The 115,343-nt window shown below is 71.8% G+C and carries 86 protein-coding genes, 3 pseudogenes and 1 riboswitch (1 of these 90 running past the window's edge); of the genes and pseudogenes, 46 read left to right on the top strand and 43 right to left on the bottom strand.

Annotation, left to right across the window (positions count from 1 at the left end; genetic code table 11):
* The 6 genes from C4V41_RS06285 to C4V41_RS06260 all read left to right on the top strand — a co-directional run.
* Window positions 1–1,192 carry the 3' portion of an ABC transporter substrate-binding protein gene (locus C4V41_RS06285; protein WP_103954841.1) on the top strand. It extends 155 nt beyond the left edge of the window, so the window shows 1,192 of its 1,347 coding nt (coding positions 156–1,347); its start codon lies beyond the left edge, outside the window; the stop codon is at window positions 1,190–1,192.
* Entirely contained in the window at window positions 1,189–2,103 is a 915-nt protein-coding gene (locus tag C4V41_RS06280; RefSeq protein WP_103954840.1) for a carbohydrate ABC transporter permease, read from the top strand. The genes C4V41_RS06285 and C4V41_RS06280 overlap by 4 nt, the downstream gene beginning before the upstream one ends.
* Complete coding sequence (locus tag C4V41_RS06275; protein ID WP_103954839.1) at window positions 2,100–2,912, top strand: carbohydrate ABC transporter permease; 813 nt, start codon at window positions 2,100–2,102, stop codon at window positions 2,910–2,912. The genes C4V41_RS06280 and C4V41_RS06275 overlap by 4 nt, the downstream gene beginning before the upstream one ends.
* Complete coding sequence (locus tag C4V41_RS06270; protein WP_103954838.1) at window positions 2,909–4,648, top strand: glycoside hydrolase family 36 protein; 1,740 nt, start codon at window positions 2,909–2,911, stop codon at window positions 4,646–4,648. Before C4V41_RS06275 ends, C4V41_RS06270 begins: the two co-directional genes overlap by 4 nt.
* Entirely contained in the window at window positions 4,645–5,634 is a 990-nt protein-coding gene (locus C4V41_RS06265; protein WP_103954837.1) for a LacI family DNA-binding transcriptional regulator, read from the top strand. Before C4V41_RS06270 ends, C4V41_RS06265 begins: the two co-directional genes overlap by 4 nt.
* 67 nt (window positions 5,635–5,701) lie before the next feature.
* Window positions 5,702–7,636 (top strand): carbohydrate-binding protein, encoded by a 1,935-nt coding sequence (locus tag C4V41_RS06260; RefSeq protein WP_103954836.1) that lies wholly within the window; start codon window positions 5,702–5,704, stop codon window positions 7,634–7,636.
* Between the two features lies 1 nt (window position 7,637).
* On the opposite strand, the gene C4V41_RS06255 is transcribed toward C4V41_RS06260, so the two are convergent.
* A complete protein-coding gene (locus tag C4V41_RS06255) occupies window positions 7,638–9,413 on the bottom strand; it encodes a serine hydrolase domain-containing protein (protein WP_103954835.1) in 1,776 nt (591 codons plus the stop codon).
* 168 nt (window positions 9,414–9,581) lie between these two features.
* Here C4V41_RS06255 and C4V41_RS06250 point away from each other — a divergent pair, with 168 nt between their 5' ends.
* Together C4V41_RS06250 and C4V41_RS06245 are read left to right on the top strand one after the other, a co-directional pair.
* On the top strand, window positions 9,582–10,733 hold the full coding sequence (locus tag C4V41_RS06250) for a sensor histidine kinase (RefSeq protein WP_103954834.1): 1,152 nt from the start codon (window positions 9,582–9,584) through the stop codon (window positions 10,731–10,733).
* Complete coding sequence (locus tag C4V41_RS06245) at window positions 10,708–11,361, top strand: response regulator transcription factor (RefSeq protein ID WP_103954833.1); 654 nt, start codon at window positions 10,708–10,710, stop codon at window positions 11,359–11,361. Before C4V41_RS06250 ends, C4V41_RS06245 begins: the two co-directional genes overlap by 26 nt.
* Before the next feature lie 15 nt (window positions 11,362–11,376).
* Here the strand turns inward: C4V41_RS06245 and C4V41_RS06240 are convergent.
* From C4V41_RS06240 to C4V41_RS06230, 3 genes and pseudogenes are all read right to left on the bottom strand, one after another.
* Window positions 11,377–11,442 (bottom strand): annotated as a pseudogene (locus tag C4V41_RS06240) (30S ribosomal protein S4); the annotation flags it as partial.
* Window positions 11,443–11,504: 62 nt separating this feature from the next.
* Window positions 11,505–14,450 carry a CBM35 domain-containing protein gene (locus C4V41_RS06235; protein WP_103955648.1) on the bottom strand — a complete coding sequence of 982 codons (2,946 nt, stop codon included), beginning with the start codon at window positions 14,448–14,450 and terminating at the stop codon, window positions 11,505–11,507.
* Window positions 14,451–14,544: 94 nt separating this feature from the next.
* Window positions 14,545–15,762: an ROK family protein gene (locus C4V41_RS06230; protein WP_103954832.1), complete on the bottom strand. Its 1,218-nt coding sequence runs from the start codon at window positions 15,760–15,762 to the stop codon at window positions 14,545–14,547.
* A 114-nt stretch (window positions 15,763–15,876) separates the two neighbouring features.
* On the opposite strand from C4V41_RS06230, the gene C4V41_RS06225 reads away from it, so the two are divergent.
* The 6 genes from C4V41_RS06225 to C4V41_RS62755 all read left to right on the top strand — a co-directional run bounded on the left by C4V41_RS06225 (window position 15,877) and on the right by C4V41_RS62755 (window position 22,606).
* The gene (locus C4V41_RS06225; protein WP_103954831.1) at window positions 15,877–17,169 is read left to right on the top strand and encodes an ABC transporter substrate-binding protein; all 1,293 of its coding nucleotides are present in this window, start codon (window positions 15,877–15,879) and stop codon (window positions 17,167–17,169) included.
* A 66-nt stretch (window positions 17,170–17,235) separates the two neighbouring features.
* Complete coding sequence (locus C4V41_RS06220) at window positions 17,236–18,147, top strand: carbohydrate ABC transporter permease (RefSeq protein WP_103954830.1); 912 nt, start codon at window positions 17,236–17,238, stop codon at window positions 18,145–18,147.
* Entirely contained in the window at window positions 18,144–18,968 is an 825-nt protein-coding gene (locus C4V41_RS06215) for a carbohydrate ABC transporter permease (protein ID WP_200823792.1), read from the top strand. The genes C4V41_RS06220 and C4V41_RS06215 overlap by 4 nt, the downstream gene beginning before the upstream one ends.
* On the top strand, window positions 18,965–21,109 hold the full coding sequence (locus C4V41_RS06210) for an alpha-galactosidase (protein WP_103954829.1): 2,145 nt from the start codon (window positions 18,965–18,967) through the stop codon (window positions 21,107–21,109). Before C4V41_RS06215 ends, C4V41_RS06210 begins: the two co-directional genes overlap by 4 nt.
* Window positions 21,110–21,120: 11 nt before the next feature.
* Window positions 21,121–21,188, top strand: a riboswitch (guanidine-III (ykkC-III) riboswitch).
* Window positions 21,189–21,200: 12 nt separating this feature from the next.
* Window positions 21,201–22,049 (top strand): MBL fold metallo-hydrolase, encoded by an 849-nt coding sequence (locus tag C4V41_RS06205; protein WP_103954828.1) that lies wholly within the window; start codon window positions 21,201–21,203, stop codon window positions 22,047–22,049.
* A gap of 2 nt (window positions 22,050–22,051) precedes the next feature.
* On the top strand, window positions 22,052–22,606 hold the full coding sequence (locus C4V41_RS62755) for a hypothetical protein (protein ID WP_200823791.1): 555 nt from the start codon (window positions 22,052–22,054) through the stop codon (window positions 22,604–22,606).
* 116 nt (window positions 22,607–22,722) lie between these two features.
* On the opposite strand, the gene C4V41_RS06195 is transcribed toward C4V41_RS62755, so the two are convergent.
* Together C4V41_RS06195 and C4V41_RS06190 are read right to left on the bottom strand one after the other, a co-directional pair.
* Entirely contained in the window at window positions 22,723–23,442 is a 720-nt protein-coding gene (locus C4V41_RS06195; protein ID WP_103954827.1) for an aminoglycoside 3'-phosphotransferase, read from the bottom strand.
* 13 nt (window positions 23,443–23,455) lie between these two features.
* Window positions 23,456–24,043 carry a hypothetical protein gene (locus tag C4V41_RS06190; protein WP_146103560.1) on the bottom strand — a complete coding sequence of 196 codons (588 nt, stop codon included), beginning with the start codon at window positions 24,041–24,043 and terminating at the stop codon, window positions 23,456–23,458.
* A 182-nt stretch (window positions 24,044–24,225) separates the two neighbouring features.
* Here C4V41_RS06190 and C4V41_RS06185 point away from each other — a divergent pair, with 182 nt between their 5' ends.
* Entirely contained in the window at window positions 24,226–27,075 is a 2,850-nt protein-coding gene (locus C4V41_RS06185) for a DUF7824 domain-containing protein (protein ID WP_103954825.1), read from the top strand.
* Here C4V41_RS06185 and C4V41_RS61690 read toward each other — a convergent pair.
* The 6 genes from C4V41_RS61690 to C4V41_RS06160 all read right to left on the bottom strand — a co-directional run bounded on the left by C4V41_RS61690 (window position 27,065) and on the right by C4V41_RS06160 (window position 33,289).
* The gene (locus C4V41_RS61690) at window positions 27,065–27,208 is read right to left on the bottom strand and encodes a hypothetical protein (RefSeq protein WP_160150187.1); all 144 of its coding nucleotides are present in this window, start codon (window positions 27,206–27,208) and stop codon (window positions 27,065–27,067) included. The two genes, C4V41_RS06185 and C4V41_RS61690, sit on opposite strands and share 11 nt — an antisense overlap.
* Before the next feature lie 141 nt (window positions 27,209–27,349).
* Complete coding sequence (locus tag C4V41_RS06180) at window positions 27,350–27,793, bottom strand: hypothetical protein (RefSeq protein WP_103954824.1); 444 nt, start codon at window positions 27,791–27,793, stop codon at window positions 27,350–27,352.
* Window positions 27,794–27,842: 49 nt separating this feature from the next.
* A complete protein-coding gene (locus tag C4V41_RS06175) occupies window positions 27,843–28,940 on the bottom strand; it encodes a sensor histidine kinase (RefSeq protein ID WP_235029941.1) in 1,098 nt (365 codons plus the stop codon).
* Window positions 28,941–29,009: 69 nt separating this feature from the next.
* Window positions 29,010–30,332, bottom strand: a complete 1,323-nt coding sequence (gene nuoH, locus C4V41_RS06170; protein WP_103954823.1) for an NADH-quinone oxidoreductase subunit NuoH — start codon at window positions 30,330–30,332, stop codon at window positions 29,010–29,012.
* A gap of 57 nt (window positions 30,333–30,389) precedes the next feature.
* The gene (locus C4V41_RS06165) at window positions 30,390–31,181 is read right to left on the bottom strand and encodes a helix-turn-helix domain-containing protein (protein WP_103954822.1); all 792 of its coding nucleotides are present in this window, start codon (window positions 31,179–31,181) and stop codon (window positions 30,390–30,392) included.
* Entirely contained in the window at window positions 31,181–33,289 is a 2,109-nt protein-coding gene (locus C4V41_RS06160) for a hypothetical protein (RefSeq protein WP_103954821.1), read from the bottom strand. The genes C4V41_RS06165 and C4V41_RS06160 overlap by 1 nt, the downstream gene beginning before the upstream one ends.
* A gap of 111 nt (window positions 33,290–33,400) precedes the next feature.
* Here C4V41_RS06160 and C4V41_RS06155 point away from each other — a divergent pair, with 111 nt between their 5' ends.
* A complete protein-coding gene (locus C4V41_RS06155; RefSeq protein ID WP_235029940.1) occupies window positions 33,401–34,114 on the top strand; it encodes a carbonic anhydrase in 714 nt (237 codons plus the stop codon).
* On the opposite strand, the gene C4V41_RS06150 is transcribed toward C4V41_RS06155, so the two are convergent.
* From C4V41_RS06150 to C4V41_RS06130, 5 genes are read right to left on the bottom strand one after another with little or no spacing between them, the layout of a single operon-like run.
* Complete coding sequence (locus tag C4V41_RS06150; protein WP_235029939.1) at window positions 34,095–35,492, bottom strand: sensor histidine kinase; 1,398 nt, start codon at window positions 35,490–35,492, stop codon at window positions 34,095–34,097. The genes C4V41_RS06155 and C4V41_RS06150 overlap by 20 nt on opposite strands.
* Window positions 35,489–36,169, bottom strand: coding sequence for a response regulator (locus C4V41_RS06145; RefSeq protein ID WP_103954819.1), 681 nt, complete (start codon window positions 36,167–36,169; stop codon window positions 35,489–35,491). The genes C4V41_RS06150 and C4V41_RS06145 overlap by 4 nt, the downstream gene beginning before the upstream one ends.
* On the bottom strand, window positions 36,166–36,702 hold the full coding sequence (locus C4V41_RS06140; protein WP_200823789.1) for a GerMN domain-containing protein: 537 nt from the start codon (window positions 36,700–36,702) through the stop codon (window positions 36,166–36,168). The genes C4V41_RS06145 and C4V41_RS06140 overlap by 4 nt, the downstream gene beginning before the upstream one ends.
* Before the next feature lie 16 nt (window positions 36,703–36,718).
* Window positions 36,719–37,870, bottom strand: coding sequence for an acyltransferase family protein (locus C4V41_RS06135; protein ID WP_235029938.1), 1,152 nt, complete (start codon window positions 37,868–37,870; stop codon window positions 36,719–36,721).
* A complete protein-coding gene (locus C4V41_RS06130; RefSeq protein WP_103954817.1) occupies window positions 37,870–38,607 on the bottom strand; it encodes an SGNH/GDSL hydrolase family protein in 738 nt (245 codons plus the stop codon). The genes C4V41_RS06135 and C4V41_RS06130 overlap by 1 nt, the downstream gene beginning before the upstream one ends.
* Before the next feature lie 124 nt (window positions 38,608–38,731).
* On the opposite strand from C4V41_RS06130, the gene C4V41_RS06125 reads away from it, so the two are divergent.
* Together C4V41_RS06125 and C4V41_RS06120 are read left to right on the top strand one after the other, a co-directional pair.
* On the top strand, window positions 38,732–39,760 hold the full coding sequence (locus tag C4V41_RS06125; RefSeq protein WP_103954816.1) for a MerR family transcriptional regulator: 1,029 nt from the start codon (window positions 38,732–38,734) through the stop codon (window positions 39,758–39,760).
* Window positions 39,757–40,716, top strand: a complete 960-nt coding sequence (locus tag C4V41_RS06120) for an NAD(P)H-dependent flavin oxidoreductase (RefSeq protein ID WP_103954815.1) — start codon at window positions 39,757–39,759, stop codon at window positions 40,714–40,716. The genes C4V41_RS06125 and C4V41_RS06120 overlap by 4 nt, the downstream gene beginning before the upstream one ends.
* A gap of 194 nt (window positions 40,717–40,910) precedes the next feature.
* On the opposite strand, the gene C4V41_RS06115 is transcribed toward C4V41_RS06120, so the two are convergent.
* The 4 genes from C4V41_RS06115 to C4V41_RS06100 all read right to left on the bottom strand — a co-directional run bounded on the left by C4V41_RS06115 (window position 40,911) and on the right by C4V41_RS06100 (window position 44,066).
* The gene (locus C4V41_RS06115) at window positions 40,911–41,753 is read right to left on the bottom strand and encodes a hypothetical protein (RefSeq protein WP_103954814.1); all 843 of its coding nucleotides are present in this window, start codon (window positions 41,751–41,753) and stop codon (window positions 40,911–40,913) included.
* Between the two features lie 9 nt (window positions 41,754–41,762).
* Window positions 41,763–42,146, bottom strand: a complete 384-nt coding sequence (locus C4V41_RS06110; protein WP_160150186.1) for a peptidase inhibitor family I36 protein — start codon at window positions 42,144–42,146, stop codon at window positions 41,763–41,765.
* Window positions 42,147–42,308: 162 nt separating this feature from the next.
* Window positions 42,309–43,589: an FAD-binding oxidoreductase gene (locus tag C4V41_RS06105; RefSeq protein ID WP_103954812.1), complete on the bottom strand. Its 1,281-nt coding sequence runs from the start codon at window positions 43,587–43,589 to the stop codon at window positions 42,309–42,311.
* Between the two features lie 12 nt (window positions 43,590–43,601).
* Window positions 43,602–44,066: a nuclear transport factor 2 family protein gene (locus C4V41_RS06100; RefSeq protein WP_103954811.1), complete on the bottom strand. Its 465-nt coding sequence runs from the start codon at window positions 44,064–44,066 to the stop codon at window positions 43,602–43,604.
* Window positions 44,067–44,188: 122 nt separating this feature from the next.
* On the opposite strand from C4V41_RS06100, the gene C4V41_RS06095 reads away from it, so the two are divergent.
* Entirely contained in the window at window positions 44,189–45,085 is an 897-nt protein-coding gene (locus C4V41_RS06095) for a LysR family transcriptional regulator (RefSeq protein ID WP_103954810.1), read from the top strand.
* A gap of 25 nt (window positions 45,086–45,110) precedes the next feature.
* On the opposite strand, the gene C4V41_RS06090 is transcribed toward C4V41_RS06095, so the two are convergent.
* Window positions 45,111–46,475, bottom strand: coding sequence for a NucA/NucB deoxyribonuclease domain-containing protein (locus C4V41_RS06090; RefSeq protein ID WP_146103559.1), 1,365 nt, complete (start codon window positions 46,473–46,475; stop codon window positions 45,111–45,113).
* A gap of 3 nt (window positions 46,476–46,478) precedes the next feature.
* A complete protein-coding gene (locus tag C4V41_RS06085) occupies window positions 46,479–46,946 on the bottom strand; it encodes a hypothetical protein (protein ID WP_146103558.1) in 468 nt (155 codons plus the stop codon).
* A 106-nt stretch (window positions 46,947–47,052) separates the two neighbouring features.
* On the opposite strand from C4V41_RS06085, the gene C4V41_RS65260 reads away from it, so the two are divergent.
* Entirely contained in the window at window positions 47,053–50,850 is a 3,798-nt protein-coding gene (locus C4V41_RS65260) for an nSTAND1 domain-containing NTPase (RefSeq protein WP_327536143.1), read from the top strand.
* Window positions 50,851–50,854: 4 nt separating this feature from the next.
* Here the strand turns inward: C4V41_RS65260 and trpS are convergent, their stop codons facing one another.
* Together trpS and C4V41_RS06070 are read right to left on the bottom strand one after the other, a co-directional pair.
* Window positions 50,855–51,877 carry a tryptophan--tRNA ligase gene (gene trpS, locus C4V41_RS06075; RefSeq protein WP_103954806.1) on the bottom strand — a complete coding sequence of 341 codons (1,023 nt, stop codon included), beginning with the start codon at window positions 51,875–51,877 and terminating at the stop codon, window positions 50,855–50,857.
* 161 nt (window positions 51,878–52,038) lie between these two features.
* On the bottom strand, window positions 52,039–52,923 hold the full coding sequence (locus C4V41_RS06070) for a DMT family transporter (protein ID WP_103954805.1): 885 nt from the start codon (window positions 52,921–52,923) through the stop codon (window positions 52,039–52,041).
* 134 nt (window positions 52,924–53,057) lie between these two features.
* Here C4V41_RS06070 and C4V41_RS06065 point away from each other — a divergent pair, with 134 nt between their 5' ends.
* Window positions 53,058–53,906: an AraC family transcriptional regulator gene (locus C4V41_RS06065; RefSeq protein ID WP_103954804.1), complete on the top strand. Its 849-nt coding sequence runs from the start codon at window positions 53,058–53,060 to the stop codon at window positions 53,904–53,906.
* 140 nt (window positions 53,907–54,046) lie between these two features.
* Here C4V41_RS06065 and C4V41_RS06060 read toward each other — a convergent pair whose 3' ends face one another.
* A complete protein-coding gene (locus C4V41_RS06060) occupies window positions 54,047–57,103 on the bottom strand; it encodes an AfsR/SARP family transcriptional regulator (RefSeq protein ID WP_160150185.1) in 3,057 nt (1,018 codons plus the stop codon).
* A gap of 117 nt (window positions 57,104–57,220) precedes the next feature.
* Between C4V41_RS06060 and C4V41_RS06055 the strand changes: the two genes are divergently transcribed.
* Complete coding sequence (locus tag C4V41_RS06055) at window positions 57,221–57,643, top strand: spore-associated protein A (RefSeq protein ID WP_103954802.1); 423 nt, start codon at window positions 57,221–57,223, stop codon at window positions 57,641–57,643.
* A 2-nt stretch (window positions 57,644–57,645) separates the two neighbouring features.
* Here the strand turns inward: C4V41_RS06055 and C4V41_RS06050 are convergent, their stop codons facing one another.
* Window positions 57,646–60,234, bottom strand: coding sequence for an FtsX-like permease family protein (locus C4V41_RS06050; protein WP_146103557.1), 2,589 nt, complete (start codon window positions 60,232–60,234; stop codon window positions 57,646–57,648).
* The gene (locus C4V41_RS06045; RefSeq protein ID WP_103954800.1) at window positions 60,231–63,323 is read right to left on the bottom strand and encodes an FtsX-like permease family protein; all 3,093 of its coding nucleotides are present in this window, start codon (window positions 63,321–63,323) and stop codon (window positions 60,231–60,233) included. The genes C4V41_RS06050 and C4V41_RS06045 overlap by 4 nt, the downstream gene beginning before the upstream one ends.
* Before the next feature lie 92 nt (window positions 63,324–63,415).
* Here C4V41_RS06045 and C4V41_RS06040 point away from each other — a divergent pair, with 92 nt between their 5' ends.
* A complete protein-coding gene (locus C4V41_RS06040) occupies window positions 63,416–64,108 on the top strand; it encodes a hypothetical protein (RefSeq protein WP_103954799.1) in 693 nt (230 codons plus the stop codon).
* A 154-nt stretch (window positions 64,109–64,262) separates the two neighbouring features.
* On the opposite strand, the gene C4V41_RS06035 is transcribed toward C4V41_RS06040, so the two are convergent.
* The 3 genes from C4V41_RS06035 to C4V41_RS06025 are packed head-to-tail and all read right to left on the bottom strand — an operon-like array spanning window position 64,263 to window position 66,196.
* Window positions 64,263–64,805: an MOSC domain-containing protein gene (locus C4V41_RS06035; protein ID WP_103954798.1), complete on the bottom strand. Its 543-nt coding sequence runs from the start codon at window positions 64,803–64,805 to the stop codon at window positions 64,263–64,265.
* A gap of 10 nt (window positions 64,806–64,815) precedes the next feature.
* Complete coding sequence (locus C4V41_RS06030; protein WP_200823787.1) at window positions 64,816–65,643, bottom strand: oxidoreductase; 828 nt, start codon at window positions 65,641–65,643, stop codon at window positions 64,816–64,818.
* Between the two features lie 25 nt (window positions 65,644–65,668).
* A complete protein-coding gene (locus tag C4V41_RS06025) occupies window positions 65,669–66,196 on the bottom strand; it encodes a PadR family transcriptional regulator (RefSeq protein ID WP_160150184.1) in 528 nt (175 codons plus the stop codon).
* A 73-nt stretch (window positions 66,197–66,269) separates the two neighbouring features.
* Between C4V41_RS06025 and C4V41_RS06020 the strand changes: the two genes are divergently transcribed.
* Both C4V41_RS06020 and C4V41_RS06015 read left to right on the top strand, forming a co-directional pair.
* The gene (locus C4V41_RS06020; RefSeq protein ID WP_160150183.1) at window positions 66,270–67,538 is read left to right on the top strand and encodes a serine hydrolase domain-containing protein; all 1,269 of its coding nucleotides are present in this window, start codon (window positions 66,270–66,272) and stop codon (window positions 67,536–67,538) included.
* Window positions 67,539–67,581: 43 nt separating this feature from the next.
* Window positions 67,582–68,157 (top strand): TetR/AcrR family transcriptional regulator, encoded by a 576-nt coding sequence (locus C4V41_RS06015; RefSeq protein ID WP_103954794.1) that lies wholly within the window; start codon window positions 67,582–67,584, stop codon window positions 68,155–68,157.
* A 3-nt stretch (window positions 68,158–68,160) separates the two neighbouring features.
* Here the strand turns inward: C4V41_RS06015 and C4V41_RS06010 are convergent, their stop codons facing one another.
* A complete protein-coding gene (locus C4V41_RS06010) occupies window positions 68,161–69,153 on the bottom strand; it encodes a LysR family transcriptional regulator (RefSeq protein ID WP_103954793.1) in 993 nt (330 codons plus the stop codon).
* Entirely contained in the window at window positions 69,150–69,845 is a 696-nt protein-coding gene (locus C4V41_RS06005) for a CTP synthase C-terminal region-related (seleno)protein (protein ID WP_103954792.1), read from the bottom strand. The genes C4V41_RS06010 and C4V41_RS06005 overlap by 4 nt, the downstream gene beginning before the upstream one ends.
* Before the next feature lie 161 nt (window positions 69,846–70,006).
* Here C4V41_RS06005 and C4V41_RS06000 point away from each other — a divergent pair, with 161 nt between their 5' ends.
* Both C4V41_RS06000 and C4V41_RS05995 read left to right on the top strand, forming a co-directional pair.
* On the top strand, window positions 70,007–73,582 hold the full coding sequence (locus C4V41_RS06000) for a lantibiotic dehydratase (protein WP_103954791.1): 3,576 nt from the start codon (window positions 70,007–70,009) through the stop codon (window positions 73,580–73,582).
* A gap of 112 nt (window positions 73,583–73,694) precedes the next feature.
* Complete coding sequence (locus tag C4V41_RS05995) at window positions 73,695–74,480, top strand: Stf0 family sulfotransferase (protein WP_160150182.1); 786 nt, start codon at window positions 73,695–73,697, stop codon at window positions 74,478–74,480.
* Window positions 74,481–74,727: 247 nt separating this feature from the next.
* Here C4V41_RS05995 and C4V41_RS05985 read toward each other — a convergent pair whose 3' ends face one another.
* Window positions 74,728–75,624: a class I SAM-dependent methyltransferase gene (locus C4V41_RS05985; protein WP_103954788.1), complete on the bottom strand. Its 897-nt coding sequence runs from the start codon at window positions 75,622–75,624 to the stop codon at window positions 74,728–74,730.
* A 108-nt stretch (window positions 75,625–75,732) separates the two neighbouring features.
* Between C4V41_RS05985 and C4V41_RS05980 the strand changes: the two genes are divergently transcribed.
* Complete coding sequence (locus C4V41_RS05980; RefSeq protein WP_103954787.1) at window positions 75,733–76,236, top strand: ArsR/SmtB family transcription factor; 504 nt, start codon at window positions 75,733–75,735, stop codon at window positions 76,234–76,236.
* A 1-nt stretch (window position 76,237) separates the two neighbouring features.
* Here the strand turns inward: C4V41_RS05980 and C4V41_RS05975 are convergent, their stop codons facing one another.
* The gene (locus C4V41_RS05975) at window positions 76,238–77,002 is read right to left on the bottom strand and encodes a SigB/SigF/SigG family RNA polymerase sigma factor (RefSeq protein WP_235029937.1); all 765 of its coding nucleotides are present in this window, start codon (window positions 77,000–77,002) and stop codon (window positions 76,238–76,240) included.
* Between the two features lie 280 nt (window positions 77,003–77,282).
* Here C4V41_RS05975 and C4V41_RS05970 point away from each other — a divergent pair, with 280 nt between their 5' ends.
* Entirely contained in the window at window positions 77,283–78,104 is an 822-nt protein-coding gene (locus tag C4V41_RS05970; RefSeq protein WP_235029936.1) for an SAM-dependent methyltransferase, read from the top strand.
* On the opposite strand, the gene C4V41_RS05965 is transcribed toward C4V41_RS05970, so the two are convergent.
* The gene (locus tag C4V41_RS05965) at window positions 78,101–79,300 is read right to left on the bottom strand and encodes an FAD-dependent monooxygenase (RefSeq protein ID WP_103954785.1); all 1,200 of its coding nucleotides are present in this window, start codon (window positions 79,298–79,300) and stop codon (window positions 78,101–78,103) included. The genes C4V41_RS05970 and C4V41_RS05965 overlap by 4 nt on opposite strands.
* A gap of 86 nt (window positions 79,301–79,386) precedes the next feature.
* On the opposite strand from C4V41_RS05965, the gene C4V41_RS05960 reads away from it, so the two are divergent.
* A complete protein-coding gene (locus C4V41_RS05960) occupies window positions 79,387–79,881 on the top strand; it encodes a DinB family protein (protein ID WP_103954784.1) in 495 nt (164 codons plus the stop codon).
* Between the two features lie 3 nt (window positions 79,882–79,884).
* Here C4V41_RS05960 and C4V41_RS05955 read toward each other — a convergent pair whose 3' ends face one another.
* Window positions 79,885–80,694: an alpha/beta fold hydrolase gene (locus C4V41_RS05955; RefSeq protein ID WP_103954783.1), complete on the bottom strand. Its 810-nt coding sequence runs from the start codon at window positions 80,692–80,694 to the stop codon at window positions 79,885–79,887.
* Window positions 80,695–80,705: 11 nt separating this feature from the next.
* Complete coding sequence (locus C4V41_RS05950) at window positions 80,706–81,593, bottom strand: LysR family transcriptional regulator (RefSeq protein WP_103954782.1); 888 nt, start codon at window positions 81,591–81,593, stop codon at window positions 80,706–80,708.
* Window positions 81,594–81,672: 79 nt separating this feature from the next.
* Between C4V41_RS05950 and C4V41_RS05945 the strand changes: the two genes are divergently transcribed.
* Window positions 81,673–82,962 (top strand): MFS transporter, encoded by a 1,290-nt coding sequence (locus tag C4V41_RS05945; RefSeq protein WP_200823786.1) that lies wholly within the window; start codon window positions 81,673–81,675, stop codon window positions 82,960–82,962.
* Entirely contained in the window at window positions 82,886–83,737 is an 852-nt protein-coding gene (locus C4V41_RS05940) for an SDR family oxidoreductase (RefSeq protein WP_103954781.1), read from the top strand. Before C4V41_RS05945 ends, C4V41_RS05940 begins: the two co-directional genes overlap by 77 nt.
* Here the strand turns inward: C4V41_RS05940 and C4V41_RS05935 are convergent.
* The 3 genes and pseudogenes from C4V41_RS05935 to C4V41_RS05925 form a co-directional block, all read right to left on the bottom strand.
* Entirely contained in the window at window positions 83,730–84,545 is an 816-nt protein-coding gene (locus C4V41_RS05935; RefSeq protein ID WP_103954780.1) for a TIGR02452 family protein, read from the bottom strand. The two genes, C4V41_RS05940 and C4V41_RS05935, sit on opposite strands and share 8 nt — an antisense overlap.
* Before the next feature lie 256 nt (window positions 84,546–84,801).
* A pseudogene (locus C4V41_RS64000) lies at window positions 84,802–85,056 on the bottom strand (carotenoid oxygenase family protein); the annotation flags it as partial.
* A gap of 44 nt (window positions 85,057–85,100) precedes the next feature.
* On the bottom strand, window positions 85,101–85,913 hold the full coding sequence (locus C4V41_RS05925) for a helix-turn-helix domain-containing protein (RefSeq protein ID WP_103954778.1): 813 nt from the start codon (window positions 85,911–85,913) through the stop codon (window positions 85,101–85,103).
* 89 nt (window positions 85,914–86,002) lie between these two features.
* Here C4V41_RS05925 and C4V41_RS05920 point away from each other — a divergent pair, with 89 nt between their 5' ends.
* Window positions 86,003–86,377: a nuclear transport factor 2 family protein gene (locus tag C4V41_RS05920; protein ID WP_200823785.1), complete on the top strand. Its 375-nt coding sequence runs from the start codon at window positions 86,003–86,005 to the stop codon at window positions 86,375–86,377.
* 40 nt (window positions 86,378–86,417) lie between these two features.
* Window positions 86,418–86,864: pseudogene (locus tag C4V41_RS63995) on the top strand (RNA polymerase sigma factor); the annotation flags it as partial.
* Between the two features lie 20 nt (window positions 86,865–86,884).
* Here the strand turns inward: C4V41_RS63995 and C4V41_RS63990 are convergent.
* Together C4V41_RS63990 and C4V41_RS63985 are read right to left on the bottom strand one after the other, a co-directional pair.
* On the bottom strand, window positions 86,885–87,130 hold the full coding sequence (locus tag C4V41_RS63990; protein ID WP_235029935.1) for a hypothetical protein: 246 nt from the start codon (window positions 87,128–87,130) through the stop codon (window positions 86,885–86,887).
* Between the two features lie 427 nt (window positions 87,131–87,557).
* Complete coding sequence (locus C4V41_RS63985) at window positions 87,558–89,459, bottom strand: leucine-rich repeat domain-containing protein (protein WP_235029934.1); 1,902 nt, start codon at window positions 89,457–89,459, stop codon at window positions 87,558–87,560.
* A 433-nt stretch (window positions 89,460–89,892) separates the two neighbouring features.
* Here C4V41_RS63985 and C4V41_RS65775 point away from each other — a divergent pair, with 433 nt between their 5' ends.
* The 12 genes from C4V41_RS65775 to C4V41_RS05850 all read left to right on the top strand — a co-directional run.
* Complete coding sequence (locus C4V41_RS65775) at window positions 89,893–90,618, top strand: SRPBCC family protein (protein WP_327536123.1); 726 nt, start codon at window positions 89,893–89,895, stop codon at window positions 90,616–90,618.
* A gap of 79 nt (window positions 90,619–90,697) precedes the next feature.
* Complete coding sequence (locus C4V41_RS05900; protein WP_103954776.1) at window positions 90,698–91,132, top strand: IS5 family transposase; 435 nt, start codon at window positions 90,698–90,700, stop codon at window positions 91,130–91,132.
* 285 nt (window positions 91,133–91,417) lie between these two features.
* Window positions 91,418–92,761: a serine hydroxymethyltransferase gene (locus C4V41_RS05895; protein ID WP_103954775.1), complete on the top strand. Its 1,344-nt coding sequence runs from the start codon at window positions 91,418–91,420 to the stop codon at window positions 92,759–92,761.
* Window positions 92,758–93,792, top strand: a complete 1,035-nt coding sequence (gene sbnA / locus C4V41_RS05890; protein WP_103954774.1) for a 2,3-diaminopropionate biosynthesis protein SbnA — start codon at window positions 92,758–92,760, stop codon at window positions 93,790–93,792. Before C4V41_RS05895 ends, sbnA begins: the two co-directional genes overlap by 4 nt.
* On the top strand, window positions 93,773–94,801 hold the full coding sequence (gene sbnB / locus C4V41_RS05885; RefSeq protein WP_103954773.1) for a 2,3-diaminopropionate biosynthesis protein SbnB: 1,029 nt from the start codon (window positions 93,773–93,775) through the stop codon (window positions 94,799–94,801). The genes sbnA and sbnB overlap by 20 nt, the downstream gene beginning before the upstream one ends.
* 2 nt (window positions 94,802–94,803) lie before the next feature.
* On the top strand, window positions 94,804–95,007 hold the full coding sequence (locus C4V41_RS05880; protein WP_103954772.1) for an MbtH family protein: 204 nt from the start codon (window positions 94,804–94,806) through the stop codon (window positions 95,005–95,007).
* On the top strand, window positions 95,004–99,533 hold the full coding sequence (locus C4V41_RS05875) for a non-ribosomal peptide synthetase (RefSeq protein ID WP_103954771.1): 4,530 nt from the start codon (window positions 95,004–95,006) through the stop codon (window positions 99,531–99,533). The genes C4V41_RS05880 and C4V41_RS05875 overlap by 4 nt, the downstream gene beginning before the upstream one ends.
* On the top strand, window positions 99,530–101,416 hold the full coding sequence (locus C4V41_RS05870) for a radical SAM protein (protein WP_146103556.1): 1,887 nt from the start codon (window positions 99,530–99,532) through the stop codon (window positions 101,414–101,416). The genes C4V41_RS05875 and C4V41_RS05870 overlap by 4 nt, the downstream gene beginning before the upstream one ends.
* Before the next feature lie 10 nt (window positions 101,417–101,426).
* Window positions 101,427–103,775, top strand: coding sequence for a M20/M25/M40 family metallo-hydrolase (locus tag C4V41_RS05865; RefSeq protein WP_103954769.1), 2,349 nt, complete (start codon window positions 101,427–101,429; stop codon window positions 103,773–103,775).
* Window positions 103,776–103,807: 32 nt separating this feature from the next.
* Entirely contained in the window at window positions 103,808–105,613 is a 1,806-nt protein-coding gene (locus C4V41_RS05860; RefSeq protein WP_103954768.1) for an ABC transporter ATP-binding protein/permease, read from the top strand.
* A 23-nt stretch (window positions 105,614–105,636) separates the two neighbouring features.
* Window positions 105,637–110,850 (top strand): non-ribosomal peptide synthetase, encoded by a 5,214-nt coding sequence (locus C4V41_RS05855; protein WP_103954767.1) that lies wholly within the window; start codon window positions 105,637–105,639, stop codon window positions 110,848–110,850.
* A gap of 36 nt (window positions 110,851–110,886) precedes the next feature.
* On the top strand, window positions 110,887–115,343 hold a 4,457-nt coding region (locus C4V41_RS05850; RefSeq protein WP_146103555.1), incomplete at its 3' end, for a non-ribosomal peptide synthetase.

Genomic DNA, 115,343 nt, shown 5'->3' with positions numbered 1-115,343 from the left:
CTGGCAGGGCCCGGCCGCGATGATGAAGGAGCTCGTGCCCGGCTTCCAGCGGACGCACCCCGGCATCAAGGTCGATGTCCAGGACATCGGCAATCCGGCCATCTGGGACAAGATCACCACGGGGATGGCCGCCGGCGGTCAGGGGCTCGGCGACGTCCTGCACATCGGCGTCGACTACCTGCCCGCCTACATCGAGAAGTTCCCCGGCGGCCTGGCCGACCTGGTGCCGCTCGGCGCCGATCGGCACAAGACCAAGTTCGCCCAGGGCATGTGGGAGACCGTCAGCAGGGACGGCAAGGTCTACGCGCTGCCCTGGGAGGCGAACTCGGCCGGCTTCTACTACCGGGCCGACCTGTTCGAGCAGGCGGGCGTGGACGTCGAGGCACTGAAAACCTGGGACGAGGTCATCGAAGCCGGGATCAAGCTCAAGGAGAAGACCGGCGTCCAGTTGCTCGCCATCGACAAGCCCGCCTCGCAGGCCGACTCCGCGAACTTCTTCCAGATGCTGATCCAGCTCCAGGACAGCTTCTATTTCGACATGCAGGGCAACGTCACGCTCGACACCCCGCAGGCGGTCGCCGCCATGACGATCATCAAGAAGCTCAACGACGCGGGCCTGGTGGCCGACATGTCGGGCGGCTGGAACACGATGATCAGCACGATCAAGAAGGGCACGGTGGCGGTCCAGTCCATGCCCACCTGGTTCGGCGGCATCATCGAGGAGAACGCGCCCGACCAGAAGGGCAAGTGGAAGGTCCGGCTCCCGCCCGCCGTCACCGCGGGCGGCAAGACCTCCGCCACCGTCAACTCCACGCACCTGGCCGTGGCCGGCACCAGCAAGGTCAGGGAGGCCGCCTACGCCTTCGCCGAGTACGTGCTCACCCGGCCGGAGAGCCAGGTCGCCATCTACAAGGGCAAGGGCATCGCGCCCGCCCTCATGTCGGCGTACGACGACCCGATCTTCCACGAGGAGTCCGCCTTCTTCAGCGGGCAGAAGAAGGGCGAGATCTTCCTCGACGCGCTCAAGAGCCCCTCCTACGTGACCAACTACTCCGCCGACTACCCCCGCGCGCTCAAGGCCGTCACCGACGCCCAGACCAAGGTGCTGCTCAAGGGCGCCGACCCGGCCGCCGTGCTCAAGGAGGCCGCCGACCTCATCGCCCAGCAGACGGGCCGCAAGGTCCTGCGATGACCACCGTCACCGAGCCGGTCGCCACGGTGTCGCGGCGCCCGCCCGTCCGCCGTTGGACGGGCAAGAGGCTCGCCCCCTACCTGTTCGTGCTCCCCGCGGTGGCCCTGTTCGCGATCTTCAAGCTCTATCCGATCGCCTGGTCGTTCTGGCTGAGCCTGTTCAGGACCGACGGCGCGCTGCAGACCTTCGCCGGGACGGCGAACTACGAGCGCCTGGCAGGCGACCCGCTGTTCTGGACCGCGCTGGGCAACACCGCGGTCATCCTGCTGGTCCAGGTGCCGGTCATGCTGGCGCTGGCGATCGGGCTGGCGGTCGCGCTCAACTCCCCGCTGCTCAGGTTCAGGGGCTTCGTCAGGCTCGGGTTCTTCATGCCCATGATCACCGGCCTGGTCGCGTACGGACTGCTCTTCGCGGTGCTGCTCAACCCGCAGTTCGGCCTGGTCAACTGGGTGCTCGGGCTGGCGGGCGTGGGCCCGGTCCCGTGGCTGACCGACACGCTGTGGGCCCGGGTCGCCATCGGCCTGGCCCTGACCTGGCACTACACGGGCTACAACGCGGTGATCTACCTGTCGAGGCTGCAGTCGCTGCCCCAGGACCACTACGACGCCGCCGCCGTGGACGGGGCCGGCGCCTGGAACCGCTTACGGCACGTCACGCTGCCGGGACTGCGCCCCGTCATCCTGCTCACGCTGGTCATGTCCACGATCGGCACGCTGCAACTCTTCGACGAGCCGTACGTCATGACCAACGGCGGCCCCGACAACAGCACGATGACCCTCGGCCTGTACCTGTACAACAACGGCTTCAAGTTCTTCGACTTCGGCTACGCCTCGGCCATCGGCTACGCCCTCGCCGTGATCATCGGGATCCTCGGCATCGTCCAGTTCCGGTTTCTGGGGGACCGCTCATGAGCCGCCGGGTGATGCTGACGTCGACGCTGCTGATCACGGTCACGGTGGTCCTGGCGCCGTTCTACTGGCTGGTCGTCGCGAGCACGCACAGCACGGCCGACGTGTTCGGCAGCCCGCCGCCGCTGTTGCCCGGCGGGCACCTGGCGGAGAACCTCGCCTCGCTGGAGTCGGCCGTCGGCTTCGGCAGGGTCGTGGTCAACTCCACGGTGATCGCCACGATCTACACGCTGCTCGCCGGGCTGGTCTGCACGATGGCCGGCTACGGCTTCGCGAAGTACACCTTCCGCGGCAAGGAGGCGATGTTCGGGCTGCTGATGCTGGGCCTGGTCATCCCCGGCCACGTGACGCTGGTGCCGCTGTTCAAGATGATGCTGGCGCTCGACTGGCTCAACACCTACCAGGCGATCGTCCTGCCCAACCTGGCGCTGCCGTTCGGGATCTTCCTGATGCGGCAGTCGATGTCCGCGCTGCCCGACGAGCTGCTCGCCGCCGGCCGCGTCGACGGGTGCGGCGAGCTGCGGCTGTTCTGGCGCGTGGTGCTGCCGCCGATGCGGCCCGCGCTCGCGGCGCTCGGCATCTACCTCTTCCTCTACCAGTGGAACGACTTCGTCTGGCCGCTCATCGCGCTGCGCACGCGGGACGCCTACACGATTCCGCTGGCCATCGCCTCCATGCAGGGCGCCAACGACACCGACTACGGCGCGATCCTCGCGGGCACGGCCGTCGCCGCCATCCCGATGGCGATCCTGTTCCTTCTGCTGCAACGACATTTCGTCTCCGGACTTCTCGCGGGAGCTGTTAAAGAGTGAGCGTCACGACCGCCGGGCTCGCGCCCGCGCCCACCGAGCACCTGCTCGACGACGTACGGCTGGCCGTTCTGACGCACACCCCCGGCGCCACCGCCGGCTGGGAGCTGACCGCCCTGCCCGGCGGCACCGAGCTGCTGGAGATCCACGCCACCGGCGAGCTGGAGATCAGGCTGTCGGTCCCGCTCGGCGACGCGGCCGGCTTCTGGCACCCCGACGCCCAGTGGACGCGCACCATCGTCGCCGACTGGGCGGGGCGGGCGAACGTCTCGCTGGTGAGCGGCGCGGTGGCCGGCTGCCTGTACGACAGCCGCGGCGCCTCCATGCTGGCCTTCGCCGCGCTGGACCCGGTGCCCGAGACCACCATGCGGTACGGCGTCTCCGAGGAGAACAAGACGTTCGTGGTGCACCTGCGGGTGCCCGCGGGCGGGTCGCCGTACCAGCTCGTCTTCGCCCGCACCGCGCCCACCGTCGCGACCGCGATGCGCGCGCTGCGCGGCGCGCTGGGGGAGGGGCCGCGCGCGCCGGAGGGCGCGCGGACCCCGGTCTACTCCACCTGGTACGGCTTCAGCCAGGCGGTCGAGGCGGCCGCCGTGGAGGCGGAGGCGGCGCTGGCGGCCGGGCTCGGCTGCGGGACGATCATCCTGGACGACGGCTGGCAGGAGCTGGGCAACGGCCGCGGCTACCAGGGCGTGGGGGACTGGCGGCCCGATACCTCGAAATTTTCAGATTTTTCCGGTCATGTCGCCCGCGTGCGGGATCTGGGCCTGCGGTACGTCGTCTGGGTCGCCCCGCTGCTGCTCGGCGGGGCGGCCGAGTGCTTCCCCGCCCTGTCCGCGTACGCGTCGGAGGCGTGGGCCGTGCCCGGCGCGCACGTGCTGGACCCGCGCATCCCGCAGGTGCGGGCACACGTGGTGGAGACCTGCGCCCGGCTCGTCAGGGACCACGGGCTCGACGGGCTGAAGATCGACTTCCTGGACCAGGCGATGGCCTTCGCGGGCACACCCTCGCCCGGCGACATCGCCGACGTGGGCACGGCCATGCGGGCCCTGCTGGCCGAGCTGGTCACGGAGATCGAGGCGATCCGGCCGGGCGCGCTGATCGAGTTTCGCCAGCCGTACGTGGGGCCGGGCATGACGCCTTTCGGCAACATGCTGCGGGCCACCGACTGCCCGGCCGACGCGGTCGCCAACCGGGTGCGGACCATCGACATCGGCTTCCTGGCCGTGGCCGGGGCCGTACACGCCGACATGCTCATGTGGGACCCGGCGGCGCCGGCGCACACGGCCGCCCGCCAGTTGATCGGCGCGCTGCACTCCGTGCCGCAGATCTCGGCCAGGCTGGGCGAGCTGTCCGGCGAGCACCGGCGGATGGTGGCGTTCTGGCTGGAGCGCTGGCGTGCGGCGCGCCCGTTGCTGCTGGACGGCGAGGTGGAGCCCGGCCGCCCCGACGAGCTCTACCCCGTCGTGACCGCCGCGCTCGGCGAGGAGTGCGTGATCAGCGTGACCGCCGACCGCGTCGTCCCGATCGACGCCGCGCGGTTCCGTAAGGTCACCGTCGTCAACGGCACCGCAGCGGACCGGCTGGTGCTGGAGGTCGGCGGCGCGGCCCTCGGCGTGGCGCGGATCTTCCGCGCGGACGGCTCTAGGATCGAGGCGTCGGACCGGCGGCTGGGGCCGGGTCTGTGCGTGCTGGGTGTTCCACCGTCAGGGCTGGCCGAGCTGGAGGTTGCGCAGTGAAGATCGGCATCACCGAGGTGGCGGCCAGGGCCGAGGTGAGCGAGGCCACGGTCAGCCGGGTCGTCAACCGGCGCGCCGGGGTGTCGGCCAAGACCCGCGAGGTCGTGGAGCGCGCCATGGCCGAGCTCGGCTACGAGCGCACCACCCGCGGCCGCCTCGTCGCGGTGATCACGCCGGGGCTGTCCAGCCCGTTCTTCGCCGACGTGGCCGAGCTGATCGAGGCCGCGCTGGCGCCCCACGGGCTCAAGGGCGTGCTCTGCCCGGCGCAGGGGGGCGGCATCCAGGAGCGGGAGTTCGTGACCGCGCTCGCCGAGCACGGCGTGGCCGCGGTGGTGTTCCTGTCGGCCAGCAACACCCTCGACGACGCCGACCCCGAGACCTACGACCTGCTGGCCGCGCGGCGGATCCCGTTCGTCGGGGTCAACGGCGGTTTCGAGGGGCACGACATGCCGGTGCTCTCGACCGACGACCAGCTGTCGGCCGAGCTGGCCGTCGACCACCTCTGGTCGCTGGGCCACCGCAGGATCGGGCTGGCCTCGGGCCCCGCGGGCAACCGGCCGGCGGATCGGCGGGCCGAGGGGTTCAGGGCCGCGATGGCGCGCAGGGGCGTGACCGACACCGGCTCGCTGGTGGTCAGGCAGCACTACACGATCGAGGGCGGCCAGTCGGCGACCGCCGAGCTGCTCAGGCACGACGTGACCGCGGTGGTGGCGGCCAGCGACTTCATGGCGCTCGGCGCGATCCGGGCGGTCCGCAGGGCGGGGCTCACCGTGCCCGGCGACGTCTCCATCGTGGGGCACGACGGGTCGATGATCATGGAGTTCGTCGACCCGCCGCTGACCACCGTGCGCCAGCCGCTCGACCGGCTGGCCAAGGAGGTGGCGCGGAGCGTGGTCGCGCTGGTGAGCAATCGCGAGGTGCCGAAGGGCGAGCTGCTGTTCGGCCCGGAGCTGGTGGTACGGGGGTCCACGGCGCCACCGCGCTGACCTCGCTTCAGCCCGATATTTCATCTCTTCATGTTCGAAAAGATCATCCTATCATCGGGAGAATCTCATGAAGTGGAAGGCATTACCCGTCCTCATCGGCTCCTCGCTACTGGCCGCCACGACCCTGACCCCCGCCCGCGCCGCCGCCGGCCCGCTCGTCGTCGTCAACCCGGGGTTCGAGAAGGACGCCGAGGGCTGGACGTTCACCCCGGGCACCGGCGTCGCCACCAACAAGCCCCACGGCGGCGCCAAGCTCGTCTACCTCGACGCCGGCGCGGGCAAGAGCGTCGGCCAGGCGATCACGGCCCCCGCCGCGGGCCGCTACACGATCTCGGCCTGGATCGCCACCGGCGGCGCGGGCGGCACGTTCACCGTCCTGCGCAACGGCGCCGGCGCGGGCACGATCACCCTGCCGTCGCGCGCCACGTACAGCAGGTACACCCACCCGAACGTGGAACTGGCCGAGGGCGACCGCCTGGAGATCGTTTTCGGCTCCGGCTCCGGCTGGGTCAACGTCGACGACGTGATGGTCTCGCCCGGGACCACCGGAGGCCCGCGCGTCACCTCGTCCAACCCCAAGATCGTCGAGCTGTTCGACTGGGCCAAGGCCAAGGCGAGCGGCTGGGCGCACCAGGACGGCGTCCCCGGCCCGCTCAACGTGGACGAGCGGAACCCGGCGGGCACCGGCGAGGGCGTCTACACCTCCACCTACTGGGCCGGCTACGCCCACCGCACCGGCTACTACTCGCGCGACTTCGCCCACCAGCTCGCCGGGGCGCACATCCTGGGGCTGGACCGGGAGAACAAGACCATGCTGCGCTCCTTCGCCGCCTCGGCGACCGAGGAGCACAAGTTCTACCCGGTCTGGGCGCTGAACTTCGACGCCAAGACCTACCTGGCCATCGACTACCGCTCGCCGACGAACTTCGTCCGCGAGGTGCCCGCCACGTTCGAGCTGGTGGAGAAGGCCGACCTGGCGTTCAGGTGGACCGGTGACCGCGACTACGTCGACGATCCGGTGCTCTGGAACTACTACCAGCGCGCCACCGGCGACTTCGTCACGCTGCACGACGGCCGGCTCCCCAACAAGGTCGCCGAGGGCACGGGCAAGGGCATCTTCCAGGGCGCGGCCAGCTACAACGAGGTCAGCGGCGAGCCACTGGCCGAGGCGGGCGACGCCATCGGCGCCCAATACCAGGCATACCGCGCCCTGGCCGCGCTCGCTCGCGACAAGCGGGACATCAAGACGTCGCTGCGGGCCGCCAGGCAGGCCCGCGACCTGAAGAGCTACTTCAACCGGACGTGGAGCGTGAAGCCCGGCTCGGATGAGCTCGTCCGCGCGTACACCGTCGACGGCACCCCGCTGACCGGCTTCGGCAAGGAGAACAGCTGGTTCATGCCGATGAAGGGCATCATCGACGCCGGGCCGCGCAACGACGCCTACCTCGACCTCATCGACGCCGAGGCGACCGGGGCGGGGCGGCCGCGCAACATCGAGGCGATCACGTACCTGCCCGACACCTTCTTCCGGCACGACCGCAACGAGACCGCGTGGAAGTGGATGCGCCACGTCTACGACCAGCGCGAGACCAACCACGTCAACAGCCGCCAGGGGCTCAACGGCGACTATCCCGAGGTGCCGTTCACGCTGGTCGGCCAGACCGTCGAGGGGCTCATGGGCATCCAGCCCGACGCGCCGAGGCGGACCGTCGCCACCCAGTCGCGGCTGCCCGCCGACATCGGCTGGCTGCGAGTGGCCGATGTGCCGGTCGGCGACGGCACCGTGACCGTGCGGCATGACGGGCAGGTGTCCTCGGCCTTCACCAACGGGTCTGATGGGCTTCGTTTCTGGGAGGCGCGGTTCGCGGGTGAGCACCGGTGGCTGGAGGTCAACGGCCACCGCGTCCCCGGTCTGCGCAAGGTGGTCGACGGCGTGGCCCGTACCGTCGCCGTGGTGCCCGTGCCGGCCGGCCGGACCGCCACCGTCAAGGTCGCCGGCTGACTCAGCCGAACTGCCAGCCGACCAGGTTCCAGTGCAGGCAGAACCAGGCGAGCGCCAGCGCTCCGGCCAGCAGGGTCACCTGGTGAACGCGGGCCAGGAGGCCGATGGGGCGGTGTCTCCACCCGATCACGGTGGTGGTGATCGCGGCGGCGGTGAGGGCGAGGAACAGCGGAGGAAGGAGGAGCAGCATCCGGAGGGTCGTCGGGACGCCGTACAGGATGCTCGTTTCGCCGGTCAGGGTCAGCGTGAACAGGACGACGAACGCGAGCCCGGCGGTACCGGCCGATCCGGCGAGGAGGCGGGCGGCGCGCCAGGCGCGCGGCGTCCGGCGTTTCCGACGTTCCCGGCGGAGCGCGGCGGCGGGCAGGCCGAGCACGGCCGTCAGGGCGGTGACGGCGAACACCGAGATGACGACGAGGTTGGCCGGTGGGGTCTCCCACCAGGGGACGAGTTCGTAGGCGGGGCCGTCGGTGACCGCGTATGTGGTGCCGTTCGTGACGAACGCCAGCCGCTGGGAGCCGCCGTCCTGCTGGTAGAGCCCCGGTGCCAGCGGGCGCCACGTCGTGCCCTTGAAGGCGAGCCTCCCGTCGGCCTCGATCCGTAGCCGGGAGGAGTTGGTGAGGGCGAGCACCTTCTCGATGGTCGACTCGGTGGTGCGGGCCGGCCGGTAGAAGCCCGCCACCGGCGTGCCCGCCCTGCCCTCGCCGGGAGCGGCTCGGGTGCCTGGCAGGAAGCGGTCGAAGAAGGCGGGTACGAGTTCGGTGACGGCGTCGATGCCGCCCGTGCCGTTGGTGGAGACGAACAGGCCGAGGTCGGCGCCGGGCACCAGCAGGAGCACGCTCTGGAAGCCCTCCCAGCTTCCGTCGTGCATGATCACCCGATGCCCGTTGAGGGTCTGCTCCTTGAACCCGTGGGCGTACCCGTCGATGCGGGGGTCGGCGGTGAAGGAGCGCTGGGGTATGGGCTTGTCCTTCAGATTGGCGATCATGAAGCGGGCCATGTCGTCGGCGGTGGCGCTGATCGATCCGTCGGGTGGGAGGTTGTCGAAGACGAAGGGTTTGCGCTGGTACGTCCCGTCCTCGTAGGCGTAGCTGCGGGCCAGGTTCGTGGCCAAGGGGGCGGGGACCGGTTCGGAGGCCGTGCTGTGCCGCATGCCGAGCGGGTCCAGGATGTGGTCCTTCACGTACTGGTCGTAGGGCTGTCCGCTCACCTGCGACACGATGTGCCCGGCCAGCGCCGCGCCATGGTTGGAATAGGCCGATACCTCGCCGGGCGGGCGGATCCGGGCCGGCAGGTGCTCGGCGAGATAGGTGCCCAGCGGCGGCACGTCGGCCTTGCGCCGCGAGCCCAGGCCGATGGTGCGATCCTCGAACCCGGCGGTGTGGTCCATCAGGTGCGCCAGGGTGATCGGCCGGGGGTAGGTCGCGGGGATACGGAAGGTGGTGAGGTAGCGGTTCACGTCCGTGTGCAGGTCCAGCCTGCCCGCCTGCACCTGTTGCATCACCGCGGTCCAGGTGAACAGCTTGGTGATCGAGGCGATCCGTACCAAGGAGGTGCCGGGGTCGAACGGGGTCCCGTTCTCGCGGTCGGCCAGGCCGTAGCCCTTGCTGAAGAGCGTCTTTCCGCCGCCCACGACCGAGACCACCGCGCCCGGCACATGGTTGGCGGCCAGCCCTTTCGCCATCGCGGCGTCGAAGAAGTCCGCGAGCTGCTGGGCGGGCGGTCCGGCGGGCGCCAGCGACAGCGCGGCGATGAGGGGGAGGGCGATCGGCCACACGGCGTGACTCCTGACATGGTCGGGAGCCACCAACGGTGCCGTCGGCGGGGGTGCGGGCGCATCGCCATCGCGGCCAAGGTCGCATCACACTAAAGTCGGAAATTTCAGGATGGACGGTGTCGACGTTCGTCTGAGGTGACGCGGCGCCGCCCTGGCTACGCTGGGCCGATGGCGACGTACCGGGACACGCTGCGGCGGGTCGTCACCCTCGGTCCGCCCGCGATCAGCGCGGTCTCCGTGGCGTTCTGCCTGGTCCTGACCGTTCTGGCGGTCAAGGGGCAGTGGGCCCCGCTGCCGCGCGCGGTGATCGGGGCCGCCGGGCTGGCCGCCACGGGCGCCGTGTGGTTCCGCGACCGGTGGCCGGTGGCGGTCGCCGTCGTCGGGGCGGCCGCGTACGCGCTGTCGGGCAACCCAGGGCCGCTGCTGATCGGCCTGTTCTCCGGCGCGGGGGCGCGCCTGGGCATGCGGTTCGCGGCGCTGGCGGCGATCGGCGTGGCGGGATTCCTGGCCCAGCAGTGGGTCGACAACGGCCGGTTCAGCACGGACGCGCTGGTCTCCGCGCTGGCCGCCACCGCCGCCGCGCTGGTGGCCGGCGGATACACCGCCACCCGCCGCGAGCTCACCAGCTCCCTGCGGGAACGCGCCGAGCGCGCCGAGACCGAACGTCACCTGCGCGACGAACAGGCGAAAACCGCCGAACGCGGCCGGATCGCCCGCGAGATGCACGACGTGCTCGCCCACAAGGTCACCCTCATCTCGCTGCACGCCGGCGGACTGGAGGTCAACCCCGGCGCGGAGCCGGTACGGGTCGAGCGGGAGGCGGCGCTGATCCGGGCCACCGCGCAGGAGGCCCTCGAAGAGCTGCGGAAGATCGTGGGCGTGCTGCGGGCCGGACATGACGACAAATTTCCGGACCTGCGGAGATTGGTGGAGTCCTGGGCATCCGCCGGCAACACCGTCACGCTGGACGCCGACCTTGGCACGCTGCCGGTGGTGACGGCCAGGGCCGCCTACCGGCTCGTCCAGGAAGGGCTGACCAACGCGTACAAACACGCTTCCGGAGCACCCGTCACCGTCACCGTGACCGGAAACCCGCAGGACGGCGTCACGATCACGGTCACCAACGAGCGGCCGCTCCGGCCCGCCGCGCACTCCTCCGGCGCCCAGGCCGGTCTCGTCGGCCTGGCGGAACGATTCCGGCTGATCGGCGGAACGGTGCGCGGCGGGCCCGACGATGCGGGAGGCTGGCGCCTGGAGGGCCGGTTGCCGTGGGACGCGTCCGCGAGGGGCACACATGATCAGGACGCTGCTGGTGGATGACGAGTCGCTGATCCGCGCCGGACTGCGGTTCATCCTCGAATCCGCACCCGACGTGGAGGTGGTGGGGGAGGCCGCCGACGGCGACGAGGCGGTCGACGCCGTGCACCGCCTGCGGCCGGACGTCATCCTGATGGACATCCGGATGCCACGGACCGACGGCCTCGCCGCCACCGAGGCCATCCGCCTGCTCGCCCCCGCGCCCGCGGTCGTCATCCTCACCACGTTCGACAGCGACGAGCACGTCTTCACCGCGCTGGAGGCCGGGGCCTGCGGATTCCTCCTCAAGGACACCTCGCCGCACGACCTGATCCAGGCGGTACGCCTCGCGCACGGCGGCGACTCGATGCTGTCCCCGCGGGTGACCCGGCGGCTGATCCACCGCGTCACCACCGACGTGCCCGTCCGGCGCCGCCGCGACGCGCTCGCCCGGCTGGAGACCCTCACCGGCCGCGAGCGCGAGGTGCTCACCGAGGTGGGGCTCGGCCGCTCCAACACCGAGATCGCGGCCAGCCTGCACGTGAGCGAGGCGACCGTCAAAAGCCACATCTCCCACCTGTTCGACAAGCTCGCCGTCACCAACCGGGTCCAGGTGGCCATCGCCGCCTACCGCGCCGGCCTGGTCGACTGAGCGTCCGTCAGCGGGAGCCTTCCTGGTCAGGGGGACGCCCGCGCGACGTGAGAGTCGCACTTTCGGTCCGGTGTATCGCACACACTGGCTGCCGACAGGAAAGAGGGGCGCGGCGGCCGGCCAGCCGGCCGCCGCGCAGAAGGCTACGAACCCAGGGAGATCCGGTCGAGGTCCGGAGCGGAGTCGGTGTCGTTGCCGAAGGTGATCGTGTTGGCGCCCGCCTTCAAGGAGACGGTCACCGCCTTCGTGTAGACGGTGTCGTTGCCCATGCCGCTGGTCGGCACCTCGATCGGGGTGCCGCCGTTGACCGTGACGAAGTACGAGCGGTTCCCGTTGACGGTGAAGTCGATGAACAACTGGTATTCACCGGCCTGGTCCACCGTGACGTCGTCGAAGCGGACGAACGCGTCGGCGGAGCCGCCGATGTTGCGTACCTTCTGCGAACCTGAGCAGCGCCCGCAGTTCGTGACGCCGGCGCTGCCGATGTCGTTCAGCGAGCTCTCCGCCTCGCGCATGAAGACGCGGTCGGCGGGACGGACCTGGATCGGCACCACCTTCGACACGCTGTGCGGCAGGCCGACCGTCTGGAAGTCCGCCTTGACCGGCACCTGCGCGGCACCACCGGCGGCGGGGCCGGTGACCGTCCAGGTGCCCTCGATCGACTGGCCGAGACGCAGGCCGGAGGCGGTCACGGGGGCGCCTTCGAGGGTCCAGCCCGCCGGCACCACGGGAGCGAGCCGCACGTTGTCGACCGTGTCCTCGTCCAGGCGCAGTTTCGCGGAGATCGTCACGGACTGCTGCCCGGGGCCGACCCAGACCACGCCGGACGGTCTCACGGTCATCGTGGTCTTCGGCGTGGCCGACGCCGAAGGCAGCGGCCCGACCACGATCCGGTCCAGGCCCGGGCCCTGCTGGTCGTCGCTGAACACCTTGACGGTGTTGTCGCCGGCGGCCAGCGGCACCGCGATGGAGGCGTCCATGGGGACCTCCACGCCGGTGGCGGCGACGGCCTTCTTGATCGGCGCGGCGCCGTTGACGCTCACCGACAGGGACCCGGCCTTGGGCGCGGTGTAGTCGAGTTCGAGCCGGTACGTGCCCGCCGCGGCGACCTGGACACCCCGGTAGGTGACGGCGTTGCGGGCGCCGCCGCCCAGCCGGGTGATCTGCTCACCGCCGGAGCACGCGTCGCAGCCGGTGACGCGGGCCTTGCCGTCCCGGTCGTTCTGCCCGGCCTCCGCCTCCAGCGGCATGCCGTCGGTGTCCCGCGCCGGATAGTCCGACGCCACCCGGATCTCATCGATCTTGAGCTGCTTGAAGAACGGCTTCGCCTGGGCGCCGCTCCAGGTGTCCAGCACTTCGAGCTTCAGGTAGCGCGTGTCCTGCGCGCCGAGGTCGATGAACTGGGTGCCGCGGGCGCTGCGCATCGCACTGCTGCGCACCGGCTCGCCCCAGTTCCTGCCGTCCTTGCTCGTGTACACCTTGTAGTTCATGATCCGGGCGGAGTCCTCCGGCCGGCCGAACGACTCGCGGGCGTGCGTGGGCGACCACTCGGTCTGGTTGACGGCGAGGTAGGCCACCTTGCGGCGCTTGCCGAGGTCCAGCGACACCGACACCGGCTGGTTCCCGTTGCTGTCCCAGTAGGTGGTGTAGTCGCCGTCCACCAGATTGGCGGCGGGGAAGCCCTCCTTCGCCGCCGACGCGGTGGCCTTCACCGTGCCGGGCTTGAGGAAGTGCTGCTGCCCGGCGGTGCGGACCTTGAAGACGGTGTCGTAGGTGTCCCAGGTGGTGACGCCGAGGATCGACAGATATCCGCCGGACTGGGTGAACCGGAAGGGCGCGCCGGTCCGCACGTCGGTGACCTGGGTCACCCGGTAGCCGTTGTCCCGCAGCCGGACCATGTCCTGGCTCTTCGGCTTGGTCAGCACGTGGACGTACTGGGTCCTCGCCTCGTCGGCCACCGTGATGACCCCGTGGGCGCCGTCGTTCCAGAAGCCCGGCTGCATGCCGCCGTACATGTAGCCGCCGCCCTTGGTGCCCGTGATGGCGGACCAGATGGGAGGCAGCCAGGTGTCCATGAAGGTGTTGAAGTTCTCCTGGCTCGGCGGGAACTTGCCGTTCACCATCGGGGTCTCGGCCATCAGCGACTTGATCGACGAGCCGGCGTTGGCGACGTACCGGCCGATGCTCAGCGGGAGGTCGACGGCGTTGTCCTTGCCGTCGTACCACCAGGCGCCGCTGGTCGGCAGCTTGTAGTCGGCCTCGGTGAGACGCGGCATCGGCGTGTACGTGGCCGCCGGGTAGTCGTATGCCGGGGTGATGCCGGTCTTCTGCTCGTTGCTGACGGTGTCCATGATCGGCGTGTCCTCGTTGTTGTTGCTCAACAACCAGGCCGGCCGCTTCTCACGGATCTGCTCGTACAGCTTGTTGCGCTCCCAGTAGGCGTTGTCGTTGTCGATCCAGAAGCCGGACAGGTCGGGGTACTTGTCCATGACCTCGTGGAACAGGTCGTAGCTGTACTCGCCGAAACCCTCGCGTGTCGTGAGGTCCACCTGCTTGCCCTTGTGGGCGGAGTAGGCGGCGGAGTCGAGGGTCTGGATCCCGGCCTCGTTGTGCCACTGCGGGTCGTCGGTCATGTAGAGCAGGACGCGGACGCCCTTGGCCTTGCCCGCCTCGACCAGCTCGCCGAGAAGGTCCCGCTTGGTCGCGCAACTGCCCGGGATCTCCGACGGCCACGGCCGGGCGTACCCGAGCCGGCTGTGGAAGGTCGCCAGCACGATGTACGAGGCGCGCAGCTTCTTCGCCTCGTCCACCCAGTAGCCGGCGCTCCAGCCGCCCTCGGTCACGTCACGTTCCCAGGCGGCGCAGTCGGTATGGGCGGGTGCGGTGAACATGCCCCAGTGCAGGAACAGTCCGGCCGTGGACTCGCGCATCCACTGCTGGCGCGGGTGCTCGACCTCGGCCGCGGCGGGCACCGCGCCGAGCAGCGCCGCCACGAGCGAGAGGGCCAGGGCGAGAGTGACGCCGGCGAAGCGCCGGGACCTGAGCGGCCGGCGTTCAGAGCCGCTACGGGTGGGTGGGGGGAGGTTCATGACCACCGGCTTTCTCGTTGGGGCGATCGGGCCGAATAATGCAAACAACACTGCTTAATCGGAATCCCGATGATCCAACGACGGTGGCCCCCGGTCAAGACCTCGGATCACTTCCGGGTACTTCGAGGAGTGAGTCCAGAACCGTGTCGAGGGCCATCCGGGCGGCGCCGAGTGCCACCGAGTCGGCGCCCATCGTCGAGGTGACCACCTCGATCGGGAACAGCGTGAGCTTGGCCAGCTCGCGGCGGAACGGCTCGGCGACGATCGCGCCGCCGCGCGACATGCCGCCGCCGAGCACGACGATCTCCGGATCCACCGCGAGCGCCAGGACGGCGGCGCCGCGCGCGAGCACCTCGGTGAACTCGATCAGCACCGCGAGGCTCTCCGGGTCCTGCCGGGCCGCGGAGGCGATGACCAGCTCGCCCTCCCGCCCCGCCGCGGAGGCGCTGCCCGCCGCGAGTTCGGCCCCGCGGGCGTGCAGCCGGGTCATCGCCCGCTCCCAGCCGAGCATCGGCAGAGCTCCTATTTCACCGGCCGCGCCATGTCTGCCCTGGTAGACCTGGCCGTCCAGCAGGAGCCCGGCGCCGGCCCGGTGGCCCGCGAACATGTAGACGATGCTGCGGTGGTCCTGGGCCGCGCCCTTCCAGTGCTCGGCCAGCGCGGCGAGCTTGACGTCGTTGGCCACGGCGACCGGCGTTCCCAGCCCGGCCGACAGGGTGGCGGCGACGTCCACCTCGGTGAACCCGGGCAGGGAGTAGGGGGCCAGCCCTGACCCCGCCTGGCCGGCGGCCACGTCCAAGACGCCCTCCGGCGCGCGCAGCGTCCCGGTCACGCCGCAGGCCGCGCCGGTGATCTCGCCGGGGCCGAGGCCCGCCTCGCGCCAGCACGCCCGCGCGGTCTCCACCGCGGCCCGCAGCCGCTCGGGCGCGGGAAGCTCCGGATCCAGCTCCCTGCGGTGCGACGCGAGCGGGTTGCCGCGCAGGTCGGTCACCACCGCCAGCGTCTTGTGCGCGCCGATGTCGATGCCGCTGACGTGCCCGGACTCGGCCCGGAAGCGGAAATGGCGGGCCGGGCGTCCCGCGCCCCTGCCGGTCGCCTGCCGCGGCGGCGCGGTCTCCTCCACCCGGCCGCTCTGGAGGAGCTCGGCGAGGAGGTCCTCCGCGGTCGGCCGTGACACGCCCACGATCGCCCGTAGCTCCCGCAGCGTGAGCGAGGGGGCCTTGATGAAGGCGCCCAGGGCGGCGGCCACGTTCAGTCGTCGCAGCAACGACGAGTCTCCGAGGCGGGTGGCTGCTTCTCCGTCTTGACTCATCCGATCAAGCGTCCTTATGCTCGCGGCGACAATATTGCTAACTGTTCTGCATATCACAGATCTACGGTGCGGGACTCGGGCCACGCGGCGACGGCAGGACCGAAGGGAACACTCATGGCAGCACGTTGGAGAGGGGCGGTCGCCGCTGCGACGCTCACGACACTAGCTCTCACCGGCTGTGCCAGTGGTGGTACGACCGCGCCGTCCGCGTCCGGCGGTACGGCCGAGATGACGATGCTCACGTTCGAGACCCCCAACCTGCCCGCCACGCTGTGGGACTCGGCGATCGCGCGCGTCTCCGCCAAGGTCCCGGGCATCAAGATCAGGAAGCTGGTCACCCCGAACGTCGACCGCACCACCTACGCCAAGCAACTGGCCAGCTCGGGCCAGCTCCCCGACGTCATGATGGCGGTCAACCCGCAGGGATTCGCCGAAGGCGGCCAGCTCGCCGAGTTCACCCCCGAAGAGCTGAAGGACTACGCCTACCCCAAGTCCGGCGCGATCAACGGCAAGATCTACCAGCTGCCCACCAACGCCCAGCCCCAGTCGCTCCTCTACTACAACAAGGACGACTTCGCCAAGGCCAAGATCGGCAAAGTGCCGGCCACCTGGGCCGAGTTCCTCGACGCCTGCGCCAAGCTGAAGGCCGCCGGCATCACCCCGATCGCGGTCGGCGGCGGCGGCCAGGACACCTTCGCCAGCATGTACGCCTGGGCGGGCGTCCTCGGCACCGACGTCTTCCTGGCGAACCCGGGCTTCGCCACGGAGATCAAGTCCAAGGCCAAGAACTTCACCGACCCCGCCTTCGTCAAGGCGACCGAGAAGATCGCGCAGCTCTCCAAGCTCGGCTACCTCGACAAGGAGGGCACCAGCCGCTCCTACGCCGACCACGAGAAGGCATTCCGCGCCGGGTCGGCCGCGATGTACCCGATGGGCTCGTGGTTCGCCACCTCCGCGGACAACGACAAGCCCTCGTTCGAGGTCGGCGTCTTCGCCTGGCCGAGCGACGACGGCAAGGCCGTGGTGCCGAACCTGACCGGCGGCGGCATCAGCGTCAGCGCCAAGGCCGAGAACGTCGAGCTGGCCAAGAGGTTCGCGCTGGAGTGGACCAAGGACAAGGAGACCTCCGACGCCTTCACCAAGGCCGACGGAACCTTCAACACGGTCGCGGGCTACCAGCCGCCGGCGGACATGGGCCCGCTCTTCAAGGAGACGCTGGCCATCTACGAGAAGGCGGTGAAGGACGGCACGGTGGTGCCCGCCTTCTCGATCGAGCAGGGGGACAACGGGCTGCCCGCCGAGTTCACCGTACCGATCCAGCAGATCGCGGTGGAGCTTCTCGACGGCACCTCCGACGCCGCCGCCGTGGCGAAGAAGCTCAACGACGAGTACGCCGCCCTCCAGTAGGCGACCACCCGTGCGGGCGGACCCCGTCCGCCCGCACTCTTCCTTTGATCGAGAGGTCTCTTTCCCATGCCCGGCTCACCCCGCCACCACTCCCGCAAGGGTGGCCGGCTGCGCAGAGCGCGTGAGTTCTCCGGATTCGCCCTTCCCGGACTCTTCCTGTACGGCGTGCTGGTCCTGGTGCCGATCGTGTGGACCATCGTCCTCGGATTCACCGACCGGACCCGGTTCGACCCGCGGACCGCCTGGACCGGGCTGGACCAGTTCGGCCGGTTGTTCCAGGACGGCCAGTTCTGGCTGGTCCTGAAGAACACCTTCGTCGTCACGCTGATCGTCGTGATCGTGCCGAACGTGCTCGGGCTCGGCATCGCCCTGCTGCTGAACCGGGAGAGCCTGCTCTACCGGCTGCTGCGCTCGGTGTTCTTCACGCCCGTCATCCTGAGCGGCATCGTCGTCAGCGTCATCTGGCAGAGCCTGCTGCGGCCCGACGGCGTGCTGAACGCGATCCTGGTGGACCTCGGCGTGGACGACGCCCCGCGCTGGCTGTCCGATCCCGATCTCGCGCTGTTCTCGATCAGCGGGATCCTCTGCTGGCAGATGCTCGGCTTCTGCGTCGTGGTCTACATCGCCGGGCTGAACTCCGTACCGGAGGAACTGCACGAGGCGGCGCTCATGGACGGCGCCGGCCCGCTGCGGCGCTTCAGGTCGGTCACCTGGCCGATGATCGCGGCCTCGGTCACCATCAACACCGTCATGCTGCTGATCAGCGGCTTCAAGGTGTACGAGCACATCCTGGTGCTGACCAACGGCGGCCCCGGCCGCAACGCCACCGCCTCCATCGCCTTCGACGTCATCGAGAAGGGCGTGCGAGGCGACCGGATCGGGTTCGCGGCGGCCGAGGCGACGATCATGCTCGCCGTCATCGTCGCGATCACCGGCGTCGTCCTGCGGCTGCTGCAACGTCGAGAGGTACACCTTTGACATCCCGGTTCCAGGTCGTGCGGCCGATCTTCGCCGTCGCGCTGACCGCGCTGTTCTTCTTTCCCATCTACATCGTCGTCACCGGCATGCTCAAGCCGCCCGCCGAGATCCAGTCCTCGCCGCTCGGGCTGCCCGCGCCGCTCACCGGCGAGAACCTCGCGGCCGTCTTCGGGCGCCCGGACGGCCTGTTCTGGTCGTCGCTGCTGAACAGCGTCCAGATCACCGTGCTGTCGGTGCTCCTGCTCACGCTGATCTCGGCGATGCTGGCGCACTACCTGGTGCGCTCGAAGGCGCGCTGGACCAGGCCGGCGATGCTGATGCTGCTGTCCGGCCTGATGATCCCGCCGGCGGTGATCCTGCAGCCGGTCACCCAGGTCCTCGACGCCGCGGGCCTGATGAACACGCTGCCCGGCGTGGTGCTCGGCAACGTCGCCTACTACCTGCCGTTCGGCGTGTTCGTCTTCGCCGGGTTCATCGGCACCGTGCCGGTGGACATCGAGGAGGCGGCCAGTATCGACGGCGCGAGCCGGCTGCGGATGTTCTGGCAGGTGGTGTTCCCGGCGCTGCGGCCCGCCGCCGCCAGCGTGATGATCTTCCTCGGGGTGTGGGTCTGGAACGACTTCCTCAGCCCGCTGGTCATCCTCGGCCCCGAGTCCGGCACCACGGTCACCGTCGGCGTCTACCGCTCGGTGGGCGAGTACTCGACGAACTTCGGCACCCTGTACGCGTTCTCGTTCCTGGCCTCGCTGCCGGTGCTGATCTTCTTCGTGGCGCTGCAGAAGCAGTTCGTGGCCGGTCTGACGGCGGGAGCGGTCAAGTGAGCGCCCGCCCGGCCGCGGCGGCCTTCGACGCCGAGACCGGAGTGCTGCTGCTCGACACCCCGCACACGTCCTATTCGGCGTACGTCGGGCGCGCGGACGACATCCCGATCCACACCTACTGGGGCCCGCCCATCACCGCCGGCGACGCGGCCTACCTGGCGGCCTCGACCGCCGAACGGCTGGCCTCGGAGTGGGTCTGCTTCCGTTCGGCGGCGAACCGGCACGAGGAGTACCCGCTCGACGGCGGGCTGCAGTTCGGCCGGGCCGCGCTGTCGGTGGAGTTCCCCGGCGCGGTGCGCTCCATCGCGTGGCGGCTCGCCCGGCACGAGATCACCGCCGGGCCCGGCCATCAGGAGCTGGCGCTGTGGTACGAGGCGCAGGAGCTGGTGGTGACCCTGTACTACCGCGTCCACGACGACAGTGACGTCATCGACCGGTGGGTGGTCGTGCGCAACGACTCGGCCGCGGACACCGTCGACGTACACCGCCTGGACTCCGCCGCGTGGGTGATGCCCGAGCAGTCGCGGCACCGGATGACCCACCTGACCGGCCGCTGGGCCGCGGAGACGCAGGTGCGCAGGACCGACCTCACCGACGGCCACCTCGTCCTGGAGAGCCGCCGCGGCATCACCGGCCACCACGCGAACCCGTGGTTCGCGATCGACGACGGCACCGCCACGGAGGAGAGCGGCCGGGTCTACAGCGGGACGCTGCACTGGAGCGGCTCGTGGCGGCTGCTCGCCCAGCGCGAACTGGACGAACCCGCCCAGATCCTGTTCGGCTGGGGCCACGAGGGCTTCGGCCCGCGCCGCCTCGAACCGGGCGAAGTGCTCACGACCCCGGTCAGCTCGGGCCTGTTCACGGCGGACGGGTTCGGGGCGATGAGCCACGCGTGGCACGAGTACGCGCTGCGCCACGTCCTGCCGAACTCCGGCGAGCTCCGGCCGGTGCTGTTCAACTCGTGGGAGGCCACCGGCTTCGACGTGGACGAGCAGGGCCAGCGGGCGCTGGCACGGAAGGCGGCGGCCCTGGGCTGCGAGCTGTTCGTCCTCGACGACGGCTGGTTCGGCCGGCGCTCCAGCGACCGGGCGGGACTCGGCGACTGGTGGGTCAACACCGATCGCTTCCCCGGCGGCCTGAAGCCGCTGATCGACGAGGTGCACGCACTCGGCATGGGCTTCGGGCTGTGGATCGAGCCGGAGATGGTCAACCCCGACTCCGACCTCTACCGCGCCCACCCCGAGTGGACGTACCACCACGCCGGCCGGGAACCGCACACCATGCGGAACCAGCTCGTCCTCAACCTGGCCCGGCCGGACGTGGCCGAGTGGGTCTTCGGCCGGCTCGACGCGCTCCTGTCGGCCAACGACGTGCGGTTCGTCAAGTGGGACATGAACCGGCCGTTCACCGACGCGGGCTGGCCGGAGCGGCCGGACCGGCAGGGCCGGCTGTGGCTCGACCATGTGACCGGCGTGTACGGCGTGATCGACGCGCTGCGCCGCAAGCATCCCGGCGTGGCGTTCGAGGCGTGCTCGGGCGGCGGTGGCCGGGTCGACTTCGGGATCATGGCCAGGACCGACCAGTTCTGGACCTCCGACAACACCGACGCGCTGGACCGGCGTCACATCCAGCACGGCTTCAGCCACCTCTATCCGGCGCGCACCATGTCGTGCTGGGTGACCGACCTGCCGACCTTCATCAACAAGCGCCGGGTGCCGCTGACGTACCGGTTCCACGTGGCGATGGCCGGGGTGCTCGGCGTCGGCGGTGACCTGAACGCCTGGACGGCCGAGGAGACGGAGGAGGCCAGGGGCCTCATCGCCCGGTACAAGGAGATCCGCCCCATCGTCCAGCACGGCCGCCTGCACCGGCTGGGCGAACCGGGCCGATCGGCGTCCGCGGTCCAGTACGTGACCCCGGACCGCGGGGAGTCCGTGGTCCTCGTCTACCAGGAGGCCCAGCAGTACGACGGCGACCCGGCGCCGATCCGGCTGAGGGGCCTCGACCCCGAGGCCGGGTACCGGCTGGACGGCGGTGCGGTGCTGTCCGGCGCGCTGCTGATGGGCCATGGCATCACCCCGCGGCTCACCGGCGACTACGCCAGCGCGCTGATCCGCCTCGAACGCGTGAACCGGTCGTGATAGCGTCGCCGGCGGAGCCACGGAAGTGCCTGCCCCGGACGAGATGTGCGCCGTACCCGGCCCGCCAAGACGACGCACCCAAGGAGTCGTCATGGGCCTCATCGATTTCGCCGGCCAGGTCTCCCGCCCCCACGGGCTGGACGTCCGGTGGATCCACGGGTCGCCGTCGGCCAAGCACAACACCGATCCCGACATCCAGGTGCACGCCTACGACGAGCACACCTACATCCTGCGGCAGAACATGGCGATCAACTATGAGGCGCCGTTCCTGTTCCTGCTGTTCGGGAACACCCAGGCGGTGCTGATCGACACCGGCGCCACCGCGTCCGCCGAGTTCTTCCCGTTGCGCCGGGTGGTCGACGAGCTGGTCGAGGGCTGGCTCGCGCGGCATCCCCGGGAGGCGTACCACCTGCTGGTGCTGCACACCCACGCCCACGGCGACCACATCGCCGGCGACGGCCAGTTCACCGGCCGCCCCGGCACCACCGTGGTGGGCGCGGACCTGGCCACCGCCTGGACGTATTTCGGGTTCGGCGACGGCTCGGCGGCGGAGGTCGATCTGGGGGGCCGGGTGCTGGAATGTCTGGCCACCCCCGGTCATCACGAGGCGGCGGTCACGTTCTATGACCCGTGGACGGGGTTCCTGCTCACCGGCGACACGGTCTATCCCGGCCGGCTCTACATCTCAGACCGGGCGGCCTTCGCCGAGACCATCGACCGGCTGGTCGACTTCGCCGATCGGCGGCCGGTCACCCACGTGCTCGGCTGCCACATCGAGATGACGCGGCAGGCGGGCGTGGACTATCCGGTCCGCACCACGTACCAGCCTGACGAGCCCCCGCTGCAGTTGACGGTCGGCCACCTCCGCGAGATCCAGGCGGCGGCCAAGGAGCCCGGCCGCCGTGTCCTGCCTCTCTTCATCCTTTGCCCCAACCTATGAGTATGGACGTCACCAAAGACGGGCGGAGCTGGCGGATCGGCACGGCCGACGACGTCGCCTGGCTCGCCGGCCGGACCGTGCCCGGCCTGTCGGTCACCACGGCGATCCCGCCGGTGTTCGACGCCTACGCCACCTTCCACCCGCCCGACGGGGTCGAGATCGACGCCCACGAACGCGCCGTGGTCGCCGGGCTCGTCGAACACACCCCTGACCAGTCCTGGCTGCTGGGCTATCTCGACACCGGTGCCCATGACATCGTCTTCCCCCGCGCTCCGAAGCGGTCCCTTTACTGGGACTGGCCTTACGTCCTGGTCGAAGCCGGGCCCGAACAGGCTCTGACCTGGCGGACCGGGCACATGCGCGGCGACGGGTCGCTGCCCGACCTGTTCTTCCCCGCGGACCACTCCTGGCTCGTGTCCGCCCTCTGGGACGACACCTGGACCGACATCGGCGGCACCGCCGCCCTGATCGCCACCCTGCACCGCGACCCGCTGGTCAACGCCCGCCCGGTCGGCCCCGACGAAGACTCTCTCCCGCCGGGGTTCACCCGCGACTAGCGCCGGGCCGGTTCACGATCTCGGCTTCGAGCCGGGCGGTCAGCCCAGATGGCGGAAGGTCTCCGGGTCCAGATCCATGTCCAGCGCCCGCGGCAGCCGCTCCTCCTGCCCCGGGGTCAGAGAAGTTCGTCCAGCAGCCGGTAGTAGGAGAGGCGCTCCTCGTCGATGCGGTCCACGAGGCCGTAGGCGGCGAGGAACTCCTCCCACGCCGCCTCGGACAGTTCTCTGCGGACGATGGCGAGGTCGCGGTAGCGGTCGGCCACGCCCAGCGCCGGGACGTCGATGACGACGGGCTCTCCCGAGGCGGGCACCAGCACGTTGGAGGGGGTGTAGTCCCCGTGCGCGACGACGAGGTCCTCCTCGCGCGGGCCGGTGGCCACCAGCCGGTCGCAGATCGTCTCCGGGCTCAGCCCGAGATGGTCGTCGTCGAAGTCGTCCGGGTCCACGAGGCCGTCGCGGACGTTGGCCGCGGCGCGTTCGAGCACCGCCGGCAGCCGGCCGTCGAAGGGGCACTCGGCGACGGGCAACGCGTGCAGCTTTCGCAGCGTACGGCCCAGCACCGCGCCCATGCCGGCGGGCGCGGCTTCGAGCGACGGCGCGGCCACGTCGGCGAGGACGAGGACCGGGTCCTCGTAGGCGACCACCTCGGGAACGGGGACCCGTCCGCGGAGCCAGCGCAGGCGCAGGTGCTCGGCCCTGGCGAGGGGGCCCTGCTTGACGTAGAAGACCGTCGATCCCGACGTGACCCGCTGGGCCGTGCCGCTGGCTCCTTCGTGGTCAGTGGACCAGGTGGCGCCCGGCGCGATCAGCGAGCTCAGATGATCGGAAAGCCGCATGGATCACATCTTTTCACTCCTGCCCCGTCGGGAAGTGCGGCAGCGGGCGGATCAGCGGGGTGAGCGTGCGTACGGCGTCGTCCAGCGTGATCACGTCCTCGGTGGCGATCGGGACGATCTGGCGCGCGGCGGTGTGATCGTGCACGTGCTCGCCGACGACGCGCCCGAGCCGGTCGTGTGGCCAGTACATGAGGATCCGGTTGCGCTTGGTGAACCAGTCGTCGGACGGCTTGACCGGGAACCCCTGGGCGGCCAGGTCGCGGCCGGTCATGTAGAAGTGGAACGTGGAGTCGGCCCAGAACCCGGCCTCGCTGACCGTGAGCACCGGGTCGTGCACGGAGAACATCTGGCCGACCTGCTGTTCGTAGAAGTTCTTCACCTCTTTGCCGGTCAAGGTCACGCTGGCGCCGTCGAGGTCGATGAAGTAGACCGGCTCGTCGACCATCATGTCGGGCTCGAACAGCTCGGGCCAGCGGCCGGTGAGCTCCAGCAGGTAATGCCGCCTGACCACTTCGAGGATCCGCAGGCGCAGGGGGTCGCGGGTGGTTCTGATGAGGGCGTCCAGGGCCCGGGGGATGTTGGTGAGATCTGCCTTGGCCATGACGGCACCTTTCTCGTACGGAAGGACTTGTTCGTCAGGGCGTTCCATGTGGTTCCGTCCCTTGGAACGAGCGGGTGTTTGTCGGTGGCGATCTCTACTGTTCGCTTCATGACCACCGTCGTGCGGGCGCGAAGGCGCGCCTGGGCCCCTCCCCGGAAGACCTGCCTTGTGGAGGTGCGAGCGTGAGCGGCTGGGCCCGCATCCAGCGGGCCGTCGGCGCGGCCGACGCGTCCCTGATGGCCGATGAGGTGCTGCGGCTCGGCGCGGAGGAACGCCGCGAGGTCGCCCGCCGGTTGCGCCCGTACATCCGCGAGGCGCGCGAGGCCGCTCACACGCGTTTCGAGGAGGCGCGGCGGCGGGCGGAGGCCGAGGCGGAGCGGGCCAGGCTGGCGTTCGTCCGGGAGCGGATGGACCAGGGCATGGCTGAGGAGGCCGCCGAGCGGCGGTGGTGGGCAGGGCCCTTCCACCATCATGAGCAGCACGTCGACTGGACAGCGCGGGGCGACTGGATCGGGCCCCTCCGTGTCGCGGGCGCGGGCACGCTGGGCGGGGCGGCCGCGGTCGCCGACTGGCTGCTGCGGCGCGACTTTTCCGAGTGGGGTCAGCGCATGCCGTTCAAGCCGCTGCTGCGGGTCATCGCCGCGCGGCCGGCGCAGTGGCAGGCCGACCTCGCCGTCCACCTGGCCGGGCGGCTGCGCGGCACGCGGCCCCAGCTCGACAACGGCACCGTCGCCCTCGCGCTGGAGCTGCTGCGCCGCACCGGCGCCGAGCCGCCCGGTCACGAGCCGCTCGTCGTCGCCTGGGTGTCCTCCGAGCCCGATCTCGCCGGCGACCCGCTGGCCAGGCACCTGATCCCACGGCTGTTCGAGGCCGAGGGCGTGGGCCGGGCGCTGCGCGACGACCGGATCGACGCCCCTGCCGGCCGGTCCTGGCTGCGCGCCCTCACCGAGGCGGCGCCGGTGGACCGCGAACTGCTGGTGGAAGGGTGCGTCCGCCGGTTCCTGCGCGGCGGCAGCGCCACCGACCTGCGCTTCTTCGTACGCCTGCACGACCTGCTCGACCCGGCCCCTACTCAGGAACGCGTCCGTGACTACCTGCGGCTGCTGCCCGCCGCCCCCGGCCCGGTCGCCGATCTGGCCCTGCGGCGGCTGCGCGCGCCCGGCGTCGCGTTGAGCGGCGAGGAGGTCAACGAGGCGGTGGCGGCGCTGCTGTTCCGGTCCGAGAGCAAGCTCGTGCGGGCCGGCCTGACCCTGCTCGACCAGGCCGCCCGCGACGCCGCCGACGACCTCGACCACCTGGCGCCCGCGCTCGCCTCGGCGTTCCTGTGCGAGTCGTACGAGGTCAGGGAGCGTTCGGTGCGCTGGGCCGTCAAGCACGCGCGGCGGTTCTCACCCGCCGGCGCGGAGACGGTGCGCGAGGCGGCGGCCGTCCTGCCCCCGGACCTGGCGGCCCGCCTGATCCCGGCGTACGGCCAGGTCGAGCCCGACGCCCCGCTGGTCGACGCCTTCGAGCCGGGCACGCTGCCGGCCTTCGAGGCGCCCGGCCGCCATCCGCTCGGCCCGGCGGTGGAAAACCTGGCCGGCACCTTCCGCAACCTTCACCACGAGTTCACCTTCGAACGCTGGCTCGACGGCTTCGTCCGCCTCCCCGGCTCCAGGAAACCTCCGGCGGAAACGACGGATCTCTACCGGCCGGATCAGTGGCACCGCCTCGAACAGTGGACGGAGGCACTACTGCGCGAGGCCACCGCCCCCGGCCAGGAGCTTCCGGTCCCCGGCGGCGGGCGATCCGGGCGGCCCGCTCACGAACCCGAGGGCCGAGCGGCTGAGAGCCCGGAGAGGCCCGCGATCCTGGCCCCCGGCGTGCGCCGCGGCCTCGCGACGAGCTTCGCCGAGCCGGGCCTGGTCCTCGGCGGCACCGAACGGCTCGACACGGAGCAGCAGCAGGAAGGAGGACAGCCCTTCCTCAGCCTGACACGGAAGAACCGGCTGCCCAGCCCGGCACTCGTCTCACCACCCCACTACGCCATGCTGCAGCGCTGCGCCGAGATCCACGCCGCGCTCCAGGAGGGGACGCTGCCGCCGTACCTGCTGGCCACACCCACCCACACCTCCGGCCACGTCGACCCCGACGAGCTGGTCACCAGACTGGCGGGCTACGAGCGAGACGGCGTCCAGCCCCTGCCCGCCGACCTGGGGCAGGCCCTGCTGAGGCTGCCGCGCGAGGTGGATCCCGGCGTGGCGGCCCGCGCCGCCCGGCTGACCTCCGAGGCGGGCGCCACCCTGGTGCGCTGGCTGAAGGACCGGCCGGAACCCGAGACGAGCGTCGAATGGTCCACCGCGTACGGCCGCCGTCCACGCGCGCGCATCCGGCAGGAGCCGACAGGACTGGCGTTCGTGGACGCGCTGTTCTGCGACCCGCCCCGCCACCCGTCGAGCCGCCACGGCTCCTACGAGTCGTGGTGGTGGCTCGTGCTGCCCTCTGACCGTGAGGTGGTGGCCATGCACCTCATGCCACGCACGTACAAGGACTGGCCGGTGCCGAACCGCCTGCACCCGTACGTGACCCGGCTCTGCCACCAGGACGGCCCCGCGGGCGCGGGGATGGCGCTGCTGCTGGCCATGCTGCTTACCGACCACGGCTGGAACGCCGACCACAGCCGGGACCTGGTGCTGCGGGCGGTCGCCACGAACGCCCTGCCCGCCACGGAGTGCGGACGGCAACTGGGCTGGTGTCTGCGCCTGCACGACATCAAGCCCAGCGAGGTGCTGCGGGCACTGGACGAGTGCGCGCGCCGCGGCGCCCACCAGGAGGTCTGGCAGATCATGACCGGCCTGCTGGCCGTTTTCCTGCCTGGGCCGGGGGAGCGGGCCGGCACCGCCCATACCCGGGCGCTGGAGTTCGCCCTTGAGAAGGCAGGCTGGGCGGGAGCGCGCGGCGTGATCCCTGAGGTCGCCGACATCGCCGCGCGCACCGGATCGAGCGGCTTCATCCGCGCGGCCCGCAGCCTCCATGACCACCTCAGCGGGTGATGTGAATGAACCTTGGCCGGGGCGAATCGAAAGAGGTGCCGTCGGGGTGGAATTCGTAGGCGGCGAGATGCCTGCGCCGCAGCCCGACCTTTCTGGGCAGCAGGAGCAGGTAGCCGAGGCCGAATACCGCCATGACGACGAACGGAAGAAACCGGGGGCCCGGCAGGAAGAACAGGCCGTAGAGGACCGCTTTGGAGAAGAGCCGCCGCTCAAGGAAGAACCGGCCCTTGATCTGGTCTCTGGCCCACCAGCGATACTGCCAGGGCAGCCGGCGTCAGGTCAGTGTCGGGGCTCGACCGGCGAGGATGCCCGCGCGGGCGAGTTGCACCTCGCGGGCCTTGCGGCCGGCGTACCGCAGCACCGGGCCCAGCGTGGCGCGCACGGTCAGCACGTCCTCGATCTCCGTCCCCGTGCCGTCCGGGGTCAGTCCGAAGCGATAGTCGAGCCGCACCCCGCCAGGGCTGACCACCTCGCCCTCGACGCCCTCCTCGGTGGCGCGTAACGTCACCTCGATCAGGTTGTCGTACGTCACGAAGCCGAAGAAGCGGAACCGCTCCACGGACACGAACCGGGTCTCGCCGGGCTCCCGGCGCACGTCGCGTACCGCGACCACGAGCGGCGACAGGCCGACATAGCTCGATGCCTCGCTGAGATGCGCGAGCACCACGGGCGGCGGGGCGGGGACGTGGAAGACGTGGCGGAGCACGGTCTCCGGCATTGCTCACCTCAAAGTCGTCAAAGGGCTGTGACCGAGTATGAGGCCAGGATCAAGGGAAGGTCGCGGCGGTCAGGAACCGGCCGTCGTCCTGCTGGACCGTCAGCTCGCCGCCGTCGGCGGTGACGCGCTGCCGGAGGGCGGCCAGCCCGCGCAGCTCGGGCAGGGGTGCCCGCGAGGCGCCGTCGTTGACGATGGCGATGCTGGATTCCGACAGGGTGATCGTCACCTGCGTCGCCTGGGCGTGCCGCAGGATGTTGGTGGTGGTCTCGCGCAGCACCTGGCCGAGCAGCTCGCCCGCGCCCGGGTCGACGTCCGCCCGGCGGTCGATGCGCACGTCGATGCCCGCCGCCTCGAAGAGGTTCCTGGCGTTCTCCAGCTCGGCGGACAGGTTGAGCCGCCGTTGCGCGTAGGCGAGCGCCTTGGTCTGGGTGATGGTCTCGCTGACCAGCGCGTGGATCTCCCGCAGCTCCTGTTTGGCGCGCTCGGCGTCGCTGTCCACGAGTTTCTGGGCGAGCGCCGTTTTCAGCTTCACCACGTGCAGGGTGTGGCCCTGGATGTCGTGCAGGTCGCCGGCGAAGCGGACCCGTTCGCGGATGACGGCCAGCTCCGCCTCCCGATCCCGTGCCTCCTCCAGATCCGTGACGACGTCGTAGAAGCGTTTGTTGGGGAACATGAGCCCGAGCACTATTGCGGTGATGCCCGTGGGGACCAGGACGAACTGGAACAGCACCCCGGAGACGTCGCCGTGCTCCACCAGCAGCCTCGACGCGCCCACCGCGGCGACGTAGACGGTCAGCGCGATGGCCGCCGCGACCCGGTGGCGCGGCAGCCGGGGGACGACGAGGGCGCCCGCGAAGGAGATGCCGAAGAACCCCGCCCCACCGCCGGCGACCAGCACGGAATACGGCCACACGGCCGCGGTCACGAGCAGGCAGGGCAGCGCGACGCGCAGGACGTCGCCCGCCGCCCACCGTACGAAGACCACCAGGGCCGCCACCACGCCCGCGCCCAGGACGAGGGCCTCCCACCAGGACCGGGCGTCCTTCGCCACCACCAGCACCCCGGCGAAGGCGAGCAGCGGAAGGAACATGGTGAGGTTGAGCTTGCGCAACCGGCCCTGCGCCGGCTCGGTGTTCGTCGGGCTCACGGGTCCTCATCTGGGTGGTTTATCCGGAATCGAACAGCAGCACTCCATGACACCACCAGTGACGCCGTGTCATGACTTCCGCGCCACCTCCACCTTCCCCGAACGGGCGGTGTCGTGCCGAGTGACACCGTGGTAATGCGGCAGGTCGAGCGGCGGCACCGGGAAGCCGCCGGCCGTCGGCTCTTCGGACAGCTCCGCGAACTCGGCCTCCACCCGCGCCTTCGCGGCCTCCTTGCGGCGCTGATTGACGGTGTCGAACCGCATCCAGATGGCCAGGGCGGCGATCACCACGGCCACGCCGAGCCCGATGCCGAGCACCCGGTCCTCCCGGTTGACCACCACGTTGCGCACGGCCGCGACGAGCATGATCCAGGCCAGGCTGACCGGGATCAGCACCTTCCAGCCGAGCGACATGAGCTGGTCATACCGCACGCGAGGCAGCGAGGCGCGCACCCAGATGATGAAACCGAAGGTCAGCACGAACTTGACGAGGAACCACAGCACCGGCATCCAGCCCACGTTGGCGCCGTCCCACACGGAGACCGGCCACGGCGCCCGCCAGCCGCCCAGGAACAACGTGACGGCGATGCCGGTCGCGGTGAAGGTGTGCAGGTATTCGCCCATCATGATCAGGGCGAACTTCAGCGACGAGGAGTATTCGGTCTGGAAGCCGCCGACCAGCTCGCCCTCACCCTCGGGCAGGTCGAACGGGATGCGCGCGGCCTCGCCGAACATGCAGATCACGTAGACCACGAAGGACGGGATGAGCAGCACCGCGAACCAGGTCTGCTCCTGCGCCTTGACGATCTCCGAGGTGGACAGCGTGCCGGCGAACAGGAAGATGGCCACGAACGACAGGCCCATCGCGATCTCGTACGAGACCACCTGCGCCGCCGACCGCAGACCCCCGAGCAGCGCGTACGGCGACCGCGACGACCACCCGGCCAGCACCACGCCGTAGACCGACACGGCACCCATGGCCAGCATGAACAGCACCGCCACCGGCAGGTCGACCAACTGCAGCGGCGTCTGCACGCCGAACAGGTTGACCATCGGCGCGAACGGCACGATCGAGAAGGCCAGGAACGCCGGCACCACCATGATCACGGGCGCCAGCAGGTAGAGCATCTTGTCCACGGTCCGCGGGAAGAGGTCCTCCTTCAGGCCCATCTTGATCGCATCGGCCACCGACTGCAGCAGGCCGAACTTACCGGCCCGGTTGGGCCCGTACCGGTTCTGCATCCGCGAGATCAGCTTGCGCTCGAACCAGACCCCGAAGACGACCCCCAGCCCCAGAAAGAGGAACAGCATCACGGCCTTGACGATGGTGATCCACAGCGGGTCCTTGCCGAAGTCGGCGAGGGTGGGATCGGCCGCGAGAACGCCTGCCATGACGTGTTGCCCCTTCCTGTCCCCCGGCACCCGTTCGGTCCGGAGCGGAAGGTCACGCTAGCCGGTGAGCCGATCGGTGTATTGAACGAATGCGAACAGCTCCTTCGGCGTCATCCGCGCCATCGCCCGGACCTCGCGGGTGAGGTGCGGCTGGTCGGCGTACCCGCAGGCCACGGCCTCGCCCAGCGTGGCCGACGGCCGCCGCCACGTGTCCACGGTCCGCTGGAACCGGGCGATCCGAGCCACCGTCTTGGGCGACAGGCCCACCGTCCGGCGGAATCCGAGCTCGACGTAACGACGGCTGACGCCCAGCTCATCGGCGAGCGCCCCGATGGTCGGCGGGCCCGCCGGCGCCTGCAGCCGCCGCCAGGCGTGCATGATCAGGCCGTCGCGGCCGGCGTCGGGGCGCAGCCACGCCGTCAGCCGCTCCTCCAGCAACCCGAAGCGCTCCGCCCAGCTCGCCGGCGCCATCAGCCGCTCGGTCAGCTCAGCGGCACGGGCGCCGAGAAGGTCCTCCAGGCGCACGGTCGCCCCGGCGACCTCGCGCAGGGGCGTGCCCGTCAGCGCCGACATCCCGGCGGGGGTGAGCCCGGCCGCCATCCCGTGCCGCCACGGCGAATCGGCCGAGTACGTCACGGTGGCGCGAGGCCCCGTGACGAGAGGGCCCATGCCGGTGAAGTCGATGATCAGGGTGGCCGCGTTGAGCGGCAGCATCCGGCTGGGCCGCCCCTGCCGGGCGTGAAAACCGGCCCAGCCCAGCACGTACGGCCGCAGGTGCGGCGGTGAGAGGCGGGCGACCATCTCGTACGGCTCCGCCCCTGGCTGCGCGGGCAGCGAATGCATCGCCATCACAGCAGCTCGCGGACCCGCTCGGCCTCCCACGGGACGTTGTCCGCGGGCCACTTCGCACTCAGCCTCTCGCACAGGTCGCGATGCTCGTCGAAGATCTCCTCATCGCACAACCCCCAGGCGGCGGCCGCCTGGATCTCCACCTCGGGACACCCCGTCGCGCGCACCAGCGCGGCGGCCGAGCCGGGAACCCCGTCCAGCGCCCGGACGGCGCCCAGGCGGTCGCCGAGCCGGACGCCGGGGTCGCAGGCGACGTTCCCCAGCGCCTCCACCAGCCGCGGGCCGGGATCCTCCGAAGGCACCGCCTCCAGCGCACATTCACGGATCTGGTCGTTCGCGGCGTTCTCCAGGACGTCCGCGAGAAGATCGGCCTCGTCCGCCCAGGAGACGCGCAGGGCGTTCAACGCGCTCAGATGGCTGTCACAGAGCCGAGGCTGCCGCAACGCCTCCCGGACCCGGTCGAGGACCAGCGGCGCGTCGGCGTTCCTTGCCTCCTCGCCGAAGTGCCGCGCGATGCCGTCCGGGTGCCACCAGTGGTCCAGCGCGATCCCCACGGCCACCTGGTCGCCGCTGTCGAGCAGCGTGCGCAGGGCGTGGTGGCAGGCCGCTTCGGAGGTGGGAACCCGCAGCTCCCGGTGGGCGCGGTGCAGGCCGGGGTCCGCGAGCCGGAGGCCCTCCCAATAGACGCTGTGCAGCTTACCGAGCACCAGGCCGGCGACGTCCTCGCCCCAGGGACGCGCGGGCGAGTGCTCGCCCCAGCTCTCGGCCACCTCCACGAGCAGGTCGCCGTACCTGTCGCGGCCGCCCGTCCTGAGCAGGTAGTAGACCGCGTGGGCCTGGGCCCGGGTGTCGTCGCCGCGTACCAGCCGCAGCAGCACGTCGTCGGCCTGCGGCCCGAGCGCGTCGGCCAGGACGCGGATCGCCTGCTCCCTCTCCAGGGAGAAGCGCGGCCAGGGAGGGGTCAGCAGGCCGCTCAGGGCGTCGATGACCCGCTGGTCCTTGACCTCCGCCTCGTCGAGCACGCCGTACGCCACCCAGATCGCCCGGTCGCGCACCTGATCCGAGGCCGCCCGCGTGAGGTGCTCCACCACCAGGTCCGCGTCCGACGGTGTGGCGTAACGCGCGCCGATCAGGTTCAGGGCGCTCACGTGGTTGGCGCCGACCCCGCACGCCGGGGCCAGCTCGGCGGGGGAGGGCGGCCGCCGCAGCTCCTCGCGGGCGCGGGCCAGCACCTCGGGCAGGTGGCGCTCGGCGGAGCTCTCGTCGGTGAGGACCCGGCGCAGGCCCTCCCAATGCTCGTACTGGTCGAACGCGATCCCCACCGCGACCGGGTCGTCACTGCGGAGCAGCGTCAGGAACGCCTCAAGGCACGCCTCGTCGCCGGCCGGGAACATCAGCTCCTCAAGGGCGCTCCGCAGCTCCGGGCCGGCCGGCTCGGCGTCGGTCCAGTGGAGGCTGTGGAAGCCGGCGAGCTGCTCGCGGACGAGGCTCGTCCCGCGCGCGTCCTCCGGCCAGGACGCCAGGAGCCGCTCCACCCGCTCGCGGTGGGTCCTGATCCGCCCCGGCCTCGCGAGCCGGAGCGCGGCACTGATCTCCAGATCCAGCTCGCCCGACTCGCTCGCGCGGATCAGCGCGTCCTCGACCTCAGGGGCCTCGACGCAGTCCAGGGCCGACAGGGCGGCGCACCGCTCGTCCACGTCGCGGCCCTCGTCGAGAACGATGGCGATGACCGTCGCCAGCAGCCGACGGTTGGGCTCGGGCCCGTCCGTCAGGGCGGCTCCGGCCGCCGACAGGCCCGCCGCCAGCAGGTCCACGCCCGGGTCGCCGTCGAGGGCGGCGGCGATCAGGTCGGCGTCCTCGTGCTCGGCGAGGTTGCGCAGCACGTTCAGGGCGCTCGTGTGAGCCTGGGGCCCGGCGGGGCGGCCGAGCAGGTCGCGCGCGACGAAGAGCACCTCGTCGGCGAACGGTTCCAGCGGGTTGCTCCCGCCGAACCGGGTGAGCGCCTCTTCGTGCTGGTAGTCGTCAAGGGCGCGGCACACGTCGGCGGTGTCCTCGCTGTGCAGCAGAATGCCGAACGCCTCTGGCCCGGCCGGCTCGTTCAAGGTCATTTGCCCCCAGGTTTCCAGAACGCCCCGAGCCGCGCCTCCCTTTTACGGAACGCCGCTTGAACGAACACTTAGAGTTACTTTACGATTACCATTCGTTCTCTGGTGGAGGTCATGAACATGCGGGCAGACGGTCCAGGCCGACGATCGCTGCTGACGGGAGCCGCGTCCCTGACGGCGGCGAGCCTGGTCGGCTGTTCACCGGTGGCAAGACCCTACCCGGGCACGCCGAAGGCCGCCTACGACCGGCTGATGGCGGGCAACCGGCGCTGGGTGAGCAACGCGCTCCAGCACCCCGACCGCGATCCCACCCGCCGGGAGCTGCTGGCCTCCAGCCAGCGCCCCTACGGCGCGGTGCTGTCGTGCATCGACTCCCGGGTGCCGCCCGAGCTGGTCTTCGACACCGGCCTGGGCGATCTGTTCGTCATGCGCAGCGGCGGGGTGGCCGTCGATTCCGTGATCACCGGTTCCGTCGAATACGGGCCGATGACCAGCGGAACCCCGCTGATCGTGGTGCTCGGCCACCAGCGGTGCGGCGCGGTCTCGGCCGTCTACGGAGCCCTGCGGGCGGGCAGGTCGCTGCCGGGCAACCTCCAGGCGATCACGGAGGCGCTGCGCCCGGCCTACGAGCACGCCACCGGCGACGACCCCGCCGACGCGATGGCCAGGGCCCAGGTGAAGCTGACCGCGGACGCCCTGCGCGGCAACCGGGACCTGGCGCCGCTGGAGGGCAAGGGGGCCCTGGCGGTGGTCAGCGCGTACTACTCCCTGGACACCGGCGAGGTCGAGATCCTGAACGGCGCGCCTGTCACGAGCGAGGCAGGGTGAGCGTCAGCACGGCGCCGCCGTCCGGGGCGTTGGCCGCCGTGAGGGTGCCGCCGTGCAGGCGCGCGTTCTCGGCGGCGATCGCCAGGCCCAGCCCGCTGCCCTCGCTCCTGGCACGCGCGGCGTCCCCTTTGGTGAAGCGGTCGAAGACGTGCGGCAGCAGGCCGGCGGGGATGCCGGGGCCGTCGTCGGAGACGGCGACGGAGATCCGGCCGGGCTCGGCCGCGACCTGAACGAGCACCGCCGTGCCACCGTGCCGGAGCGCGTTGCCGACCAGGTTGGCGAGGATGACATCGACCCGGCGCGGATCGAGGCGGACCCGCAGCCCGGCGGGAAGGTCGGTGCGCACCCGGTCGTGCCAGTGCCGCAGGGCGAGCGTCTTGGCGACGAGCTCGCCCAGATCGACCTCGTCGAGGTGCAGGACGGCCGCCCCGGCGTCGAAGCGGGACACCTCGATCAGGTCGTCGACCAGGCGGGTGAGCTTGCGCGTCTCGTCGGAGACCAGTTGCAGCGCCTCGGCGGTGAGCGGGGCCAGGCGGCCGGAGGCGGCGTCGGCGTCGAGGACCTCGGTCACCGCGCTCATGGCCGCCAGCGGTGTGCGCAGCTCGTGCGAGACGTCGGCGGCGAACCGGCGCGCCCGCGCCTCCATGGCGCGCAGCGCGGCCGCGTCGCTCTGGAGCGTGGCCGCCATGGTGTTGAAGGTACGGCCGAGGTCGGCCAGCTCGTCGTTGCCCGTGACGTTCACACGCGTGTCCAGACCGCCGCCCGCCATCTGTTCGGCGGCCGTACGCAGCCGCCGGACCGGTCGCAGCAGCCTGCGCGCGGCCAGCAGCGCGGGGATGATCGAGGCCAGCGCGACGGGCAGCGCTCCGGCGCGGGCGGCGGCCGCCAGGCCGTCCACGTCCTGCTGCTGGGAGGCCAGCGAGAAGGAGGCGTAGACGACGAGCGGCGGGGCGTCGTGCGGACGGCCGGCGGCGGTGACGGGAAGGGCCAGGGCCAGCCAGGGTGTCCCGTCGTGGTGGAAGCGCTGGGCCAGCGCGGTGGTCGCGGAGGCCGCCCGGGCGCGCAACAGCGCGGGCAGCGGCGGCGCCTGCGCCCCGGCGCTGATCAGCGGCCCGCCGCGATGGGAAAGAGCGGTACGCGTGCCGAGCTGCCGGGCCAGCGTGCGCAGGTCCGCCTCGGTGGGCTCGGTGGGCAGGTCGGGCACCCTCGCGGTGAGGTGGGTGCGCAGTTCCCGCAGGGCGTCGGCCTGGGCGCGGGCCACGATCGCGGTGCGGCCCTGGCGGAAGGTGACCGCGGCGACGGTGACCGCGCCGAGCACCGAGACCAGCAGGAACGCCAGCACCAGTTGGGCGCGCAGGCCGAGGGACGGGCGGATCACAGCGGCCCGAACCGGTAGCCGAAGCCGCGTACGGTCTGGATGTAGCGAGGGCTGCGCGGCTCGTCCTCGATCTTGGCCCGCAGCCGCATCACGCACGCGTCGACCAGCCGGTAGTCGCCGTGGAAGGTGTGCTCCCACACCTGCTCAAGGAGTTGCTGGCGGCTGAAGGTCTGCTCGGGCGCGGCCGACAGGAACAGCAGCAGCTTCAGCTCCGTCGGCGGCAGCGCGAGCTGGGCGTCGTGCTTGAGCACGCGCAGGGCGACCCGGTCGATGAGCAGGTCGCCGTACGTGGCGCGGGCCTGGCCGGCGGCGGGCGGGCTGGTACGGCGCAGCACCGCCCGCATCCGGGCCTCGATGACGTCGCTGCTGGCGGGCTTGATCACGTAGTCGTCGGCGCCGGCCTCCAGGCCCACGACGACGTCCACGTCATCGTCGCGCGCGGACAGGATCACGATGGGCACCTGGCTGAAGGCGCGGATGCGGCGGCACGTCTCCAGGCCGCTCATGCCGGGCAGCATCAGGTCGAGGAGCACGATCTCGGGGGCGCTCGCGACCAGCTCGGCCAGCCCGTCCTCGCCGGTCGCGACCAGCAGGATCTCGTGGCCGCGGTGGCGCAGGCCGAGGCTCACGCCCCGGCGCACGGCCGGGTCGTCCTCTATCAGCAGCACGCGGGTCACGAGGATCCTCCCTGTTCGGTCGGTACGGCCGACCCGCTCTCATCGCACTTGACCGGCCAGGGTTCGGCCCCCATGCCTGGTTCGTACACCTCGACGACGGGGTCGCCACCGGAGGTCGCGGCGGCCGTGCACACGAGCTGGCTCACCGCCGCCGGCCGCAGGTCGCGCACCAGCCAGGGCAGCCGCAGCCGCACCCGGCCCTTGACCGTCGTGGCCCGGACCGGCTTGGCCGCCGCGGGCACCTGCGTGACCAGGCCGCGGGCCCGCTCGTCCGCCGTGGGCCCGGCGAGCAGCGCGTCCATGGCCGGCTGGAGCCGGTCTCCTCCCGGTGCGGGCCGGGACACCGGCCAGGCGCCCTGCGGGGTGACGAAGTACACCCGCAGCAGCCGGCCGCTCCGCTCGGCCGGGCCGCCCTGGACGGGCTGACCGGCGGGCTGCGGATCGGTGTCGGTGATCCCGCAGCCGGCCAGCGTCGCCGCAGCGACCAGGGCGGCCACCGCGCGGCGCCATTCGCTTCCACCGTTGTCTGGCATGATCTCCCGGTCCCGGCTACAACTGGTCGAGTCTGCCGACGTCGACCGTCCCGGCGCCGGGTTCCGGCCGGGGGATCGCCGCCCACAGTGCCACCGCCGTCGTCACCGCGACGGCCAGCGCCGCCCATCCGCGACGGCCGGTGGCCCAGGGGGCGCGCAGGCGTACCGGATCCTCGACGGCGACCTTCGACACTACTGCAGCCGCCAGCGACAGCCCGGCCGCCACGGCCGTCCAGCCCCAGCCGCCGAGCCCGGCCACCGGCCTGGGCAGCAGCAGATAGATCGGCCAGTGCCACAGGTACAGGCTGTAGGACAGCTCGCCCAGCCGGCGCGGTACGGCGCTGCCGACCACCCGGCCCGCCAGGCCGTCCGGCCTACCGGCCAGGAGCACGATCAGGACGGCGCTCGCCAGGGAGTGGGCGAACATCCCGCCCTGGAACAGCCCCGGAGCCTTCTCCCCGGCGGTCAGCGACCACGCGGCGCCCAGGCCGCACAGCAGCAGGAGACAGATCACGTCCACGGCCGCGCGCGGCAGCCGGGCCACGGCGTCCCGGACCGGCACGGTGGCGGCGGCCGCGCCGAGGAGCAGGGAGAACGCCCGGGTGTCGGTGCCCTCGTAGGCGCGGGTGGTGTCCACGGCCGCCCCCAGCTCGACCATGAGCAGCAGCGAGACGACCGCGCCGGCGACCGCGACGACCGCGACCCGCCGCCCTCTCCCGGCCAGAGCCACGATCAGGGGCCAGACCAGGTAGAACTGCCATTCGACGCCGATGCTCCACAGATGGGCGAACAACCGGGTGCCGGCGGCGTCCCAGTAGCCGATCTGCTCGCCGATGTAGTGCCAGTTCACGCTCTGGGCGGCCACCCACGGCGTGTCCTGGAGGGCCGGCCCCAGCAGGTCCGGCCGGGCGCACGCCCAGGCCAGCACCAGCGTCGCCCCGACCATGACGGCCAGCGCGGGCAGCAGCCGGCGGGCCCGGCGCCCCCAGAAGGCCGCCAGGTCGAGGCGTCCCGGCCCGGCCAGGAGCAGGCCGGTGATCAGGAAGCCGGACAGGACGAAGAACAGGTCGACGCCCAGGAACCCGCCGCTCAGGTGCCCGGCGTGGAAGAGCAGGACCGCGGTGACGGCGAGCCCGCGCAGCCCGTCGAGCGCGCCGATGCGGGCCATCAGCCGCAGCCGAGTTTGGCGAAGCGCTCGTCGCCGGTCCATGGCCCGGTGGCCCAGGCGCTCGGGGCGGCCGGGGTGAAGCCGGTCAGCTCGCCGAGCCGCTTGGCGAACCAGGTGGCGAACGCCGCCGACCCCTGCTGGCAGGAGTGGATGCCGTCCTTGGCGCGCTGGGCCTTGGCCGCGGTGTGGTCGGCGCCCCACAGCTCGGCGGCGTCCAGATAGCGGACGCGATCGCCGTCGGCGGCCTTGGCGGCCATCGCGGGCGCCCGCGTGATCGCGCTCTCGTACGGCTCGAAGAAGTCGTCGATCTTGAACGGCGGGGCGGACACCAGGACGAGCCGGGCACCGGCGTCCTTGGCCGTCTGGGAGAGCTTCCGGTAGGCCGACAGTTGCTGGGCGGCGGTTCCCCAGTCGTAGGAGGTGAGCTGGTAGGCGATCACCGTCGGGCGGAAGGAGGTGAGGTTCTCCTTCAGCGTCTTCCAGGTGTCCTCGGCCACCATGGTCGTCACCTCGTGGCCGCCGCTGACGACGGTGCCGCCGCCGTCGGACGTGGCGTTCTTGAACGCGACCCCGCCGGCCTTCAGCGCCGCCTCCAGGGCGGGGGCCTGCGCGCCGGCGATGGAGTCGCCCATCCACAACACTCTGACGCCGGCCGGTTCGTCGCCGGCGGGCGCGCCGCAGCCGGTGAGGACGAGGGCCAGCAGCGCGGCAGCGGGAAAGAGGTTCGTCGGGTGCATGGCCCTCAGGCAAGCATTCAGGCCCGCGGGCCGGCCGCGTTGTCATCGTTTCATCACACGATGGGGGATCGGCCGTCACGAAACGGGTTGAATCTCAAGCCGCTTGAGATCCCATAGTGGCGACATGAGCGAGCTTTATACGATCGGGGACGCGGCGCGCCGGACCGGTCTGAGCGTCAGCGCCATCCGGTTCTACGCCGACGCCGGGATCGTCGCGCCCACACGGCTGACCGAGGCCGGCCACCGGCTGTACGACATCCGGGCCATCGCCCGGCTTGAGCTCATCCGTACCCTTCGCGACCTGGGCAGCGGCCTCGACGACATCCGCCGGCTGCTCGGCGGCGAGACGACGCTGCACGAACTCGTCGTGGCCCACCTGGAGCTCGTCGAACGTCAGGAGCGCGGCCTGCGGGCCAGGCGGGCCGTCCTGCGGACGCTGGTCAGGCAGGGTGGCACGGTGGCGCAGGCGGCCCTCATGCACCGGCTGGTCTCGATGTCCGACGAGGAACGTGAGCGGCTCATCGACGCGTTCTGGAACGAGGTCGGCGCGGGCCTCGACGTGGCCCCCGGCTTCGTCGAGCGGCTGGGCACGATGCGGCCGAGGCTGCCGGAGGACCCTGCCGCCGCCCAGCTCGAAGCCTGGATCGAGCTGGGCGACCTGGTGCAGGACGAGGAGTTCCGCGGCGCGGTCCGCGCCTACCTCCGGGACACCTACGCCACTCCTCCGGGACGGATCATGACCGCCGCGCCGGTGCAGGACTTCATCTACACGACGGGGGCGAAGATCGCGGCGGAGATCATCGCCGAGCACCGTGCCGGGCTGCCGCCGGACTCTCCACGGGCCCAGGAGGTGGCCGTACGGTTCGCGCGGGCGACCGCCGAACTCGCCGGGAAACAGGTCACCGCCGAGTTCCTGGAGCGGATGGCCGCGCAGTTCCTCGTGGTCGAGGAGCTCCAGCGCGAGGAGCCCCAGGACGACCGGTACGACGTCACCCACGGCAGGTACCTGTCCCTGGTGGCCGTGATCAACGGGACACCGCCCGAGGAGGGTTTCGTGCCTTTCGCGTGGATCGCGGCGGCTCTCCGCGCTTACGCCAGTGAAGTGTCCCCGGCGGCGGACCTGCCGGACCCCGGCGGCATGATACGGCCATGACGTTATCGACGGTGTTCACGGAGATGTTCGGGGTGCGGCATCCGATCGCTTCGGCGCCGATGGGCGGGTCGGCCGGGGGCGCGCTGGCCGCGGCCGTCTCCCGGGGCGGCGGGTTCGGGATTCTGGGCGGCGCGTACGGAGACCCGGAATGGCTGGCCCGCGAGGTGCCGATCGTCGCGGCCACCGGAGGGCCGTGGGGTGTCGGGTTCCTGACCTGGGGCATCGACCTGGCCGCCGTGGAGCTGGCACTGAGCCACGGCCCCAGCGCGGTGATGCTGTCCTTCGGCGACCCGAGCCCGTACACCGAGCGGGTCCGTGAGGCGGGGGCCCGGCTGATCCTCCAGGTCACCGATCTGGAGGAGGCCAGGCAGGCCGTGGACCTGGGCGCCGACGTGATCGTCGCGCAGGGGACCGAGAGCGGCGGGCACGGGGCCGCGCACGGGCGGTCCACGCTGCCGTTCGTGCCCGCCGTGGTGGATCTCGTGGCGCCGGTGCCGGTGCTGGCGGCGGGCGGGATCGCCGACGGACGCGGGGTCGCGGCGGCGCTCGTGCTGGGTGCCGCCGGAGCGCTCATCGGCACCCGCTTCCAGGCCACCGTCGAGGCCCTGGCCGATCCCTCGATCACCCGGGCGATCGTCGAAGGGCGCGGCCAGGACACCGAGCGGAGCAACCTCCTGGACGTCGCACGCGGCTCCGGCTGGCCGTCGAAGTATCCCGCCCGCACCCTCGGCCACCCCTACCTCGACCGCTGGCGCGGCCGTGAGGCGGAGCTGGCCGCCGACCCCCAGGCCCTTCAGGACTACCAGGACGACGTGGCCCGCGGCGCGATCACCCCGTTGCCGGTCTGGGCGGGCGAGGCCGTCGACCTCATCACCGACCTGCCGCCGGCGGAGGACCTGATCACCGCGATGGCCGCCCAGGCGGAAGAGGCCCTGAACCGGGCGGGACGCCGCTGACCGATCTGTCGCCGGCGGGCAGGCGGTCGAGGGTGGCGGTGCGGGCGGCGGTGAGAGTGGCGCGGCCGGCGCGCAGGCTGACGGCCGGGTCGCTGCCCGACCGGCCCTGCCGGCGGAGATGGACCATCGTGGTGCCCGGCGCACGGCCACCGCGACCTCCGTGACGGACTCCCGATCGGCGGCCAGGTTCGAGGTCAGGCGCGGGCGAGGACCGCGCGGGCGGCCGAGAGCTGCTGATCCTTGGTCGCCCGCAGCGCCTCGAACTCGGCGGGGTGGGCGCTGATGGCCTCGTCCTGGATGCGTTTCTCCGCGGCGGACCAGACGGCGACGAGGCCGGTCTTCACCTTGCACCGCACGTCCGCCTGCGCCGCCCGGCTCTCGTCCGGGGAGGCGGGACCGTCGGTCATCCACCGCCGGTCGGTGACGGCGGCGAGCGGGTCGGCGTACTGCCGGCCCTGCTCCCGCATGCACGCGCTCCAGTCACGGAACACCTGGACGACCTTCGGGTCCCGCCGGGAGCGCTCGAAGGTCTCCGAGATGAGCCGGTTGAACAGGGCCTCGTCGACCTGCGGGGCGCCCTGCTCCAGGTGGGCCCGCGCCTGCGCCAGGCAGCCGTCCTTCTCGCCGTACGCGGCCTGGCGTTCCTTCGCCGACAGGCCGCGCATCCGGTCGGCACCGGCGGCGGCGCGCCGGGCCACGGTGGGGCGGTCCGGCGCGGTGTGATAGCCGAAGAGGCGGGCGATCTCCGGTTCGACGACACCGTAGCGGCGGCGGTTGGCCGGTTCCACGTCCTCCGCCGCGCTCCGCGGCAGCACCTCCCACGCCATGCCCCGCCCCCGCATGCAGTCGCGGACGAGGAGCTCTTCTGCGCCTTCGAGGACGCTGATGTCCGACGGCGAGAGGTTGTAGCGGTCGAAGGGGATGGAGAGCGCGCGAGCCTCCGCCCCCGGTGGCGGAACCTGTGGCGGCGGCGTCGCCGAACAGGCGGCCGTCGCGGCCAGAAGCACCCCGACCGCTCTCCGCAGCCGAACGGACACGCTGATTCCTTACGGCCTGACGTACCGGATGGAGCTGGTCTTGTTGTCGAACCCGTTGTTCGTCAGGTCTCCGTCCGAGGAGCTCGGCTTCGCCGCGTAGCCGTAGGCGCCGGCGCAGTTGGCGGAGTTGTAGAACTGCACCCTGGCGGCGGTGTTGTTCCGCATGGAGCTCGCCTTGTTGTTCATCCTGAGCGAGTTGTAGCAGAGGCCCCACCCCTCGAACATGAACTCCTCTTCGGCCCCCTTGAACTTGTCGTGTTCGTACAGGCAGAGGTCCAGCTCGCAGGTGCTCAAAGCCTCTTCCACGTCGGCCTGCGCGGTGGAGCCGGTCCCCACCAGGCCGGCCAGGACCAGCGCCACCACACCGGCTCCGCGCACTGTCGCTCGCTTCACGTACACCTCATTCTCGTGGTCCCGAAATCGCTCAAGATCATAGCGATGAACAGGTACAAAGCACTCGATTACGAGGACTTTCATCCCTACCCGGCCGGTGCGCCTGGGGATCATCTTCGACGATCACGCCGCCGTCCGCCGCCCCCTGTCCGGCCTGGTGGGCTAGCGGCTCACCGGGAAGTTGGCGCGAAAGACGCCGTCCGGGTCGTGGTGACGCTTGACGGCGCGCAGCCGGGCGAGTGCGGCGGGTGTGAAGGCGTCGGCCGCCGTCTCACCCGGGTTGAGGAAGGTGTACGGCTTACGGCCGGTGACCGGCAGGGATTCGGCCAGGCCGCGTTGCCGGGCGGTGACGTCGTCGCCGGGGAAGCCGAACAGGTAGAGCGCGTACGGCTCGGCCAGCGGGCCGTGCGGGCTGTCGGAGGGCCCGGCCAGCGCGCCGCCCAGGTGCCGGATCTGCACGCTGAGCAGCGGCGCGATCGGGTCCGCGAGCAGCGTCTTGACCGCGGTGTCGTCCAGCTCGGTCAGCAGCTCGCCGCGTGAGGCGCCCGCGCCCGGGTCGGTGGGCTCGGCGATGATGGACCCGAGTTCGGCGACCGACATGACGCGCCGGGAGTCCGACAGCGGCCGCGGGAGGCGGTCCAGCGGGGCCAGCAGGTCGCGCGCCTCGCTCTCACCGCCCAGGTAGGTGGCGTCCACGGCGACCATGGGCGCGGAGCCGGGGAAGTGCAGCAGGTCCAGCCAGACGGTGAGCGCGCCGGGGGCGGTGGCGGTGATCTGCCGGTAGGCGTCCATGACGGCGGGGGCGTGCCCGGCGTCCCACAAGATCCGCCCGCCGTACAGGTGCGGTGCGGGGTGCAGGGCCAGTTCGAGGGCGGTGACGATCGCGAAGTCGCCGCCCCCGCCGCGCAGCGCCCAGAACAGGTCGGGGCCGGACTCGGCGGTGAGCCGCCGCGGGCGCCCTTCGGCGTCGACGATGTCGAAGGCGGTGACGCTGTCGGCGACCCAGCCGTGGGCGCGGCCGAACCAGCTCAGCCCGCCGCCGAGGGCGACCCCGGCGACGCTGACGACGGGGGAGCTGCCGGGCAGGCCGGTGAGGCCGTGCGGTGCGGCGGCCGCCTGCAGCCGGCCCGAGGCCACGCCCGCGCCGACGCGCGCCCGGCGGGCAGCCGGGTCGACGCGCAGGGAGTCGAGCCGGCCGGTGCGCAGCAGGATCGTGCCGTCGGTACGGCCGGTGGCGCCGTGGCCGTTCGGCTGGGTGGCGATGCCCAGGCCGGCGGCGCGGGCGTACCGGACGAGTGCGGCGACGTCGTCGGCGTCCGCGGCCTCGACCACGGCCGCCGCCGGTTGTTCGACGGCCAGGTTCCAGGGACGGCGGGCGGCGTCGAAACCGGGGTCGCCGGGCAGCAGGACCCGGCCGCGGACGACGGAACGCAGGCTGTTCATGATGGTGTCTCCTCAGGCGCCGAAGATGGTGACGGGGTCGCCGGTGTACCAGGCATTGTCGATGCGCAGGCGGCGGATGACCCAGCGCTCGCCGTCCCTGACCAGCTCCACGTCATAGGGGTTCTTCAGCAGGGCGAAGGTGCCGTGGTCGGCGGACAGCAGATGCTGGGCCTCGACCAGCGCCGTCAGGCGCGCGGTGTCGCCGTCCACGACGACACGCGGGTTGGTGACCTGGTGGGTGGTGTCCACCCGGCCGGTGAACATGGCCAGGATCATGGTGACGATCGTGTCCCGTCCGGACATCACCGGCGGTCGTGCGCCCCACTTGGCGGCGGCCGGGCGGAAGTCCAGCTCGGCGTCGGCGGCGAAGGCCGAGGCGAACAGCTCCGCGTCCTTCAGGTCCTGGCCCAGGCCGAACCGGTACAGCGCGTCCACGATCTCCGCGCGATCCCGCAGCTCCCTGTCCACAACGGACATTGCATGCTCCCATACAGGTCAGAGGGGTTCTGAGTGGTTCCACTCTGGGCCTGGGGGAGTCGCGGATCAACGCGATGCTGTGCAACGATCGTGAAGCCTGGGTTAACGATGAAGGGAAGCGCATGCTGGAGCGGCACGAGCTGGAGGCGTTCCTCACCCTCGCCGAGGAGCTGCACTTCGGCCGTACCGCCGAACGCCTGCGCGTGTCCACCGCCCGCGTCAGCCAGACCATCGCCAAGCTGGAGCGCCGCGTCGGCGTCCCGCTGTTCAACCGGACCAGCCGCCGCGTGCGGCTGACGGCGGTGGGAGAGCGGCTGTACGAGGAGACGCGCCCCGCCTGGGACCAGATCGGCGCCGCGCTCCTGCGGGCGATCGACACCGGCCGCGGCCTCACCGGCACCCTCCAGGCCGCCTTCGTCGGCGCGGCCGGCGGTCAGTTGCTCATCGGCGTCACCGAGCTGTTCCGGCAGCGCCTGCCCGGCTGCGACGTACGGCTGCGCGAGGCGCAGATGGTCGACCTGATGCCCTGGCTGCGGAGCGGCGAGGCCGACATCGCCCTGGGCACCTTCCCGATCGACGAGCCTGACATCGTCACCGGGCCGGTGCTGGTCTCCGAGGTGCGCATGCTCGCCGTGCCCGCCCAGCACGCGTTCGCCCACCGCCCGTCGGTCTCCCTGGAGGACCTGGCCGGGGTACGGCTGCTGCAACTCCCGGACACGCTGCCCGCCTCCCTGCGCGCGGACCGCACCCCGCGGACCACCCCCGCCGGGCGGCCGATCGAGCCGGGCCCCTCCGCCGCCACCTTCACCGAGATGCTCACCCTCATCGGCGCCGGGCAGGGTGTCTTTCCCGTCGGCGCGCACACCAGGCGCTACTACGCCCGGCCCGACGTCGCCTACGTCCCGTTCAGCGACGCCCCGCCCCTTCAATGGGGGCTGCTCTGGCCGGCCGAGGGCGCGACCGCGCGTGTCCTGGCGTTCGCCGAGGCCGCCCACGATCTGATTCACACCCCCGCGTGAGTCAGATCGTGGGCGGTACGGGCGATCAGGGGTTGATCTTCACCCAGAACGGGTCGTTGACGTGCAGGATGCGGTCGTCGAAGAAGAAGGCGATCAGCGAGCCGCCGGCCGAGCCGTTCTGCGTGCCAGGGACCCACCGGACGGAGAAGTCCCAGGTGCCGCTACCGGCGCCCTCGGCGGTCGAGCGGAACGGATACTCGTCGCACTGCCACCCCTCCGCCTCCTGCTGCGGCGTCTTGGGCGGCAGGCCGGTCGTCGCGTTGTAGGCGCCGTTCCGGTTGCACGCGTAGTTCTTCCAGGTCGTGTTCGAAGCGGCGATGGCGCCGGTGCCCGGCACCCGGTGCAGCGATCCGAACTCGGGGTCGGGGTCGGGCTCCCAGCGTCCCGGGATCGTCTTGCGGTGCGACTCGATGGGGTAGGAGGTGTCCGGGCTGAGCTGGGCGTCCTGGATGTGCCGGGCGACGGTCCCGTGCTTGGCGCTGGAGAGGTTGTACTGCAGGTGCGGGATCACGTCGGTGAACACGCAGGCCCGGTCGAACGCCTGGCCGAAGCGCGAGAAGTAGTCGGCGGAGTCGCACCGGAACGGCAGGTCGTCGGTCTTGCCCGGCGGGATGAGGGGATAATCGAGCGACGTGGCGTCGGTGACCAGGTGCCAGTCCGGCGTGGTGATCTTCTCGCGGGTGGGGTCGCCGGCCTGGGCGGGCGAGGTCAGGTCCCACGAGAACCAGTCGGTGGTGGTGTTCCAGGCGCTCCAGGACTTGCTGGGAGTGGTCCCGGCATAAGAGCAGTACGGCGCGGCCTGGGCGCATTCGGCGTGCACGGCGAAGGGCTGCCCGGTGGGGTTCGCGGTGGTCCAGCCGACGTACCGGACCGACCCGGCCACCGGACGCCAGAACACCCGGAGGCTGCGCTGGGTGTTGCTGCCCATCGCCGCCATCTGCCAGTCGATGATGACGCTGCCCATGTAGGTCGGGGGCCCGCTCGTGCTGACCTTGAAGTAGTCGGCCTTGTAGCCGAACGCCTGGCACCACAGCAGCCGGTTGTACGTCCAGCCCGACCGGCGCGCGGCCTCGGGCTTGGCCAGGCAGTCGCCGGTGTCCGGCTGCGGCGGCGTGGCGGGGAAGGCGGCCGTGGTGGCCAGCCTGCCCAGGCTCTGCCTCGACCGGCCGTCGTCGGTGACCTTGTCGGCGTCGTAGTAGGAGTGGTTGCCGAGCTCGGCGGCCCGGCGCAGGGCCCGCTTGCGGGCTTCGTCCGGCGACAGCGGCTCGACCTTGTCGAACGTGGCGCCCGGCGAGGGCGTCGGGGGCCGCGCGTGGGCGGGGCTGAGCCCGGCCGCGCACAGAACGAGCGGGAGCAGCACGGCCATCGTCATGCGAGTACGGCGCGACATGGCTCACCCACCCGATCCGGCGGGGAGGACGTCCTCTTCCCAGGGACACCAGTCGAGCCCCGGTATGGGGCCGTAGTTGTCACCGCCGGACACGTGGGTGGCGGGGAAACCGCCCCACCCGCCGGCCGCCCACACCTCGTCGGCCTCGGTGTAGAGCCAGATGTCGTTGACCCACACACCGACCGGCGGGTTCTCCGGCCCGTGGGCCTGGCAGACGAACCAGTTGTCGCCGGCCCACAGCCTGCCGATCGGCTGCCATCGCCCGTCGACGTAGTTGTAGACATCGCCGGCCCGGTAGTTGTTGCAGTAACGGGTCGCCCACCGCTGTCCCAGCGTGTCGGTGACGGTCGGCCCGGTGCCCCAGCAGCCGTCGGCGGCGGCCTGAGCGGCCTGGGCGGGTTGCGCGGTGAGCACGGTCGCGGCGGCGGTCGCCACCATGACCATGCCGGTTAACCGTCTGGCTGTGGCCATGACTCTCCCTTTTCCTCAGGTGTGCGCGTGCGGTCATGAGTGCTGGTATAGGGCCGGTGGATTGTTCGGTGTCACGCGGTGGACACCGAACAACAAGTGCTGAACAATGAAGCCCGGGCCGAGGATCACAACGGGGGTGGCGATGCCTCGCCGCGAACGGCCACTAGACGCCGGTGACGACGCGTTATTACGGTTCGCAGCCGATCTACGACGATTAAGGGAAAAGGCGGGCGGCCTCTCCTACCGCGAACTCGCCAAACGCGCGCATTACTCCGCCGGCACCCTCTCCGAGGCGGCGGGAGGCCGGAAACTGCCCAGCTTGGCGGTGACTTTGGCCTACGTACGGGCCTGCGGCGCGGACCCGGCGGAATGGCAGGACCGATGGATTTCGCTGGCCGCGGAATTCAACGGTCCTGAGCCGGGAGAAACACCGGGGGAAAGACCGCCGTATGTCGGCCTGGCCGGTTTCGGACCGGAAGACGCCGACCGGTTCTTCGGCCGGGAACGGCTTCTGGAAAAGATCCGTGCCACACTGTCCGAACATCGTTTCATCGCGGTGCTCGGCGCTTCGGGATCGGGAAAGTCGTCCCTGCTGAGAGCCGGTCTGCTGCCGGTCGCGCCGGCGCTGCTGGTGACCCCGGGAACCCATCCTTTCCGCGAATGCGCGGTACGACTCGCGGCCCGGCTCGGCATCACGGCGGGCGCGCTGCTCGCGGACCTCACCGCCGACCCCCGCAACCTGGGGCTGGCCGTCCGCCAGGTCGCCGCCAAGGAGGGCGCCTCCGGAGACCTCGTGCTCGTCGTCGACCAGTTCGAGGAGGTGTTCACGCTCTGCCCCGACCCGGCGGAGCCGGCCGCCTTCATCGACGCGCTGGTGAGCGCCGCCCGGGAGCCCGACAGCCGGACCCGCGTGGTCATCGGCGTGCGTACCGACTTCTACACCCACTGCGCGCGCCACCCCGACCTGGCCGAGGTGCTCCAGCGGGCCCAGATCCTGGTCGGCCCCATGACGACCGAGGAACTGCGCCAGGCCATCACCCGCCCGGCCATCGAGTCGGGTCACCGCGTGGAGGGCGCGCTGGTGTCGCGGCTCATCGCCGAGGCCACCGGCCAGGCCGGGGTGCTGCCGCTGGTCTCGCACGCGCTGCTGGAGACCTGGCGGCGCCGTCGCGGCAACACCCTCACCCTGGCCGGGTACGAGTCCACCGGCGGCATCGACCACGCCATCGCGCGGACGTCGGAAGCGCTCTACACCGCGCTGAGCGAGGATCGGCAGGCCGCCGCCCGGCAACTGTTCCTGCGGCTGACCGCGCTCGGCGAGGGCACGGAGGACACCAAACGCCGCGTCACCCGCGACGAGCTCGAAGGCGACACCGGGCTGCTCGACGAGCTGGCCGGAGCCCGGCTCATCACCCTCGACGGCGACAACGTGGAGATCGCCCACGAAGCGCTGATCCGGTCGTGGCCCCGCCTGCGCGGCTGGCTCACCGACGACCGCGACGGGCTGCGCCTGCACCGCCAGATCACCGAGGCGGCCGAGGCGTGGGAGGCGGAGGGCCGCGACGACGGCGCCCTCCACCGCGGCACCCGGCTCGCCGTCGCCAGAGACTGGGTCGCCGCCAAGGACCCCCTTCTGACCAGCAGGGAGAGGGAGTTCCTTGAGGCCGGGATCGCCGCGGAGGCGCGCGAGCAGGCCGCGGCCCGCCGCCACGCCCGCCGCCTGCGCCAGTTGGTCGCGCTGCTCGCCGTGCTGCTCGTCATCGCCACGACCACCACCGTGAACGCGATGAGCAACGGGCGGATGGCCGCCGGCCAGCGCGACATCGCGCTGTCGCAGAAGGTCGCCGCCGACGCCGCCGAGGTGCGGGCGGCCAACCCCGCCCTGTCCGCGCAGCTCGCCCTGGCCGCCTACCGGCTCTCGCCCACCGCCGACGCGCTCGGCAGCCTGCGGCGCACGTTCGCCACCCCGTACGCCACCCGGCTGACCGGGCACACCGATCGGATCAACGCGGTCGCGGCCGGCCCGGACGGGAACCTGCTCGTCACCGCCGGCCGCGACGGCACGGCCCGGCTGTGGCGGATCGCCGACCCGCACCGCCCCGAGCCGCTGGCCGTGCTCACCGGTCACCGCGCGAACGTCAACGCCGCCGCGTTCAGCCCCGACGGCCGCCACCTCGCCACCGCTGGCTGGGACCACACGGCCCGGCTGTGGGACGTCACCGATCCCCGCCGTCCCCGTGAGCTGGCCGCGCTGCCGCACGGCGACGACGTGAACGCGGTCGCGTTCAGCCCGGACGGGCGCACGCTCGCCACCGCGAGCAGCGACAGGACCGCCCGCCTCTGGGACGTCGCCGGCCGCCGCCCGCCGGCCACGCTCGATGGGCACGCCGACGGCGTGGTGTCGGTGGCGTTCAGCCCCGACGGGCGCACGCTGGTGACCGGCGCCTTCGACCGCGCCGCCGGGCTGTGGGACGTCACCGACCCCGCCCGCCCAGGGCCGCCCCGCCTGCTCACCGGGCACGCCGACGCCGTGGCCTGGGTCGCGTTCAGTCCCGACGGCCGCCTCCTGGCCACCGCGAGCAACGATCGCACCACCCGGCTGTGGCGCCTCGCCGACGGCACGAGCGCCGTGATCAAGGGGCATCGGGACGTCGTCAGGTCGGTCGCGTTCAGCCCCGACGGCCGGTTCCTGGCCACCGCGAGCCTGGACGACACCGTACGGCTGACCGATGTCACCGACCACCGCCGCCCCCTGCACGTGACCACGTTCACCGGCCACACCGGCAACGCCGTCTCGGTCGCCTTCACCCCCGACGGGCGCACCCTGGCGACGGGCAGCGACGACTACACCGCCCGCCTGTGGGACCTGCCGGGACCGGCGCTCGCCGTCCCCGCCGCGGCCGTCTACTGGCTCGCCTTCAGCCCCGACGGCCGCACGCTGGCCACCGTCGGCGAGGATCGCGCCGCGCGGCTCTGGCAGGTCACCGACCCCGCCCGGCCGCGCCTCCGCTCCGTCCTGACCGGCCACGGCGACGAGATCTGGGGTACGGGCTTCAGCCCCGACGGCCGCGTCCTGGCCACGGCGAGCAACGATCACACGGTACGCCTGTGGGACGTCACCGACCTCGGCCGCCCGGTCTCGCGGGCCGTGCTCAAAGGCCACACCGCCAACGTGAACGCGGTGACCTTCAGCCCGGCCGGTCACACCCTCGCCTCCGCCAGCCTCGACCACACCGTCCGCCTCACCGACGTCGCCGAGCCCCGCCGTCCCCGCCTCCTGGCCGGCTTCACCGTCGACCCCGACGGGGTGAACGCCGTGGCCTTCAGCCCCGACGGCCGGACACTCGCCACCGCCGGCTGGAACCACACCGTGCGCCTCTGGAACGTCACCGACCCGCGCCACCCCGCCCCGCTGGCCGCGCTGCCCGGTCACACCGACGGCATCAACGCGCTGGCCTACAGCCCGGACGGCCGGACGCTCGCCACGGCCGGCTACGACGACACGGCCCGCCTCTGGGACGTCACCGACCCCCGGCGGCCCGGCCCGCTGGTCACCATCGCCGGACACACCGACAACGTCAACATGGTCGCGTTCAGCCCGGACGGCCGCACCCTCGCGACCGCGGGCAGCGACCGGGTCACCCGCCTGTGGGACCTCGCCGACCGCCGCCGCCCCCAGGAGCGCTCCTCCCTGGAGGCCCATTCCGACCGTGTGTCGTCGGTCGCGTTCAGCCCGGACGGGCACACCCTGGCGACCGGTGGATACGACCGCACGGCGCTGCTGTGGGAGACCGACCCCGGGCGCCTGGCCGCCCGGATCTGCCGGACCGCCCATCCGCCGATCGCCAGGGCGGAATGGGACCGGTATTTCCCGGGCCTGCCGTATCGCCCGCCGTGCCCGTAGCCGGTCAGTACCGGCTGCCCATCGCCGTGCGTACCTCGTCGAGGGTGGTCTCGGCGACGGCGTTGGCACGTTCGTTGCCCTCGCGCAGCACCTGACGGACGTAGCCGCGGTCGCGGGCGTACTCGGCGCGGCGGGCGCGGATCGGCGCCAGGTGGTCGTTGACGGCGTCGGTCACGCGCGCCTTCAACGCCCCGGCCCCCGCGGCGCCGATCTCGGCGGCGACCTGGTGCGGGTCGCGGTCCTGGCACAGCGCGGCGAGGAGCACCAGGGAGGACACCTCCGGCCGTTCGCCCGGGTCGTAGGTGATGTGCCGGTCGGCGTCGGTCTTGGCGCGCCGGATCAGCCGGGCGGTCTCGTCGGCGTCCGCGGCCAGCCTGATCGCGTTGCCCCGGCTCTTGCTCATCTTGCCGCCGTCCGTGCCGAGGAGCAGCGGGGCGCTGGACAGCAGGGCGTCGGGGACGGGGAACACGGCCGCGCCGTCGCCGTAGCGGTCGTTGAAGCGGCGGGCGACGGTCCTGGTGATCTCCAGGTGGGGGAGCTGGTCCTGGCCGACCGGGACCAGGTTCGCCTTGCAGAACAGGATGTCGGCGGCCTGGTGCACGGGGTAGGTGAACATCAGGCCGCTGACGGAGGATTGCCGCGAGTGGGCGATCTCATCCTTGACCGTGGGGTTCCGGCTCAGTTCGGGGACCGAGACCAGGCTGAGGAAGGGCAGCAGCAACTGGTTCAGGGCGGGCACCGCGCTGTGCGCGAAGATCACGGACCGCGCGGGGTCGATGCCGATGGCGAGGTGGTCGAGCACCAGCTCCTCGACGTACATCGGCAGGTCCTGGGCCACGTCCCGGTCCGTCAGGACCTGGAAGTCCGCGACCAGCACGAAGACCTCGACTCCGAGCCCCTGCAGCCGGACCCGGTTCTTGAGGGTGCCGAAATAGTGCCCCAGGTGCAGGAATCCGGTCGGGCGATCGCCCGTCAGGACGCGGAACCGGCCGGGATCCGCCTCGATCAGTCGTTCCAACGTGTTCATGAGTTCTTCTCCTGGTGAGTGACGCCGCCGCCGGAACGGCCGTCGCTCGCGCAGGAAACGCGGACGGGCCGTTCTTCCGAACGGCCCGATCGCATCTGAAAGTGAGGTGGCCGCTCCTACGGGGAGCGCCACCAGCTCAGACACGGAAGTCGATGCACACCTCAACGATAGCCGACGGCGAGTACGGCGCCCACCAGGAGCACGACCGCCCCCGCCGCCTGTACGGGATTGAACGACTCGCCCAGGAACAGGGCGGAGCAGGTGGTCCCGACGACGGGGACGAGGAACATCATGATCGACGCCGACGACGGGCCCACGGCCTTGATGCCCCGGTAGTAGAGCAGGTTCGCCACCGCGGTCGGGCCGAGCGCCACGAAGACGATGTTCAGCCAGACGTGGGCGGGCACGTCGCCCCAGACGACCTCGGTGGCCGCCGGCGCGCTGTAGACCGCCAGCAGCGCGGCCCCGCTCACCGTCGCGTACGTCGTCGCCCGGAGCGGCTCGATGCCGGTCAGCACCCGGCGCCCCAGCAGCGTGAACCCGGCCCAGCAGGCGGCGCTGAGCAGGAACAGCAGATCGCCCGCGAGCCGGAGCCGGCCCCCGCCCGCCGCCCCGCCCGCGCCCACGAAGAAGATCACGGCACCGGCCGCCCCGCACGCCAGCCCCGCCACCCGCGCTCCCGACGCGTTCTCCCGCCGGGTCAGCAGCAGAAAGGCCGTGGTCAGCACGGGACTCATGACCGGGACGATGGTGCTTCCGTCGATCGCCGGCGCGAGCGACAGCCCCCAGAAGAACAGCAGGTTGTACACGAAGACGCCGAGCACCCCTGCCCCGGCCGCCCGCAGCAGGTCCCGCCGTCGCACGACGGCAGGCTCCCGCGACAACCGCAGGGCGACCAGCAGCGCCAGCGCGCCGCCGCCGAAACGCAGCACCGCGACCACGGAGTGCGGCAGGTGATCGACGATCACCTTGGAGCTGCTGAAGCCGCTGCCCCACAGCAGCATCGTCGTGGCCAGCAGCAGGTAGGGCCGGGTGCCGACCGCCATGAAAAACCTCCGCGAACGCATCCATCCACGCCCAAATACCGAAATGCCGGGCGCGGCCATCAGCGCTCATGCTGGGTCATCGCAGGCCGGCCGGTCTTGTAGGCTCGTGCGCCGGGGAACGGGGGTGATGACGGATGACCGGCCGGAGCCGGGAATGGGCGACTTATTGGCGTTCGGCCGAGATGCCGCTCGAGGCCATGTACGCGAGCTTCCTGCGCCACCGCTACCACCGCCACACCCACGAGACCTACTCCTTCGGCGTCACCGAGCACGGCGCGCAGACCTTCACCTGCCGCGGCGCGGGCCACACGAGCGCGGCCGGCATGGTCATGGCGTTCAACCCCGACGAGGTCCACGACGGGCACGCCGCCCACGAACTGGGCTTCACCTACCGCATCGTGCACATCGGCGACGAGCTCATCACCGACGTCATGGCCGACGTGACGCGGCGCCCCGCCGGATCACCACTGTTCGCGGCCCCGGTCATCGACTCGCCCGTCCTCGCGGCGCGGTTGCGCGGGCTGCACACCGCGCTGTCGCGGGGCGCCGGCCCGCTGGAGCGCGACGAGCTGCTCCACGCCGCCGTCGCCGCCCTCGCGAGCCTGGCCGCGCACACGCCCGCGCGACCGCCCGCCGTTCCCCGCACACCGGCGGTCGCCCGGCTCGCCGCCAAGGCGCGCGAACTCCTCCACGACTGCTACGCCGACCCGATCAGCGCCGACGACCTCGCGACCTGGACCGGCTCCAGCCGGTACGCCGTCTACCGCGCCTTCCGCACGACCTACGGGCTGGCGCCCAGCGAATATCAGCGCCAGTTGCGCCTGCGTGCCGCGCGCCGCCTGCTCGCCCTCGGGCACCCGGCGGCCCGGGTCGCCGGCGAGGCCGGTTTCACCGACCAGGCCCACCTCACCCGCTGGTTCACCCGCTCGTACGGCGTCACACCCACCCAATACCGGCTGGCCACGGCAAGCTCACCCGAGTAGCCGGTCGCCGCGGGGAGCGTGGCCGATCAGCCGAGCAACCGGTCGCCGCGGGGAGCGTGGCCGATCAGCCGAGCAACCGGTCGCCGCGGGGAGCGTGGCCGATCAGCCGAGCAACCGGTCGCCGCAGGGAGCGTGGCCGATCAGCCGAGCAACCGGTCCAGCCGGTCGGTGCAGGGGGCGTGGCCGATCGTGCGGCACAGCCGGACGGCGTCCCCGGCCGCCCGCCCGGCCTCGGCGCGGTCGCCCAGACCGGTGTAGAGGGCGGCGAGTTCGGTCAGGGCCGCGAGCTCGGGCAGTCGATAGCTGCCGGCGTGGGCCGTGTCGCGGGCGGCCAGGGCGACCTTGACGGCGCCGTCCAGGTCGTCGCGGGCGGCGTGCAGGCGGGCGCGGGCGACGAGGGCGTAACTCTGGTGCCAGCGCAGATCCGCCTGGCCGCTGATCGCGTCAGCCAGGTCCAGGTTGCCGGCCGCGTCGCCGAGCAGGCCGAGCCGGATCTCGGCGTCGGCCTGCGCGACCAGAGCCGCCGCCTCGACGAGCCGGTCCCCTTGGCCGCGGGCGAGGCCGACGGCGTGCCGCGCCGCCGCCTGGGCGGCCGGCCACCGCCCGGTCTCCCAGTACAACCGGCTGAGCCAGGTGTGCGCGTTGGCCGCGCCGCCCGAGCCCAGGGCGTCCAGCAGGGTCGTGGCCTGGGTCAGCGTGCGCTCGGCTTCGTCGTAGCGGCCCTGGTCGATCAGGACCGAGCCGAGATCGCGCAGGTCGACCGCCTCCGCGTAGGCCAGCCCATGCTCGCGGCTCAGGTCGAGCGCCTCCCGCCGGCAGCGTTCCGCGCACTCCAGCCGGCCCAGGTGGTGATACTGCATGCCGAGCCTGTTGAGCGTCCGGTTGCGTCCGGCGACCGAGCCGAGGTCGGTGAAGAGGGCGGCCGCCCGGCGGTTGTGGGCGATCGCCTGCTCCAGGTGGCCCGTCCATTCCAGGGCGAAGCTCAGGCACGCCCAGGACTCCGCCTCGCCTTCCCGCCATCCGCAGGCGGCGGCGATGGCGGCGGCCTGTTCGAGATGGTGCACGGCCTCCTCGCGGCGGACGGCGCGGAACAGGCTCTTGCCCATCCCGTAGTGCAGCATGGCCCGCAGGGCGGGCAGGTCCGCGCGCTCGGCGGCCGCGAGCAGGGCCGGCGCGATCTCCAGCCAGCCGGCGTGGTGGCCGGTGTTGTCGCAGATGATCCACACCTGCTCGGCCAGCCGCCAGGTCCGGGGACCGGGGTCGTGGCGGACCGCCTGCGTGAGCGCGGCCACCAGGGTGGCGATCTCCTCGCCGGTGGGCTGGACCGGGTCGCCGGTGAACGGCGCGACGTGCCCGGGCAGCCGGATCTCGTCGGGGGCGCACCAGGCGGCGATGGCGTCGCCGAGGCGGAGGTAGTGGTCGATCAGCCGGCTCCGGGCGGCGTCGCGGCCGGGGTCGCCGCCCGCCTGCGCGCCGGCGTAGAGGCGTACCAGGTCGTGGAGCCTGAACCGGTCCGCGCGGTGGTGCTCGACGAGGTGCGCCGCGGCCAGGACCTTGAGCGTCGTACGCGCCTCGGCGGGCGGGACATCGGCGGCCGACGCCACCGCCTCGACCGTGAAGTCCGGCCCCGGGATGAGGCCGAGCAGGCGGAAGACACGCCGGCAGGCGGGGGAGAGCACGCGGTAGGACGCCGAGAAGGCGAGGGTCACGGGGTTGTGGTCGGTTCCGTCGAGGGTGAGACCGGTCAGCGGGTCGCCCGCGGAGAGTTCGCCGACCACGGACGCGGTTCCGTTCCATGGGGCGGCGGCGTTGGCCGCGGCGATGCGCAGCGCCAGCGGAAGACCGCCGCAGAGCCGGACGAGCTCGGCCCGCGCCGACGCCTCCGCCGGCCCGTCCGCCGGGCCCAGCAGGTCGTCCACCAGGGCCAGGCCGTCCCTTTCCGGCAGCGCGCCGAGCGAATACCACCGGGCGCCCGCCCCCGCCACCAGCTCGCCCAGGTGCTGACGGCTGGTCACCAGCGCCGCTCCCGACGGCGGCAGCAGCGGGGTGACCTGCGCGGCCGAGCGGGCGTTGTCCAGGAACAGCAGGACCGTGCGCCCGGCGAGCAGCGAACGGTAGAGGCCGAGCTGCGCGTCGAAGCCGCCCGGGACCTGCCCGGGATCGGCACCGAGGGAGAGCAGCAGCCGGGCCAGGGCCGCGGGCGCGGTCAGGGGCTCGTGCTCGGCGTCGTATCCGCGCAGGTCGACGTAGAGCTGGCCGCCGGGGAAACGGCTCTTCGCGCGGTGCGCCCAGCGCAGGGCCAGCGCCGTCTTGCCCATTCCGGCCGTTCCGCTGAGCACGCACACCGCGCCGCCGGTGCCCAGAGCGGTGTCCAGCCATGCGAGCTCCCGTTCGCGCCCGGCGAAGCCATGGATGTCGCGGGGCAGCTCGGCGGGATGGACGGTCTGAGCCGGCTGTTCCGCCTCGTCGGCCAGGAACCGCTGGTGCAACTCCCGCAGCGGCTGACCCGGCTCGATGCCCAGCTCGTCGATCAGCCGCTCCCTGGTGTCCCGGTAGACGGCGAGCGCCTCCGGCCGGCGTCCGCACCGGTGCAGCGCCAGCATGAGCTGCGCCTGCAGGCGCTCGCGCAGGGCGTGCTCGGCCGCCGCCGACCGCAGGTCGTCCACGATCTCGTCATGGCGTCCCAGCTCCAGCTCGGTCTCGAACAGCTCCTCCAGCGCACCGACCCGGCGCTCTTCCAGGCCGGGACGTTCCTGCTCGACCAGCGTCGCGGCGGTCCCGCCCAGCGCCGGACCCCGCCACAGCGCCGCCGCCGCCCGCAGCCGCCGCGCCGCCATCTCGGGACGGCCGCTGCCCGCGTGCTCACGGGCGGCGGCCCGGTGCTGGTCGAACAGCTCGGCGTCGATCTCGCCGCCGCCGGCGTGGATGCGGTAGCCGGTGCCGACGCGGCTGATCCGCTCCTTGCCCAGCAGGGCCCGCAGCTCGTGGACGTAGACCTGCAACCGGGCGAGGGCGGTACGCGGCATCCGCTCGCCCCACACCAGGAACGCCAGCCGGTCGTCCGACACCGTGCGGTTCGCGTTCAGCAGCAGCGCCGCCAGCACCGTGCGCTGCTTCGGTGAGCCCAGCTCGACCGGACCATCGGGTCCGTCCACCGAGACCGGCCCCAATATCCGATACAGCACGCCGCTCACCATCCGGCTCATGCTACGCAGAAGCGACTTCCGCCGCCCGCGATGATCGGAACTCGAAAGGAAGAGGAACGGAAGAACCCCGCCGTAACGTGCCTGCCGACCACGAACGAAGGGCACATCATGCGTTTCCGCACCACCATCATCACCCTGGCCTGCGCCGCGACGCTCACCACCGGACTCACGGTGACCGCGGGACCGGCCAGTGCGGCCGGTCCCTGCGGCAGCGGCTACTCCCGGGTCGGCGCGTACGCGGTCCCCGCCAGCGGCACGCGGCTGGGCACGCTGGAGGTCTACTACAACTCCGGCGCGGGCAAGAACTGCGCCCTCGTGTACGGGTACGGCTCGACCGCCGGCACCACGACCATCAAGGGCGTCTACATCGACAAGGCCAACCACCAGTACGGCGAGTGGGCCGACTCCGACTACGGCAGCTACTCCAGCTACGCGGGCCCGGTCTACGTTTCGGCCGGCAGCGGCTGCATCGACGTCCAGGGAGTCGTCAAGACCAGCGACCGCTACCTGAACAACGTGCACTGCGGCTGAGCTCAGGTCAGGTCGCCCACGCGCAGGACGGCGCCCAGGTTGCGGCGGCGGCCGATGGCGGTGTGCGCGTACGCCCCGGCCAGGGCGCAGAGCGTCAGCCCGGCCGCCAGCGCCGCGGGGGTGAGCAGGCCGGGCGTGTAGTCGCCGACGGGCAGGCCGCCCGCGTACGAGGACATGTCCACGCCCGGCCCCAGCGCGGCGGGCAGGCCGAGACCCAGGGCGAGACCGGCCAGCGCCGTGACGAGGACCAGGGGGAGCAGTTCGAGCACGGTCAGCCGCCGGGCCTGCCGTTCGGACAACCCGAGCGTCCGCAGCAGCGACACCGCCCTGGCCCGCTCCGGCGCCCCGACGACCAGCGACAGGACGATCGCCACCAGCGCGTACACCCCCAGCGCCACCGTCACCACCAGCAGCGTCGAGCGGACCGTGCCCGCGAGCGGATCGGCCTGGATGGCGGCCAGCGCGCGCTCCTGGGTCTCCACGGTCGCCGCCGGGACCAGCCGCGCCAGCTCGGCGGGGGCGACGTCGCCCTTGATCAGCAGCGTGTTCGCGGCGGGCCAGGGCAGCACCTCTCGCGGCACGAGGAGGAACTGCCCACTGAAGTAGAAGCCGGGCAACGTGTCGATCATGCCCTGGGTGGTCAGCTTCGCCGGTGACAGCCACATGATCTCGAAGGTGCCCCGCGCGCCCAGCCCGGGGGAGAGCAGCGCGGACGTGCTCCCGGACAGCGCGGGCAGGTCGAGGGGCCCGTCGCCGGCGACCCGCCGCCACTCGGCCAGGTCCACGGCGACGGCGTACGGCCATTCCCCGGTGTCGCCGATCCGCACCCGGCCCGTCAGCGCGAGCGCCACCCGCTCGACCCCGGGGGTCCCGCGTACCCGCTCGATGGTCTCGGCCGGAATGTCCGCGGCCGACGTCAGCTTGATCGGCGCGCCCACCTTCTGCCAGGACGCCAGCCGCTGCGTGGTGGCGATCCCGTCGGAGATCACCGCGGCGAACACCGACACGCTCAGCGCGGGCAGCAGGATCAGCACCGGCAGCGCGCTGGCGGAGCGCGCCCTCGCCGCCCTGGTCAGCCCCAGGAACGGCACCGCCGCCCGCCCGCGCGCGGCCAGCCGGACGAGCAGCCGCAACGGGTACGGGTAGCACCGCAACGTGATCAGCGCGGCCGCGAGCGTCAGCGCGATCGGGATCAGCAGCAGGAACGGATCCTCCCGCGCCGAGCCGGACAGCCCGCGGGCGCGCAGCAGGTACGCTCCCGCCGGCGCGAGCACGACGACCATGACCTCCATCGTCACCCGCCGCGCGGACGGCCGGGCGGTGGCCACGTCGTCGCGGCGCTCGTTCAGCGGCGTGCGATGCGCGAGCACCAGGCGCACCACGGCGAACGACACGGCGGTGACCACCACGACCACCGGCCCGAGGTGCACGATCGGCGGCACCGGCCCGGGCACGAGGAACGACAGCCCGTACCCGGCCAGGGCCGCGGGCCCCACCGCGAGCGCGGTCAGCGCGCCCCCGGCCACCGTCACCTGCCACAACGAGCCGCCGCGCGCCCGGGCCAGCGCCAGCGTGTGCTCCATCCGGTCGGTCAGCAGTCGCACGCCCAGCGCGATCACGCCGAGCGCGACCGCGAGCAGCCCGCCGAGCACCAGGTACATGACGGTCCGCGCGGCGGCCAGCGCGGTCAGGAAGTCGCCGAGCAGCTTGGGCAGCCCGGTGACCAGGCGATGGCTGATGACGCTGGTTCCCCGGACCGCCAGTTGCCGCTCGAACTCGGCGATGGCCGCCTCGACGTCCGGCACGCCCAGCGCGGTCGCGGCCCGCCCGTCGAGGGGCAGGACCCAGCGGTAGGTCAGGTTGTGCGCCCCGCTGGTGAGCGCGGCCAGCCCGTCGTCGGACATCAGCGTCGTGGTGTGGAACTCCTCCACCCCGGTCGGTAGGCGTACCCAGGTGACGTGCGGGACGTCGGCGTCGTGGCTCCAGGCGCGGTCGCCCGGGTCCTTGGCCCTGAACACGCCGACGATCCGCACCGCCGTGAGGGTGGTCGAGCCGAGCATCCTGGTCTGGCCGATCCGCAGGCCCATCCTGCGTACGGCCTCGTCCACGACGCCCACCTCGACCACCGGGATCGTCGCGCCGTCGTGGACCATGGTGGACGGTCCGCCGGGTTCGCGGCCCTCCACCCAGTCCACCCGCCGGTCCGCGTCGGACAGCCAGCCGAGGTTGATGTAGGTGACGGCTCCGCTGATCGTGGCGGCGGCGGGGGTGCGGACGGTCTTGGCGCTCATGTGCCCGCCGGGCCGGATCAGGGACCGCAGCGCCGCCGGGAGGAGCCGCCGCCACTGAGCGTCGTGGTCCTCGAACCGCGCACGTTGGTGCAGGTCGCCGTTGGGGGCGGCCGGCTCCCCTGTCACGGTCAGATCGGTCTGTACGGCGGCGGCGGTGGTCAGCGCCCGGCGCAGCGCCTCGTCGAACGACGCCTGCATCATCCTGGGCAGCCCGGAGACGAGCAGGCAGGCGACCGCCGTCAGCACGACGAGCAGCGCCGAGGTGCCCGCGTGCACCCGCAGCCCCAACGGGATCCTCACCGCTCCTCCAAGCTCTGCCCGCGCCACAGGTGCCGGGCCAGCCCGGCGACGATCGCGAGCAGCACCCCCGTCACCAGGACCAGCATCGCGGCCGTGGCCGCCCAGGGGATGTGGAGCAGCACGCCGGGCGTGACCGCCGACGCCTGCCCGGTCAGCACGATGTGCGGGACCACCAGGTTCCCGATGACGACGGCCAGCCCGGTGCCCGCCGCCAGCGACAGCCCGATGACGAACGTCTGCTCCATCGCCAGCAGGCCGAACAGCTGACGGGAACTGGTGCCGAGCGCCCGCAGGACGGCGAACTCGGCCCGCCGCTCGCGCGCCGCGACCACGGCGTTCACCAGGAACCCGAGCACCGCGAACCCCAGTGCCGCGGCGAACCCCAGGAGCAGCGCCCCTTGCAGCCCGCTGGCCAGCGGATCGTCCCGCAGCGTGGCCGTCAGCTCGCGCCGGTCGACCGCGGCCACGTCCCATTGGGGGCTTTCGCGCAGGATCTCCCGAGCCGGGGCGGTGTCGGGGGCGGCGAGCCACCATTCGGTGGCGGGCCTGGGCGGTCGGGCCGTGGTCAGCTCATGCGCCTGCAGCGACCCCCAGTCGGCGAGTACGGCCTCCTGGCCGGGGGCGCTCGTCGGCATGCTGCCCACGACGCCGACCAGCTTGACCCGCAGCACCTGACCGGCGAGGGCGGCCGGCCCAGTCTGCCCGACGTCCAGCTTGAGCGCGGCGGCCAGACCGGGAGTCAGCACCACGGGCAGCGGCCCGGGCTCTTGCGACGGCGGGCCGGGCTCCCGCGAGGGCGGTTCGGGCTCCCGCGAGGGCGGTTCGGGCTCCCGTGACGGCGCGAAGGTGACCACGCCCGGTGCCTCGCCGAAGGCCGGGGACACCGGCACGTCGCGGCCGTCCGCGCTCAGGCCGGTCACCCGCAGAACGGTCTGCGGGCCCGCGACGATCCCCCGCAGCGACAGCGGATACGTGATCTTCCCGGAGCGTCCGGCCAGCGTGCCCAGGTCGAGCTCGACCCGGTTCCCGCCCTTCCGCAGCTCCCCGAGCGGTAGTTCGCCCCACGCGCCCAGCCCGTCGGACAGCACCAGCCGCGCCGGCACCGCGGCGTTCGCCACGACCCGTACGGTGAGGGCACGCGGCCGTCCGGGCAGCTCCAGCCCGGACGCCCGATCTCCGGCCAGCGCCCGGGACAGTTGCGCGACCGACTGCGCCGACAGGTCGGGCCGCAGATCGAACAGCTCGCCCAGCTTCCCCGCGTCAACGGCGAGCAGCAACGCGCTCTCCCCGCTCACCTCCGTCTGTCCCCGGAAGGCGGGCGAGGCGGCGGTGACGCCCGGCAGCGTGGTGAACGCCGTGCCCCGACCGAGCACTCCCAGCTCCGGCCCCTCGGACGGCCCCGCCAGCCGCAGGTCGGCGCCCGCCTGGTGACGGGCCTGATCGACCTGGGAAGCCTGCCAGGTGGAGATCGTGGCCATCGACACGACGCCGATCGCGATCGCCATGGTCAGCAACAGCGCGGGCCCCGCGTACTTGAGGGGCCGTCTGCTCACCTGCCACGCCCCCAGCGCGGGGGCGAGCGTCGGCCTGCGCGCGGTCAGCCGCTCGGCCAGCCTCGACACCCGCGGCACCAGCCGCAGGCCCAGCATCCCGCCCGCGAGCAGGGCCAGCGCCGGCCCGGAGATGATCAGCGGATCGATGCCGAGCCCACCCGAGGCCGTCGCGGTGACCGGTGCACCGTAGCGCTGGAGCTGCCAGATCGCCAGCGCGGCCACCGCCAGCAGCGCCAGGTCCGCGCCCGCTCCCTCGATCAGCCCCCGCCCGCCGCGCCCGCGCGCCGACTGCTCCTCCACGTACGTCCGCCGGCCGCCCGCCAGGGCCGGCAGCGCCAGCAGCACGGCCGCCGCCAGGGCCACGCCGAACGACACGAGGAAGGCGCCGGGATCGGCGGCCGGCGCGAGGCGTACCCCTGAGGCCCTGATCCACGGCAGCCGGTGGACCAGCGCGAGCAGCGGCGGCCCGAGGAACGGCGCGATGATCGCGCACGGGACCGCCACCAGCAGCGCCTCACCGCCCGCCAGCGCGGCCAGGCGCACCGTGCCCGCGCCGCGCGAGCGCAGCAGCGCCACCTCCATGCGGCGGTGGTCGGCGAGTAATCGCGCGGTGAGCGTCAGCGCGTACGCGGCCAGGAGCAGCAGTTGCAGCACCGGGATCAGCATGGTGGACCGGGTCACCAGGGACGCGGTGGCGAGCTGGGTGAGCATCTCGGGCAGGCGGGTGGCGGTCAGGCAGTTCGCGCAGCCGGCCTCGGTCAGCCGTTCGCCCATCCGGCCGATCGCGTCGGCCAGCGGGCGTAATCGTCCGGGCGTCAGCCCGCCGAGGTCCGGCTCAGCCGCCCAGATGGCCCGGACGCTGGTGGCGAAGCCCGCGAGGAACGTCTCCTTCGCCACCATCAGCGGCCCGTACGTGGTGTATTCGCCGCGTTCGACACCCCTGCTCAGCAGCTCCTCGCCGGCCCAGCGCCCGCCCAGGGGGTCGTCGAGCTGGAAGACGCCGACCACGCGGACCGTGACAGGGCGCGCGTCGAGCCGCCCCTTCGTGACGAACTCCCGGCCGGTCCCGAACCCGGTGGCGGCCGCCACCGGCACCGAGATCGCCGCCTCGACGACCGCTCCGCCGGGCTTCGGCCAGGCGCCCGAGACCAGCCGGGCATGCCGGTCGAGCCCGTCGTGGCTGCCGAACCGCAGCAACTCGGGCAGGTCTTCGCCGTCGTGGCCCGGCATGACGTACGAGTCGGAGCGCAGGCTCGTGGTGACGGCAGGAAGCGTGCCGTAGACCCTGGTCAGCTCGTCGCGGACGGCCCCGTCGTAGGCCGGGAAGGTCGTCGCGGTGACCTGGGCGCTGATCGTGGTGGCCGTCTGACGGTAGGGGGCCGTCTCCAGCACCCGGCGGAGACCGGCGTCGGCGATGGAGGAGGCGTACATCGTCAGCGCCACCAGCGTGGTGGTCGCCAGCAGGATCGACCCGAACGCGGCCAGGAGGAGCAGTGGCTCGCTGAGCGCCCTCTTGACGACCAACGGCCCCCGCATCCGTCCCCCTCGGGTACTTGACGCTCTTCGTCGCTTTAGAGTACCAATTTAAAGCGACACTCTAAAGTATGACTACAAGCTAGGAGCGCTTCATGAAGCGTCTGGCCTTACCGGCCATCGCCGGTCTCACCATCGCGATCGCCCCGGCCCCCGCCTCGGCCGCGCCGCCCCCCGACACATGCCGGAACGGCTACGTGTGGCGGGAGGCCCGGCCCAGTGACCACGTCTGCGTCACGCCGGGCGTACGCGACCGCACGACCATCGAGAACCGGCAGAAGCAGGCCAACTGGGTGTCCGGCGAGTACGGCCCGCACACCTGCAGGACCGGCCTGGTGTGGCGGGAGGCGTTCCCCGGCGACGACGTCTGTGTCACGGGGAAGAGCCGCGAGGAGGCGCGCGGTGACAACGTTCAGGCCGAGAGCCGCCAGATCCAGGCCAGGTTGTGGATCAACACCTACCGGAGCGGGCCGACCGACAACGGCGACGGCACCGCCACCACGACCTCCGTCGACGACATCCCGCGGCTGAAGCTGAGCGGCTCCCACTACAACTTCGGCGAGGTGAAGGTCTTCATCTACTACGACACCGGCCGGCTGTACTGGAGCGGCACGGTCAAGGCCATTCCGCAGAGCGGCTGGTCCGGGGGTAGCTGGGGCAAGCGGACCGGCAAGTTCGACTGCAGGGCCAAGGGGAAGCCCGCCAACGCCTACGCCCGCGCCCTGGACGTCGCCTCCGGCCGCTGGTCGGCCAAGGTCCCGCTCCGGGTCGGCTGCTCCGTCTACTGATCGGCTCCCTGCGGTGGCATCAAAGGAACGATGTCGCGAGCGACTTTGCCAGGATCTCGCACACGTCTCCGACGATCATGCGGTGCCCGCGTATTCGCGTACCCGGTGGATCAGGTTGTCCCGGAGCTCGAAGACGAAGCAGTAGTCGTTTTTTTCAGACCCGGTCGAGAGGGCGATGGGGCTCGGCCGGCAGCTCCACCTCGATCAGGTCGCCGGGACGTACGACGCCGCCCGTCCTGACGACGCTCATGACGCCGGCCTTGCGCAGCACGTTTCCGGCCTCGTCGCGGCCGACGACCTGCTTGAGCAGCCCGTTCTGGAAACGGTCGATCTGCAGGCAGGGGTTGCGCAGCCCGGTCAGCTCCACGACGGCCTCGCCGCCGACGCGCAGCAGCGTGCCGACCGGCAGGCCGAGCAGATCGAGGCCCTTGGTCGTGATGTTCTCGCCGAGCTGCCCCGGCTCGACCGTGAAGCCCGCCTCGCCCACCTCCGCGAAGAGCTCCTCGTGGATGAGGTGCACCTGACGCAGGTTCGGCTGGGTGGGGTCCTGCGCGACCCGGGAGCGGTGCTTGACGGTGACGCCCGCGTGCACGTCGCCCTCCACTCCGAGCCCGGCGAGCAGGGTGATGCTCTCCCGGTTCGGCTTGGTGAAGGAGTATTCGCCGTTGCTGCTGACCGCCGTGACAATCCCTTGCATTTGGTGAATTTTAGCGTTCGTAGTCGGCTGACCGGCTCACGGCCGCCCACTTCTCGGTCTCGGCGGCGCGGATCTCCGCGGCCTTCTGGGCGGAGGCGACGGCGTCGCTGCCGAGGAGGAGCCGCCGGGGCGGGTCGTCGTCGCGGACGACGTCAATGATGATCTTCGCGGCGCGGGCGGGATCGCCGGGCTGGGTGCCGTCGGTTTCGCGCCGATAGCGGTGGATGGCGCCCACGGTCTGCTCGTAGTCGGGGCCGACGGGGTGGATCTGCATGGAGGAGCCCTGCCAGTCGGTACGGAACGCGCCCGGCTCGACGATGACGACCTTGACCCCGAACGGCGCGACCTCGCCGGCCAGCACTTCGGAGAAGCCTTCGACGGCGAACTTCGCGCTCTGGTAGGCGCCCATCCCGGGGGTGCCGCCGACGCGTCCGCCGATGGAGGAGAACTGCACGAAGACCCCCGACCGCTGGGCGCGCAGGATGGGCAGGGCCGCCCGGGTGACGTTCACGACGCCGAACAGGTTCGTCTCGATCTGGGCGCGGAAGTCGTCCTCGGCCATCTCCTCGATCGGGGCGCTGTTGCCGTAGCCGGCGTTGTTGACGACCACGTCGAGGCCGCCGAACGTGCCGGTGGCCGCCTCGACCGCCCTCGTCGCCGCGGCGGCGTCGGTGACGTCGAGCGCGACCGCCCGGATCCGGTCGCCGTGGCGGGCCACCAGGTCGTCGAGCTGCTTGGGGTCACGGGCGGTGGCGACGACCTGGTCGCCCGCTTCGAGCACGGCTTCGGTGAGGTGGCGTCCGAAGCCGCGTGACGCGCCGGTGATGAGCCAAATCATGACGGTTCCTTCCATAAATGTCTCATCAATGTAGCACTTCTATCAGCCTCTGGAGGTCGTCGAGGAGTTTGGCGTCGGCCGCCAGGTGGGCTTCGGCGTTGTCGAACAGGGCGTCGGCCAGCGGCGACAGGCCCGCTTTCGCCTCGCGTCCGGCGGCCAGGGCCGAGCGCCTGGCCGCCAGCTCCCGGGCCGAGGCGGCGATCAGGTCGTGCACCTCGTCCTCCAGCAGGGTGTGCCAGCGCAGCGCGAGGGCGAAGTCGGAGCGGGTGGAGTGGGGCGGCCCGGCCAGCGCCTTGCGCAGCAGGTCGCGCAGCGTGCGGCGGCCCTCGTCGGTGATGGCGTAGACGCGCCGCAGCCGGTCGCCGGTGCGCTCCTCCGCGTGGGTCCGCGCCAGCCCTTCGGTCTCCAGCTTCGCCAGGGCGTGGTAGATCGAGCCGGGTTTCACGTCGGTCCACTGCTCCAGCGCTCCGGCGGTGACCAGTTGGTTGATCTCGTAGCCGTGCCGGGGGCCCTCGTTGAGCAGCCCCAGGACGAGCAGTCGGGTGGACGACACGTGACACCTCCGCTGGATGGTCAAACTTGACTGTATTCTATGCTCAAATTGGAATGGTCAAACTGGAGTAACCATGATGCTCTTACGGCGGCGAATGCACGCGCTGGTCGGCGCGTACACACGGCTTGGCAGGTTCAGCGGCGCGGTGCTGGTCGCGCGCGGCGATCGCGTTCTCTTCACGAAGGGGTACGGGCTCGCCAGCCACGAGCACGACGTGCCCAACACGCCCGCCACGGCGTTCCGCATCGGCTCGCAGACCAAGCTGTTCACCGCGATCGCGATCCTGCAACTCCAGGAGCGGGGCGGCCTGGGCGTGCACGATCCGATCGGGCGGCACCTGCCCGGCTTCCCGCGCGGCGACCGGGTCACCCTGCATCACCTGCTCACCAACACCTCCGGCATCCCCGACTACGTCACCACGGAGGGCTTCACCCGCGTCATGGGCGCGCCGCGCACCCGGCGGCAGCTCATCGACGACTTCAAGCACCTGACGCCGCTGTTCGAGCCCGGCGAGCGCATGAGCTACAGCAACTCCGGCTGGGTGCTGCTGGGGGAGGTGATCGAGCGGGTGTCCGGCCTGACCTACGACCAGTACCTGCATCGGCACCTCTTCGCCCCGCTCGCCATGCACCACACCGGCCTGGACGACGGCCGGGAGCTCGTCAAGGGCCGGGCAAGCGGCTACATGTCCGCCGACGGCCAGGTCACCCCCACTCCGCACCTCGACAACTCCAACCAGGACGCCGCGGGCGCGCTCCACTCCACGGTCGAGGACCTGTACCGCTGTGATCGTGGCCGTCACCGGCTGCTGCGTTCCGGCTCGCTCGCCGAGCTCGTCCGGCCGCACGTCGAGAGCGACGGCACGGCGTACGGGTACGGGTGCGCGGTGAGCCCCGGCCGGGTCGAGAGCTCCGGCGGGACGATCGGCTTCGTCAGTATCTCGGCCGGCTACGAGAGCGACGACCTCTTCGTGACCGTGCTGGCGAACGTCGAGAACGCCGCCTTCTCCGACATCGAACGCGGCCTGACGGCGATCGCCCGCGGCGAGCCGTACGAACTGCCTGGTGGCCGGGTCTTCGTCACCGTCGATCCCGCCGTCTTCGATCGGCACACCGGCCGCTACACGATGCGGTACGCGGGACGTACCTCCATCATGGACGTCACCCGGGACGGCGACCGGCTCATGGTCGAGGTCCACGGCCTGGCCAGAACCGAACTGCGCCCGATGTCCGAGACGCGGTACTTCGCCAGGATGAAAGGTGAAGTGGAGCTGGACTTCCGTCCAGACGGGAAGGTGACGCTCAACTGGGCGGGACGTGACGTCGTCGCCTCGCGGGAGTAGCGCTTGACGTGGCAACAGTCCCTCGCGTGTGTATCTTGAGCCGGTGAGAGCAGACGCGGCACGCAACCTGGAACGCGTACTGAGCATGGGAGCCCGCATGCTCGCCGACGACCCCTCGGCGACCATCGCCGCCATCGCCGCCGCGGCCGGAGTGGACCGCCGCACGGTCTACCGCCGCTTCGCCTCCCGCGAAGACCTCATGGCCGCCGTCTACGGGGCGCGCTACGACGCGGTCGAGGCGGCCATCGAGGCCGCCCGGCTGCGCGAGGCGCCGGTCGCGGTGGCGCTGCACCGGTACGTCGAGGGCATCGTCGCCGTCAACCGCGCCTGGCCCGTGGAGACGAGCCGCATGCTCCGCGAGGTGACGCTGCAAGAACGCCGCCGCCGGCTGATCGACGAGGTCGACACGTTCGTACGGCGCGCCACCGACGAGGGCCTGTTCCGCTCCGACCTGCCGCCCGGCTGGGTGGCCGCCGTGCTGCCGCCGCTGATGGTGCACGCCGCCGAGGACCTGCCCGGCCTGAGCGCCGCCCAGGCCGCCGACGTCGTGGTCGACACCCTGCTGCGCGGCGCCGGCACCCCGGGGGCCCTGCTTCTGGTGCCGGGCAAGCCCGCTTGACGCTCAGCCGGACGCCGAGTGCCCGATGGCCAGGTCGGCGAAGGCGGTGGCCGTGGGCAGAGGGTCCGCGGGCATGGCGAGGAGGATGGTGCGTTCGGTGGCGGGGTCCAGGGGGATCGCGTGCACGCCTGGGTGGTGGACGGGCAGCGACAGCTCCGGGACGATGCTCACGCCGAGGCTCTCGGACACCATGGCGAGGATGCTGTTGGTGTCACGTACGCGGTAGTGACACGTCAGGCTCACCCCCGCCGCCCGGGCGAGCGCCGTGATCAGCGGTTCGCAGCCGCCGGTGGACATGATGAACGGGTGCCGGGCCAGCTCGTCCACCGGCACCGAGTGACGGACGCCCAGGTCGTGGCCGCTGGGGAGGATGGCCAGCATGCGGTCCGTGGCCAGGGATCGCACCACCAGCCCACCCGCGCTCGACCCGCCGGCCGCGATGTGACCCGTCACACCATTCGAGAGGCCGCTCGCGATGGCGCCCGACACCCCGCCCACGACACCACCCACCACGCCACCCACCACGCCACCCACCACGCCGCCCACCATGCCGGCCGAGACTGTGGCGAGGTCCGCCGCCCCCGTGCCGAGCCACTCCAGCACCTCCTCATCCGACCCTTCCATCACCGTGAGCCGCACCCTTGGATGCGCATCCCCGAACCGGCGCAGGATCGGGGGCAGCAGCCGGGCGTTGGCGCTGGGAATGACGCCGATGCGCAGGCTGCCGCCCTCCTGCCCCCGGGCCGCGGCCACCTCCTGCTCAAGCGCCTCCACCTGCGTGAGGATGAGCGTGACGCGCCGGCACACGGCCCGCCCCACCGCCGTCAAGCCGACCCCGTGGTTGCCCCGTACGAGCAGCGCCACCCCGAACTCGCTCTCCAGCGCCCGCAGCGCATGGCTGACGGCGGACTGCGTCGTGCCCAGCTCCTCGGCGGCCCTGGTCATGTTGCCGGCCCGCGCGACGGCCCGCAGAATCCGCAACTGCGTGAACGTCACAGCGCCGCCCGCAACAGCCCGACGACCAGCGGATGCGGCGTCTCGGGACGTGAGCGGGCCTGCGGCACGAACAGCGTGGCCACGTAGTACGGATGGCCGGGAATCTCCAGCACCCGCGCCTCGCCGTCACCGTCCACGCCGGTGACCAGGAAACCGCCTTCGTGCAGGAGGTCCTGACGTCGGGGGTCGAGGCCGAAATTGCAGTAGTACTCCTCCTCGGTCTCGGTCCGCCCGTAGAGCGTGGCCGCCCGGGAGCCGGGGACCAGGGTGACGGGCATGGTCTTGCCGGCCAGCGAACAGGTCAGCTCCGACACGAACAGGGACGAGGCGTAGGGGTCGTACTCGGCGTGCTGGGCGTCCTCGTAGCCGAGCACGTTACGGGCGTACTCGATGATCATGTGCTGGCAGCCGCCGCACGTTCCCAGGGCGGGGACACCCTGCTCGCGGCCGTACCGAAGTGCGGTCAGGGCGCCGAGCAGGCTGCGGTACGGGCTGCCGGGCGCGCACCACAGCACGTCGGCGGCCCTGACACCGTTCAGATCGGATTCGAGCGGCTCGGTGGCCAGCCAGCGCACGTCCACCTCGACACCGAGGTAGGCGGCGGCGTGCCGCAGCGCGTCGTCGGTGGCCGGGTGCGGGGGAAAGGCCGGGTCACGGTCGCCGATGACGGCCACGCGCAGAGATCGGTACATGGCCCTCACTATGCGACGGTCCGGACATGAACCCCAATACCGAACCACGCGCCCGCCCTGAGTAAATCCTCATACCCCTTTCTGGCCCGGGCGTAGGGGCCGACCGCGTGCGACACTCGGGGCGACGCTCTTGTTGGCGGCCCGACGTGGGAGGGCTCGGGGTGAGTGCGCAGCCGTACCGGCACCTTGACGCGGCACTGATCCGCGCCACCACGTATGCCGGCGAAACAGACCTCCCGCCGTGGCCCGGCCTGGACGGGGATGCCGACGAGTGGAGGGAGTGGATCGTCCAGGTCTGGGCGAACCAGTCGGTGGCGTCGGCCGTCTCCATGGCCAGCCCGGTGCTGGCCGCACGGGTGGAGGCGGTGCGCGCGGGGCGCCGCCTCAGCCCGGCCCGCCTCTGGCGCATGGCGCTGTCCCTGGCCCGATACCTCGTACGGATGCGCGGCCGCGCGACCCCTTTCGGCACGTTCGCGGGGGTCGCCCCACTCCGCTTCACCACCGAACCGGGGCACCGGACCGGCGGCGGGCACACAGGGGTGGCCGCGGGTCCTGACACCAGGGCGACTACAGAGGCGCTCACAGGTCCGGACACCGAGGCGATCACAGGAACGAACCTTGGGTCCGACACCGAGAGAGCCACAGGAGCGAATCCTGGGGCGGACACCGAGGTCGCGGGGGCGAATCCTGGGGCGGACACCGAGGTGGTCACCGGGGCGAATCCTGGGATGGACAGCGCGATGGTCGCGGGGGTGGACCCTGGGACGGCGGTCACGAGGACGACTGCGGACGGCGTGTGGCTGGCCGCGATGATCGCCAGGCTGGAATCGTGCCCGGCGCTGCTGCGTCGTCTGCCGGTCGTGGTGAACGATCTCGCGTTCGTACGTGGGGAACGGCTGGTGGCGCCCTGGCGACCGCACGCCGCCGACCCGGCCAGGGGCGATCCGGTGGAGGTGTCGGTACGGCACGGCCTGGTCGTCCGGGCGGTCATGGACCTGGCCCAGGAGCCCGTACCGGCCGGTGACCTGATCGACGCGCTCGCCGACGCGTTCCCTCGCGCCACGGTCCCGGCGATCGAGGCGATGGTCGGTGAACTGGTCGCGTCCGGGGTGCTGATCACCAGCCTGCGCCCTCCCTCGACCAGCATCGACGGGCTCGCGCACGTGTCCGACCGGCTGCGGGACCTGGCCGACGCCACACCCGGCGAGATCGCCCCACTGGCCGACGAACTGCGAGCGATCCACGCGGCACTACGCGCGGCCGACCGCACGACCGGCGAACCCGCCCAACAGGCCAGGCGAGCAGCCAGCGACCGCATGCGCTCCGCACTCCAACCCGGCATCCCCCAGCCGGCCAATGCCTCTGAGCCGGTCGGCGCCACCGGATCGCCCGATGTCGCCCAGTCGGCCGGAGCCGCTGGAGCCGCTGGAGCCGCTGGGTTGGTCGGGGGCGCTCACCCGGACGGCGGCACTCGGTCGAGTGGTGTCGCTCAGGTCGTTGAGGTGGCTCAGCCGTTGATGGTGGATCTGCGGCTGGGAGGTGTCGTGGGGCTGCCCGTGGAGGTGGCGGCCGAGGTTGAAGCGGCGGCTGGGGCTCTGTTGCGGTTGACGCCTCACCCGGGCGGGCATCCGGCCTGGCGGGCGTACCATGTCGGGTTTCTGGAGCGGTATGGCGACGGCGCTGTCGTGCCGATCGAGCAGCTCATCGACAGCACGGCCGGGCTGGGGTTTCCCGAGCACTACGGGGAGACGCGGCGGCAGGCATGGCAGCAGGGCGCGCCCGCGTCACTGCCGCTCAGGGATCAGCGGCTGCTGGTGATGGCGCAGCAGGCGGCCCTGGACGGTGCGCGGGAGATCGTGCTGGACGACGCCGCGATCGACGATCTGGCGGCGGACGGTTCGGAGGGGGCGCGGGCGGCACCGTACATGGAGCTGGTGGCCGAGGTGTGCGCGACCGACACAGAGGCGCTGGCGGCCGGTGCGTTCAGCCTGGCGGAGCTTGCCGTCAACGGTACGGCGGGTGGTGTGGCGGGTCGGTTCGTCGACCTGCTGCCGGATGGTGACCGGCGGCGGATGGCCGCCCTGTACGGCCGGTTGCCGGTCGGGGTGGAGAGGGCTGTGACGGCGCAGTTGTCGTTCCCGGCCCGGCACCCGCGCGCCCAGGAGGTCGGCCGTACCCCGCTCCTGCTGCCCGAGCTGATCACCCTGGCCGAGCACCGCGACGGTCCGGGCGGGCGGATTCGCTGGCGGGAGCTGGCGGTGACCGCGGACAACGACCGGATGTACCTGCTGTCGCCGTCCCGCCGCCAGGTGGTGGAGCCGGCGCTGACGAGCGCGGTGGCGCGGCAGGCCATGCCGCCGCTCGCCCGCCTGCTGTTCGAGCTGCCGCGTGCCAGGGCGGCGATGGTGGCGCCGTTCTCGTGGGGGGCGGCGGTCTGCCTGCCGTACCTGCCACGGATCCGGTACGGCCGCAGCGTCCTCGCCCCCGCCCGCTGGCGCATCGCCACCGGAACCCTGCCCGGCCCGGACGCCGCGTGGCCGGAGTGGGTACGGGCCATGACGGACCTGCGCGCCCACCTGCGGCTACCGGCGCATGTGTCCGTGGGCACGGCGGACCTGCGGTTGCGCCTGGATCTGGACGAGCCCATGAGCCTGGCGCTCCTGCGTGCCCACCTGGACGGGGCGGGCGGGTCCGCGGTCGTGTCGGAGGCGGCGGGGCGCGTCGGCCATGGCTGGTTCGGCGGTCGTGCGCATGAGATCGTCGTCCCGCTGACCGCCACCCGCCCGCCCGTCCGCGCACCCGCCGCCGTGACCGCGCCGGGACCGCTGCCCCTGATCGGGCGCGAGCACGCGGTGTTGCCGGGTTCGCGGGTGCTGTCCGCCAAGCTGTACGGGCATCCGGCCGTCGTCGACACGATCCTCACCGGGTGCCTGGCCGACCTGCTGGAGAGCTGGGACGACGATCCGCCGATGTGGTGGTTCGTACGATATGCGGACCCCCGCCCGCACCTGCGGCTGCGCCTGCACCTGGCCGACGGCGACTACGGTACGGCCGCCGCCAGGGTCGGTGCGTGGGCCTCTGGTCTGCGGGGGCGCGGGCTCATCGGTGACCTGGTCCTGGACACCTACCATCCGGAGACCGCGCGGTACGGGCCGGCGGAGGTGCTGGCCGCCGCGGAGGCCGTGTTCGCGGCCGACTCGGTCGCGGTACTCGCTCAACTGGCAACCCTGTCCGCGGACCGCCGCGTACACCCGCACGCGCTCACCGCCGCGAGCCTGGTCGATCTCACGGCCGCCATGGCGGGCGGCCCGGCAGCGGGGGCACGCTGGCACATCGATCACCGCGAGGGCGAGCGCCGAGAGGCCGGGCAGCGTGGGGCCGGGCAAGGTGGAATCGGGCGCGTTTCGGGTGGTGATCCGGCGGTCGCGCGCCAGACGGTTCGCCAGACGGTCGGCCTGGCGGACCCAGGGGAGGACCGGGCGGCGCTGCGGGACCTCCCGGGCGGGCCGCGGATCGTCGCCGCGTGGCAGGACCGGCGCCGGGCCGTGGCCGCCTACATGGACCGGCTCGCCACCGTCCCTTACCTGACGCGATCATCGGTGATGGCGTCATTTCTGCACATGCACCATTTACGGGCGCTCGGCATCGACCCGGACACCGAACGAGCGTGCCGCAAACTGGCCCGCGCCGCCGCCCTCGCCTTCACCGCCCGCCACACCCCACCCCGCCGCGACTGACTCGACCGCGTCGCACCCGTCACCACCCACCGCCCACCACCCATCTCATCGAGACCCCGGGGCAGTAATGGCCGACACAGCCCACGCAGCGTCGCGGTGTTACGCATGGAACGTGGCGCCTTTCGTCCGGACGAACCGCCGGGAATTCGACTTCCCCGCGTTCACCGGCCTGCCTCCGGTCCGCTACGTCCTGGCCGCCGCGCCGCGTACCGGCAGCAACATGCTCGTCCGCGCCCTCTGGCGCACCGGCCGGGCCGGGTTCGCCGACGGTTATCTCACCGACGCTCACGCCCTGGACTACTTCGAGCGCTGGGGATTCGACACCGCAGACCCGGCCACCCTGGTACGAGACTACGTACGCCACCTGATGACCTGCCGTACCAGCCCGAACGGGGTTTTCGGCATCAAGGTGCACGGACAGCACCTGCTGGGGCTCGAAGTCGACCTGGACGAGCTCCTCGTGTCACCCCGCTACATCTGGTTGCGGCGCAGGGACCGGATCCGGCAGGCCATCTCGTTCGTCATGGCCAAGCAGACCGGCCTCTGGCTCCTGGACGGGGCCTACGCGCCGGCCGGCCGGGCGCTCGCCGAGCCCCGCTACGACTACGCCGAAGTGCTCCGCCACCTGAAGCAGCTCGACCGCGAGTCGAGGTCGTGGGAGGAGTACTTCGACCGGCGCGGCACCGTACCGCACGTCGTCTTCTACGAGGACCTGCTCACCGACTACGCCCGCAGCCTCGCCGGCTGCCTGCGGCACCTGGGCGTCGCCCCGCCCGACTCCCTGCCGGAACCCGGGATCGAACGCCAGGCCGGCAAGACCACCGAGCGGTGGCTCGCGCTGTTCGAGCGCGACAGCGCCCGGTACGGCGACGATACTCTCAGGAACTTACCGAGCTGAGTGGCCTTCGGACGGAGACGCCGATGAACAGGCCCACTGAGGATCTCTCGCCCTCGGTCCAGAGTGATCAGCGGAGCGCAGCCCGGCGGCGTTGAGGTATTTGGCCATCGGCCCGGAGAACGCGAAGCACCACGAGGACCCGAACGCGAGCGCGAGCCCCGTATACCTCATCCCACACCACCTGCCCCGTCACCACCAAGCCAGACGCTGACAGACAGGGCGTTCACCGCGCAACGGGATAAACGGTTCAGCGCTTGCGGGCCAGGGTGACGCCGTCACGGACGGGCAGCATCACGCAGTCGAGCCGGTCGTCCCGGACGATCGCCTCGTTCACGTGCCGCATCGCCACGTGGTTCGCCTCCTGGAAGGCCGGGTCGAGCACCCTGCCGCCCTGGAACACGTTGTCGAGGACCAGGAGCCCGCCGGGAACGAGCCGCGGGACGATCTCCTCGTAATAGGCCGGGTAGTTGCCCTTGTCCGCGTCGATGAAGGCGAAGTCGAAGGCGGGCTCCGCCGGCAGCGCGCGCAGAGTGTCGAGGGCGGGGCCGATCCGGAGGTCGACGCGGTCCGCCACGCCCGCGCGCTCCCAGAAGGGCCGGGCGATGGCCGTCCATTCGCTGCTCACGTCACACGCGATCAGTTGCCCATCGGCGGGCAGCGCGCGGGCGATGCACAGGGACGAGTAGCCGGTGAACACGCCGACCTCGATGGCGCGGCGGGCGCCGGACAGGCGGACCAGCATGCTGAGCAGGGCGCCCTCGTCGGCCGACACCTGCATCCCGGCGGCGCGGCCGGTCGCCTCCCGCGTCGTGACGGCCAGCTCGCGCAGCAGGTCGTCGGCCGGAGTGGAGTGTGCGAGCAGGTAGTCCTCGATGGCCGGGTCGACGATCTGGACCTCGTCCCCGGTGATCGGCGTGCTCCAGTCGACGCCGGTGGCGAGCTTCCGAGCGACCGCGTCCTGGACGCCGGTCAGGGCCGCCGCGTCCGCCGCGGCGGCGATGAGGAGCAGTTCGTCGGTGGTGGCGATGAGCGTGCAGGTGCCCTGGTCGAAGGCGATGGTGGCGCGGTCGTGGCCGGCGGCGTCGGCCTGCTTGAGGTAGAGCTCGGGGCTGGAGGTCGCGACACGAGCGGTGGAGAGCGGCATGGGAGGTCCTCTGGGAAGTGTCGAGGTTTTTAGACGCTTTTGTGCAGGCCAGTCTGCGGGGGCTTCCGGCGGTTTGTCAAAGCGTCTAAATTTCTAGACACTTAGGCCATGGAAGACGAGCAGGAGCCTCTGGTGCTGCACACGTCCGCGCACTTCAAGGCCCTCGGTCACCCGTTGCGCCACCGCATGGTCAACGTGCTGCGCCGGCGCCCCGCCACCATGAGCGAGCTCACGGCCGCGCTCGGCTCGACCAAGGGCACGATCGGCTACCACGTACGCGTCCTCCGCGAGGCCGGCCTGATCCGCCTGACCGAGACCCGTCAGGTACGCGGCGGCACCGAGCAGTGCTTCGCCCTGGTCAGGACGGCCTTCAAGCTGGACGACCAGGCGGGGGCCGAGTTCCTCTTCCGCGCCGCCCTGGCGGAGATGCTGCCCGCCCGTCCCGGAGGTCCGGAACACACCCGGTTGCGGCACCTCTGGCTCACCCCCGACGAGGTCCGTACACTGGCCGACCGGCTCGACGCGTTCGCGCACGAGACCGGCGGCTCCGGCGCCGAGCCCTACGGCCTGCTGCTCAGCCTCTACCGGGCCGACATCCCCGCCCTGCCCTGAGTCACGCCTGGCGGACCAGGCTCTCGCGCAGCCGGGTGAGCACCGCGCGCAGGATGCGGGAGACGTGCATCTGCGAGATGCCGAACTCGGCGGCGATCTCGGCCTGGGTCAGGTTGCCGTAGAAGCGGAGCAACAGGATGTTCCTCTCCCGGCACGGCAGGGCGTCGATGAGCGGCTTGACGGCCTGCGCGTCGATCAGCACGCTCAGCGGTTCCTCGCGGTCCGCGATGAGATCGCCCAGCCGGGCCGATTCGTCGTCGCCGCTGATGGCGGGCGCGTCCAGCGACAGCGTGCTGTACGCGGTGGCGGCGTCCAGGGCGACCAGCACTTCCTCTTCCGACAGCTTCATCTTGTCGGCCAGTTCGGCGACCGTGGGGGAGCGGTGCAGGGTCTGGGTGAGGTCGACGGTGAGCCGGTTGAGCTCCGAGCGGCGCTCCTGGTAGACGCGGGGCACGCGCATGGCCCAGGTACGGTCGCGAAAGTGCCGTTTGACTTCGCCGATCATGGTGACGGTGGCGTAGCCGCGGAACTCGTGGCCGAGACCGGGATCGAAGCCGTTGATGGCCTTGACCAGGCCCAGGTAAGCGGCCTGCCGCAAATCCTCCAGGGGCTCGCCGCGGTTGCGGTAGCGCTGGGCGATGTCCTTGGCCAGCCGGTCGTGCATGCGTACGAGCTGTTCGCGCAGGCACACCTTGTCAGAAGCTGATATGTCGGGCTCGGCCATGGCCGCGAGGAGTTGTTCGGCCGTCATGTCATCGAGCGACATGGGAGCAATGGTCATAAGTCCTGCTTTATGGGTGCAGGCGGCCCCATCGGGGGATGTCGGCCCTGATGTGGGAGCACGCCTGGTGTCGTACACCGAGACGAAGCCCTCTGCTGGACCTCTAGATCGATATGCCCTGTCCTGACTGGATACTCGACCAGCCGGGTGACAGTGTCGTCACCGATCCACCCCAAAGATGTGCGGGAGGCGGTAATCGGGCTGTTCTAATCACAGACCTGCTGATTCCCCATAAGATTCGGTCATTAGCAAGGAAAGGTGCAGCGTGACCGAGCCTGAGCGGCCTCAGGGGAAGATCGACCCGACCGTCCCCACCGTCGCCCGCATGTACGACTACTTCCTGGGCGGGAAGGACAACTTCCCCGCCGACCGCGAGGTCGCCGAGAGGATTCTCGAACTGAGCAGCCGGGGCGGCGCGGACGTACGGGAGATGGCCCGGGCGAACCGCGGTTTCCTGGTCCGCGCCGTGGAGACGGCGGCCAGGGCGGGCGTGCGGCAGTTCCTCGACATCGGCACCGGTCTGCCCACCCAGGACAACGTGCACCAGGTCGCCCACCGGATCATCCCCGACGCCAAGGTCGTCTACTCGGACAACGACCCCATCGTGCTGGTCCACGCGCGTGCGCTGCTCGCCGACAACCCCGGCACGGTGATCCTCGACGGCGACGCGCACGACCCCAAGGCGATCCTGAAGGCCGCCGCCGCCCACCTCGACTTCAGCCGGCCCGTGGCGGTCCTGGTCGTCGCGTTGTTCCACTTCTTCGCCGACGACGACGAGGTGGCCGCCATCGTCCGGGCCCTGCGCGAGCCGCTGGCGCCGGGGAGTCATCTGATCATCTCGCACGCGTACGTGGAGAAGGACCAGAGCACCGTCGACCGCAGGATCGAGAGCGAGGACATCTACCGGCGCACGACCTCCGGCGCGCTGCACCCGCGCGACCGCGAGATCGTGCGCACGTACTTCGACGGGCTCGAACTGCTCGAACCCGGCCTCGTGCCGGTGCAGCACTGGCGCAACGACGACCCGTTCATCGCCCCCGGCCTGGACAAGGGCGGCATCCTGGGCGGCGTCGGCCGCGTCCCCTAAGCGACGGCCGCGACGTCGAACTCCTTGTTCTTCATGTCCTGGCCGTTCATCACCTTGCTCATCGCCTGACCGATGACCGGCGCGCGCATGAGACGGAGCATCGCGCCGCGCAGGAACACCTCCTTGCGGTCATGGGGGACGAAGATCCTGCGCATGATCAGCGCGCTGTCCTGCTCGGTCTGGATGAACGGCCGCATCCTGGCCTCCCACGCCCGCAGCGCGCCGGGCAGGTCGCCGGGGTGACGCTGCAGCATGGTGCCCAGCAGCTCGCCGCCGGCCATGCCGCTGGAGGCGCCCATCCCCGCATACAAGGTCACGCACCAGGCGGCGTCGCCGACCAGGACCACCCGGCCGCGGTGCCAGTTCGGCATCTTGACCTGGTTCACCGAGTCGAACAGGAAGTCCGGGGCCTGCTCGAACGCGGTGAGCAGCTTCTCCAGGAGCGGCCCGGTGGGCTGCGGGCCGAACGCGGCGCGGATGGACTCGATCGGCGGACGGGTGAACTCGGCGTCCACGTCGCTGGTGCGGTAGGAGAACAGCAGGCCAGGGGCGTGGTCGGCGAAGGGGAAGATCCAGGCCGAGCGGCCCGGCTCGGCCAGGGTCAGGCCCTGGCCCTGGCCGATGCCCTCGATCGGCTTGTCCAGGACGGTGGCGCCGATCATGTAGTTGAGCGGGTGCAGGTGGTCGCCGGGGCCGAAGGCCAGCTCGCGTACGGTCGAGCGCATCCCGTCGGCGCCCACCACCAGGTCGAAGCGCTCGGTGACGGTGCCGTTCAGTGTCACCTCCACGCCGGAGTCGTCCTGGACGATGCGGGTGGGCACGGTGGAGTAGCGGATCTCCACATCGTCCGGCAGCGCCGAGAACAGCGCCCGCTCGATGTCGCCGCGCAGCACCACCCGCGGCGTGCCGGGCAGGTTGGCCAGGCTCATGCCGAGGCTCTGGCGCCCGGCCCGGTTCACCTCGTACGGGACGAGCTTCGGCGTACGGTCGCCGATCGCCTCCAGCACCCCCAGGCGGCGCGCGGAGGCGGCACCGGCGCCGAACAGCATGATGAAGTATCCGCCCGAGCGCCGGGCGGCCGCCCGCTCCACCAGCACCGGCTCCCAGCCGACCTGCCGTAGCCGGAGCGCGGTGGCGATGCCCGCGATCCCGAGCCCGACCACCAGCGCACGGCCCCGCCCGACTGCGTCCCTCATGACGACCCCTTCCTGTCGTGTCGCCATCACCCTAAATGACGAACTGACCAAATACGCCCAATTGGTCAGTTCGCTATGGTGATCACATGGCGGAGACACAGCGGGAGCCCGTGCCACGGGTCGACACGGGCGAGCTCGACACGGCTCTGGCGTTCCTGTCGTTCGCCCGGCACTGCGTGTTGAAGAAGGCCGGCGGGCTGTCCGACGAGCAGGTGCGCCGCGCCCTGGTCGGCAGCGGCACCTCGATCCTGGGTCTCGTCCAGCACCTGGCCGAGGTCGAGCGATACTGGTTCGGCCACCACCTCGCCGGCGCCGAACGGAGCGCCGGCTCGGAGCACGGCATGACCGTCCCGGCCGGGCGCGCCGCCGCCGATGTGCTGGCCGACTACCGGGCGGCGATCGAGGACAGCGACCGCGCGATCCGCGCCGCCGGCGACCCGGACGCGCGCTGCGCCGTCCCGGTCGACGGCAACCGGCACACCCTCCGGTGGGTCATCGCCCACATGACGAGCGAGACCGCCCGCCACGCCGGCCACGCGGACATCCTGCGCGAGCAGCTCGACGGCACCACCGGCCGCTGACCCTCAGGCGAGCCAGGTGCGGATCTCGTCCATGACGGCGGCGGGCGCGTCGTACTGGATCAGATGGCCGGCCTCGGCGACGAGTGACAGGTTCGCGCCCGGGAGCAGGCCCCGCAGCCGCTGAGCCGTCTTCACCGGAATCCAGGCGTCGTCCGCACCCCACACGATCCGTACCGGAAGGTCGAGCCGGCCCAGGCGGCGCTCGTTCTCTTCGAGGAAGCTCTCGTCGTAGGCGGCGATCTGCCGGTAGAACGCAGGTTGGCCCTCTTCGCCCAGCCAGGGCCGGACGAGCGCGTCGAGGTCGGCGTCGCGCAGGCCGCGGTGGCTCGCGCCCCGGATGTACGCGCGGACGATGGCCTCATGGATGTAGGCCGGCAACCGTTCGAGCACGTCAGGGTGGTCCTGGACGAAGGCGAAGAAGGGCGAGCCGCTGGGCGGGATGGCCACGACGTCGACGAGCAGGAGAGAGGCGTAGCCGGCGCCCAGGTTCAGCCGCGCGCGCAGTGACACGGCGCCGCCGAAGTCGTGGGCGATCACGTGCGGCCGGTCCAGCCCCCAGTGTGCGAGCAGCGCGGCGAACGCCTCCGCCTGTACGCCGAAGTCGACGGGATGATCGGCCCGCTTGGACGAGAGGCCGTAGCCGGGCATGTCCCACAGGTAGACGGTGTGGTCGTGGCTCAGCATCTCGGCGAACGGCTGCCACACCACCGAGGACCACGGCGTGCCATGGCAGAACACCACGGCCGGGCCGGAGCCCGCCCGTCCCCACGCGATCTGCCGTCCCTGCCAGTCGAAGCGCTCGTTCAGATCCATGACCAGCGATGTTAGTCCGGGGTGGACGACACCCGGACGTCCAGCGCGGACAGGAACGCCGCGGCGGCGGGAGATGGGGGGAAACGGCTCCAGATGAGATGCTCCATGCGGGCGGGGGCGTCGCGAAGCCGGAGCGCGGGCAGGTCGGGGAGTTCGGTCGCGAAGGCGGCGGGCAGCATCCCGACGCACAGGCCCTGCCGGATCAGGCTGGTCATGAAGTCCACGTTCGTCACCTCGAAGGCGACTTCGCGCCGTACTCCGGCCGCCGCGAAGGCCTCGTCCGACTGGGCCCGCGCGGCGGTGTCCTGAGGGAAGTCGACGAAGGGCTCGTCCGAGAGCTGCTCCAGGTCCACGCCCTCCCGGCCGGCCAGTGGGTGGCCGGGTGCCACCACGGCGACGAGTTCGCCCCGCGCCAGTTCGCGGCCGCGGACGCCCTTCGGCCGCACGCCCACCGGCAGGCCCAGGAACGCGACGTCGAGGGTGCCCTGACGGACCCGTTCGATGAACTCCTCGCTGGCGCCCGAGCGCAGAGTGATCCGTACCTGGCGATGCCGCAGGTGGAAGTCCTTGAGCGCGGTCGGGAGATCGACCGCGGTGACGGTGGGGATGGCGCCGATGGCGAGCCGGCCCCGGATCTCGCCGGCGGCGGCCGCCACCTCGGCCTGGGCCCGCTCGGCGGCGTCGAGAGCCTGCCGGGCCGCCGGCAGGAACGCCTCGCCGGCCGGGGTCAGCCGGACGCGGCGGCTGGTGCGGTCGAAGAGCTTGGCGCCCAGCTCGCGCTCCAGCCGGGCGATCTGGTGACTCAGCGCGGACTGGACCACCAGGCACTGCTCGGCGGCGCGGGTGAAGTTGCTCGTCTCCGCGACGGCGACGACGTAGCGCATCTGCTGAAGCTCCATGGACCTATCGTGATACGTGATCGGTCGGATGACAAATATGCATTGGACTCATTGATCCCTTATCGCCCAGGCTGGGCGCATGACGATGAATCGCGGGTTGCTCCTGCTCATGTCGGTGGCGACGGGGCTGGCGGTCGCGGGCAACTACTTCGCCCAGCCCCTTCTCGACCTGATCGGCCGGGAGCTGGGGGTCGGGCCCTCGGCGGCGGCGCTGATGGTGACGGCCGCGCAGGCCGGGTACGCGCTGGGGCTGATCCTGCTGGTGCCGCTCGGCGACCTCATGGAGCGGCGGCGGCTCGCCGTGGCGCTCTACCTGGCGACCGCCGCGTTCCTGCTGGTGTCGGCCGCCGCGCCCAACGGCACGGTGCTCCTCATCAGCACCGCCCTGACCGCGCTGACCTCGGTGGGGGCGCAGGTGGTGGTGCCGTTCGCGGCCACGCTGGCGGACCCGGCGGAGCGCGGCCGGGTGGTCGGCACGGTGATGACCGGCCTGATGCTCGGCCTGCTGCTGGCGCGGACCGCGTCCGGAGCGCTGTCGGAATTGGGCGGATGGCGCACGGTCTACTGGGTGAACGCGCTCCTGATGGTCGCGATGGCCGTGCTGCTGCGGATCTTCCTGCCCCGGCTCGGGGGCGACGGGCAGCGGCTGTCGTACGCCGGGCTGCTGCGTTCGACGGTCGCGATGTTCCGGCACGAGGTCCTCCTGCGGTGGCGGGCCGGAATCGGCGCGCTGAGCCTGGCCTCGTTCAGCGTGCTGTGGACGGCGCTGACGTTTCTGCTGGTTCAGCCGCCGTACGAGTGGTCGGAGTCGGCCATCGGGCTGTTCGGCCTGGCCGGGGCCGTGGGCGCGCTGACCGCCACGGTCGCGGGACGGCTGGCCGACCGGGGGCACGTGCAGCTCGTGACCGGCGCGGGCACGGTCCTGCTGGTGGCCTCCTGGGCGGCCATCGCCGCCGGGGCGCACTCGCTGCTCTGGCTGCTCGCCGGCGTGATCGTGCTGGACCTCGCGCACCAGGCGGTGCTCAACAGCAGCCAGAACGTCCTGTACGCGCTCCGCCCCGAAGCCCGCAACCGGATCAACTCCGCCTTCATGACCGCCCTGTTCCTCGGCGGCGCGGTGGGCTCGGGACTGACGTCGGTGGTCTGGGTGTTCGGCGGCTGGGCCGGCGTGTGCGTCCTGGGCGCCACCTTTTCCGCCGGGACCGTCGTGCTCTGGGTCCTGGAGCGTGTCACCAGCCGGCCGGCGGTTCACAAGGGCACAACTGATCTACACCATCAAAAGGAGAACGAGAGTGTCGCGCACCGTACTGATCACCGGCGCCACCGGAACCGTGTCCACCGCGCTGATGAAGGCGCTGGACGGGGCTGACGTGGACCTTCGGACTCTCGTCCGTGACGCGTCCAAGGGGACCGGCAAGGTCTTCGCCGGCGACCTCGGCGACCCCCGGTCGCTGCCGCCCGCCTTCGAGGGCGTACAGGATGTGTGGCTGCTCGTCCCGAACGGCCCGCGCGCCCCTGAGCACAACATGAACGCCCTGTGGGCCGCCCGCCAGGCCGGCGTCGAGCGCGTCGTGCGCCTGTCCGTGATCGGCGCGGCCCACGACGCGCCGAACCGCAGCGGCAGGCTGCACGCGCTGTCGGACCAGGAGACCGAGCGGAGCGGCCTGCGCTGGACGATCCTGCGCCCGCACTACTTCATGCAGAACCTGCTGAACGAGGCCGGCGACATCGCCGCCACCGGCACGTTCTCGCTGAACATGGCCGCGGCGCGGATCGGCCTGATCGACGCCCGCGACATCGCCGAGTGCGCCGCCCGCGTGCTCCTCGACGACCCCGATCGCCACCATGGCCGGACGTACACGCTCACCGGGCCGCGCTCGCTGACGTTCGACGAGGTCGCCGGCGAGCTGGGCCGCGCTCTGGGCAGGTCCGTCACGTACCGGCAGGTCAGTGACGAGGTCAAGCGCGGGTCGCTGGTCGGCTACGGCGTTCCCGAATGGATCGCCGACATGCTCGAAGAGTACGCGCGGGCGTACGCCTCCGGCTGGGGCGACCTCACCACCGGCACGGTCGCCGACCTGCTCGGCCGCCCGCCGCGCGACCTGGCCGGCTTCGCCCGCGACCACGCGGCGGCGTTCAGCTAGGAGCCGCGAACCGCTCCGCGAACGCGGCGCGGTTCGCCGAGTCCGGGCTGCGGTCCCAGACGGCGAACACCACCCGCTCGAACACCCCCGCGAAGGCCCCGCCCAGGTGCGTGTGGAAGGCGGCGGCGACCTCGCGCGGATCGTTGCGGAACACGCCGCAGCCCCACGCCCCGAGCACCAGCGCGCGGGCGCCGTGGTGCGCGGCCACGGCCAGGACGCGCCCCGCCCGCTCGTTCAGCGCCTGCCGGATCCGCTCGCCCGCGTCCGGGTCGCGGCGCAGCGCCTGCCCGGCGTTCGGCGCCGGCGAGGTGAGGAACGAGACGAGGTACGGCTCCGCCAGCAGCCGTCCGCCCTCGCCGCGGTGCACCGGCACGCCGGGCGACCAGATGACGCGGTGGCTGTAGAGCAGGTCGGGCGAGGCCCGGTGCGCGTCGTAGTAGTCGGGCGCCTGGAGGAGACAGGGGTACAGCAGGGCGTTCCTGCACAGGTCCTCCTCCTGCGCCTTGGCGCCGTTGAGGTAACCGCCGCCGGGGTTGCGGGCGGAGGCGAAGTTCAGGACGGCGGTGCCGTCCAGGTTCAGCCGCCGCGCCGCCTGGAGGCTCGTCTCGCCGGTCACCTCGACGTCCGTCCGGTACGCGCCGGTGCCCGCCTGCCCGAGCGGGCCGTCCGGCGGGTGGCTCACGGTCCCGGCGACGGCGGCGCGCAGCGCGGGGCCCACCTCCACGACCGTTCCGTCGGCGGCCGCGTAACGGCCCTCGGCGGCGATCTGCTGGTTCTCGGCCGCGATCTGGCGCAATCTCCCACTCACGCGTCCCGATCGTAGATCGTCACCACTGTTCGGAACGAGCGGTTTTCAGCCGCGCGTGAGGACGTCGATCCCGTCGAGGCCGAAGGTGAACTCGCAGTCCATGCCGTCCTGGTCGTCGTCGAAGGCCCCGCCGGCGAGAGCCTCCCGCACGGCCGGGAAGCGCCCGGTGCCGATGAGCTTCGCGAGCGCGCTGCCATTGCGGAACGACTGGCCGGCGGCCGTCGGGGGTGACGAACGACCGGCCCTCGAGGGCAGCCGTGCGCACCCACCGATTGCGGTACCACTCGGCGCGGCCGTCACGCAGCCGCACGCCGTGCAGCATGCCGGGGCCGTTCTGGAAGTACGCGCTCGTCTGACCGGGCAGCGCGTTGGGGCCATTGCGGACGTAACGCCCGTTGAGCTCTGGCGGCAGGGTTCCGGTGACGGGTAGCGCGGTCGCGTCGATCTCGTCGGGCACGGATCTGAGATGGCCGGGGAAGCCGTACCGCTCGACGGTCACTGCGTCGATCATGGGAGTCCTCGTCGCCGGGGCGGCACAGGGGGAGCCACTCGATGTCACCAGAGTGGAACGCCGCGTGCGATCTGTCCTCCGTTTTCAGAGATCCTGTAATGACGGGCCGTTTCCGGATCGGCCGGGAAGTACGCCTCTATGGCGATCTCGTCCAGGGTGATGTCGAAGGCCGTGCCGAAGGTCGTGATCGTGTTGACGAAGCACAGCTCCGTGCCCTGGTGCCGGATCCGGATGGGCAGGGCGACGTCGGCGGCATTCGGTGGCGGCATCTCGACGGGCGGGCCGTAGGACAGCAGTTCCTCGTGCAGCGCGCTCAGCTCGGGGTCGCCGGTGCGCGCCACCTGCCGGGCCAAGCGGGGCAGCAGGAAGCCGCGTACCTGCGGCAGGTTGAGCAGGCGGGGCGCGAACCCGTCCGGGTGCAGGCCCAGCCGCATCATGTTGACCGGCGGCCGCAGCAGCGCCTCGTCCACGCCGTCCAGGAACACCTCCATGGCGCCGTTGGCGAGCACCAGGTTCCAGCGGTGGTCCACCACGAGGGCCGGGTAGGGCTCGTGGCCGCGTACGACCTGCTCCAGGATCTTCCGCGCGCCGGCCAGATCCGGGTCGTCGAGGGGACGCTGCCGGAAGACGGGCGCGTGCCCGGCGGCGACCAGCAGGCGGTTGCGCTCGCGCAGCGGGACGGCGAGGTGCTCGGCCAGGTGCAGGACCATCGCGCTGCTGGGAATGGTCCGGCCGGTCTCCACGAAGCTGACGTGCCGGGTCGAGACGTCGGCCTGGATGGCCAGGTCGAGCTGGGTGAGCCCGCGCCGGTGCCGCCACACGCGCAGCAGCTCACCGACCGGCCGATCATGACTCATGGGGCCGAGTATGGCCGGGCGTCCGCCGTCCTGGCGATGACATGGCATGTAATCGACAGGCCGGACGGGTGGCTGGGACGGTCGGTGGCATGAACGACATGGCACAACGCAACAGGGAACTCGTCCTGCACGGCTTCGCGGAGTTCGCGGCGGGCAACATCGACATTCTGCGCACGCTGCTGCACGAGGGCTTCGTCGAGCACAGCCCGGGGAACCCGTCGGGGCGGGAGGCGTTCATCGAGTTCATCGCCCAGGCTCCGGTGACGGGGTCGCGGCTGGTGCTCAAGCGGGTCATCGCCGACGACGAATACGCCGTGGTGCACTATCACATGGTGCCGCCCGGCGACGAGCGCGGTGTCGCGGTGGTCGACATCTGGCGGCTGGAGAACGGCCTGATCACCGAGCACTGGGACGTGCTTCAGCCGGTGCCCGAGCCCGCCGAGATCCCAAACGGCATGTTCTGACGCGTGTCACGCTCGTAGATTGCCGGACATCTACCGGCATGTGACATTCCTGAAGAAGGACGATGATGGGGGAACGGCCGAGTCCCGGCGGCGCTTCGAAGAGATCTACACGGAGCACTACGCGGCCGTTTCCGGATATGTCCGGCGGCGCACCGACCACCCGGACGACTGCGCCGACGTGATGGCCGAGACGTTCACCACGGCCTGGCGCCGGCTGGCCGACCTGCCGGCCGGCGACGGGGCCAGGCTGTGGCTCTACGGCACGGCCCGGCGGATCCTGGCCAACCAGCGGCGCGGGGCCCAGCGCCGTACGGCCCTGACGCTGCGCCTTCGCGAGGAGCTGTCCGCGTACGCCGACCCGGCGGTGGACCGGGCGCCGGAGGGAGCCAGGGAGGCGTTCGCGCGCCTGTCGGACGAGGACAGGGAGCTGCTGTCGCTCGTGGGCTGGGAAGGGCTCGGCACCGCAGAGATCGCCAAGGTGCTGGGCTGCTCACGGGTGGCGGTCCGTCAGCGGCTGCACCGCGCCCGCAAGCGCCTGGCCGCCGAGCCGGCCGCCATCGACATCGACCTGAGCACGTACGGCCCGCGCGCCGTGAGCCTCACCCAGATCATGGACTCCGGCGAACCCGCTCCGCGCGCGCGGCGCGTACGGTGGCGGCCCCTGATCGCGCTGCCGATCGCGGCGGCCGTCGCCACGGCGGGCTGGTCGGCCATGGCCGTCCTCGGCGCCGCGCCCGCCGCCGCGCTGGACATCAAGGACGAGGGCGACCACTACCTCATCGAGATCAAGGACCTGTACGCCAACAGCGCGGCGTACGAGACGCAGCTCAAGGACGCGGGCATCGACATCTCGCTCAGGGTCGTGCCCGTCTCCCCTTCCATGGTGGGCGAGATCATGAAGGACGTTCCGGGATGGGTCGATGGCCCTAAGTCCAACGCAGCCAAGATCAAGACGATCGACCGCCCGGAGGGGTGCGGTGCCACGCGGAGCTGCCCGATCGGGCTCACCATCGCCAAGGACTTCACCGGCACGGGCGAGATCACGCTCGGCCGTGCGGGCCGTCCGGGGGAGGAGTACCAGGGGGCCGCGTCGTCAGCGAGACGCCGATGGACGAGGAGCTCGTGCGCAAGATCTTGGGCAAGGACGGCTGCCCCGTGGAGTCGTGACCGTCGCCCGCTTCTAGAGCAGGCCGCGTTCAGTCAGGTCGGGGCAGTCGTGGATGTCCACCCGTTCCAGCGACGGCAGGCCGGTCACTGCGCCGAGGTCGCGCAGCCGGGGGCAGCCGCTGACCTCCAGCGAACGCAGGGCGGGCAGGTGCGTGAACCCGTCGAGCGTGCGCAGGCCGTCGATCCCGCACAGGCGCAGCGCCTCCACCTGAGGGAGCACGGAGGGCAGGAGCAACCCGTCGAGGTCGGGCAGGTAGCCGAGCGTGAGCGCGCGCAGCGCCGGCATCCGGCTCAGCACGGACAGGTCCTTCACCGTCGGGGGCCCGAACAGTTCGACCGTCGCGATCGACGGGTGGTCCGCCAGCGCGTCCAGGGAGGTGACGTCGTGCTCGGGGAAGAGCACGATCTTGGTGAGGGACGGAAAACGTGCCAGGAAACGCAGGCCGGGAAGCGGGCGGCGGGGAAGGGACAGGACGGCGAGACCGGGATGGCCCGCCCGGTCCAGGCCCGTCATCGCATCGGCGTTCAGCGTGCGCAGCGCGGGCAGCCCTTCGAGCCCGTCGAGGCTGACCGGCCGGTCGGAGTCGAGGTGCAGTTCGGTGAGGGCGTCGAGTCCGTGCAGGTCACGCAGGGACGCCGGGGAGAAGTCGAGATGCAGCTCCTTGAGACCGCGCAGGCCGGTCAGCCGGCGTGGATCCTCAAGGAGCGGGCACCCGAGGAGGTCGAGCTTTTCGAGCCGGTCGTCCAGCGCGCCCAGATCCGCCAGTTCGGGGCAGTTCCAGATCCTCAACGAGCGTACGCCGGGGATGCCCGTCAGTGTGGTGAGCCGGTTCAGGTGATCCAGGTCCAGCTCGTCCAGCCGCAGTTCGGTCAGCGGGGCGAGATCGCGGATCCGCAGCATCCCCAGGCCGAGCCGGCGCAGAGCGGGCAGCTCGGACAGGTCGTGCAGCCGGTCGGTGCCCCACAACTGGACTTCGGCGATCGACGGATGTCCCGCCAGCCCCTCCAGCGAGGTCGGCTCGTGCTCGTCGCCGATCCTGATCGTGGTCAGGGCGGGGAAGCGGGAGACGAAGCGCAGATCGGGCAGCGGGACGCGCGGCAGGCCGAGGGCGGTCAGGTGGTGGTACGGTCCGCCGCCGTTCAGGGCCTCCGTGTCGCCGTTCGGTTCCAGTGAGAGCGTCCGCAGCGCGGGCAGCGCGTCGATGCCGTCGATCGAGGTGAGCGGCGTGGCGGAGGAGCCGGCCGTCAGCTCCTCCAGGGCGTCGAGGTCGCGCAGGCCGGTGAGCGCGGTGACCCCGGTGTGGCCGAGATCGAGGTTCCGTAACCGGGGCAGTCCGGACAGCGGGCGTACGTCGCTGAGCGACCGGCAGTGTGACAGGTCCAGCGTCATCAGCTTGCGCATGCCCGCCAGCGGGGCGAGGTCGCTGATCCGGGTGCCGGAGAGGTCGAGGTACTCCAGTCGCGTCAGTGCGGCCAGAGGCGAGAAGTCGGTCACGAGCCGGGCCTGGTCGAGCCGCAGCTCGATCAGGCCGGTGAGGCCGGCGAGCTCGGCGATGTCGTCGTAGAACGCGCGGCCGCGCAGGTCGACCTTGCGCAGGGTGCTCAGGTGGCGCAGGCCGGGTGTCAGGGATCTCTCGCTGATCCGCAGCTCGGTACGTTCTTCGCGGACGAACGCGGGCGCCAGCAGGAACTCGGCGAACCCGGCCGGATCCGGCGTCGCGGGCCAGAACTTGAGCAACCGCTCGGTGGGCGGCAGGGCGATCCCGGCGAACTCGGCGGCCAGTTCGAGCGCCGGCCGCGAGACCGTGGGGGCGACGATGGCGAGCTCGCGGATCGCCCGCCAGGCGCGTGCCGGGGTTGCCTTGGGCAGCAGTGCGCGGAGGGCCGCGAGGTCCGGCGCTGTGGGGGTGGCCATGCCGCCGCACCTTACCGGCGCCCACCGACAGCAACCTTCCGGACGGAGACCGTCGACCCCGCAGCCCGCACGCCCCTCCCCGCCGCACTTCGGCGCGGCTCCCTTTAAGGGAAGAAGGGGGCCGGTTCACCTGCGGCGATTCGGCCCGCGCAAGGGAGATGGGGAGGTCGGTTCGCCTGCGGCGATTCGGCACGTGCACGGAAGGAGGGCCGGTCGCCTGCGGCGATTTGTAGCGCGACGAGGCGTCTGCCCTTGAGGTCGGTTCGTTGCCAGACGCGCGCGACTGGTCGTCGTCGCGCCCGGTCGCGATGACGCGGCCGGTGCCGAGCGGTCGCGCCACCCTGACCGCGAGCCGCCCCGCGACCCCGACACCGCTCGCGTCATCTCCGCCTCTCAGCTCTCCCGCAAGATGGCCGCGATCTCCGAACTCGCCATGAGCGCTCTGGTGGCGCGTGGCATCGTCCTGACGGTGGAGCGGTTCACCGTCGGCTACGTCCTGGAGGAGCAGGCCGGTCCTCCGGGCGAGGACGCTCTGGACGGCTTCGGCATGGCCGGTTTCGCCGAGGCGTACCCCACGGTGATCGCCGGCGTGGCCGAATGCTTCCAGCCCGGCCGCACCGGCGGCGACCTGTTCCGCGAGTGCGCCGCCCTGATCGTCGAGGGGCCGGGGCGAGGGAGGAGGATGGTCCCGACCTTGCCGGAGATCGACGGGAGATGGGTAATGGGCGAGCGACAGGTCTCGGTCACGCGGATCATCAACGCGGACAGCGACACGATCTTCGACTTACTGGCCGACCCGCGCAAACACCACCTGATCGACGGATCGGGCACCGTGGGGGAGCCCAAGACGGACGCGCCGGAGCGGCTGAGCATGGGCGCGCGGTTCGGGATGGACATGAAGATGAGCGTCTCGTACAAGGTCAGGAACGAGGTGGTGGAGTTCGAGGAGGGGCGCCTGATCGCCTGGCGGCACGGCGGCGGGCACCGGTGGCGCTGGCGGCTCGAACCCCTTGATCCGGGCACCACCCGCGTCACCGAGACCTTCGACTGGTCGACGGCGAAGATCGGCCTGCTGTTCCCGCTGCTCGGGTTCCCGTCCAGGAACAGGGCGGGGATGGAGAAGAGCCTGGAGCGGCTGGCGAACCTGCTCGAACGGTGATCGGCGCGACGGCCGTTCTCCTTGTTTGAGAAGTTCGATCTTGTGGCGAGATTATGGAGGCTGATGTCAGGGTGGCCGGATGCCCCTTGATCGTTACCCTTCTGATCTGTCTGACGCGCAGTGGAAGCTGATCGAGCCTCTGCTGCCTGGGCCTAACACCGGCGGGCGCCCGGAGAAGCACCCGCGCCGTGAGATCGTCAACGCGATCCTGTACGTGCTGCGCTCCGGCTGCCCGTGGCGCTACCTGCCCACCGACCTGCCGCCGTGGCAGACCGTGTACTGGTACTTCCAGCAGTGGGAGCAGGCCGGCATCATCGAGGCGCTGCTGGCCAGGCTGCGCATCAAGGTCCGCCGCCAGCAGGGCCGCGACGACGAGTCGCCGGCGGACGTCATCGACCTGCGCGGCGCCAAGGACGCGAGCCCGGGAAACGGCGCCGACGGCCGCCGGTGGTTCGGTCTCAGTGACACCGCCGGCCTGCTCATGGTCGTCGCCAACATGGCCGCCTGCGGCTAGCCCGCGACATCCGGGGCCACTTCCTTCATGTCCGATTTTCGGATGAAGAATCTTTTCAAACACGCGCTTGACCGCCATCCTCCACGCTATGGTCCCCGTGATCAATTCGCGCGATTAGCCGGAAGCGAGGTGGATTCGGGGGGAGAAGCCTGCGCGGAGTGTGCTGACTTCGCGAGTCAAGTCGCGTTGGGTGTCATGTAAATCGGGGAGAAATTGAATTCTCAATCTGTGCGGGCCGCACATGCCCGGCAATCACACGTTGGGTCGGCAGGATCGCCCTTCGACTTGTTCATCCGGCGGGGCTACGCCCTCCTCGCCCAAGAGGATCCCCTGCTGCACCGGGCCCTGGTCGCCGAGCACCAGCGCCAGGACGGCACGCTGATGATGGTCGCGTCCTCCAGCATCGTGGACCCCTCCGTGCTGGCCTGCATGTCCTCCGTGGCCATGAACGTGACCGCCGAGGGCTATCCCGGTGCCCGATATCACGCCGGGTGTGGCGAAATCGATCCCATTGAGCAATACGCCATCGACCGCGCCATGGCGGTCTTCGGGGCGCGTTACGTGAACGTGCAGGCACATTCAGCGACGACGGCCAACTATGCGGTGATGTCGGCCCTGCTGAACCCGGGTGACGTGATTCTCGGAATGAAGCTGGATCAGGGCGGCCACCTCACGCACGGATTCCCCGCCGCCTATTCCGGCACGTATTTCCAGGCCATCAACTACGGCCTTGACAACAATCGGCGCATCGACTATAAGCAGGCCCGCGAACTCGCGCTCGAACACCGGCCGAAGCTCATCGTCTGCGGCGCCACCGCGTACCCGAGAACGGTGGACTTCGCCAGGTTCAGGGAGATCGCCGACGAGGCCGGCGCGCTGCTGCTCGCCGACATCTCCCACATCGCCGGTCTGGTCGCCACCGGTCTGCACCCCAGCCCGGTCGACCACGCGCACATCACGACGACCTGCACGCACAAACAGCTCGGCGGCCCGCGCGGCGCGCTGATCATGTCCGGGCGGGACGCCGGCACGCCGTTCGGCGAGGACGGCAGGACCCTGGCCCAGCGCCTGCGCTCGGCGATCTTCCCCTACTTCCAGGGCGCGCCGATCCTGCCGGTGATCGCGGCCAAGGCGCGCATGCTCTCGCTCGTGCAGACCGAGGAGTACCGGGCCGCCGCGCGGCGCATCGTGGACAACGCCGCGCTGCTCGCCTCGGAGCTGGCCGGGCTGGGCTACCAGGTGATCACCGGCGGCACCGACAACCACATCGTCCTGCTCGACTTCATCGGGCAGCCCATCAGCGGGCTGGTCGCCGAGCGGGCCCTGGAGGACGTGGGGATCGTCGTCAACAAGAACCACATCCCCGGCGACCCGCGCCCCTCGACCGTCACCAGCGGCGTGCGCATCGGCACGAACTCCGTCGCGCAGCGCGGGTTCGGCCCCTCCGAGATCCGGCAGTGCGCCCAGTTGATCGACTCGGTGCTGCGCGCCGTCCGCCCGCTGGGGGAGCGCGACTACGAGCTGGAGGACTTCACCCGCCAGGCCGTACGCGCCGACGTTCGCAAGCTGGCCTCCCAGTTCCCCATCCCCCGGTACGTGCCCGTCGACCGCAGGCAGCCAAGCGAGTGAGCGCGCTGCTCACCAGGCTCGACATGCTCCGCGCCGCCTTCGGCCAGACCCCGGTCGTCCGGCTGGCCGACGACACGGTGGAGCTGTACGCCAAGCTGGAGTTCGCCAACCCCAACGGCAGCACGAAGGATCGTTCCGCGTACTGGATCCTGAAGCGCGCGATCGAGCGGGGCGACATCACCGAGGACACCACGGTCATCGAGTCCTCGTCGGGGAACTTCGCGATCTCCATGGCGTCCTTCTGCCAGGCGCTCGGCCTGCGGTTCGTCCCGGTCATCGACCCGAACTGCAACGCGCCCACCGAGGCGTACCTGCGGACCATCTGCGAGCGCGTCGTCAAGGTCGACGAGCCGGACGGGTCGGGCGGTTACCTGCGCACCCGGCTGACCCGGGTGCGGCAACTGGTCGCGGAGCTGTCGCCGGCGTACTGGCCCAACCAGTACAACAACCCGGACGCCCTGGAAGGGCATTACCGGATGACCGGCGGCGAACTCTGCGGGGCCCTCAGGACCATCGACTACGTCTTCGTCGGCGTCAGCACCGGTGGCACGATCGCCGGGCTGTCCAGGCGGCTCAAAGAGTTGTTCCCGGACGTCACCGTGGTCGCCGTGGACGCGGCCGGATCGGCCATCTTCCGCCAGCCGCCCTCCGTGCGCCGCATCCCCGGCCTCGGCTCCAGCATCGTGCCCGCGCTGTGCGAGCAGGCGTGGATCGACGACGTCGTCATCGTGCCGGAGAAGCAGGCGGTGGAAGGCTGCCACGAACTGTTCGAGCGGTACGGGCTCTACACGGGCGGCTCGACCGGCAGCGTCTACGCCGCCATCCGCGGCTACTTCGACCAGCGCCCGCCCTCCGGCGGCAAGCCCACGGTCGTGTTCCTCTGCGCCGACAGCGGCACCCGCTACACGGACACGATCTACAACCCCACCTGGGTCAAGGAGTCCCTCGGCGAGGAGGCGGCGGAATCACGGCCGGTCGTGCTCCACCTGAACGAGGGCCGAAAGGAAGAACATGCCAGGCTCGTCCCTTGATCTGCCGTCCCTGCGTACGCTGACCGGAGCCGACGTACTGAAGCACGTCGACGGCGGCCGCCCCGAGTGCCTCGACGTCGTACGCCGCGCCTATCTCACCCATGAGCGCGGCGACAGCTCCAACCCGCACAGCGCGTTCCTGCGCTTCCCGCACCTGCCCAAGTCGCGGATCATCTCGCTGCCGGCGTACCTGGGCGGCGAGTTCGACGTGGCCGGCATCAAATGGATCGCCAGCTTCCCCGATAACCCGGCCACCCACGGGATCCCGCGGGCCTCCGCCGTCCTGGTGCTCAACGACATGGACACCGGCTACCCGTTCGTCTGCATGGAGTCGTCCATCGTGTCGGCGACCCGTACGGCAGCCTCGGCCCTGCTCGGCGCGGAGGCGCTCAGCGGCGGCCGCGTCGCCCAGCGGATCGGTGTGATCGGCACCGGCCTGATCGCCGGGCACGTCTGGAAGTTCCTGCGCGACCTGGACTGGAAGGTCGGCGGGTTCCGGCTGTTCGACCGGGAGCGGTCGCACGCCGAGCGGTTCGGCCGGACGCTCACCGAGCAGGGCGCGCAGGACGTCGTCGTCACCGACGACGTGCGCGACGCCTTCGCGGACTGCGACCTCGTGGTGCTGACCACCGTCGCCGGTGAGCCGCACCTGCACGACCCGGGCCTGCTGGCGCACGCGCCCGTCGTGCTGCACCTGTCGCTGCGGGACCTGGCCCCCGAGATGGTGCTGGCCGCGCAGAACATCACCGACGACGTGGACCACGCCGTACGGGAGAACACCTCGCTGCACCTGGCCGAGCGGCGGACCGGCGACCGGAGCTTCATCGACGGCACCATCGCGGGCGTGCTGAACGGCGACGTGGCCGTCGACCGCTCCCGGCCGGTGATCTTCGCTCCGTTCGGGCTCGGGGTGCTCGACCTGGCCATCGGCAAATGGGTGCACGACCGTGCGGTCGCCCAGGGCGACGGTGACGACAATCCGGACTTCTTCGGCGAGGCAGTGAGGTAGACATGAGCGATTCCCTTCAGTACAAGGTCGTGGCGAACCACGAGGAGCAGTACTCGATCTGGTTCGCCGAGCGCCCGCTGCCGGCCGGCTGGAACGAGACCGGCTTCACCGGCACGCGCCAGGACTGCCTGGACCACATCGCCACGGTGTGGACGGACCTCACGCCCAAGTCGGTCCGTGAGCGGCTCGCGGGACAGGCTCCGTGAGCTCACTCGACGAGCGGCTGGCGGAGCTCCCGGCGAACCGGCAGGCGCTGCTGGCCAAGCTGCTCAGCCGGCGGCGGGCGGCGGCCAGGCCGGAGATTCCGCGCGGCGAAGGACGGCGTCCGCTCTCGTTCGCGCAGCGGCAGTTCTACGTCCTGTGGCGGCAGGAGCCGGACGGCGGCCTGTACAACGTGCCGATGGCGGTGCGGCTGCGGGGCGAGTTCGACGCCGGCGCGGCCGAGGCGGCCTTGCGCGACGTCGTGCGCCGCCACGAGATCCTGCGCACGCGCTACGTCACCGAGGACGACGAGCCGGTGACGGCGCTCGGCGCGCCCGAGGAGTTCGAGCTCACGCGCACGGACGTGTCCGGAGAGGCGGTGGCGCGCGAACTCGCCGCCGGGTTCGCGGCCAGGCCCTTCGATCTGGAGACCGGGCTGCCGCTGCGCGCCACCCTGATCCGGCTCGCGGACGACGACCACGTGCTGGTCGTCGTGGTGCACCACATCGCCACGGACGGCGCCTCCACGAGCATCCTGTTCCAGGAGTTCGCCGCCGCCTACACCGCGCTGCGCGCCGGCTCCCCGCCCGCGCTGCCGGAACCGCCCATCCAGTACGCCGACTACGCCGGCTGGCAGCGCTCCACGACCGAGGGCGAGCGCCTGGAACGCGGCCTGGAGTTCTGGGACGCCTGGCTGGAGGGCGTGGAGACGTCGCTGGACCTGCCGACGGACCGGCCACGCCCTTCCCGGCCCACGCACGCCGGCGGCCGGCGCAAAAGGCGCATCCCCCGCGCACTCGCGGCCCGCATGCACGAGTTCGCGGCGGCCCAGGGCGTGACGCCCTTCATGACCGCGCTCACCGCGCTCGGCGTGGTGCTGCGCCGGCAGAGCGGCAAACAGGACTTCCTGGTCGGCACGCCCGCCTCGAACCGGCCCACCCCGCACACCGAACGGCTCATCGGCTGCTTCGCCAACACCCTGGTGCTCCGCGTCCGCCCGCCGGGCTCCGCCACGGTGCGCGAAGGGCTGCGCCAGGTGCGCGACGACGTGGCGGCGTCGTACGACCACCAGGACGTGCCGTTCGAGAAGGTCGTCGCGCTGCGCCGGCCCGAGCGGACCCTCACCCGCAATCCGCTCTTCCAGGTGATGTTCGTCTACCAGCAGGTCCCCGAGACGGCGGGGCTGCCGGGGCTGGCGGTGGAGCGGTTCGACCTGCACAACGGGACCGCCAAGTTCGACCTTGACCTGTCGCTGCTCGACGGCCCCGAGGGCATCGACGTGAGCTGCGAGTACGACGCCGAGATCTTCACCCCGGAGCGCATCGACGCGCTGCTCGGCCACCTGGAGAACGCGATCGCCGCCATGGTCGCCGGCCCGGAGGCGGCCCTGTCGTCGCTGCCGGTCCTCGGCGAGGCCGAGCGGCGGCGCGCGGCCCTGGAGTGGAACGCCACGGAGGTCCCGTACCCGGCGGACCAGACCATCGCGGGCCTGTTCGCCGAGCGGGTCGCGGCGGCGCCCGGCGCGCCCGCCGTGCGCACCACGGCGGGCACCCTCACCTACGACGAGCTGGACCGGCGCTCCAACCGGCTGGCCCGGCTGCTGGCGGAGCGCGGCGCGGGCCCGGGCACGGTGGTCGGGGTCGCCACCGACCGCACCGCCGACCTGCCGCTCGCCGTGCTGGCGGTGCTCAAGTCCGGCGCCGCCTACCTGCCGCTCGACACCGCTCACCCGGCCGATCGCCTGGCCTTGATGGTGGCGGACTCGGGCGCGCTGGCCGTGCTCACCAACCGCTCGGTGGCCGGCCGGGTGCCGGCGGCGCACGCCCCCGTGCTGGTCCTCGAAGACCTGGCGGAACGGCTGGACGCGCTCCCGGACGAGCCGGTCGAGTCCGCCGCCACGCCTGAGGACCTGTGCTACGTCATCTTCACCTCGGGCTCCACCGGCCGCCCCAAGGCCGTGCTGCTCGACCAGCGCGGCCGGATCAACAACTTCGCCGACTTCAACCGCCGGTACGAGATCGGCCGCGGCGACGCCGTGCTGTCGGTGTCCTCGCTGGCGTTCGACATGACGGCGTACGACGTGATCGGCACCCTGCTGGCCGGCGGCACGATGGTGCTGCCGGAGCCGGCGCGCGAGCGCGACCCGGGCCACTGGCTGGACCTGATCCGCGAGCACGAGGTCAGCGTCTGGCACTCCGTCCCCGCCCTGCTGGGCCTGCTCATCGACGCGGCGGACGACCTCGGCGTCGCCCGGCTCCCGTCGTTGCGCGTCGTGCTGCTGGGCGGCGACTGGATCCCGACGACCATGCCGGACGCCCTGCGCGCCCTCTCACCGGACGCCCGCGTCGTCAGCCTGGGCGGCGCGACCGAGGCCTCCATGGACTCGACGATCTTCGAGGTCGGCGCGGTGGATCCGGCCTGGCGGAGCATCCCCTACGGCAGGCCCATGGCCAATCAGCTCGCCTATGTCGTCGATCCCGAGGGCCATCTCGTGCCGCCCGGCGTGCCGGGGGAGCTGTTCCTCGGCGGCGCGGGGCTGGCCTGGGGCTATCTGGGAGCCGCCGCGCAGACCGCGGACCGGTTCCTGCCGAACCCGTTCAGCGGCGTGCCGGGCGACCGGATGTACCGCACGGGCGACCTGGCCCGATACGGGCCGGACGGCCTGCTCGAACTGCTGGGCCGGATCGACTTCCAGGTCAAGATCGCGGGCAACCGCATCGAGCTGGGCGAGGTCGAGGCCGCGCTGCGCGCGCAGCCGGAGATCGCCCAGGCCGTGGTCGCGGCCCCGGAGACCGGCGGCCGGCGCACCCTGGTCGGGTACGTGGTGCCCGAGGACGGCGGCACCGAACCGGACCCGGGCGCGCTGCGCGAGCGGCTGCGCGCCGCGCTGCCGGAGTACATGGTGCCGTCGGCCCTGGTCGTCATGGAGCGGATCCCGCTCACGCCCAACGGCAAGGTGGACCGTGGACGGCTGCCCGTCCCCGGCGCGGAGCCCGAGCCGGGCGGCGACGCCCAGGGGCGCGAGCCCAAGACGCCGACCGAGCTGACGCTCGCCGAGGTGTGGCGCAACCTGCTCGGACGTGAGGGCATCACGGCGGACGACGGGTTCTTCGCGCTCGGCGGCGACTCGGTGGCCTGCATCCGCATGGTGACCCGGGCCCGGGCGGCCGGTCTGGAGCTGACGCCGCGCCTGGTGTTCCAGCACCAGACGATCGGGGAGCTGGCGGCGGCGATCGACAACGCCGCGAACGAACCGGCCGAAACGACGACCGGCGCGGATCGGCACGTCCTCGCGCCCATCCAGCGGCACATGCTCTCCGTCGGACGCCTTCAGCCGGTGCCCGGCCTGTACGTCATCCAGTCCGCGTTCCCGCTGCCCGGCGAGCTCGACGAGAGGGCGTTCCAGGAAGCCTGGGAGTGGCTGTTCGCCCGCCACGCGATCCTGCGCACGTCGTACGAGGACGTGGCCTCCGGCCGCCCCCGGCCGGTCGTCGCCGGCCGCGTCGAACCGCCCATCCGCACCCGCGACCTGCGCGGCCTGACGCTGGACGAGCAGGACCGCGCGGTCCTCGCCGAGCTGGACGAGGAGCGCCGCGCCGGGTTCGACCTGGCGGTGGCCCCGCTGATCAAGTTCCTGCGCTACCGGCTGACCGACGACGTGCAGCTCGTCGTGCAACTGCACCACTACAGCGTGCTGGACGGCTGGTCCTGCATGCAGCTCCGCAAGGACCTGCTCGCCGCCTACCTGGCGTTCATCACCGGTGAGCGGCCGGAGCTGCCCGAGCCGCCGCCCTTCGACGAGCACGTCAGGTGGATCGCCGCCCGGGACACGGCCGGCGCGGCCCGCTTCTGGGCCGGCCACCTCGGCGACAGCCCCGGCCCCTGGGCCGGGCCGCCGGAGGACGGGCACCTGGCCGGGCGGCCGGTCCGCCTGGTCACCGACCTGGACCCGGCGCTGCTGAAGGGCCTGGACGCCTACGGGCGGGAGCACGGCGTCACGTTCGCCACGCTCGTCCAGCTCGCCTGGGCGGAGGTGGTGGCCGGGCTGTCCGGGCGCGACGACGTCGTGTTCGGCGTCACGACCTCCGGCCGGCCCGCGCTGGCGGGCGCGGAGTCGGCCGTCGGGCCGTTCATCAACACCATGCCGGTGCGCTTCGCCTTCCGGGCGGGCGAGCCGGTCGTGGCGGCGGCCGCGCGGCTCCAGGTGGAGCGGGCGGTGGCCGAGGAGCACGCCGTGCTCGAACTCGGCGCGATGACCCAGGGACGGGCCCTGGAGTCGGTCCTGGTGTTCGACAACTATCCGGTCGACGAGTCGCTGCGGGCGGCCGCGCTGCCGGACGCGGTGGACCACCCCCTCATCAGGAGGGATCTGGGCCTGGCCCAGACGGAGTTCCCGGTCCGGGTCGACGTGCTGCGCGGCGCTCAAGACGCGCTGGCGTTCACGTTCGCGGCCGATCGGGCGCTTCCGGAGCAAGCACGGGAGCTGGGCGCGCGGCTCGTCGCCGCGTTGGAACGAATGGGGAACGCATGAAGACAGTGACCACGGTGGAGCTCTCGGTCTTCGAGCGCATCACCCCGCTCGTCTCCGGCTATCTGGAGGCGTACGCGTCCACGGATCCGGTGGTGTCCAAGGAGTACCGGTTCGACAAGTACACGACGAGCATCAAGACGCCGCTCGACGACATCGCCAGGGACCTGATCGGCAGGCCGTCGGACGTCTTCGCGTTCTCCACCTACGTCTGGAACATCGGCCTGGTGCGGCCGCTGGTCAAGATGGTGCGCGAGGCCAGGCCGGACGCCCACATCATGCTGGGCGGCCCGCAGGTGATGCACCACGGGTTGCGCTACCTCGACCCGGCGGACGAGAAGCTCGCCCTGTGCAACGGGGAGGGTGAGATCACCTTCACCGAATATCTGAGGGAGCTGACCGAGCCGCACCCCGACATCACCAAGGTCGAGGGGCTGAGCGTCTACCGCGACGGCGAGCTGGTCAACACCGGTGACCGGGCTCGCATCAAGGACCTCGACACCATTCCGTCGCCGTTCCTGTCCGGGCTCATCCTGCCCGAGTACAGCATCAGCATCATCGAGACCAACCGCGGCTGCCCCTACCACTGCGGGTTCTGCTTCTGGGGCGCGGCGACCAACGACCGGGTGTACCGCTTCGACGAGGACCGGATCCGTGACGAGCTGACCTGGATGTCGCGCAACGGCACACTTTTTCTGTACATCGCCGATGCCAACTGGGGCATGCTCGCCCGCGACGTCGAGTTCTCCGAGCACATCGCGGCGCTGGCGCGGGAGAACCACCTGCCCAACGTCGTCTACTTCTCCGCCGCGAAGAACAAGCCGCACGCGGTCACCAAGATCACGGGGATCTTCCAGGAGGCGGGGCTCGTCACCTCCCAGCCGGTGTCGATGCAGACGCTGGAGCCGGAGAGCCTGAAGATCATCCGGCGGGACAACATCAAGCTGGACGCCTTCGCCTCCGTCCAGGACGACCTGCGCGACCGGGGGCTGAGCTCCTTCATCGAGCTGATCTGGCCGCTGCCCGGCGAGACGCTGGAGACGTTCAAGAAGGGCATCGGGACGCTGTGCGAGAAGGACGCGCACACGATCATCTCGTACTCGCACCTGCTGCTGAACAACACGCCGATCTACCACAACCGGGACAAGCTCGGCCTGATCACCCGGTCGGCCGGCGGCGGTGTCGCGGAGGCGCAGATCGTCATCGGCACCGAGCAGGTGAGCACCGACGAGTTCGTCGAGGGCATGCGGTACTTCTACGCCGTCCACGCGGTGCACAACACGCGCAGCCTGCGGGCGACCGGCAAGTACCTGACCGGCAAGGGCATCGTCACCTACCCCGAGCTGTTCTCGGCGTTCGTCGACCACTGGCGCTCGCTGCCGGCCGACGACCCGATCGTCGAGTACGTCGAGCGGTCGATCCGCGACGCGCTCTACTACGACGTCGGCAACTACGGCCTGTTCATCCACACCGTGCTGCACGAGCACCGCGCGCTGTTCACCCGGCAACTGCGCGAGTTCGCCCAAGCGCAGCCGTGGTGGTCGGACGAGACCGCGCGCGGCCTGTTCGAGATCGACCTGCTCAACCGGCCCTACGTGTACAGCTCCACGCCGCTCGAAGTCCACGACCACCCGTTCGAGGCGCTCAAGGTGGTGGCGTCCGAGGGCCGGGCCTACACGGTCGAACTGGACAGGGCCTGGCACGAGAGCCTGGCCACGGCCGTCCGGCTCGACCCGGCGCCCCCGGCCGGGACGGTGTTCACGGTGGACCACAAGCGGCTGCAGTACCCGTACATGGCCGCCCAGAGCCTGGACCACAACGCCAACTACTGCCACGGCATCATCGAGAAGATCGAGAACATCGTGCCGTTCTGGCGTACGGCCTGAGGACGTGACGATGTCGGCGGGGATCACCGGCGAACAGCCGGTACGCGTGGCCGGCCCGGCCGCACCGGGCCCGGCGCCGCACCGTGCGCTGCTCGCGGCCGTCGGGGCCGGGCTGGCGCTGCTCGGCGTGCTGGCCCTGCTGGCGTTCGCGCCACCGGCGGCGCGCGGCACGGACGCTCCGGCGGCGGAGTTCTCCGCCGCCAGGGCCGCCGCGCACCTCGGCCAGATCGCGCAGCGCCCGCATCCCCTGGGGACGCCGGACAACGCCCGCGTGCGCGCCTACCTGGTCGACACGGCCAGGGCGCTGGGCGCCGAGGTGAGCGTGCAGTCGGGTGACGTCGTACGCCCGGCCTGGGGCAACCCGTTCCCGGCGGCGACCGCGCACAACGTGATCGCCAAGGTCCGCGGCAGCGCGCCGGCGGGCGGCGGAGGCAAGGCACTGCTGCTCGTGTCGCACTACGACTCCGTCCCGACCGGGCCCGGCGCGGCCGACGACGGCGCGGCCGTGGCGGCGATGCTGGAGACGATGCGGGCACTGAAGGCGTCCGGCGGCGTCCGCAACGACGTGGTGTTCCTGTTCACCGACGGCGAGGAGCTCGGCGCGCTCGGGGCGGAGCTGTTCGCCCAGAAGAGCGGCCTCGACGGCTTCGGGGCGGTCCTCAACTGGGAGGCGCGCGGCAGCGGCGGTCCGGTGATGGTGTTCGAGACCAACACCGGCAACGCGCCGCTGATCGACGCGTTCGCGGGCGCCAGCGGGCGGCCGGTGGCGAACTCGCTGGCGTACGAGGTCTACAAGCGGATGCCCAACGGCAGCGACTTCACGGTCTTCAGGGACCGGGGCGCCGTCGGCCTCAACGCCGCCTTCCTGCACGGCTTCCACGACTACCACTCGCCGCACGACGACCTGGCGCGGCTCAGCAGGGACAGCGTGCAGCACCACGGCGACTCCATGCTCGGCCTGGTGCGCGGGCTCGGCGACCTCGACCTGCGGACGCTGCGCAGCGACGAGGACGCCGTCTACTTCGACCTGTTCGCCCGGGTTCTGGTGCACTATCCGGCCGGCTGGGCGCTGCCGCTCGCGGTGGTCACGGTGCTGGGGCTGGTGGCGCTGCTGTACCTCGGCTTTCGTGCCGGTGAGCTGAGGGTCGCCGGCGTGCTGGTCACGGCGGGCACCGGGTTCGGGGCGGTGCTGGTGGCGGCCATCGGCACGTTCGGGTTGTGGCAGGTGGTCATGGTGGCGCGGCCTGAGCTGGCGGCGCTGCCGTTGGCGGAGCCGTATGAGCGGGGGCTGTTCGTGGCCGCCTTCCTGGTGCTGACGGCGGCGGTGTTCCTCGGGGCGGCATGGCTGCTGCGGCGCCGGCGGCCCGCCGAACTGGTCGGCGGCGGGCTGGTTCTCGGAGCGGTTCTGCTGTCCGCGTCGGTGATCCTGCTGCCCGGGGCGAGCTACCTGTTCCAGTGGCCGGTGCTGGCCGGGCTGCCCGCGCTGTGGTGGGGCACGCGATCGAAAGTGCCGCTGACCGCCGCCGCGCCCGCCGTGGCCGTCGTGTTGTTCGCGCCGCTGGTGGACGGCCTGCTGATCGCCCTGGGCATTCCGCTGGCCGCCGTGGCGATGGTGCTGGCCGGGATCGGCGGCGCGCTGCTGCTGCCGCTGCTGATGCGCCTCGCGCGGCCGATGGTCGTCGCGGCGGCGGCCGCCCTGGCGCTGGTGACGGCGGGCGCGGGCACGCTGCTGTCGGGCTTCGACGCCGAGCACCCACGCCCCAACTCCCTCGTCTACGTACGGGATCTGTCCAAGGGCACCACGATGTGGATGAGCGGCGACCCCGAGCCGGACACCTGGACCGGCCGGGTCCTGGGCCAGAACCCGGACCGTGGCCCGGCCGCCGACTACTACCCGCAGCGCGGCGCGGAGCCGGTGCTGTGGGCCAAGGCCCCGCCGCTGGACCTGCCCGCCCCGGCCGTGACGACGCTGGACGACGCGACCGCCGGCGACACCCGGCGGGTGCGGTTCAAGGTCGCCTCGCAGCGGGCCGCCTGGCGGCTGCAGATCCGGCTGCCCCGCGCGCCGCTGAAGTCCTGCGTCGTGGCGGGCGTCCGGATGGACGGGCCCGCGCTCGACAAGCAGGGCGAAGGGGCCGAGGGCGTGGTCTTCCACTTCACCGGCAGCGTGTCGGGGGTCGAGATCGGCTGCGAGACGAAGGCCGGCAGCCCGCTGGCCGTCGACGTGGCCGACTACACCATCGGCCTGCCGGACCAGGTCGCCGCCCTGGTGGGGCCGCGGCCCGCGGGGACCGTACCGGTCTCCTTCGGGTTCGCGCCCGACGAGGCCGCCGTCGTACGCCAGATCAAGACACTCTGACCCACCCATCCCACGACACCCTCTGAGGAGACATGGCATACGAGGACGGGGCCACGGCGATCGAGGTCCGCAATCTGACCCGCGTCTACCAGACCGGCAGGAACGGCGATCAGGTGCGCGCCAACGACGACCTCACCTTCTCCATCGCGCGTGGCGAGGTCTTCGGGCTGCTGGGCGCCAACGGCGCGGGCAAGACCACGCTCGTCTCCCAGCTCCTGGGCCTGGTACGCCCCACGTCGGGCTCCATCAGGATCGAGGGCGTCGACGTGGTGTCCGACCCGGAGGCGGTGAAGGCCATGACCGGCTTCCTGCCGCAGACGGGCCTGTCGATGCGCCTGGTGGAGGTGCGGCGGGCCCTGCACTACACCGGGCGGCTGCGCGGCCAGTCGGAGAAGGAGGCCAGGCACCAGACCACCGAGCTGATCGAGGAGCTGGGCCTGGAGTCGGTCGCCGATCGGTACGTCGACCAGCTCAGCGGCGGCATGATGCGGCTGGCCAACTTCGGGATGGCGCTGATGGGGCGTACCAGGCTGCTCATCCTGGACGAGCCGACCAACGAGCTCGACCCGCGCAACCGGCGGCTGATCTGGGACATGGTCGCCCGCCGCAGCCTCACCGAGGGCACCACCGTCGTCCTGGTCACCCACAACGTGCTGGAGGCCGAGAAGGCCGTGCACCGGGTGGGCGTCATGCACGGCGGGCGGCTCACCGCGCTGGGCACGCCGGGCGAGCTCAAGGCGACGCTGGGCGACAAGGTCCGCATGGAGCTGTTCGTCAAGGACAGCGAGTCGCTGAAGCCGGCGGAGATGAGCCTGCTGGAGCGCGTCGGCTCGGTCGTGCCCGGCGGCCGTGAGGGTGTCTACCTCGTCCACTCCGACCCCGAGTCGATGCCCGACCTGGTCAAGGCGGTGACGAGCGACCTCGGCATGGCCAGGGTGGACGACTTCAAGCTGAGCCGGCCGACGCTGGAGGACGTCTATCTCAGCATGGACGGCGGCGACTCGGCCGCGCCCATTCCGGAGCTCGTCGCGAAACCCCTTCCGGCGCCCGAGCCCGCCGTCCCGGTGGCGCGCCTGCCTCTCAAGGAGCGGGCCCGGCGGCTGCTCGTCGACTTCAAGTATCTGTGGCTGGAGCAGATGCTGGAGGTCCGCACCACCTGGACGTGGAGCCTGCTGTTCGGGCTGCTGATGCCGGTGGCGATGGTCTTCGGCCTGTCACGCATCGGCGGCGGGCTCAACGACCCCACGAGCCTGCTCTACATCGTCAGCGGCGCGGCCATCTTCTCCGTCGCCACCGAGGGCGTCGCGACCCTGGCCCAGCGCATCGGCGTGATCAAAACCGACGGGATGATGGTCTATTACGCCTCGCTGCCCATCAGCAAGGCGTCGTTCGTCGGCGCGCTGGTGCTGTCGAGACTCATCCTGATCATGCCGGGCCTGATCACCCCGATGGTCGCCGCCGGCCTCATGTACGACGTGGACTTCACGATCTCGCCCGCCCTGCTGCTGGTCCTGCCGCTGTCGTGCCTGGCCCTGTCGGCGATCGGGCTGGCGATCGGCACCCTGATCAACAGCATGGACCTGATCGTCGTCATCACCAACCTCTTGATCTTCGTGCTGCTGCTGGCGGCCCCGGTGCTCATCCCGCCGGAGTCGTTGCCGCTGCCGCTGCAGGTCCTCGGCTACCTCCTGCCCCCGACCTACGCGGCCGACGCGCTGCGGCACACGCTCAGCGGCGACCTGGGCGCCGCTTTCACCCTGGACATCGTGGTGCTGACCGCGATGACCGTGTTCGGGCTGGCAGGAGCCGCCCGCTGGATCCGTTGGCGGCTCGCCTGAGCCGGGAAGCTAGGAGTTCCGTCATGGAGCAGTCAGTTGTCCGTGCCTCGACGTTCGTCGACGTGGTCGCCGAGCGGGCGGCGCTGTCGCCGGGCACGGCGTTCGAGTTCGTCGCGTCGGGGGACGCGAAGCCCTCGGCCGTCACCTTTCCCGAGCTGCACGATCGCGCGCGGTCGATCGGCGCCCTGCTCGCCGAGCGGGTCGCGCCCGGTGACCGGGTGCTGGTCCTCCTGCCGCCCGGCCTGGACTACGTGGCGGCCTTCCTCGGTTGCCTGTACGCGGGCACCATCGCCGTGCCGCTCTACCCGCCGAGCAAGGGCAGCTACTCGGCCCGCCACCGGGCGGTGCTCGCCGACTCGGCCCCGGCCGCCGCGATCGTCTCCGGCACCGACCCCGCCGACCTGCTGGAGCCGGCCGGCGTCCCCGGCCTGCCGCTGATCACGGTCGACGGCGACCTGCCCGCGCCCGGCGACTGGCGCCGGCCGGAGATCGACGGCGACTCCGTCGCCTTCCTCCAGTACACCTCCGGCTCCACCGCCACCCCGCGCGGCGTGATCGTGACCCACCGGAACCTGGTGGTCAACTCCCGGCAGATCCGGGAGCGGTTCGGCACCACGGCTGAGACGCGGGTGGTGAGCTGGCTGCCGCCGTACCACGACATGGGGCTCATCGGCGGCATCCTGCAGCCGCTGTACGCCGGCGCGACGGCCGCGCTCTTCTCGCCGATCTCGTTCATCACCCGGCCGCTGCGCTGGCTGGAGGCCATCTCCGACAGGCGCGCCCACGTCAGCGGCGGCCCGAACTTCGCCTACGACCTGTGCGTGGACCGTATCCCGGAGTCCGACCTCGCCGGGCTCGACCTGTCGAGCTGGCAGATCGCCTTCAACGGGGCCGAGCCGGTGCGGGCCAGGACCCTGGAGCGGTTCGCCGAGCGGATGGCCCCGTACGGCTTCACGCCCGGCGCCTTCTTCCCCTGCTACGGCCTCGCCGAGGCGACGCTGATGGTCTCCGGCCGCACCGTCGGCGCGGCCAAGGTCGCCGAGACCTTCGAGCCCGACTCGCTCGCCCCCGGCAACAGTCCGCTGCCCGCCGAAAACGGGCTGCCGGTCGTCGGCTGCGGCCCCGTGGCCGAGGACCTGGCCGTGACCGTCGTCGACCCGGACAGCGGCACCGCCGCCCCCGACGGCACGGTCGGCGAGATCTGGACGTCCGGCGAGAACGTCGCGGCCGGCTACTGGGGCCACGACGACCCCGAGCACACGACGTTCGGCGCCACCCTGCCCGGCGACGAGCGCCGCTACCTGCGCACCGGCGACCTCGGCTTCCTGAAGGACGGGCAACTCTACGTCGCCGGGCGCAGCAAGGACCTCATCGTCGTACGCGGTCGCAACCACTACCCGCAGGACCTGGAGCAGGCCGCCCTCGACGCCCACCCGTCCCTGCGCCGCGGCGCGGCCGCCTTCGGCCTGGACACCGACGGGCGCGAGGAGGTCTGCCTGGTCCTGGAGACGGCGACCGGCCACCGTACCGACGAGCTGGCCGAGGTGACGGCCCGGGTGCGCACGCGGCTGGCCCGCGACCACGGGGTCACGCCCGGCACCCTCGTGTTCGTCCGGCCCGGCCAGATTCCCCGCACGACCAGCGGAAAGATCCAGCGCTCCGCCACCCGGGCGATGCTCGCGGACGGCTCGCTCAAGGTGGTGCACCGCTGGGACGCGGCCCAGACCGTCACCGGCCTCGCGCCGCTGCCGGACCACCTGTGGCAGGAGACCGCCCGTGAGGTCGTCCTCGCCGTCGCGAGCCGCCGGCTGCGCGTCGACGTCGACCCGGACGTGCCCCTCGTGGCCCAGGGGCTGGACTCGCTGGCCGCGATCGAGCTGAAGGCGGCCGTCGAGGACGCCATCGGCGTCGAGCTGTCCCTTGAGGCGCTGCTGGCCGGCGCGAGCGTGGACGACCTGCTGGCCGACACCCTCGTCGAGCCCGCCGCCGACCCCGTGCCGGCGGCCCCGGCCGGCGGGCGCGTCCCCCTCACGATCAACCAGCAGGCGCTGTGGATCCTGGAGCAGCAGCACCCGGAGACCGCCGTCCAGCACGTGTACGTCGCCCTGCGCTTCCTCGGCGACGTGGACGCGGGCGCGCTGGGCCGCGCCTTCCAGGCGCTCGTCGACCGGCATCCGGCGCTGCGGACCGCGCTGCGCTCGGAAGCCGGCGGGGAGCCGTACCAGGAGGTGCTCGGCCACCAGGACGTGGCGTTCACCGTCGAGGACGCCGCGCACCTCGACGAACAGCGGTTCCAGGAGCGGCTGGAGCGCGAGATCAAGGGCGAGCGGTTCGACCTGCCGAACGGCAGGCTGCTGCAGGTCGCGCTGTTCCGCAGGCCGGACGGAGACGTGCTGTCGCTGGTCGTCCACCACATCGCGGTCGACATGTGGTCGATGGCGGTGATGAGCGACGAGCTGGGACGGCTGATCGCCCGGGAGAGCGGCGGCACCGCCACCCTGCTCCCACCGCCGCCCGCCACCTACGCCGACCTGGCGCACCGCCAGCGGGCGCTGCTCGACTCGCCGCGCGGGCAGCGGCTGTGGGAGTACTGGAGCCGCGAGCTCGACGGCTGCAAGCCGGTGCTCGAACTGCCCGCCGACCGGCCGCGCCCGCCCGTCCAGACCTACCGCGGCGACACGGTCACCCTGAAGATGGACGCCGCCACCACCGCCGTGTTGCGCGAACGGGCCGCGGCCGAGGGCACCACGCTGTTCGTCTCGCTGCTGTCGGTGTTCCAGATCCTGGTGCACCACTACACCGGCGAGGACGACTTCCTCGTCGGCGTGCCCGCCTCCGGCCGGACCGACGCCGACATGCACGGCGTCGTCGGCTACTTCGTGAACCCGGTGCTGATCCGCTCGCGGATGGACGCCGGGCGCAGCTTCACCGAGCAGATCCAGGCCACGCGCCAGACGGTGGCCGGGGCGATGCGGCACCAGGAGATGCCCTTCCCCGTCCTCGTCGAGCGGCTCGGCCTGGCCCGCGAGGCGTCCAGGCCGCCCGGCTACCAGCTCATGTTCAGCCTGACCAGGTCGCATCTGGCCGGCGGCGAGGACCTGGGCGCGCTCAACTTCGGCCGCCCCGGTCTCCGGGTGCGGTTCGGGGAGCTGGAGGCCGAGTCGCTGGAGCTCGTCCGGCGTACCGCGCAGATCGACCTGACGATGGTGGTCACCGAGGTCGGCGACCGCCTGGAGGCGGGCATCAACTTCTCGACCGACCTCTTCGACCGCGACATGGTGGAGCGCTTCGCCGCCACCTTCGCGGACCTGGCCGGGCGGCTGGCGGAGCGGGCCGGCGAACCGCTCGCCGCCGTCCCGCCGGCCCGGGCCGACGACCTGCTGCAGATCGCCAAGTGGAACGCGACCTCGACGGACTATCCGCGTACGAGCACGGTGACCAGGCTGTTCGCCCGGATCGCCGCCGAGCGGCCGGACGCCCCCGCTCTCACCTACGGCGCGCTGTCCTACTCCTACCGGGAGCTGGACCGGGTCTCGAACGCGCTGGCCAGGCGGCTGCGGGAGCTGGGAGTGGGCGCGGAGACGCCCGTCGGCCTGCACGTGGACCGCGACCCGGCGGTGGTCGTCGCCATGCTCGCGGTGGCCAAGGCGGGCGGCGTGTACGTGCCGCTGGACCCGGCGCAGCCGCCGCACCGGCTGCGGCAGATCGTCGCCGAGTCGAAGCCGGCGCTGCTGCTCGCCGACAGCCTTGACGACGTGCCGGCGGACCTGCCGCGGCTGGCGCCGGGTGACTTCCTGACCCCAGAGACGGCCGCCGACCCGGCCAACGACCTTCCCGTGGACGACTCCACCGCGCCGGACGGTCTCCTGTACGTGATGTACACCTCCGGTTCGTCGGGGACGCCGAAGGGCATCTGCATCACGCACCGCAACGTCATCCGGCTCGTACGCGACACCAACTACTTCTCCCTCGCCCCCGGCGACCGGGTGTCCCAGTTGTCCAACAACGCGTTCGACGCGGCCACGCTGGAGATCTGGGGCGCGCTGCTCAACGGCGGCGAGCTGGTCGGATTCGGCAAGGACACCGTCCTGTCGCCTCCGAAGCTGGCGGCGGCGCTGCGCGAGCACGACATCCACACCATGGTCATGGCCACGCCGCTGTTCACGCAGCTCGCCGGCTACGACCCCGCCACCTTCGCCTCCGTGCGCCAGATGCTCGTCGGTGGCGACTCGATGGACCCGAAGCGGGCCCGCGAGGTCGCCGGCCTGGGCGGCCCGCTGCTGACCAACGGCTACGGCCCCACCGAGTCGACGACGTTCGCGACGACATGGCCGCTGGCCGAGGTGCCGGACGACGTCTGGCGCCTGCCGATCGGCGGCCCGATCGCCAACACCCAGGTGTACGTCCTCGACGAGCGGCTGAACCCGGTGCCGATCGGCGTGCCGGGCCAGCTCTACATCGGTGGCGACGGCCTCGGGCGCGGCTACGTGAACCGGCCCGGTCTGACGGCCGAGAAGTTCCTGCCGGACCCGTTCAGCACGGAGCCGGGGGCCCGCATGTACGCCTCCGGAGACCTGGCCCGCTGGCTGCCGAACGGCGCCATCGACTTCCTCGGCCGGATCGACTTCCAGGTCAAGATCCGCGGGTTCCGCATCGAGCTGGGCGACATCGACGCCACGCTCAACGCGCACCCGGGCGTGCTGGAGGCGGTGACCGTGGTGGACACGTCGAGGGGGGAGAAGCGCCTGGTGGCGTATTACGCCGGTACGCCGGCCGTGACGGAGCTGACCTCGTTCCTCGCGGACCGCCTGCCCGAGTACATGCTGCCCGCCCAGCTCGTACGCCTGGACGAACTGCCCAAGAACCCGAACAGGAAGATCGACCGGGCCGCGCTCCGGCTTCCCGAGGACACCGGCTCACCGGAAGAGGCTCAGGCCGACGGGCTGCACGCGGAGATCGCGGCGCTGCTCGCCGAGGTGCTCGGGCGGCCGAGCGTGGGGCTGGACGACAACTTCTTCGAGATCGGCGGGCACTCGCTGCTGGCCATCCGGCTCCTGTCCCAGCTCAAGCAGCGCTACCAGGTCGACTTCGGGCTGAACGAGCTGTTCAACGACCCGACCGCGCGCGCCGTGGCCCAGCAGATCGCCGCACGAAGCGGGACCGGCGGCACGGCGGCGCCTTCCGGGCCCACCGCGGTTTCGCGGAGTGCCTACGCACGCCGCCCCGGCGACCAGTAGCCCGGTCTCCCGGCCGGCACGACGGACCAACGATCAGTGAGCGAGGACCAGATGCACTCGGGCGACGTCTACGTCATGCCGGCCTCTCCGGCGCAGGCCGGCCTGCGGCTGCTCGTCGAACTCGACCCGACGTCCACGGCGTACAACGTGCCGGCCGCCATCAGGCTGACCGGACCGCTGGACACCGGGGCGCTGGAGCGGGCGCTGCGCGGCATGTGCGAGCGGCACGAGATTCTGCGGACCACGTTCACCATCGCCGGCGGCGAGGTCTCCCAGGTGATCCATCCGGCGGACGGCCTGCCGCTGCCGGTGGATCACGTGGACCTGGGCGAGCTGGGCGCGGACGCGGCGGCCACGTGCCGGCGCGAGTGCGCCCGGCGGGCGGCGGAGCCGTTCGATCTGGAGAAGGGGCCGCTGCTGCGGGCCGCCGTCTTCCGGCTGGGCGAAGACGATCATGTGGTGCTGCTGCTCATGCACCACATCATCACCGACGGTTCGTCGATGAGCGTGTTCGTCAGGGAACTCGCCGTCCTGTATCTGGGCGAACTGGCCGGTGCGGGCGGTGGCCTGCTGCCGGCGCCCGCCCTGCAGTACGCCGACTTCGCCCTCTGGCACAACGAGTGGCTGCGCTCCGGGGTCCAGGACGAGCAGCTCGCCTACTGGCGTACCACGCTCGCCGACCAGGACCTGGTCCTGGAACTGCCGCTCGACCGCGCCCGTCCCCGCGTGCCGTCGTTCACCGGTGACCGGGTGAGCGCGGTCGTGGACTTCGGCCGCCGGGCGCGTACGGTGGCGGCCGGGCGGGGCGCCACGCTGTTCACGGCGGTGCACGCCGCGTTCGCGGCCGTCCTCGCGCGGAACGCGGCGCAGGAGCGGATCCGGATCGGCGTCCCGAGCGCCAACCGGGACCACCCGAACATCGGGGAGCTGATCGGCTTCTTCGTCAACACCCTGGTGGTGCCCACCGACTGGCGGCGGGACCTGTCGTTCGGTGAGCTGCTCACGCATGTACGCGAGCGCACGGCGGAGGCGCTCGCCCATGGGGACGTCCCGTTCGGCGAGGTCGTCCGTGCGCTCGGCGGCCAGCGGGACCGCTCACGGAACCCGCTGTTCCAGGCCATGATCGCCATGGACAACGCGCCGGGCGGCTTCGAGCTGACGGCCGGCCTGACCGCGCACCGCTTCGACGTGCCGCAGGCGGTGGCCAAGTTCGATCTCACGCTGTTCGTCCACGAGGGTCCGGCCGGGGTCGAGCTGAGCCTGGAGTACGCCACCGACCTGTTCACCCGCGACACCGCCGAAGGTCTGCTCGACCAGGTGGTCACCGTGCTGCGTACGGGCACGGAGGCCCCCGACCGGCCGTTGGGCGCGCTGCTGACGGTGAGCGAGGAGCAGCGGCGCCGGCTCGCCGCCTGGTCGGCCGGGCCTGCGTTGCCCTTGGAGACGGACGGTGCCGCCACGGTTCCGGCGCTGATCGCCCGGCGGGCCGCCCTGACGCCGGACGCCGTCGCGGTCGTGGCCGGAGACCGCATGGTCACGTACGCCGAGCTGGACACCATGGCCGGTCGGATCGCCGCCGGGCTGGCGGCGGCGGGCGTGGGGGTTTCGGACGTGGTCGGGGTCGCCGTGCCGCGTTCCGTCGAACTCGTGGCGGCGCTGCTGGCGGTGTGGCGGCGGGGCGCGGCGTACCTGCCGCTGGACCCGTCCCAACCGGCCGCCCGGCTGGCCGCGATCGCGGCGGACGCCCGCCCGGCCGCCATCCTGGAGACCCACGGCCACGCCCCGGCGACGACCGCACCGGTCCTGGACGTGCACACCCTGTCCACCGGGACCGGGCAGGGTGGCTCGCCCGCGCTGGGTGAGCTTGCCTATGTGCTGTACACCTCCGGCTCCACCGGCCGCCCGAAGGGAGTGCAGCTCACCCATTCCGGGCTGTTCAACTATGTGACGTGGGCCGGGGCGGAGTACTGCCCGGACGAGCCGCCGGTCGCCCCGCTGCACACCACCGTGGGCTTCGACCTGACGGTGACGAGCCTGTGGGTGCCGCTCGCCCACGGCGGGTCGGTGCATCTCGTCGATGAGGAGTCCCCGATCGAGGGCCTCGCCGACCTGCTGGCCGGCCCGGCACGGCCCAACCTGGTCAAGCTGACACCCGCCCATCTGGAGGCGATCTGCCGGCTGCTGCCCACGGGCACGCTGGCCGGTTCGCGGATCTGCTTCGTCGTCGGTGGCGAGGCACTGGCGCCGACCCTGGTGCGCCGCCTGTTCGCGGTGGCGCCGGACGCGCGGGTGGTCAACGAGTACGGGCCGACCGAGACGGTGGTCGGCTGTTGCGTCGCGAGCGCCACCGGCGGCGATGACCTGGACGAGCGTCCCGGTATGGCCATCGGGCACCCGATCGGCAACACCCGGCTCTATGTGGTGGATGAGCTGTTGGAGCCGGTCCCGGTCGGCGTGCCCGGCGAGCTGCTGGTCGGTGGTGCGGGTGTTGGGCGGGGTTATCTGGGTGATCCGGTGCGGACCGCGATGGCGTTCGTGCCGGATCCGTTCTCCGGGGTGAGCGGGGCGCGGTTGTATCGCACCGGCGATGTGGTGCGGTATCTGCCGGATGGTCGGCTGGAGTTCCTGGGCCGGCGGGACCATCAGGTGAAGGTGCGCGGCCAGCGGATCGAGCTGGGCGAGGTCGAGGCGGCCCTGCGTGCGGTCGAAGGCGTCGCGGACGCCGTCGTGACGGCGGTGAGCGACCACCTCGGCCAGACCCGCCTGGCGGGCTACGTCGCCGGCCCCGTCGATGCCGGTCAGGTGCGGGCGCGGGTTGCGCGGGTGCTTCCGGACGCGATGGTGCCGTCGGCCGTGGTCGTGCTGGCGGCGCTGCCGTTGACGCCGAACGGCAAGGTCGATCGGGCGGCGCTTCCGGTTCCGGAGTTCGCCGGTCGTACCGCGTACGTGGCACCCGAGACGGCGCAGGAGCGTTCGCTGACGGAGATCTTCGCCGAGGTGCTCGGCGTCGAGAAGGTGGGCGCGGAGGACGACTTCTTCCTGCTGGGCGGGCATTCGCTGCTGGCCACCCAGGTGATCGCACGCGTCAACGAGCAGTTCGGGGTGTCCGTACGGCTGCGGTCGCTGTTCGAGCATCCGATGGTGCGGGAGCTGGCCTCGGTGGTGGAGCGCGCCCAGGTCCAGGAATCCGTGCCGTTGGTGCCGGTGGAGCGTGGCGGGCCGGTCGAGGTGTCGTACGCGCAGCAGCGGTTGTGGTTCCTGTATCGGCTGGAGCCCGGCAGCGCGGCGTACAACGTGCCGGCGGCGGTGCGGTTGCGCGGCCGGGTGGACGCCGACCGGCTGCGCGCCGCGCTGCGGGCGGTGGGGCGTCACGAGGTGCTGCGGACCGTGTTCACCGAGGTGGACGGCCGTCCCATGCAGGTGATCGGCGATGAACCCCTGATCGACTTCACGGAGGTCGACCTGCGAGAGACGGCCGACGCGGACCTGGCGGTACGGCGGCTGGCGGCGGACCTGGCCGGGCGCCCCTTCGACCTGGAACGCGGGCCGTTGACCCGGTGGGTGCTGGCCCGGCTGTCGGAGCAGGAGTTCGTGCTGGCGTTGTCGATGCATCACATCGTCTCCGACGGCTGGTCGGTGGGCGTACTGCTGCGCGAGGTCCAGGCCGCGTACGCCGGGCTGGAACTGCCGGCGCTGCCGGTGCAGTACGCCGACTTCGCGGTGTGGCAGCGGCGATGGCTGGCCTCCGGGGCGATGGAGGAGCAACTGGCGTTCTGGCGCGACGCGCTGGCCGGTGCCCCGGCCGTACTGGAACTGCCCGCCGACCTGCCGCGCCCGGCGGTGCCCAGCTACCGGGGCGCCCACCTGCGTGCCCAGGTCGGCGCGGCCACGGCGAGCACACTGGAACGGCTGGCCCAGCAGCACGGCGCGACGCTGTTCATGGTGCTGCAGGCGGTCTACGCGGCGCTGCTGACGCGCCGGGCCGGACAGCCCGAGGTGGTGGTCGGGGTCCCGGTGGCCAACCGGACGCGCACCGAGGTGGAGGACCTGATCGGCTTCTTCGTCAACACCCTGGCGCTGCGTACCCGGGTGGAGGCGGGCGAGTCGTTCGCGGGGCTGCTGGCGCGGGTGCGCGAGACGTGCCTGGACGCCTTCGCCCACCAGGACGTGCCCTTTGAGCGGTTGGTGGAGGAGCTGGCCCCCGACCGTGACCTGGCGCGCAACCCCATCTTCCAGAGCATGTTCGTGCTGCAGAACGCGCCCCAGGCGGCCATCGGCGGCCTGGAGGACGTGGAGATGGAGCGGTTGCCGCTGGAGGAGGGGATGTCGAAGTTCGACATCACGCTGATGGTGGATGAACCGCAGGACGACGGCCTGCAGGTGGTGCTGGAGTACGCGACGGACCTGTTCACGGAGGAGACCGGGCGGGCGATTCTCGATGCTTTCGTGCGGGCGTGTCAGGTGCTCGCTGAGCGGGGTGTGGGGGTTCCGGT

Origin of the sequence: Nonomuraea solani (assembly GCF_900108335.1) — a bacterium.
Lineage (GTDB): Bacteria > Actinomycetota > Actinomycetes > Streptosporangiales > Streptosporangiaceae > Nonomuraea > Nonomuraea solani.
The sequence above is the reverse complement of the archived record's forward strand: the minus strand, read 5'-3'. Positions and strand labels throughout refer to the sequence as shown.

What these genes read in the sequence shown, in the direction of transcription:
- C4V41_RS06140 (WP_200823789.1), bottom strand. Translation starts at nt 36,702, where the DNA reads ATGCCAGACAACGGTGGAAGCGAATGGCGCCGCGCGGTGGCCGCCCTG.
- C4V41_RS63985 (WP_235029934.1), bottom strand. Translation starts at nt 89,459, where the DNA reads ATGGCCACCCCCACAGCGCCGGACCTCGCGGCCCTCCGCGCACTGCTG.
- C4V41_RS06235 (WP_103955648.1), bottom strand. Translation starts at nt 14,450, where the DNA reads ATGAACCTCCCCCCACCCACCCGTAGCGGCTCTGAACGCCGGCCGCTC.
- C4V41_RS06180 (WP_103954824.1), bottom strand. Translation starts at nt 27,793, where the DNA reads ATGCCGGAGACCGTGCTCCGCCACGTCTTCCACGTCCCCGCCCCGCCG.
- C4V41_RS06230 (WP_103954832.1), bottom strand. Translation starts at nt 15,762, where the DNA reads ATGAGTCAAGACGGAGAAGCAGCCACCCGCCTCGGAGACTCGTCGTTG.
- nuoH (WP_103954823.1), bottom strand. Translation starts at nt 30,332, where the DNA reads ATGGCAGGCGTTCTCGCGGCCGATCCCACCCTCGCCGACTTCGGCAAG.
- C4V41_RS06065 (WP_103954804.1), top strand. Translation starts at nt 53,058, where the DNA reads ATGACCGGCCGGAGCCGGGAATGGGCGACTTATTGGCGTTCGGCCGAG.
- C4V41_RS06195 (WP_103954827.1), bottom strand. Translation starts at nt 23,442, where the DNA reads ATGCGGCTTTCCGATCATCTGAGCTCGCTGATCGCGCCGGGCGCCACC.
- C4V41_RS06225 (WP_103954831.1), top strand. Translation starts at nt 15,877, where the DNA reads ATGGCAGCACGTTGGAGAGGGGCGGTCGCCGCTGCGACGCTCACGACA.
- C4V41_RS06095 (WP_103954810.1), top strand. Translation starts at nt 44,189, where the DNA reads ATGCTGGAGCGGCACGAGCTGGAGGCGTTCCTCACCCTCGCCGAGGAG.
- C4V41_RS61690 (WP_160150187.1), bottom strand. Translation starts at nt 27,208, where the DNA reads ATGGCGGTATTCGGCCTCGGCTACCTGCTCCTGCTGCCCAGAAAGGTC.
- C4V41_RS05945 (WP_200823786.1), top strand. Translation starts at nt 81,673, where the DNA reads ATGACGATGAATCGCGGGTTGCTCCTGCTCATGTCGGTGGCGACGGGG.
- C4V41_RS06070 (WP_103954805.1), bottom strand. Translation starts at nt 52,923, where the DNA reads ATGGCGGTCGGCACCCGGCCCTACCTGCTGCTGGCCACGACGATGCTG.
- C4V41_RS65775 (WP_327536123.1), top strand. Translation starts at nt 89,893, where the DNA reads ATGAGCGCTCTGGTGGCGCGTGGCATCGTCCTGACGGTGGAGCGGTTC.
- C4V41_RS05960 (WP_103954784.1), top strand. Translation starts at nt 79,387, where the DNA reads ATGGCGGAGACACAGCGGGAGCCCGTGCCACGGGTCGACACGGGCGAG.
- C4V41_RS06005 (WP_103954792.1), bottom strand. Translation starts at nt 69,845, where the DNA reads ATGTACCGATCTCTGCGCGTGGCCGTCATCGGCGACCGTGACCCGGCC.
- C4V41_RS05920 (WP_200823785.1), top strand. Translation starts at nt 86,003, where the DNA reads ATGAACGACATGGCACAACGCAACAGGGAACTCGTCCTGCACGGCTTC.
- C4V41_RS06035 (WP_103954798.1), bottom strand. Translation starts at nt 64,805, where the DNA reads ATGCAAGGGATTGTCACGGCGGTCAGCAGCAACGGCGAATACTCCTTC.
- C4V41_RS65260 (WP_327536143.1), top strand. Translation starts at nt 47,053, where the DNA reads ATGAAGCCCGGGCCGAGGATCACAACGGGGGTGGCGATGCCTCGCCGC.
- C4V41_RS06030 (WP_200823787.1), bottom strand. Translation starts at nt 65,643, where the DNA reads ATGATTTGGCTCATCACCGGCGCGTCACGCGGCTTCGGACGCCACCTC.
- C4V41_RS62755 (WP_200823791.1), top strand. Translation starts at nt 22,052, where the DNA reads ATGGACGTCACCAAAGACGGGCGGAGCTGGCGGATCGGCACGGCCGAC.
- C4V41_RS06155 (WP_235029940.1), top strand. Translation starts at nt 33,401, where the DNA reads ATGAACATGCGGGCAGACGGTCCAGGCCGACGATCGCTGCTGACGGGA.
- C4V41_RS06250 (WP_103954834.1), top strand. Translation starts at nt 9,582, where the DNA reads ATGGCGACGTACCGGGACACGCTGCGGCGGGTCGTCACCCTCGGTCCG.
- C4V41_RS05965 (WP_103954785.1), bottom strand. Translation starts at nt 79,300, where the DNA reads ATGAGGGACGCAGTCGGGCGGGGCCGTGCGCTGGTGGTCGGGCTCGGG.
- C4V41_RS63990 (WP_235029935.1), bottom strand. Translation starts at nt 87,130, where the DNA reads ATGTCCAGCGCGGCGGCGGGCGCGGCGCCGAGGACGGCCATGGCCGAC.
- C4V41_RS05925 (WP_103954778.1), bottom strand. Translation starts at nt 85,913, where the DNA reads ATGAGTCATGATCGGCCGGTCGGTGAGCTGCTGCGCGTGTGGCGGCAC.
- C4V41_RS06045 (WP_103954800.1), bottom strand. Translation starts at nt 63,323, where the DNA reads ATGCGGGGGCCGTTGGTCGTCAAGAGGGCGCTCAGCGAGCCACTGCTC.
- C4V41_RS05985 (WP_103954788.1), bottom strand. Translation starts at nt 75,624, where the DNA reads ATGCCGCTCTCCACCGCTCGTGTCGCGACCTCCAGCCCCGAGCTCTAC.
- C4V41_RS06085 (WP_146103558.1), bottom strand. Translation starts at nt 46,946, where the DNA reads ATGGCCACAGCCAGACGGTTAACCGGCATGGTCATGGTGGCGACCGCC.
- trpS (WP_103954806.1), bottom strand. Translation starts at nt 51,877, where the DNA reads ATGAACACGTTGGAACGACTGATCGAGGCGGATCCCGGCCGGTTCCGC.
- C4V41_RS06260 (WP_103954836.1), top strand. Translation starts at nt 5,702, where the DNA reads ATGAAGTGGAAGGCATTACCCGTCCTCATCGGCTCCTCGCTACTGGCC.
- C4V41_RS06275 (WP_103954839.1), top strand. Translation starts at nt 2,100, where the DNA reads ATGAGCCGCCGGGTGATGCTGACGTCGACGCTGCTGATCACGGTCACG.
- C4V41_RS06090 (WP_146103559.1), bottom strand. Translation starts at nt 46,475, where the DNA reads ATGTCGCGCCGTACTCGCATGACGATGGCCGTGCTGCTCCCGCTCGTT.
- C4V41_RS06220 (WP_103954830.1), top strand. Translation starts at nt 17,236, where the DNA reads ATGCCCGGCTCACCCCGCCACCACTCCCGCAAGGGTGGCCGGCTGCGC.
- C4V41_RS06245 (WP_103954833.1), top strand. Translation starts at nt 10,708, where the DNA reads ATGATCAGGACGCTGCTGGTGGATGACGAGTCGCTGATCCGCGCCGGA.
- C4V41_RS06055 (WP_103954802.1), top strand. Translation starts at nt 57,221, where the DNA reads ATGCGTTTCCGCACCACCATCATCACCCTGGCCTGCGCCGCGACGCTC.
- C4V41_RS06280 (WP_103954840.1), top strand. Translation starts at nt 1,189, where the DNA reads ATGACCACCGTCACCGAGCCGGTCGCCACGGTGTCGCGGCGCCCGCCC.
- C4V41_RS05855 (WP_103954767.1), top strand. Translation starts at nt 105,637, where the DNA reads ATGGAGCAGTCAGTTGTCCGTGCCTCGACGTTCGTCGACGTGGTCGCC.
- C4V41_RS06020 (WP_160150183.1), top strand. Translation starts at nt 66,270, where the DNA reads ATGATGCTCTTACGGCGGCGAATGCACGCGCTGGTCGGCGCGTACACA.
- C4V41_RS06125 (WP_103954816.1), top strand. Translation starts at nt 38,732, where the DNA reads ATGAGCGAGCTTTATACGATCGGGGACGCGGCGCGCCGGACCGGTCTG.
- C4V41_RS05860 (WP_103954768.1), top strand. Translation starts at nt 103,808, where the DNA reads ATGGCATACGAGGACGGGGCCACGGCGATCGAGGTCCGCAATCTGACC.
- C4V41_RS06190 (WP_146103560.1), bottom strand. Translation starts at nt 24,043, where the DNA reads ATGGCCAAGGCAGATCTCACCAACATCCCCCGGGCCCTGGACGCCCTC.
- C4V41_RS05880 (WP_103954772.1), top strand. Translation starts at nt 94,804, where the DNA reads ATGAGCGATTCCCTTCAGTACAAGGTCGTGGCGAACCACGAGGAGCAG.
- C4V41_RS06165 (WP_103954822.1), bottom strand. Translation starts at nt 31,181, where the DNA reads ATGGCGATGCATTCGCTGCCCGCGCAGCCAGGGGCGGAGCCGTACGAG.
- C4V41_RS06100 (WP_103954811.1), bottom strand. Translation starts at nt 44,066, where the DNA reads ATGTCCGTTGTGGACAGGGAGCTGCGGGATCGCGCGGAGATCGTGGAC.
- C4V41_RS06205 (WP_103954828.1), top strand. Translation starts at nt 21,201, where the DNA reads ATGGGCCTCATCGATTTCGCCGGCCAGGTCTCCCGCCCCCACGGGCTG.
- C4V41_RS05900 (WP_103954776.1), top strand. Translation starts at nt 90,698, where the DNA reads ATGCCCCTTGATCGTTACCCTTCTGATCTGTCTGACGCGCAGTGGAAG.
- C4V41_RS06040 (WP_103954799.1), top strand. Translation starts at nt 63,416, where the DNA reads ATGAAGCGTCTGGCCTTACCGGCCATCGCCGGTCTCACCATCGCGATC.
- C4V41_RS06120 (WP_103954815.1), top strand. Translation starts at nt 39,757, where the DNA reads ATGACGTTATCGACGGTGTTCACGGAGATGTTCGGGGTGCGGCATCCG.
- C4V41_RS05865 (WP_103954769.1), top strand. Translation starts at nt 101,427, where the DNA reads ATGTCGGCGGGGATCACCGGCGAACAGCCGGTACGCGTGGCCGGCCCG.
- C4V41_RS06160 (WP_103954821.1), bottom strand. Translation starts at nt 33,289, where the DNA reads ATGACCTTGAACGAGCCGGCCGGGCCAGAGGCGTTCGGCATTCTGCTG.
- C4V41_RS05870 (WP_146103556.1), top strand. Translation starts at nt 99,530, where the DNA reads ATGAAGACAGTGACCACGGTGGAGCTCTCGGTCTTCGAGCGCATCACC.
- C4V41_RS06105 (WP_103954812.1), bottom strand. Translation starts at nt 43,589, where the DNA reads ATGAACAGCCTGCGTTCCGTCGTCCGCGGCCGGGTCCTGCTGCCCGGC.
- C4V41_RS06060 (WP_160150185.1), bottom strand. Translation starts at nt 57,103, where the DNA reads ATGGTGAGCGGCGTGCTGTATCGGATATTGGGGCCGGTCTCGGTGGAC.
- C4V41_RS05980 (WP_103954787.1), top strand. Translation starts at nt 75,733, where the DNA reads ATGGAAGACGAGCAGGAGCCTCTGGTGCTGCACACGTCCGCGCACTTC.
- sbnB (WP_103954773.1), top strand. Translation starts at nt 93,773, where the DNA reads ATGCCAGGCTCGTCCCTTGATCTGCCGTCCCTGCGTACGCTGACCGGA.
- C4V41_RS05975 (WP_235029937.1), bottom strand. Translation starts at nt 77,002, where the DNA reads ATGTCGCTCGATGACATGACGGCCGAACAACTCCTCGCGGCCATGGCC.
- C4V41_RS06130 (WP_103954817.1), bottom strand. Translation starts at nt 38,607, where the DNA reads ATGCACCCGACGAACCTCTTTCCCGCTGCCGCGCTGCTGGCCCTCGTC.
- C4V41_RS05955 (WP_103954783.1), bottom strand. Translation starts at nt 80,694, where the DNA reads ATGGATCTGAACGAGCGCTTCGACTGGCAGGGACGGCAGATCGCGTGG.
- C4V41_RS05950 (WP_103954782.1), bottom strand. Translation starts at nt 81,593, where the DNA reads ATGGAGCTTCAGCAGATGCGCTACGTCGTCGCCGTCGCGGAGACGAGC.
- C4V41_RS06135 (WP_235029938.1), bottom strand. Translation starts at nt 37,870, where the DNA reads ATGGCCCGCATCGGCGCGCTCGACGGGCTGCGCGGGCTCGCCGTCACC.